Origin of the sequence: Phyllobacterium sp. 21LDTY02-6 (assembly GCF_023554255.2) — a bacterium.
Taxonomy (GTDB): Bacteria; Pseudomonadota; Alphaproteobacteria; order Rhizobiales; family Rhizobiaceae; genus Phyllobacterium.
In genome coordinates this window covers 489,435-602,501 of the sequence record NZ_JAMJWD020000002.1, presented here as the reverse complement: position 1 = coordinate 602,501, position 113,067 = coordinate 489,435, and the positions used below count along the sequence as shown (strand labels likewise).

Below are 113,067 nucleotides of genomic sequence, written 5' to 3'. Positions count from 1 at the left end.
CGCCCTCGGGCGGTATGGTCAGTTTCGTCACGTCCGTACCGTTGAGCGCCACGATCCGGCCGCGCAGCATCGGCGCGCTGACGATCTTCGCTTCCGGCGCACTGCGTTGCAGCAGGTCCTTGAACGCATCCACTTCCCTGCTCTGAATATCCACGAAGAAGAAGTTCGGCGCCCGTTCCGGCAGATTGCCCGCAAGCTGATGGCGCAGGCTTCCGTCGATAAGCGCCAGGGACACGAGCAAAGTGAGCCCGAGGCCGAGTGACAGCACCACCGATGGCGTCAGGGCGCCGGGGCGGTGAATATTGCCGACGGCTAGCCGCAGCGCCGTCGAGCGCATGAGCGGCGCGCGCCGCGCCATCCATTGAACGCCGGCCGAGACACCGCGCAAGACGATGAAAGACGCCGCGACCGCACCGACGAACACCGTCGCTATGCGTCGGTCGAAGGCGAAATAGATGGCGAGACCGCCGAGGATGGCAATCAGCAGCGCGGCGAGGACGATGTAGATGGCCTTGGGCCAGCCGCGCTGGTCGAAGCCCTGCTCTCGAAAGAGTGCCGTCGCCGGCACGTCCCTTGCGCGGCCAAGCGGCAGGATGGCGAATGCCAGGGTCGTCAGCAGGCCGAAGAGGCCCGCCCAGACCAGGGCGCCGGGGTAGAAACCGCCCTCGCCCGCGATCGGCAATACGCTCTTGAGTGCAAAGCCCGCCGCATAGGGTATGATCGCGGCGATGGCGATGCCAATGGCAATGCCCAGCAGCGCGATGATGAGTATCTGAAGCAGGTAGACCGCGATCACGAACCAGCCGGGAGCGCCGAGCGACTTGAAGGTCGCGATGACCCCGCGCTTTGCATCGAGATAGGCACGGACGGCATTGGCGACGCCGACACCACCGACAATGAGCGCGGTCAGGCCGACCAGCGTCAGGAACTGCGAGAATCGTTCCACGTTTGCCGCGAGCGACGGCGCCGCGTTCAGGCGGCTGCGGATGGCCCAGCCCGCCTCGGGAAACAGCTTCTGCGCCTCGTCCCTGATCGAAGTCAGGACCTCCTCGCTGGACCCCGCGGGCAGGGCGATCTTGTAATCATGCTCGACGAGGCTTCCCGGCCGCACGAGGCCCGCCGCCGCCAGGCCTTCCCGCGACACCATGAAACGTGGCGCGAAGCCGAAGCCGTCGGAAAGGACGTCCGGTTCGCTCCTGATGATGGAACGCAATTCGAACGTGGCGCCGCCCAGCATCACCCGGTCGCCGAGCTTGAGATGAAGGCGCTCGAGGAAGATCTCCGCCACGGCCGCGCCGAACGCCCCATTCGTCTCGCCGAACAGGGCAGAATGGTCGAGCGGCGGCGCTACCTCCAGCCTGCCGTAGAGCGGATAGGCCTCGTCGACGGCCTTGACCTCCACCAGCGACTGATCGGAGCCGTCGGTGAGCCGCGCCATGGAGCGCATGCCGGCGCTCACGGCGAGTCGTCCCTTGCTCTCCAGGAACGCTCTTTCCGCCGAGGTCACTTCCCGCTGGTTGAGCTGGAAGCGCATGTCGGCGCCGAGGATTGTCTGTCCCTGGGTGGATATTCCGGCCGTTATCGAATGCGCGACCGAGTTGACGCCGCCGATTGCCGCAACGCCAAGCGCGATACAGGCAAGGAATATATAGAAACCCGAAAGTCCGCTGCGCATTTCGCGCAAGGCGAAGCGCAGGGCAAGCAGCAGCGACGGCCCGGCACCGGAGCGCGCGCTGCTCATGCGGTTCTCGCCAGTTCGGGCTTGCCTTCGTCGGCCTCGATGATTCCCGACCTGACGCGGATTTCGCGCTCGCAGCGTGCGGCGAGGCTCGCATCATGGGTGACGAGCACGAGCGTCAGCCCAAGCTCCCTCTGCTTTTCGAACAGGAGGTCGGCGATCTGTTTGCCCGTCGTACTGTCGAGATTGCCGGTCGGCTCGTCGGCGATGAGTATTTTGGGCGACGGCGCAAGAGCCCGCGCGATGGCGACCCGCTGCTGTTCGCCGCCGGATAGCTCGCCCGGATAATGCGTGCTGCGATCTGCGAGCCCGACGGCCGCGAGCATGCGCCCGGCAGTGGCGAAGGCGTCGCCTTTTCCCGCCAGTTCGAGCGGAACCGCGACGTTTTCCAGCGCCGTCATGTTGGGAATGAGATGAAACGACTGGAAGACGATGCCGATATTCCTGCCGCGAAACGCCGCGGTCGCATCTTCGTTCAGCTTCTCCAGCCGCTCGCCGGCGATTTCGACGGAGCCCGAATCCACCCGCTCCAGCCCGGCCAGCACCATCAGCAAGGTGGATTTGCCCGAGCCGGACGGTCCGACGATACCCACCGACTGGCCCGCCTCGATATCAAGCGACACACCTTTCAGCACATGGACGGCAGAAGCGCCGGTGCCGAGAGTCAATTCAATGTGATCGAGCTTGATAATCGATTTCGTCACGAAAACATTTCCTTTGCGATAAGGTCGCGCCGGCTAAGCCAGCCGAACTGATATGGGTGCCGTGAAATGAGATTCAAACTCTTCGTTGAATTGTTGCTCGCCTTTGGCCTTGTTGCCTCGCCGTCCCTGTCCCTGGCGAATCAAAATACCGTGTCCGGCGAGGCCGTCAGCGTGGTCGGATTTGGCGATAGCCTCATGTCCGGTTTCGAGTTGCCGCCGCAGGATTCCTTCCCGGCGCAATTGGAGAAGGCCTTGAAGGACAAGGGGATCAAGGCGAGTGTCGCCAATGCCGGCGTTGCCGGCGAGACGACGACGGATGCCGTCAACCGGCTGGACTGGTCGGTGCCCGAAGATACCGACATGGTCATCCTGGAATTCGGCGCGAATGACGCCCTGCGCGGCATTTCCCCGGACCTCAGCGAAAAGAACCTGTCGGACATCATCGAGAAGCTTCAGCAGCGGGGCGTGACTGTCGTTCTCGCCGGTATGCTGGCACCACCCAATATGGGGGCCGATTACGAAGCGAAGTTCAATGCGATCTACCCCCGGCTGGCGCAGAAATACAATGTTCCGCTCTATCCGTTCTTTCTCGACGGGGTGGCGGCAGAGAGAACGCTCCAGCTCGAAGACGGGATGCACCCCAATGCGAAAGGCGTTGCCGAGATGGTCGAGCGGTTTCTGCCTATCATGGAAAAGACCCTTGCCGCCAAGTCGGGGAACGCATCGCAATAGGCCGGCGGGCGTTGCAGAAAACCCGGCCCCCGCAGAAAACCCGGCCCTTGCAAAAAACAGTGTTCAATTTGTCGCGTCCCCAAAGAATATGAACTTACGGCTTGCCCGCGGCCGGGTTCGGTGATTCTCTAGTAACAGAACTCGATTCGGGGAGGATGCCTTATGCCGCGTCTCTTTACTGCCCTCGAAATTCCGCGCGATGCCGCTCTTTCGCTGTCATTGTTGCGCGGTGGGTTACCGGGAGCTCGATGGATCGACGTCGAGAACTACCACATCACCCTGCGATTCATCGGCGACGTCGAAGGCCATGTGGCCGACGAAGTTGCCAATGCGCTCGACCGTATCCGGCGGCCGGAATTCACCTTGCGCCTTGCGGGCGTCACCGCATTCGGCACCAAGAAGCCGCACAGTCTCGTGGCCTCCATCGTGCCCTCGCCGGATCTTCAGGCGCTGCACGCGGAAATCGAGCGGATCTGCCAGCGCCTGATGCTGCCGGCCGATGCCCGCAAGTTCACACCGCATGTCACGCTGGCCCGTCTGCGCAATGTCCGCAGCGAGGAAGTCGCGCATTATCTTTCCTCGCGCGGCAATTTCTCCGCCTCTCCCTTTACCGTCAACCGCTTCGTGCTGATGTCGTCGCGGGATTCGGTCGGCGGCGGACCCTATGTCGTGGAAGAGGCATGGCCGCTCGAATCGCGCCGCTCCTCCTATCAGAACCGCGACAGCAGGCCTTTCGAAGCCGCGAGAACCATCCGGTAGACGTTTTCGAAATCCGTCTCGCCGCCATAATAGGGGTCCGGTATCTGTACCGCCGCGCCGAGCGCGACCTGATGGAACAGCCCGGTGAGGGCGGACGAGGACTGCGGGCGGCGACGTTCGATCGCCGTCATGTTGATCTGGTCCATGCCGAGGACGAGGTCGAACCTGTCGAAGTCCTCGGCGGTCAGCTGGCGGCACCTTTGGCCTGCAATATCAATACCGTGACGCCGCGCAACGGCGATCGAACGCGGATCCGGCGCTTCGCCCGTGTGGTAGCCATTGGTGCCGGCTGAATCGATGTCGACATTCGCGGCCCGGCCCGATGCTTCGAGCACCGACCGGAAGACGCCTTCTGCCAGCGGCGAACGGCAGATATTGCCGAGACAGACGAACAGGACCGAGCGCGCAGGGGTCGGATTCGCGAAGGTGGGGTTCATTGTGGTTTCCATGATGGATTTGGGCGATGGTGGATTGAAGCGACGGACAAGACTTGCGCAGCTTCTTACGCCGTCCCATCTATAGCGGTAAACTGCTTCGGCAGGGATAATGGAGGTAAAGAGGTCTGGAAATGGACGACGTCAAGATCGGAGAAATTCTCGAGCCTGGGACCGAGCGCGAAAACGCTGCGCGTGAGGAGAAGGTGCGCGCGCGTTTCTGGCGGACGCTGCGCAAGGCTGCCGGGCACGTCCCTTTCCTGGACGAACTCGTCGCCGCCTATTTCTGCGCGCTCGATCCGGCGACGCCGACGCGGGTGCGTGGCATATTGCTGGCATCGCTGGCCTATTTCGTCCTTCCGCTCGACTTCATCCCCGACTTCGTCCTCGGCATCGGATTCGGCGACGACGCGGCGGTTTTGATGGCGGCCATTAGCGCCATCCGCACCAATATCACGCCGGCGCACCGTGCTGCAGCCAGGAAGGCGCTGGAGGATTTCAGCGGTTCCGAGAAGGCTTGATGCCGGGGTCCATCACAAGTCTGTGACCGTCCGCAGTCAAAGTCTCGCCGTTTTTCTTTGGCTGGTGTGGCTGTGTCGGACTTTGCTGCGGGATAAGACCGTGATTTCCTTGGCTCCAACAGATGCTTTTTTGACCTGTCTTCACCGTTTGGTAACCCAGATTAAGTCAAATTAAGACACGCGGACTGGATGGTGTAGCGCCCGAGTGGCCCTGCGCGCCCTTTCCGGTTCAGTATGCAACGAAATGATAAAACCGGTGGGTACAATGTTTGGAAAATCGATCGCAGCAGCGTCTGCGCTCATCCTTGGGCTGGCGGGAACTGCTCTGGCCCAAACCCCGAGTCAAATCAGCCAGTTCAACGCCTGGGGCGCCTATAGCTATCAGCAGGGCAAGGGCAAGGTTTGCTACGTATTGTCTGTTCCCGTCGATAAACAGCCCGCCCAGGTCGATCACGGCGACAATTTCTTCATGGTCAGCCAGAAGCCGGGCCAGAATGTCAGCTTCGAGCCGCAATTCAAGGCCGGCTACGACCTGCAGGAGAATTCCAAGGTTCTCGTCAAGATCGATAACCGGACCTTCTCGATGTTCACCAATGGCAGCCATGGCTGGATGGAAAATGCAGCCGAGGAGCCTCAGCTCGTCGCCGCCTTGCGTGCCGGCACGAACATGACCATCAATGCCGTTTCGAAGCGCGGCACCAAGACGAGCTATGCCTATTCGCTCAAGGGCGTGTCTGCCGCCTTGAAGGCAATCTCCGATTGTAAATAAGCTCTGCCACATTCCTGGGTTAGATGGGGTCCGGTTCCAGTCCGGGCCCCTTTGCTTTGTTCAGGGTGACGTAACGGCCGGAACGTGATATGAGCCGCGCTTTATAACAGAGCGACAGATTTTACCGATGTCCGTGACACTTGACCTGACACCATCACCGCTGCGGGAGAAGACCCGCGATGTGCGTCCTGCAATGGCAGCCGAAAAGCCGCCATTGATCGGCTTGTCGCGCGCCGAGATGGCGGAGGCGCTCGTCCAGATCGGCGTGCCGGAACGGCAGGTCAAGATGCGCGTGGCGCAGCTCTGGCATTGGCTCTATGTGCGCGGCGTCTCGGATTTCGCCGACATGCTGAACATATCGCGCGACATGCGCGAGCTTCTGGACCGGCATTTTACCATCAAGCGGCCGGAGATCGTCGAAGAGCAGATTTCGAACGACGGTACGCGCAAATGGCTCTTCCGCTTTCCCGCGCGCGGTGCGGGGCGTCCGGTGGAGATCGAGACCGTCTATATCCCGGAAGAAGGCCGTGGCACCCTGTGCATTTCGAGCCAGGTCGGCTGCACCCTCACCTGTTCCTTCTGCCATACGGGCACGCAGAAGCTCGTCCGCAACCTGACGAGCGAGGAAATCCTCTCGCAACTGCTCATCGCGCGCGATCGGCTGGGCGATTTTCCCGACCGCAACACGCCGGAAGGCGCCATCGTTCCGGCCGAGGGCCGCAAGGTGTCCAACATCGTCATGATGGGCATGGGCGAGCCGCTCTATAATTTCGAGAATGTAAAGAAGGCGCTGCTCATTGCATCGGACGGCGATGGCCTGTCGCTTTCGAAGCGCCGCATCACCCTGTCGACGTCCGGTGTCGTCCCGGAGATCTATCGCACCGGCGAGGAGATCGGCGTGATGCTGGCCATTTCGCTGCACGCGGTGAAGGACGATTTGCGCGACATGCTCGTTCCGATCAACAAGAAATACCCGTTGAAGGAACTCCTGGACGCCTGCCGCGCCTATCCGAGCCTTTCCAATTCGAAACGCATCACCTTCGAATATGTGATGCTGAAGGGCGTCAACGATTCGCTCGACGATGCCAGGGAGCTGGTGCGGCTGCTGAAGGGCATTCCGGCGAAGATCAACCTGATCCCCTTCAATCCATGGCCCGGCGTCAATTACCAATGTTCCGATTGGGAGCAGATCGAGAAATTCGCCGATTACGTCAACAATGCCGGCTATGCCTCGCCGATCCGCACGCCGCGCGGCCGCGATATCCTCGCCGCCTGCGGCCAGCTGAAATCGGAATCCGAGCGGATGAAAAAGACCGAGCGTCTGGCTTTCGAGGCGGCGATGATCGCCGGGCACGGTGAGGATTAGCGCGTGTTGCACTATCTGACACGGCTCACGCTCATCGTCTTCGGCTTCGTCGCCGCGATACTGGCCGCCTCGCTGTTCCTCAATGCGCTGTTGATCGGCAGCAGCGAATGGGCCGGCGGCGACGCGACCTTCTACTACCTGACCATTCCGGCCTTTGCTGCGGCGATCGGCTATAGCGTCTTCGTTCCGGCGGCGATCATCATCGTCTATGCCGAGCTCACCGCATGGCGGGACTGGCTGTTCTACACCATAGGCGGTGCAGCGGCCTCCGTCATCATCATCGTCTGGAAATGGCGCCCGCAGACCGAGGATGTCAGCACCTTCGCCGCCATTCTCGCCACCGGCATCATTGGCGGCTTCGTCTACTGGATGGTTTCAGGCCGCACCGCCGGCCTGTTCGACAACGCCCGGGCGTCGTAATTCACCCTATTTTGCCTGCGCCAGCAGTATCTTGGCCGCAAAGGCCGAGAATACGCCCGCAAACAGCCAGTCGGTGGCGCGGGTCACGGTCGGATTCTTGCGCAGCAGCCGCGAAAACCTGTCGGCAGCGATGATCATCGGCGCGACGACCGGCAAGGACATCGGGATGAACAGCAGCCCGAGGAAGAACAGCTTGCCCGGCGCATGCGGATCGCTTGCCGAGACGAACTGCGGCAGGAAGGTCATGAAGAACAGGATGATCTTCGGGTTCAGCAGATTGATGCCGAGGCCGGTGAGCCAGTTCTGGAACAGCGAATGCGACGGCCCGCCGCCCTTCTTCTCCGGCGAGAAGGCCGAGCCGTGGCGAATGGCCTGGTAGGCGAGCCAGACGAGATAGCCTGCCCCCACGACCTTCAGCACCAGAAAGGCCGTTGGCGAGGCGACGATGAGCGCCGAAAGGCCAATGGCAACCATGGTCGTATGGATGACGACGCCGGTACAAGCGCCCATGAGGCAGGAAAAGCCGGCGGCCCTCCCCTCGGACAGGGCGCGGCCGACAAACAGCGTCATGTCCGGCCCGGGCGTGATGGACAGCACGAAGGTGGCCAGCGCAAACTGCATGATGATCGGCCAATCAGGAATGAAATTCATTCGTACCTCCAGCAAATTCGCCGGAAACTAACGCGAAACCGATAGCAGCGCCATCGCTATTTTGTGCCCCGCCGGCCCTGCTCATCCGCCGCCGATCTTGCCAAGCGCGGCCCAAATGCTACAAGACCGGCAAATGATTATGCCGGTGGAGCCACGGCCGGTCGAAAGCAGGAAAACACAATGAACAAATGGAAAGACGTCAAGAAGGTCGTGCTTGCCTATTCGGGCGGTCTCGATACATCGATCATCCTGAAATGGTTGCAGACGGAACTCGGCGCGGAAGTCGTTACCTTCACCGCCGATCTCGGCCAGGGCGAGGAGCTGGAGCCGGCACGCAAGAAGGCCGAAATGCTCGGCATCAAGGAAATCTACATCGAGGACGTGCGCGAGGAATTCGTCCGCGACTTCGTCTTTCCAATGTTCCGCGCCAATGCGGTCTATGAGGGTGTCTACCTGCTGGGCACGTCCATAGCACGCCCGCTCATCTCGAAGCATCTGGTCGATATCGCCGCGCGCACCGGCGCTGACGCCATCGCCCATGGCGCGACCGGCAAGGGCAACGACCAGGTGCGGTTCGAGCTCTCGGCCTATGCGCTGAACCCCGACATCAAGGTGATCGCACCCTGGCGCGACTGGTCGTTCAAATCCCGGACGGATCTGCTCGAATTCGCCCGCGAGCACCAGATTCCGATCGCCAAGGACAAGCTCGGCGAGGCGCCGTTCTCGGTCGACGCCAATCTTCTGCATTCCTCTTCCGAAGGCAAGGTCCTGGAAGATCCCTGGCAGGAGGCGCCGGAATATGTGCACCAGCGCACGATTTCGCCGATGGAGGCGCCCGACAAGGTGACCGAAATCGAGATCGCCTTCGAAAAGGGCGATGCGGTTGCCATTGACGGCAAGCCCCTGTCGCCGGCAACCCTGCTCAAGACGCTCAACGATCTCGGCCGCGACAATGGTATCGGCAGGCTCGACCTGGTGGAAAACCGCTTCGTCGGCATGAAGTCGCGTGGCGTCTACGAGACGCCGGGCGGCACGATATTGCTCGCGGCGCACCGTGCGATGGAGTCGATCACGCTCGATCGCGGCGCGGCGCATCTGAAGGACGAGTTCATGCCGCGCTATGCGGAACTGATCTATAATGGCTTCTGGTATTCGCCGGAGCGCGAAATGCTCCAGGCGATGATCGACCGGAGCCAGGAGGATGTCGAAGGAACCGTGCGCCTGAAACTCTACAAGGGCAATGTCATGGTCTGCGGCCGCAAGTCCGACAAGTCGCTCTATTCCGATGCGCTGGTGACATTCGAGGACGATCGCGGCGCCTATGACCAGAAGGATGCCGCCGGCTTCATCCGCTTGAACGCCCTGCGCCTGCGCACTCTCGCCGCCCGCAAGCGCGGCAGCTGATCGGAAGGGGGCGGGCCGCCTGTGCCTGCCCTCTTGCCTCTGCGGCGATTATACCTACCTTGCTGATAGTCCTGCTGCGGTGCTGCCACGGCGGGATAGCCTGAAAAGCCTCAAATCATCCAGATGGAGTTCGCCATGTGCGCTGCCCGACCAGCCGTCAACACCGCCCTGTTCGATTGGACCGGACCGCTGGGGCTTCCCGATTTCACGGCGTTCAGCGACGCGGATTTCGGGCCTGCCTTCGACATGGCGCTGGCCAGCGATCTTCAGGACATAGAGGCAATCATCTCGCATCCCGAAGCGCCGACGGTCGAGAACACGCTCAAGCAACTGCAATTGTCGGGCCAGGCCCTGGACCGGATCTCGTCGATATTCTGGATGCGCGCCGGCGCGCACACCAATGATCAAATCCAGGCGATGGAGCGTGAGATTGCGCCAAAGATGGCGCGGCATTCATCTTCCATCATGATGAATCCAAAGCTTTTCGCCCGCATCGACTCGCTCTACGAGCAGCGCGATCTGCTTGGGCTCGACCCGGAAACCGATCGCGTACTGGCAGAAACCTGGAAAGGCTTCGTGCGCAGCGGCGCGCGGCTGGACGAACAGGGCAAGGCAAGGCTTGCGGACATCAATGAAAGGCTGGCCGGCCTCGGTGCACGCTTCGGGCAGAATGTACTGAAGGACGAGGCGGAATGGGCGCTGTTCCTGGAAAGCGAGGACGAACTGGCCGGCCTTCCGGATTTCGTGCGCGATGCCATGCGCGGCGCGTCGGAGGAACGCGGCCGACCCGACGCATGGGCGGTGACGCTGTCGCGCTCCATCATCGAACCGTTCCTGTCCTTTTCGGAAAACCGCACCCTGCGCGAGAAGGCGTTCCGCGCCTGGGCGGCAAGGGGCGAAAATGGCGGCGAGACCGACAATGTCGCCATCGTCGCCGAGATGGTGGCGTTGCGCACGGAGAAGGCCCGGCTTCTCGGCTATGGCAGTTTTGCTGCCTACAAGCTCGACAATACGATGGCCAAGACGCCGAAGGCCGTCATGGACCTGCTGGAGCCTGTCTGGGAACGGGCCAAGGCGCGGGCCGGCGAGGAGCAGGCGGAACTGCAAAGGCTGATCGCGGCGGAAGGGCGCAATCACCAGGTCGAACCCTGGGATTGGCGCTATTATGCGGAAAAGCTGCGCAATGAGAAATTCTCCTTCGACGAGGCCGAGCTGAAACCCTACCTGCAGCTCGAGAAGATCATCGATGCCTGTTTCGACGTCGCGACGCGGCTGTTCGGCGTCACGTTCAAGGAGAGGAGCGGCGTTCCGCTCTGGCATCCCGACGTGCGCGTATGGCAGGTGTTCAACCCCGACGGCACTGAGCGCGGCGTGTTCCTCGGCGATTATTTCAACCGGCAGTCGAAGCGGTCCGGCGCGTGGATGAGCGCGCTGCGATCCCAGCACAGGCTGGACGGCGAGCAGAAGCCGATCATCTACAATGTCATGAACTTCGCCAAGCCGCCGAAGGGCGAGCCGGCGCTGCTCTCCCTCGACGGCGCGCGCACCCTGTTCCACGAATTCGGCCATGCCTTGCATGGACTGTTGTCCGACGTGACCTGGCCGGCGGTATCCGGCACTTCGGTGGCGCGCGATTTCGTCGAGCTTCCATCGCAACTCTACGAACATTGGCTGACGACGCCCGCCATTCTCGAGCAGTTCGCCATCCATTATCGCACCGGCCAGCCGATGCCGAAGGCGCTTCTGGACAAGGTGATCGCGGCCCAGACCTTCAATGCCGGCTTCAATACGGTGGAATTCACCGCTTCCGCCCTGGTGGACATGGCGTTTCACGCCGGCGATGCGCCGACCTCCGATCCCATCGCATTCGAGGCGGAAGCATTGAAGCGTCTCGCCATGCCCGAGGCGATCATCATGCGCCACCGCACGCCGCATTTCACCCATGTGTTCTCGGGCGATGGCTATTCGGCCGGCTACTACTCCTACATGTGGTCGGAAGTCCTTGATGCCGACGCCTTCAAGGCATTCGAGGAGACCGGCGACGTATTCAATGCAGAACTCGCTGCCAAGTTGAAGAAGCATATCTATGCCGCGGGAGGCAGCAGAGATCCCGAGGATCTCTACAAGGCCTTCCGCGGCAGGATGCCATCACCCGAAGCCATGATCGAGAAGCGCGGGCTCTAACAGCTCGCTCTTCCCGTAGCTCGACCTCAGGACCTGGCGAAAGCCAGCAGGTCCCTGTTGAGCTGGTCCTTATGTGTGGTGGCCAGGCCATGCGGGGCGCCCGGATAGACTTTCAGTTCGGCGCCCTTGACGAGCTTGGCGGCTTTGTGGGCGGAAGCGGCAATCGGCACGATCTGGTCGTCATCGCCATGGACGATCAATGTCGGCACGTCGAACTTCTTCAAATCCTCGGTGAAATCGGTTTCCGAGAAGGCCTTGATGCAATCGAGCTCGTTCTTCAGCCCACCCTGCATGCCCTGCAGCCAGAATGCCTCGCGCATGCCGTCCGATACTTTCGCACCCGGCCGGTTGGCGCCGTAGAACGGTATCGTCAGATCCTTGAAGAACTGCGAGCGATCCGCCGTCACGCCATCGCGGATGCCGTTGAACACATCGATCGGCAGGCCTTCCGGATTGGCCTCGGTCTTGAGCATGATCGGAGGGACGGCCCCAACGAGCACGGCCTTGGCCACGCGCCTGGTGCCATGGCGACCGATATAACGGGCCACCTCGCCACCGCCGGTGGAGTGTCCGACCATGATCGCGTCCTTCAGGTCCAGCTTTTCGAACAACTCCGCCAGATCGTCCGCATATTGATCCATATGGTTGCCATCCCAGCTCTGGCCGGAACGCCCATGGCCGCGCCGATCATGGGCGATGACGCGATAACCGTTCAATCCGAGAAAGACCATCTGGTCTTCCCAGGCGTCGGCCGTCAGCGGCCAGCCATGGCTGAACACCACCGGCTGCCCCGTGCCCCAGTCCTTGTAGTAGATTTCCGTGCCGTCCTTGGTGTTGAAGCGGGCCATGGTCCTGTTTCCTTTCGGGATTTCGCTGTTGATAGTGGATGTGGCTGCCGTTCCCGGCAGGGCGACCATGGCCGCAAGACCGGCGCTGGCCGCGAGGAAGGAACGGCGCGTTGCGAGATGCGAAGCCGTCATATCCGCCTCACGCGACATCTATGCGAACAGCCAGATTGCTGCGCGTGGCTTCCGAATAGGGGCAGACGATATGGGCTTCGTCGGCAAGCTCCCTTGCGACATTGCCTTCGATGCCGGGTACCGACACCTTGAGCGCGACGTCGAGTCCGAAGCCCTTGCCGTCCGCGCGCGGTCCGATGCCGACAGTGGCGGTGACGGAAGTCTCCTCGGACAATTTGATCTTGCGCTTCGAGGCAACGAATTTCAGGGCGCCGAGAAAGCATGCCGAGTAGCCGGCCGCGAACAGCTGCTCGGGGTTGGTTCCCTCGGCTCCATTGCCGCCCAGTTCCTTTGGCGTCGAAAGCGTGACAGCCAGCCGTCCATCGACGCTCCTGGCGCTTCCGTCGCGACCACCGGTTGCCGTTGCTTCAGTCGTATAGAGAATGCTCATCGTCCTGGTCCTTTGCTTGGTTGGTATGGCTATTAAATTGCACAAAATTAAATTGTGTGCAATAGATATTTTGCACGTGATGCTAAATTAAATGATGTGCAATCGAAATCGGTCGATTATGCTGGTCGATCATTGAACGGAGCGGACAAATGCGCGATGCGGGCGAGAGCAATCTCAAACTCGAAAATTTTCTTTGCTTTGCCATCTATTCGACGGCGAATGCGCTGACCCGGGCCTATCAGCCTCGTTTGGCGGCGCTGAACCTGACCTACCCGCAATATCTCGTCATGGTGGTATTGTGGGAGCAGAAAAACCAGGCCGTAAAATCGATCGGCGAGAAGCTCGGGCTCGACTCCGGAACGCTCACGCCCCTGTTGAAGCGGCTGGAGATTGCGGGACTGATTACCCGCACCCGCGACCGCAGCGACGAGAGACAGGTGCTGATCGGCCTCACCGATGCGGGAGAAGCCATGCGCGAAAAGGCAGAATCCGTACCGCTGGCAATGGGAAAGGCCTTCGGTTGCTCGATGGGCGAGGCAAAGACGCTGAGGGCCGAGCTGATGGAGCTGCGGCAGAAGCTGATCGCCAGCATAGATGACGCAAAATGAAAAAGGGCGCCAAGAGACGCCCTTTCAAGTGATTGAACTGAAAACCGCCTAGGCTGCGATCTGCTTGGGCTGGATCAGCCCCCGTGCGACCAGCAACTCGGCGATCTGTATGGTGTTCAGTGCCGCGCCCTTGCGCAGATTGTCGGAAACAACCCACAGCGAAAGTCCGTTTTCGACCGTGATGTCCTCGCGGATGCGTGAAATATAGGTCGCATCCTCGCCTGCAGCCTCATAGGGCGTGATATAGCCGGCATCTTCGCGGCGATCGACGACCAGGCAGCCTGGAGCATTGGACAGGATCTCCCGCGCCTCCTCCGCGCTCATCGGCGCGTCGAATTCGATGTTCACGGCTTCCGAATGGCCGATGAACACCGGCACGCGGACGCAGGTCGCAGTCAGCTTGATCTTCGGATCCAGCATCTTCTTGGTTTCCGCCACCATCTTCCACTCTTCCTTCGTATTGCCGTCTTCCATGAAGACGTCGATATGAGGAATGACGTTGAACGCGATGCGCTTGGTAAACTTCTTGGCCGTTACCGGATCGGCGACGAACACGGCTCGCGACTGTTCGAACAGCTCATCCATGCCCTCCTTGCCGGCACCGGATACCGACTGGTAGGTAGAGACGACGACGCGCTTGATGCGGGCCCGGTCGTGCAGCGGCTTCAAGGCCACGACGAGCTGCGCCGTGGAGCAGTTCGGATTGGCGATGATGTTCTTCTTGGAGAAGCCGGAAATGGCGTCGGGATTGACCTCCGGGACGATCAGCGGAACATTGGAATCGTAGCGCCAGGCCGACGAATTGTCGATGACGACACAGCCCTGCGCGCCGATCTTCGGCGACCATTCCTTGGAGACATTGCCGCCGGCCGACATCAGGCAGATATCCGTGTCCGAAAAGTCATAATTGTCGAGCGCGCGCACCTTCAACGTCTTGTCGCCGAAGGAAACTTCCGTGCCCTGCGAACGCCGCGAGGCCAGCGGCACCACTTCACTGACCGGGAAGCCGCGCTCTTCCAGTATCGTCAGCATCTCGCGGCCCACATTGCCCGTGGCGCCGACTACTGCAACCTTGAAACTCATTTTGTGTCTCCTGTCCCTCTCCGCTTGTGCAAACCCGCCGGCCACCGCGGGTCTCGCCCCGGGCCGGACCCGGGAGGGGCGAGCAGGCCAAGGGAAATCAGACCGTTTTGATGGTCGTTTTAACAGTCGGTTTGGCCGAAATGGTGATCGAAGGAGCAGACATGCCGATGCAGCCGGCATGAATGCCGCCGCCCTTTGCCGAAAATAGCGCTGTCGATTCGCTACGCACGCTGGTCTCCTTGTCCGCCTGTGCTTGTACGCACTTTCCCAAAAGAGTCAATTGCATGTTTAAACAGCAAGAATATGTCGCGTTACGCACAATTTTAGACATTTACCCCAAGAAGCGGGCTTTGCTTTCTTCAATAATTGGACAACAATTCGCCTGTTCGATGGGTAGATGACCTTGAGGGGAAAGATAATCCGGAGGACGTTGACCAGTACATGATCATTTGAATGCTCTCGCGAACAGAAGATCATGGCTAACATCGGCGTTGGAGGGGACCAAGCGGAGATATCGGAGTGAAATCCCCTTTGGCTTAACTGCAGTTTTCTGGGAGGAAACGAAATGGCATCCACAACCGTAGCCGACGATTCTCGGCGAGGTATGACGCGAGAGGAGAAGAAAGTCATCTTCGCCTCGTCGCTCGGCACCGTCTTCGAATGGTACGACTTCTATCTTTACGGCTCACTGGCGGCCTTTATCGGCACGGCCTTCTTCAGCGAATATCCTGAAGCGACACGCAACATCTTTGCCCTGCTGGCATTTGCCGCCGGCTTCCTCGTGCGGCCCTTCGGTGCATTGGTCTTCGGCCGGATCGGCGATCTCGTCGGCCGCAAATATACCTTCCTCGTCACGATCCTGATCATGGGTCTGTCCACCTTCCTGGTGGGCGTGCTTCCCGGCTCCGCGAGCTGGGGCATCGCGGCGCCGATCATTCTGCTGCTGCTGCGCATGCTGCAAGGCCTGGCGCTCGGCGGTGAGTATGGTGGTGCTGCCACCTATGTGGCCGAACATGCGCCCAGCAACAGGCGCGGCTACTACACGTCGTGGATCCAGACGACCGCCACGCTCGGCCTGTTCCTGTCGCTCATCGTCATTCTGGTGATCCAGAACTGGCTCGGCAAGGAAGCCTTCGCCGCCTGGGGCTGGCGCGTTCCCTTCATCCTTTCCTTCGTCCTCCTCGGCGTCTCGGTCTGGATCCGGCTTTCGCTGAGTGAATCGCCGACCTTCCAGCGCATGAAGGAAGAGGGCAAGGGTTCCAAGGCACCGCTATCCGAAGCCTTCGGCCAATGGAAGAATGCAAAGCTGGCCCTGCTCGCCCTTTTCGGCCTCACCGCCGGCCAGGCCGTCGTGTGGTATTCCGGCCAGTTCTACGCGCTGTTCTTCCTCCAGAACGTGCTCAAGGTCGACGGCCAGTCAGTCAACATCATGATCGCGATCGCACTTCTTCTCGGCACCGGCTTCTTCGTCTTCTTCGGCTGGCTGTCGGACAAGATCGGGCGCAAGCCGATCATCATGGCCGGCCTTGCCCTGGCGATCCTCACCTACTTCCCGCTGTTCAAGGCGCTGACCTGGGCTGCCAATCCAGCCCTCGCCCAGGCGCAGGATACGGTTCGGGCAACTGTCACCGCCGCTCCCGGCGATTGCAACTTCCAGTTCAATCCGGTCGGCACACGCAAGCCGGTGACTTCCTGCGATATCGCCACCGACTTCCTCGCCAAGAGCTCGATCCCCTATGACATCGCGGCGACTGCTCCGGCAGGAACTCCCGCCAAGGTGACGATCGGCAGCGAAACGGTGGAATCCTATGATGCCGCTGCGGCTGGTGCCGATGTTGCCGCCAAGGACGCAGCATTGAAGAAGGGCATCAACGTCGCATTGCAGGATGCAGGCTATCCGCTGGTGCGCGACCCGGTAAAGGTCGTGGACTCAAAGCTCGATGCACTGGTTGCCGCCAATCCCAAGCTTGCGCTGGACGCGGCAGCTATCCGCGGCGGTGAAAAGTCCATGGTTCCGGTCGATCAGGCCGTAAAGGACAAGCTGATCACCGCCGAAGAGGCGGCGGGCGCCACCGAGGTTCCGGTCTACACCGTGCCGGGCGCCGGCGCCTTCAAGATGGTGGCGGATCCTGCTGGGGTGAACTGGATCATGACCATCGGCATATTGTTCATCCTGGTCCTCTACGTGACCATGGTCTACGGGCCCATTGCCGCAATCCTGGTGGAAATGTTCCCGACCCGCATCCGCTATACCGGCATGTCCCTGCCCTATCATATCGGCAATGGCTGGTTCGGCGGACTGCTTCCCGCAACTGTGTTCGCGATGAGTGCCGCGAAGGGCGATATCTATTATGGCCTCTGGTACCCCATCGTCATCGCAGCGATGACGCTGGTCATCGGCCTGCTCTTCGTTCGCGATACGAAGGACACCGACCTGCACGAAGTAGAATAGTCGGCCCACTAACGAAAAAGCCCGGCGCGATCGCTCGCGCCGGGCTTTTTTTCATGCGTGCCTCAGGCTGCCAGTGCCTTGAACCTGGCCAGGATGGCATCGCCCATTTCGGTAGTGCCGACCTTGGTCTTGCCTTCGGACATGATGTCGGCCGTGCGGATGCCATCATCAAGGACCGCCGCGATTGCCGCTTCGAGCCGGTCGGCCTCGGCCGTCATGTTGAAGGAATAGCGCAGACACATGGCAAAGGAAGCGATCATGGCGATCGGATTGGCTGCGCCTGTTCCGGCAATATCGGGCGCTGAACCATGGACGGGCTCGTAAAGCGCCTTGCGGCTGCCGGTCTTCGGGTCGGGAGCGCCGAGCGACGCTGACGGCAGCATGCCAAGCGAGCCGGTCAACATGGCGGCGATATCGGAAAGCATGTCGCCGAAGAGATTGTCCGTGACGATGACGTCGAATTGCTTGGGCCAGCGCACCAATTGCATGCCACCGGCATCCGCCAGCATGTGGTCGAGCGTGACATCGGCATATTTCTCCTTGTGCGTCGCGGTCACGACCTCATTCCACAGCACGCCGGACTTCATGACGTTGCGCTTTTCCATGGACGTGACCTTGTTGCGGCGGGTGCGCGCAAGCTCGAATGCGACGCCGGAAATCCGCTCGATCTCGTAGGTGTCGTAGACCTGCGTGTCGATGCCGCGCTTCTGCCCGTTGCCGAGATCGCGGATCTCCTTGGGCTCGCCGAAATAGACGCCGCCGGTCAATTCGCGCACGATCAGAATATCGAGCCCTTCGACGACCTCCTTCTTCAGCGACGACGAGTCGGCCAGCGCCGGATAGCAGATGGCGGGACGAAGATTGGCGAAAAGCTCCATGTCCTTGCGCAGGCGCAGCAAGCCGGCTTCGGGCCTCACATCATAGGGCACGCTGTCCCATTTCGGACCGCCGACCGCCCCAAACAGGACTGCGTCGGAAGCCAGGGCCTTCTGCATGTCCGCATCGGAGATCGCCTTGCCATGCGCGTCATAGGCCGAACCGCCGACAAGGCCCTCATCCAGTTCGAAGCCGCTCTTCAACTCGGCATTCATATAGGCAATGATTTTCCGGACTTCGGCCATAGCCTCTGGCCCGATGCCGTCACCAGGAAGAAGAAAGAGCTTTTTGGATGCCATGTCGTGAGACCTCGTGTCGTTCGATAAGGATGAATGGCGCGTGTTTAGCGCAATCTGAGCAAAGAAGAAAAGCACCCGGCGAAATAATCTTGTGCCCGGGAGTTTCCGTGGCCGGCGGAGCGCATAAAAAAACCCGGCCTGGCCGGGTTTTTGAGAGCGATTATGCCCAGGGGTGGCGTTGCGCGTTGAGCGCTTCGAAATTGTCGATCTTCGCAGCCTTCTCCATGGTAAGGCCGATATCATCGAGGCCGTTCAGCATGCAGTAACGGCGGAACTCGTCGAGGTCGAAATTGATCGTGCCGCCATCCGGACCCTGGATCGTCAACGCCTCCAGATCGATCGACAGGGTGGCGTTGGCGCCACGCTGCGCATCGTCCATGAGCTTGTCCAGGTCTTCCTGGCTGACGCGAATGGGCAAAATGCCATTCTTGAAGCAGTTATTGTAGAAAATATCGGCGAAGCTGGTGGAAATGACGCAGCGGATACCGAAATCCAGCAGCGCCCAGGGCGCATGCTCGCGGCTCGAACCACAGCCGAAATTGTCGCCGGCGACGAGGATCTGCGCATTCCGGTAGGCCGGCTTGTTGAGGACGAAGTCGGGATTCTCCGTACCATCCTCATTATAGCGCATTTCGGCAAACAGACCTTTTCCGAGTCCGGTGCGCTTGATCGTCTTGAGATAATCCTTGGGGATGATCATGTCCGTATCGACATTGACGATGGGCAACGGAGCGGCCACGCCGGTGAGATGGGTAAATTTATCCATAATGCCTGCCTGCAGATCTCATAAATTGTGTAGGCCTTGGCTTTACACCAGCTTGGCCGCGAAGCAAAGCATTTCGCTTGTCCTGCCCTGCCGCAGGAGCCTTTGCTCTTGTAACGGAGGCGCAATCAGGGCAGAAATCGCTCATGACTCCGATCTATCGCCCGCGCCGTTCCGTGCTTTATGTCCCCGCTTCGAATGCAAGAGCCATGGCGAAAGCGTCGTCCCTCGACGTCGATTGCGTCATCTACGACCTCGAGGATGCCGTCGCTCCCGAGAGCAAGGAGGATGCGCGCGAGGCGCTGCGCGATCATTTCACCGCCAGCAAGACCGCCGGTTTCGAGCGCATTATCCGGATCAATCATCTGTCGAGCCAATGGGGCAGCGAAGACCTGCTGGCGGCCCGCGCCTGCAAGCCGGATGCGATCCTCCTGCCGAAGGTGGAGATGCCGCAGGACGTCACCGCCGTCGCGGAAGTTCTCGACGAGACCGACGCATCGGAGAATATCCGCCTTTGGGCGATGATCGAGACGCCGCGCGGCATTCTCAACAGCGACGAGATCGCCGAGCTCGGCTTGCGCTCCGCCGCACGGCTCGAATGTTTCGTCGTCGGCACGAATGATATCGCCAGGGAGACAAGAACGCGCCTGGAGCCCGGCCGCGCCGGCTTTCTCCCCTGGCTGATGCAGATATTGCTATGCGCACGCGCCGGAAAGCTCGATGTCATCGACGGCGTGTTCAATGATTATTCCAACATGGACGGTTTTATCGCCGAATGCGCGCAGGCCGCTGCGCTGGGCTTTGACGGCAAGACGCTCATCCACCCTACGCAGATTCCCGGCGCCAACGCCGCCTTTGCGACCAGCCCCGACGAGATCGCAGCGGCGGAGAAGATCGTGGCCGCCTTCGCGCTGCCGGAGAACGGCGGCTCGGGCGCGATTGGCCTCGACGGCCGCATGGTCGAGAGGATGCATCTTGATATGGCGCGGCGGACCCTCGCCAAATCAGGCCGGAAGTTACCGCAATGACGGCAGACCGCCTGCCGCACAGAGGAGCAGTGAAATGAAACTATATCGCTTTCTGACAGGGCCGGACGATTCGAGCTTCTGCCACAAGGTGACGGCCGCCCTCAACAAGGGCTGGCATATTTACGGGTCGCCGACCTATGCGTTCAACTCCGTAACCGGCGTGATGCAGTGCGGTCAGGCCGTCGTCAAGGATGTCGATGGCGTCGATTACGAGCCGGGAAGCACCAAGCTCAGCGACTACTGAGTCCATGAAGCCTGTTCCCGGAACGGGCTTCAGTCGACGCTGGCTTCGATGCGCTCCATCTCATCGTCCGACAGGCCGAAATGATGGCCGATTTCATGAATCAGCACATGGGTGACGACGTCACCCAGTGTCTCCTCATATTCCGCCCAATAATCGAGAATAGCACGGCGGTATAGCGTGATGCGGTTGTTCTGTTGTCCCGTCTGCAGTGAGAAGCGCTCGCCTATTCCCGTGCCCTCGAACAGGCCAAGAAGCTCGAACGGGGATTCAAGCCCCATGTCTTCAACCACCTGGTCATCCGGAAATTCCGAGATCTGCATGGTGATATCGCCGCAAAGCTCGCGGAAGCTCTCGGGCAGATGCGCATAGGCTTCGATGGCCAGCGATTCGATTTCGGCAAGTGAGGGGGAAAAACGATTGGCCCAGTCGGCCGTCTGATTGCTTCTCGCCATGGCTTCTCCCGTTGAACTCGGACCGGCCCAGGCTGCTGCCGACCGGTATCGCGCTCATATAGTCATTAATTCCCGTCCGTGCGAGCCCGCTCCGCGCTCAACCGTCGAGCTGGCGGGCCTCGGAAGGCAGCATGATGGGGATGCCATCACGAACGGGATAAGCGAGCCGCGCCTTTTCCGAGACCAGCTCGGATTTCTCCGCATCATAGGTCAGGTTGGCCTTGGTCAGCGGGCACACCAGCAATTCCAGCAGCTTCCGGTCAATTCCGATCTCGCGATTTTTCTCGGCCATGCGGATAATCCTACTGCAATCCCGATTCATAATCATCCTGGTCTTTGGCCAGGGCGATCTCGGTTATGGCGATCAATGTTTCGGCGCGGGTCTTCAAATCCGCCGCCTCGAGCAGCGCCTGCTTCTCGGCCGCGCCGAATGGCGACATCATGGCAAGGGCATTCACCAGGGTCTCGTTGCCGGCGCGCGATATGCCGTCCCAATCCGCTTCGAGATTGTTCGCATCGAGGTAGGCACGAAAAACCCGCAGCAGCGCCGTCCGGTCCACATCCCTGTCATCGGCCTCGTCGAGGTCGGCACGGAAGGGCGCTATCTTGCACTGACGGAACGGCGTCCTGACCGAGAGTTCCTTGGTAACGCGAAACCGGCATATGCCCTGCAGGGTGATCAGCACGCGGCCATCGCCCGTCTCCGCGAAAGACGTTATGCGGCCGAGACAGCCGATCTCGCTCAAGGCACTGTCATCGTCGCCATTCTGGTCGAGCCGAGGCTGGATCATGCCGATCACGCGCTTGGTTGCCAGGGCGGTATCCACCATGGCCAGATAGCGAGGCTCGAAAATATTCAGCGGCAATTGACCGCCGGGTAACAGCAGCGCGCCGGCGAGCGGGAAGATCGGGACGACATCCGGAACGTTCTCCAGCGTGCGATAGCGGACATTTCCTGCTTGCATTGCCTGCTCCCGGTTGTTGTGCTGGACCTCGCTCAAGAAAACAAGAGAGATGAAAGCTTGCGACGCGCCGCAAGCGACGACGGATCGCCCGCCCCCCAGGCATCGAAGAATTGCAGCAATTGCTTGCGCGCGCCATCATCGTTCCAGCAACGATCCGCCTTCATGATGGCAAGAAGATGATCGGCAGCCTCGTCCCGCCGGCCCTGCGCATTGAGGATCATCGCGAGATCATAGCGTGCCTGGTGATCGGCGGGATTTGCCGCCAGGCGTGCTTCCAGAGGCTTCGGATCGCCAAGCTGCGCCACCTGCGCCGCAAGGGCGATCCGCGCCTCGGCCGCCCTTACATCCGCATCCGATCGGGCGGCGTCCGGCACCCGGTCGAGGGTCTCTCGCGCAGCTTCCACGTCGCCGGCTTCGACGAGACAGGTCGCGAGCCCGGCCAGCCCGCCGGCATGATCCGGTATTTCCGCGAGCACGGCAGAATATATCTGCCCGGCCTGTTCGAAATCGCCTGCATCCAATGCCTGCCGCGCGGCTTCAAGCGCTGAATTTACGGCTTCGTCACGCCCGCCATCGGGAGATGCGAGGCGGTTGATGAATTCGGTCACCTTCGATTCCGGCAAGGCGCCCATGAACCCATCCACCGGCTTGCCGTCGACGAAGGCAATCACGGCCGGAATCGACTGTATGCCGAGCTGGCCGGCAATGGCGGGATGATCGTCGATGTTCATCTTGACGAGCTTGACCCGGCCGGCCGAGCCATTGACCGCCTTTTCCAGGATCGGCGTCAGCTGTTTGCAGGGACCACACCAGGGAGCCCAGAAATCGACGAGGACCGGCTGGTTCTTCGATTCCGCGATGACGTCCTTCGAGAAGCCCGCCGTGGTCGTATCCTTGATCAGATCGCCGCCGCCGGAGGACACCTGCGCGCTCGACCCAAAGGAAACAGTCGTGGTGGAAGGCGTGGCGCCATAGCCGCTACCGAAGGGGTTGTTCGTATTGCTCATTAAACTCTCCGTCCTCAACTATGCGTCAGCATCCCGCCTCTGCTGCCAATGCCTTCAGTTCGGTTCTTTTGCGCCGATTTTCAAGATCAACGGCTCATGGCCGGTGGCTTCGAGAAAGCGCAAGAGGTCCTTTGGCTTGATCGAGGTCGTGGCCTCGTTGGTCAGGGGATGCGAATTGATCACCTCTTCTGCCATGATATCCTGATCGAGCACTATTTTCACCCGGTGGCCTTCGTCATTTATGGCGCCCAGGACGCTGACCGAACCCGGTGTCAGGCCAAGATATTCCATCAGCTTTTCCGGCTTTCCGAAAGATACCCGGCTGGCGGCACCGATCTGGCCATGGATCGATTTCAGGTCGATCTCGGCATCTTCATCGACGGTCAGCAGGAAATATTGGTCCTTCTTGTCCTTGAGGAACAGGTTCTTGGTGTGCGCACCGCTGATCTGCCCGCGCAACGCCTGTGCCTCGGCAACGGTGAACACGGGCGGATGCTGTATCGTCGACGTCTGGATATCGAGCTTTGTCAGGAAGTGCATGAGATCGTCAGAAGTTTTGGGCATAAGCATCTCCAGCCTTGATGGACATAGCGGGTCAGATCATGTCTCGTAGCGGCTCGGACTTTGCGCCTCAACCCGGCAGCCGGCAAAATCGCTAAAATTTCAGCTTATCCTTCGTAAGTGCAATTTTCCCTGTTGCATTTGGTCAGCGCTTGGGTCATATAGGCCCCGCTTCGCAAGACAGACTGGTGCATGCGGGAGTAGCTCAGGGGTAGAGCACAACCTTGCCAAGGTTGGGGTCGAGGGTTCGAATCCCTTCTCCCGCTCCAGTTGTTCGAAGATCAAAAGGCCCGGTTTTACCGGGCCTTTTTGCATTTTAGAGCATTTTCCCCTGACCCTCACCAAGCGCATTCAGAATTTCGGTTACTATCCGGTTACCAGCGTGTTAACGGCTCGATATTTTCATCGCACAATCCCATGCGATGCAGAAGAATTAATGTATGTTCAGTATCCATATAGATCGCAATCATAAGCTGTGAGGTTACGATGGCTGGTGTCGAGAAATATTTGAGCGAACGGTATTCGGACAATCCACCCGTCAGAGATGGGCTAACCTCCCTCTACTTGGAATATAATTCATGGGGTTTAAAAGACAGCACTTTTGACCAAGATTTCGTGGACGGGGCAGACGATCATTTCTATCCCTACATTTGGGAAATGATCCTGGCGAAACACCTAAAAAATAAAGGTCATGATTTAAGTTCGAAGGACGAGGGCCCCGACTTTAAGTCCAAACTCGACGGTCTGACTATATGGATCGAAGCGACATGTCCTTCCCCGGCAGGAATTCCGGAACAATGGATAAATCCTTCCGAAGGATTTCATACCGGGAGCGTTCCCCACGAAGCAATGCTTCTTCGTTGGACATCCGCGTTGAAGGATAAGAAGGAGAAGCTCACGGGATCAGTAAGATTCGATCAATTAACTAATTCAGAAATTAGGAAAAAGGGCTATTTGGAAAGAGGTATAGTTGGACCAACAGATCCGTATGTCATTGCAATAAGTGCGTGCCGGTTGGGGCATGGTATCGACCTATTGCACAGGGGTATTTCCCAGTTTCCATTTGCAGTTGAATCGGCACTTCCTGTTGGTCCCATTGAAATCGTGATCGACCGAGAAACCGGTACCGTCATACGGCAAAGCTCTCAGCATCGCCCAACAATTCCAAAACCAAACGGGGCTCAGGTACCAACCGATAACTTTCTCAATCCTGATTACGTGTCAGTCAGTGCAATTTTGGGAACGCCCGCTGGCGTTAATGCGGCCTGCGGAGATCAGTATCCAGTCGTAGTAGTTCATAATCCATTAGCGAAGAATAAGTTGCCCGTAGGCGTATTGGGTGCCGACGAGGAATATGTTGCCGAGGACAAAGGCGATCACTACGAACTTCTGAATATTCTGGCCAGCAGCTCTGGATAAGCTAATCTTTGCCTACATCAGCATAGTGCAAGAAATATTCTGCCTAAAGCACTTCGAAGGCGTACTGCGTATTCATTTCGGATTGATCGCAGACCTCGCCGGGTCCCGTTGCAATCGCCCGCGTTCGGTAAGATAGGGGGAGGTCGCACTAACCCCCTCCGGAAGAAGACAGTACTTACAACACCCATTTTGGTATTAAACCTATGATATTATTGATATAATTGCCACATTCCGCTCCTCGTGCTTTAATAGCGATCTAACAGAAGGCATGCCAATGCGAGCGTTATTAATTACGGATATCACGACCCGACAGGCCCAAATCATTAACCTGATGGATATTCCGCACTTCTTACCCATTGACGATGATGAGCTCGAGACAGCACTCGAGGAGTACGGCATCTACGAGAATGCGCGATATACAATCGCTGAGATCATCGTTTTTCCAGCACACGGGAAATAGGGATTTCATCTGAATTGGCTACTGCCTACGGGAGTGGTACTCCCGGCGCGCATGGTGGCGGCGCGGCCACATGGCCGCCAGCTAGCACCGTGCCGTTCCGTAGTACCGCGGCGGGGCAGGACGGCACCCAGCCAGGGCAGCAGGCTGGACCGCCCGAACTCCACTCTAGCGTAAAGGCAAAGTGAGCTTCATAAAACTGAAGTCTAGAAATTCGCCATCGTTCAGCTCAGCAGAGAATGAAACTGTATTGAATTTGTGGGCCTTTCGCCAGTATCGCACCACTAAACGGCCCCTAAGTTCAGATACTTTGTCTAAACGCGCATTGAGTATTGCTGCGGCCAAACCTTCATCTTCACCGGTCATGACAGTATCAACGGCGGCTCTACGGATCGCCTCCCGACACCTACGAATGAAGTCGGCTTTGCTCTTGAACACAAGCTTTCCAACGGGGAATGAATGAGATTGCACCATTTGTTTTTTCCTTTCTTGCGAAGTTAGGGATTGGCTTAATGACCGCTGTAGGCCCGTTCCAGAGCATCAACCGCCACTTGACCACCACGCACGGCTTGTGTGTAATGACCAAGCGTCACCGTGGCATTGGCGTGACCAGCAAGTCGTGCGACTAGGCCGACTTCAATGCCTTGAGCTTGCATCGTTGATATAAACGAATGTCTGGCACTGTGGGGCGTGACATAGGGAAAGCCTTGTTCAGTGAAGAACGGCACCCAGTAACGCTTGCGGAAGTTTTGGTAGACCAGGGCCCCGCCGCCACCAATGCGGGGCTTTGGCCAAGCCTGAACCCTGCCGGGACCCGGAAAAACACGATATAATTCCTTTCCCTTGCGGGGACACCTCGCTCTCCACTCCAACAACATCGTGCGCAGTGTCTTGCCCATCGGCACTTCGCGCGTCCCGGCCTCCGTCTTGGTCATGGCTGTCAGGCTGCCGTCCCGCTCTTGCATGCGCCGAATACGGATGACATTTGCTTCGAAATCGACATCTTCCCAAAGAAGTCCAAACTGTTCGCTTGGGCGCGTCCCGACAAGAAATGGAAACACGCAATAAATGCCTCGTTCCTTGTCGTGCTTTGCCGCCTCGACTAGTTTTGCAATCTGCTCGGTCGTCAGGATTGCCTTCTTTACCCTTGGCTTGCCCCGACCCAAACCGGTTGGCATGGAGGGAGCGCGAACACCATGATCTTCCTCGGCCATGGCTAGGACCGCTTTAAAATGGGACTTCGCCCTGTTAGCTGTATAGGTCCCAGAATGTTCCTGAAGCTGCCGGTGCCATCCACGGATATCTGCGGTCGTCAGTTCGTTGAGCTTGATCTTCCCCAACATAGGCAGCAAATGCGTGCCTCTGGGTTTCACTCCGGTCGCAGTGTATTGCGCCTTCTCTCGCTGCGTTCCGACGAGATAAGGGCCCTTAATGTGGGCCACCACAATGGAATAGCCGGTATGAGTACTTTCCTTGACGTGGCGTTTCCTGTCGGCGAGCCAATCATCAACCGCTTCATTTACTGTTGGTACAGTCCGTTGGTCCACATACGAACCCGCACTAATCGAAACCGTGAGAGCACTTTGACGTGCCTGCGCATCCTTTTGCCGCTCAAAGAATTCCTGTTTGCGCTGACCGGTTTTGGGACATTTGTAATTCACCACATAACGAAGTTGGCGCACTAGACTGCCATCCTGCAGGGTGCGTTTGCGCGTTCGCTTGGTTAGATTAACATTGATACTCATTGCATTCTCCATCGGTTGAAATCACAACCAAAAAAAACACTGCGAAAATTCGCACACAATTTATCGGAATGAGCTGCTAGCGGTCCTCGCTGTAACCAGCCGGGTAACCACAAACATCTGAAGCCATTCGGAACCCCGTCACGACGGGCTCAGCCGCATTCCGGATCCATACCTCACTGGGGTTGAAATCGTAGCTGGGTGGCAGTGGCGGCGGTGGCACCCGTCATGTTGAGCTACAGCCACTGCTGTACAGGGCAAAGAATTTCAATACCACTGCACACTACACTCCCCCAAGCTCCCTAGGACATGCCACTACCGCCACCGCCACCTACTAGAACTTTCTATTCTCTCCAGAGAAATCGGGATCGTTAATGTGGTCGTCAGCTTTCATCCGCCGGAAACCGCGTAACGTTTGCCCCGCCACCTTGAACTTACCTGGCTCCCATCCAAGGGAACGCATTAGACCCGAGAGTCGTTTGGTGTGACCGTTATGTTGGCGTTCGAGCTCGATATGGAGAGTTATGCCCAGAAGTTCGTACGTAAAAGCTCTGACTTCATCGCCAAAGGCTACGCCTCGAATACTGGCAAGTTTTTCGAGCCATGGGTCGTCCTCTAAACGTTCCTCCTGCTCAGCAGCAGCTGACTTCCACAGATCAGATGGCAGCGTAATGCTCTCACCAACAGCCTCTCTATTTGCTGCCTCCGCCCAAAGCTGATCGCGGTCCCGTACCAGAGCATTGAGATCAATCTGTCCCGTTTTCACAGGCAGGAAACGCCGATTCCCGGTTCTGTCCCGCAAATACTTGTCGTCGTTTGTTGTTCCAACAAAGATTGCTTGACGGCCCCTGCTTTCGGAGAATCTTCCGTAGGACATTCGGGCACGGTCGACCTGCCGTGAAGCAAATGCTTTTGTTCGCTCGATTTCTGCTTTCCTAAGTCCCGATATTTCGCTCAGTTCATAGATCCACACGCCTTCCATCGCTTCCATTTGAGCTTTAGTGTCGAGCGTCAGTATCTCATTGTCTGAGTGAAAACCTTCACCTGCGAGGACCTGCAACGCGGTCGATTTTCCCGTCCCCTGTTTTCCTTCAAGAATTGGGATGGTATCGTATTTTGCGCCGGGTTCGCGCACTCGCCTTACTGCGGCGATCAGCATTGCTGCTCCGATGGCTACATTTAGCTTTGTGTCCTCCGCACCAAGATACACTGACAGCCACCCATCCACACGTGGAGCACCGTCCCATATCAAATCATCTAACATCTGTCGTATCGGATGGAGCGAATTCTCAAGGCAAAGTTGGGTCACGGCATCGCGAACATTGTCTGCCCGAGGGTCGAAATCAAACTGATCAATTACTATTCCCCGGAGCCTACTGCATGCGTCGTCACTTATCTCACCAGCGTGCTCTTCCAACTGCGTCCCATTAATGATCTTGCGGTGTCGGAATAGATCATGTGCGAACGCTAGCTCCAATCGTTGGAGAGCAACAATGGTATTACGCATCGTTGGTCGGGGCTTTCCGGACTTCTCTACGTCCGGCCAGCCTCCCTCGCTAGCGGCTATGGCCGCTCTGGCCTGTTTCAAAGCGTATGCTTTAGGATTCTTCTTCTCCAATATCGATGCTGAAATGCCGTAGGCTGGGTTAATCAATATTCCAGCAATCTCCACCTCACCAAGACCGTCTCGCGCGAGGTCACACGCCACGCGAAATACGGCTTCGCTTCGCGATCGAAATCGAGGATTCTGACCTCTACGGGGTTTCTGCGGGTCATCACCCTGCTTAATAATCGCAAAAGTCGCTTCGGATACAGTCTTGCCAATACTATCGATGGACACTTCCGCAATGTCCGTGCTTGTTACAACCGATATCTTAGATCCAGCTGGGCTAGGCTCATTTCCGATGGGAAAATCATCGAGGCTATAAGTCCGCGACCAATCGCTTTCAATCACTGTTGCCAACGTGGCGACCCTACCCGATGCCAACTTCTTTGCATTAGGCAGATTGATTGTGCCCGGTAAACGCATTATCCGATCAACGTTATGGCAATGATCACCCCCTACAGTCTGGGCAATTTGAATGTTCGCCTGCTCCACCAGATCAAGGTCAAATGAAGGCTGCGTTAACCTCCAATAGGCATGGAAGCCGCCCCCTGAACCCAAGATTACCGTTGGGGCTGGTATATAACTCCTCAAACGTTCTAATGACTCAATGCTGGCATCATCTACATCGACATGTAGAGTGCTGGCGGAAACGATCTCTGCCTTCTTTGCCTTTCGGTCCTTTACGTCAATCTCAACGTTATTTGGATGGAAATAAAGATTGGCCTTCTTGATGCGATGTTTGAGCCAATCCCGAGCTCTTTCCAATTTATCCAGCGGGAATGTTTTCGCCTCCAACTTACGGTCTGGCATCATCGCAACGAGGTGTAAGGCATGGGCAGGGTGAAACCGCAGGGCAAATTCAATTGCCAAATTTTCGTCAGTATTATCGATGGGGTCTTTTTCAGTTAAAAGTTTTGTTCTCATGTGTCCGTCCAGATTCTAGCCAAGCCTGTCCAGCCTGCGTAGTGGTGCAGGTGGGGCTTCGGTTATTGAAGTTTGGAAGATTAAACGGTGGGCGTCCCACCTAGCTATCACGCACGGGAAGGTGGCTCGAAGAGCTCAACCATTATCAAACCTGAATATGATGGTTGTAGAGCGCGGAGCTTGTAGTACGATCAGTTTCGGATCATTTGCGGCGCTTTTGCCGCGACCCTCTTTGACGATAAGCCATCGCGGTACTGCTAGATACTCGACAGGATCATCTAAATTAGGAGCGACTGCGTGATCACGCTTCATTCTGCACCTCCTTGGCGGGAGGAGTTAATTGTCGAGATGACCTCCGACAAGCGAACGAGACGGCGCGAATTATAGATAGTGTAGGTTGGGAGTATTCCGTTTTTCGCAGCCCGATATATCTTGAAAGCGGGGAGGCCCAAGGCTTCGGCAGCCTGCTTTAATGTGATTAGTTTTTCTGAAGTCATTTAAACCTCCGTGATTGCAAGGAGGTTCCTAATATTCACACAGAATGTCTTATGGCGAGGAATCTATTACAGGCCCAATTCGTCCGTTCCATCCCTGGTGATAGGTAAACCTCAATTCATGTCCTGAACCTGAATGCCCAATGCTTGCATCGCCTCAATAGCTTTGTGCACCAACCGGGATTCGTCCATGCGGTTCCAGTCATCCTCCGTCGTCGCCCAAACCAAGTATCTATCCCTGTTGGCGTTGAATTTCCCGCGTAGTCGTCGAACCAACGTATCCTGTTCGGACGAATTTTTATCTTTCAAAGAACCTATAACCTGCCTAATGATTGGTGCCAAACTCGGTTCGGTTCGCCCTGTCTCAATATATTTTTGAAAATAGAGCCTCGCGATCTGCATAAGGTAGTCGTGGTCATCTTTGTCGTTCATACCACGTTTTCGTTCGCGTCCCAGAAGCATCGACAATGCGCTTTCTAAGCGATCAATGCGTGAGTGCTTTAGCGTGGAAGGATGTGCATCAATGATGGCGAGTAAAATTTTTGATAATGGATCAGACGGGTCATAGCCGCTCTCAGCCAAAATGATAGTGGGATCCAGCATCCCGTCGGAACCAATCCAGACGAGGTCATCTTTAGTTAAGTTTCCCAGCCGACGAAGATTTCCCTCAGAGCGGGTACGTTCAAGTACATCTTTATTACTCATGGTGCGACCTGTATTAACTAATTCTGGACCTAGGAGTTTATGCCCCGCGCACGCGTAGCCTGCGCCGCCACACAAACGGGGGTATATGGAAACGGTGGGGAACGAACAGGTATGGCACATGCCGTACTTCACCAAACAAATAGATAACCCAGGCGATCTAACTCTCTTACACGCTTCTCATAGTCAGGCATAATGACCTGAAGAGAACGCCAAAAGCGTCGAGAGTGACTGTATTCAAGGATATGACAGGCTTCGTGAGAAATGACATAGTCGACCAAATGCATCGGCGCCATAATCAAACGCCAATTTAGGCGAATTCTGCCATGAGCATCGCAACTTCCCCAACGTTTAGACTGATCCACGATCTTCAGGGGTGGAACCGCAATTCCAAGCATATCTGCAATCATCCTGGTGCGGGCAGGAAAATGCTGGATCGCGCGCGCGCGATACCAATGCTTAAGACCACTGCGGACAGCGGCGCGTTGAACTGATGCGTGCCCGTTTGGCAGCACCGGCGCGACAAGCGTCGACCCTCTCGCGGCAACGCGGGTCACAACTGCGCTTTCGTCCGGAATAAGCTTCAAGCGGTACTGGCGACCGAGATAATGAAAGGTCTCACCGCTAACAAACTCCTTTGCTACAGGCTGGCCGCCAAGTTCTCGGTAGGCCGCTTGTTTACGAAGCAACCAAGCGCCTTTCTTGCGAACGATGCCCAGGACGCGATCATCCTCAAGGTCCGATGGTGCGAGGACGCGAACACCATCGAAGCCAACTGATATCGCAACGGTTTTCCGACGCGCTGTCCGCTCGACCAGGAATACAATAGTTTCACCTCCAAAGAAGATGGAATGCTGGGCGGCGTCCGTCATCCGGCGTACCTCGCGCGGGCCACGTCCATGATCTTTGCCGTCGTGGCTTCGACCTTATGCGCGTCCAATCCTAAGTTGCGCAGCTGCTCCTTGATAGATCGGCGCATCTGACGCTGCACGTCCTCTTTATGATGCCAGTCAACAACCTGGGCATATTCTTCGAGCGCCTTGGTGATACCAGCCGCGCTCCGTGACCGCTCGGCGTCAGGCAGATCAGCATCAAGGAATGGTAAGATGGCTGAGGCCGTTCCGCTGAGGCCATCGGTCCTGAGAGACGCGCCCAAGCGAAGGTCTGCGGCTTGTCCAATCATTACTTCAAGCTGGATTAACACGCTGGCAGCGGACACCCGAGCTTCCCGCCTGTCGCTGACGATCCGTTCAAGCTGCTCCCAGAGAGAGGAGTAGGCTGCGGGATTTTCATCGCGGTGGACATGAATCTCTTGCCGAATGGCATGTTCAATCTCCGCCGCTTTAGCCTCACTCGAACGAAGGCTTTCCAGATGCGGACGGAAGGCAGGATCGAGAATGTCGAATTTCACCAGCAACTGCTCGACACCCGTTACCGAGAGATGGCTGGTAATAATCTCTCCGACTTTCGCGCCGTAGTCTTTGGGGTCAAAAGGCTCCTGATGATAGGCGCGACGGGCAAGCACGCGAATGCGCGACAACCACTTCAGGTCGGTTGGATAGGGTTCTTCCAATGCCTTGGGATCCGGCAGGACCATATCCATGGCTTCAGCGAAACGGAGGAAGTCGAGTTCAAATTTGGCGCGAATGTCGTCCGGACGCAGCAGCTCAACGCTTGCTGTATCGTCCTGACGGCCTATCCCTTCAAAGAGCCGAGTGGCCGCTCGGTGCCGACTTTCCAAAAGCTGGATTTTCTCCGACAGCGGGCGCAAAGCACTAGATATCCCGTCCTCGTCAGAGAACATATCCAGAGCATCGGAAATGCGCCGGTTGTCGCCCCAATAATCGACGACCAGCCCATAGGTCTTACCATTAGCGGTCCGATTCACGCGGGCGATGGCTTGCAAAAGCGTATGCTCACGAAGGGGCGCATCGAGATACAAAACCTGCTCGATCGGCGCGTCAAAGCCGGTGAGCAGCATGTCGCACACGACCAAGATTTTCAGCGGATCGTCGCGCTTCTTGAACCTGTTTATCAGAGTATCGCGGTCACGCTTGGACAGGTGGTGGGCTTGCAGTCGGGCGCTGTCATTGTTGGAGGCGGACATGATGAGCGCGCATTCGGGCGAGGCAAGCTGCCTCAAGGCCTCGACATAAGTTACGGCGACATCGCGATTGACCGTTACGATCTGCCCTTTGAAACCGTTCGGCTCAATGGTGCTTCGATAGTGCGCAAGGATGTCGTTGGCGATAGCCTCAACGCGAACTGGCGCCCCGGCTAGCTTCTCCTGAAGCCGCATGCCGCGCTTCAGTTTCTCGACCTCTTCGTCAGACAGTTCCGGAAACGCGGCCCGAATATCCCGTTCCAGATCGCGCCCATCGATCCGGAGTTGGGCATCGCGCATCTCGTAGTAGATTGGGACAGTCGCCCCATCCTTCACAGCCTGATCGATGAGGTAGCGGTGCAGGTAGTCGCCGAAGACCTCCCGAGTGCTGCGATCCTTTTTGTCGATTGGCGTGCCGGTGAAGGCGATCATGCAGGCATTGGGTAGCCCCGCCCGCATCCGGGCGGCAAGCGCGCCATATTGCGTCCGGTGCGCTTCATCAACCATTACGAAGACGTTCCGCGCCTTGGAGATGACAGACGAGCGTTTCGGTACGGCGCTGTGAAACTTATGAACAGTAGTCAGAACAGTCGTTCCCGCACCGCCTGACAGTGCTTTGCGCAGCGCGTCTCCGCTTTCGGCTTGGATGGGGTTAGCAAAGCCTGAGCGCTGGAATTGCCCGGTAATTTGGTCATCAAGGTCGTTTCGATCCGTGACGATGACAATCGTCGGGTTTTCGGCTTCGGGCAGGCGACGCAACTTAGTCGCCAGAAACACCATTGTCAGCGATTTACCGGAGCCTTGGGTATGGTGGATGACGCCGCCACGGCGCTGCGGAATAGATGCGGTCCGGATGCGCTCAATCGCCTTGCCGACGGCCACGAATTGCTGATAGCGCGCCAGTTTCTTGATGCGCCGCCCGTCGATGGTCTCGAACATCACGAAGTTGCGGATGAGATCGAGCAGATTCGCCGGGGCGAGAAGCCCGGCGAGCAAGATGTCTTGTCCGGTTGGTGTTCGGCCTAATTGTGCCGCGAGTGCATCGAGCGTGAGCGGATAGGGGTCTTTCCACTCAGCCCATTGGCGAGCAGGCGTCAGCGTCGTGCCATACTTGGCTACATCGCGCGCCAGTGCAATGGAAATCTGCGCGGTTTCGAACAGACGGGGAGCACCAAGCCCGGCAAATTCATCCCGGCCTTCATAGCGGCGGAACTGGCGAATTGCCTCGCCCATTGGGTCGGCCAGTGACGGCGATTTGCATTCAATTGCCGCAAGCGGGAGGCCGTTCACGTAAACGACGATATCCGGGATGATGTCTTGACGCGCGCCCTTGATGGCAACTTGCCGCGCGAACTCGAATGTGTTGGCGGAAGGATCGTCGAAATCGAAGAACCGCACATTGCGGTCCTGTCGTCTGCCGTCTTCCGTGTGGGGAGCAGTCACGCCATAGGTTAGGGCTGTGTAGGCGCTTTCGTTGGCTTCCATCACATCGACGGCCGTAACGCGCGTGACCGCCGCAACAGCGCGGCGAATGCCGTCCTCACCAAGCCAAGGATTGAGGCGCTTTAGGCATTCGGTAAGGCGAACCGTCAGGACCGGCTCTGCTGCCAGCCCGTCGCGCAACCGCCGCACGTCGTCTTGGGCCAACGACTTATAGTCGAATAGCACTCGCAGCAGGTCCGTCGCCGGCTCCTCTACCCATTCACGCTCTAGCTGCTCGCTTGTCTCGTTCATGCAGCTTGTCCGCGTTTGTCGCGATGCTGAGCAATGATGCTTTCTGGAAGGCGGATCCGACCCGAGAGAAGTTCTTGCGCAAGCGCCTTGCGGTTCTCAATTAGGACGGTCAGGGTGCTTCTTTCTTCTTCAATCCGCAGGTCGAAGGCGACGCCGACCTCGCCAATTTTCTTCTGCTCCGCCAATGGTGGGAGAAGAATTTGCAGTGCCTTGAAGGTTCCCATGTAGATGTCAGGCAGGACGCTCCCCGCAACAAGGCGCTGCCACTCGCGCGACATGTGCCGGAATACCTGTTGAAGGTAGTATGGATCGAGCTTGCTTCCGCAAATCCAGTTCGCAAAATGCTGACTGGTACACATCTCGCGACCCATTACAGAAGCAAGGCCAACGTTTGCAGTTCGCTGAAGCACAACAGTTCCTGCCGGAAGCATGCGTGCGGATGAGTTGGCTAAGCCCAAGGGTCCAATGGTTTCTGCGGTCTCCGAGATGGTCACTTTGGTGAGTGCATCGGCATCTTGAAGCGAGATCCAAGGAATGTTGCCGGCCCAATAGGTTGACTCCTTGCGGTCAGGTGTATGACCGCTTTCGAGCTTAGCAACCTTCGTCAGTGTCACGAGGTCCCAATCTGCCGGGATATGCGTGATGCCCTCGGCGATCCGCCCGAGCACCCAGCGCGCCGGTAACGGCTTCATTGAGGCCTTCTCGCGCTGAACGCCACGCGTTAGCAAGTCCCGCATGGTTGCGTGCTTGGTGTCGACCAGCGCTGCAATCAAGGCCTCGGTATTGGCGATAACCTCCTCAACCGAGCCCAAGACGTTGGCAATCGCGCGCTGTTCGGGAAGCGGGGGAATAGCTATTTGGACGGTCTCGAAGGCATCATAAGGGGTCAGCTTGCGCTTGCCTTCCAAATTGCCGCCTTGGCTCAACGCTTCGTATCTCGCTATCGTGCGCGGCATACGGATGAGAGTTTCCAAGTAGTCAGGATCCGCGTTCATGGTATGACGAAATACGTTATATGCGGGACTTATGATCCCAGGAGTGGCGCCGCGATACCGACCGATAGCACCATAATAGAGCGCCATCGGAGCTAACCCGAACTCACCGGGCTCTATAATTCGGTAGCGGGAAACGTCCTCGCTCGAGATCTCCTTGTCGTAGGTCTGCGATTGAGGAACCACGCCACGTTTTGCGACGCTCAGAAGTTCTAATTTTTCGCCAGTTCCCAGCCGCCGCTCGACATTTTCGCAAAGGTCCTTCAGCCGCCCTTCCCGCCACCCCTCAGGCACTTCAGCCGACATAACCCAACTCCTTGAGAAGGGCATTCATGCGCGCGGCGGCTTCATCGCGTGCCTTCTCGGCGGCCCAGAGTTTGCTAAGCTCAGCTTTCACGTCGATCGGCTTTTCGGGTTCAAGCGTGTCGATGTAGCGTGAGATATTGAGGTTGAAGTCATTCTCTTCGATCTCCTTCATATCGACGATGCGGCAAAAGCGGTCCTCATCCTTCCAGGCTTCGAAGGCATTGACGATGCGCGTGATGTTGCCCTCGCCCAAGATGTTTTTTTTGGGCCGCTCCCCGAATTCCTTCGCGCCGTGAATGAACAGTACTTTGCCCTTGCGCTCAGGTGCCTTCGCCTTGTTGAGGATCAAGACGGTCGCTGGAATGCCAGTGCCGGCGAAGAGGTTTTCCGGCAAACCGATAATCGCCTCGAATAGGCCGGCGTTCAGCATCGCCTCGCGAATGCGCCCGTCGCCTGAGCCACGAAACAGCACTCCATGCGGCATCACCACGCCGCAAATACCGTTGGCATTGAGCGTCGCAACCATGTGCTGCACGAAGGCTAGATCACCCATGTTTTTGGGTGGGATGCCATAGATGAAGCGGTTATGGCCCTTCTTCTCGGTGTCGCCTGAAACGTCCTCTGCACCCCAGCGATCCAGCGAGAAGGGCGGGTTGGCGATCACCCGATCATAAAGAAAGAGGTTGCCGTCCTGATCGAGCAAGCGCGGATTGCGGATCGTATCGCCCTTTTCGATTCGCGCATCCCGAAGCCCGTGCAGGAGCAGGTTCATCTTGGCGATAGCCCATGTGCCAAGGTTCTTTTCCTGCCCATGCAGCGTGATGTTGAGCGCTTCGCCTAGCCGCTTACCTTCGAGCTTCGCCACATGCTCCGCGACCTGGACCAGCATGCCGCCTGAACCACAGGTGGGGTCGCTGATACGCATGCCGGGCTTGGGGTCTAGCAACTCGACAATCAGCCGCACGACATGGTGGGGGGTGTAGAACTCGCCGCCCTTCTTGCCTGCGTCGTCGGCAAATTTGTCGATGAGGTATTCATAGGCGCGACCAAGCATATCCGGCTCGGACAGAGAGGCGTTGGACAGGTCGATGCGCGAGAAGTGGTCGATCAGACGCGACAGAACGCCTTCTCGGTTCTTGGCATCGCCAAGGCGCGATTCGGAGTTGAAGTCGATATTGGCCAGTACGCCTTCAATCGAGGGATTGGCGTCTTCAATCGCGGCGCATGCTTTATTGAGGTGGTCGCCAATGCCTGTCGTCAGCTTTTTGATCGACGACCAACGCGCACGTTCAACCAGAAAGAACTCATGCTCGTCGGGGTCGCTGTAGGCGACATCTTCCGGCAGGCCCTGACGGACAGCCTCCTTGGCTTCTTCCTCGAACCGATCAGAAAGCCGCTTCAGGAACAGAAAGCCAAAGATGTAGATCTTATAGTCGGAACTATCGATGGAGCCGCGCAGGATGTCGGCGGATTTCCAAAGATGATTTTCCAGTTCGATACGTGTGAGCTTGGCCATGTTTCCCTCAATGGTTCTGGTTGTCGCCAAACAGGCGAGCGTCAATTAGACGCCGCCCGAGTGAGCGGCGGATTTCGGCAGCCTCTAGGGCGGTGCGGTAAGCCACTTGCGCTTCCTTAACGAGGACGGCAATGCGCTCCTGTTCGTTCATCGACGGCAGATTTATTTCGAGCTTTGCAAGGTCTTTCGGTGACAGGGACAGCAGCGTCGTCGCGCCCCTCCGAAGGACCTCTATCTTTGGGCGAAACACATCGCTCGACAGGATCGCAAACAGGGCACCGCCCGCCACATCGGGGCCGGGTCGCACGACGATGATGTTTGCGCTGGCGATTGCCCCTACTGTCTCGACCCCAACGAGGCCGAATTTCAACAGTGTACCGCGTCCGGTGACGAGCACGTCGTCAGCTTGAACCGCATAGGTCATGGCCTTGGAGGGGGACGAAAAGCCTGCGGTGTCCAGTGCTTCTCGCGCGGCAACCGCACCATCTTGAAGGTCACGCACGCCGATAACCCGCAGCCTGCCCCCCGGACGAACGATCGTTTCCTCGCGCGATACCCCCACACCCGCAAAAACCTCGGCGACATCCTGAAGGCGTGTGCCGGAGCGGCTTAACGCTACCATTCCCATTTGCTTTTCCATATATCGTAGATACCCGTAGCACGCTACGAAGTCAAGTAATAATAAAACCGTAATAGGCTACGGTTCTAAATAATTAGATTTGCTCTTGACTATCGGGAGACTCTCCCTCATATAGGAGGGGTTAGGCCAGAGTCTGACGCTGAAAACACAGGAGAAGTATATGGGATCACGTGCGAGGCCGAGCGGCCTCACTATCACCGAGCGCGATGCGGCGCTCATTCGGGGAATGATCGAGCGGGGCGACCGCCATCACGATATCGCAGCGTTCTTCGGCCTCAACCAGGGCCGCATTGCTGAAGTAAAGGGTGGGACGCGGTTTCCGGAAGTACCGCCGGCGAGTCCCGGCGAACTTCCGCCTAAGGGGCCATATATGACCCCGAAGGCGACATGGCTTGAAAACCGGCTGAGCTAACACCCGGTTTCCAAAGGGGCCGAAGCCCGCTAGTCGTATCTTGAACAAATACGTTTCTAGCTGCCCCCCTCTCAAACGTCAATGCCTCGCCGCTTCGGGCGGGGCTGACTCAAAATGCCCAAGGAGGGCAACTACAAATGTTTGAAATTATGCGCGCGACAGGCGGTTACTATTGGCGTCTTAAGGCCTCTAATGGGGAAACTATCTGCCATTCGGAAGTTTATACAACGAAACAATCCGCAGAAGGTGGTGTGAGCGCCGCCAAACGGATTATACCCACGGCCTCTGTGATCGATCGTACTTAACTTAGAAGACCAATATCCGGCACTTGTTGCCGGATATTGGTCAAAAGTTTTAAACGAACGATTTTGAAAGTGAAAAATATTCTTCAAGATCAGTTAAACCAACTGAAAGTGTTCTGTTTCCAGCGCGAATAAATAATTGATCTCCGAGTTCTGTACTTTTCATTATACATAGCCCCCGACGCGGTCCGACTACTATTCTCGCTACAATACCGTTAGCGTGCTGCGCCCTCGTTACTTGAATGGATGAAGTTATGCTTCTCCCATTGTGAAAATATTTCTCAATTAACGTACGCAAGTACAATTCCCACTCGTCGAAATCCAATTTTTTGGCACCTGGGATTAACGAAAATTCTTTCTCGATTCCAGTTATTTCCCCTATATCATTTACCCCTACGAGCAGCGTTCCACCAGTTGAATTGAGAAAAGCTGCAATGGTTTTCAATGAAGAGAGCAGAACTCTCTCCGAATAGCATTCCGAAAGCGGTTTTCCGCCGATCGCATGCTTCTTTACATCGAGAAGGATAGTTTCCTTCCATTCGATGGTGTTGCCTTCACCGAGGGCGATGTCCGCCATAACGAGCTGCAATGGGTCATCAGCAGAACTACGCTTTATAATACGGTCGTCCTCCAGGCCGAGTTCTCCAATGGGCGGCTCGCACTCAATCTGCCAAGCCTGAAGAATATCGCGGAGACATAGGAGAGCTTCTAGTACTCCTCTTTCTTTCCAACCAAGTTCCGTAATCAATGTCGCAAAATTCGTTTGAACTGGTTGAGTCAGCGCAGCCACAATGGTCCGAGAAATTGGGGGCGGAATTTCGCTAGACATGACCTAGACCATCATTCGGTGCGCAATCTCTGTAGCTATCGCTTGGCCCCTTAGCTCCCAGAATTTGCCCGGATCTACATCTGGAGATTCCAAAGCCTCAAAGCAGTCGCGGTTGATGAAATAAGCGTTCCATATGTTGGCACGAGAATCAAAACTCAACGATTCTTCTTTTATGAACTGAGCGGGATGTTTTTTCCGCCAAGAGAGGTTCGAAGCACGAGCCATTGGCATAAGGTTCGCTGCTGATCCAACGTAGTCTCTTTTAGCAGTGCCCATGTCAATGAAGTCGCCAGCTTTTCCAAAGTTGTTGTTTGCGCACCAATCTTTTGGATAGATATGATGTAGCTGCAATTGCCCCGAACCGTGTTGAATGGGCGTTGCGCCATCAATAGCGTCCAAACCGGCCCTTGAGTATAAAAGCAGTACCGAAGCCCTTTTTAGTGCCCCCGCCTCACTTCCATCCGTCACAATTTCAAAAAGTGATTCTCGGTCCAATGATTTAGCCACATTTTCGTCGAGCCAAGCGTTGGCGCTCGCCTTCCAGGCATCGTAATTATCACCGATCCTAACACCGCTTAAGAACGTTTTAAGCGACCTAATATCGGTCCCAATTTGGGTAAGGAAGCCTTGGTCATATCTTGTTGCGAGTGCATTTCGCCAAAAGAACGCCCGAAATATTGGATCGAGGTGAGTGGTCGGATTCCACTCAACATCGGTACCTCGATCGAATTCATAGAACCAACGCAAAGCTACGTAAATGGAGGCAACGGCGGGATAGGGGCATTGCGCCATTGTAAAGTGCCCGCCTGCCACTGCTAGCTGAAATGCTCCCATAAATCCTGCAAACTTTGAACTTTCATCAAAAACTTTGCGCCAATGTTTAGCTGGCAAAGCCAAAAGATCTTGAGATTTTATACTTGAGATCCGATATTCCTTCGTTCCGATAGGTCGTGTTTCAGGTTTGGAATCAAGCGCCACATGCATAGCTGCTGCAAATTGCGCAATCAATTCTGGCCGTTCTTTTGAGGACGCCCAGCCAATTGCGCCATCCAACTCACCAAGTTCATCGATGCTATCTCTAATAAGGATCGGACCGACAGAGTCGTTTACCGTGTCGCTATAAATATTAGAATGTATCAGATCTACCGTTGAAACCTTTGTCCCGGTCGTGTTCAGAGTCTCAAATATATCGCAGATTTCGGCAAGATCGTACGTGGGAGGAACCGTATAGAGAGCAATTTTTGTCTTTATAATGCCATTGAATGCGGACTGCAAAATACGATTGCGTCTCTGCAATTCCACTTCTTCTGGCAATACTCCGTTGCTGTAGTAGTCAGGATTACGTATATGCTGAAGATAAGACATCCATTGATCGAAAATCGCGTCAGGATCTTCTACCTCAAGGGGGAAAAGACCATTCGAGACGGCTATCTTTAAAATATTGAGTTGGCGCCGAGTTACGTCTTTTTCAGATATGAACTTTACACGCTCAGTATTTTCTGTGGCAGTTACATCTAAGAAATATCGCCCCGAATTACGAAATTTACCGGAAGATGCGCGCAGTCCGCCAAACGCTAGAGCAAGTGCTGTCGAGCGTTGCCTCCCGTCTAATATGGCATAGTAGCGACCCGGCCTAGCTTGTGGATCTCCAAAATATTTCTCCACGCTTTTTCCAGAAACTGCCTGTGCGTCAGCAATTGAGATTGGCTCCAGCGGTAATGCGCTCGTACCCTCTTGTTCCCAGAGGGTAATCATACCAACAGGTCTGGCGTCAATTATTGAGTTGACCAATGATACTACTGAGGCATTACTCCAAACGAAGTCTCGTTGAAATAACGGCGAGAGCCATTCGGACGACTTCAGTTTTTTGATAACCCCCGGAACATTGATTTCCGAAACCTGCAAATTCGACATTATTCCTCACCAGCATTCTTCTTGCGTGCCATGCCCCGAAAAAGTGCCAACACACTGTTAGTTTCCATGTTTCCAAAGTTATAAATTATCTGCACCGCGGCCTGATACAAATCCGGTTACTTCATGGTTACAGCATTCTGCATTCACTGCGGTAGACAGTAATACTAAGATGCATTTAATTCCCCACTATAAGTCAAGACACGTAGCCCAAAATAAATTCGTTGTGTGGCGCAAATCGTGGTAATTCTGAGCACTAAGACAAATTTGCGCAACAAACCAATGTTTCCCTTGCCAAGGTTGGGGTCGTGGGTTCGAATCCCATTTCCCGCTCCAGTTGTCCGAAGATCAAAAGGCCCGGTTCTACCGGGCCTTTTTGCATTTCAGTCCGGCATTCAGATTGCACGCCCCTGCACACGAGATGGCGCTTGATGGATAAAACCGATTCCTGTCGGGCCGCGAATGCGCTAAACCTGCGCCATGTCACAAAAGAAAGCCCATGAAGTAGAATCCTTTCTCAAGCGGCTGGATCGCAGCTACCCGATCGTGCTGATTTATGGACCCGACAAGGGCATGGTCAGCGAGAGAGCCGAGCGATTCATCGAGCTGACCGGTTTGGCCAAGGACGACCCCTTCGCCGTGATCCGCCTTGATGGCGACGCCATACAAGCGGAACCCGGCCGGCTGGCGGACGAAGCGAATACGATTTCGATGTTTGGCGGCGATCGTCTCATCTGGGTGCGCAATGCGCAGGGGCAGAAGGCACTCGCCGACGTCGTCGCCACGCTGGCCAAGGATCCGCCACCGGATACATTCATTCTGATCGAGGCTGGCGACTTGAAAAAAGGTGCTGGCCTGCGCGGCGTTGTCGAACAGAGCGCGAGCGCCATGGCCCTGCCCTGTTATAGCGACGACGCGCGCGGCATCGACGCCACGATCGACGAGATGCTGACGCGATACCGCCTGCAGATCACGCTTGATGCGCGCACGCTGCTGAAGGAAAGCCTGGGCGGCGACAGGCTGGCCACCCGGGCCGAGCTTGAGAAAATCTGCCTTTACGCCCATGGCCGCGAACGGATAGGTGTCGAAGACGTGCGCGATATTATCGGCGATGCCAGTGCGGTCTCGTTCGATACGATCATCGATGCCATGCTTGTCGGGAATATCGGCGATTTCACTCGAACCTTCGACAAGGTTATCAATGTCGGCTCGTCCAGTTTCATGATTCTCAGCGCCGCAATCCGGCAATTCCAGGCGTTACAAACGTTACGTTACGGCATGGAAGTCGGTGGCGCCAACGCCGCATCGGCCGTTGCCGGTGCCCGCCCGCCGATATTCTTCGCGCGCAAGAAGCTTGTTGAGACGGCTCTGCAGCGCTGGACGACGGCATCTTGCGGACGGGCGCTGCAACGACTGCAGAAGACCGTATTGGAGAGCCGCCGCAACGCCGCTCTCGCCATCCCGATTATCCGGCAGACCATGATTGCTCTTACAGCCGAGGCCGCGCGCGCCGGTCGACGTTGATCGGCTCGGCGTTGGTCGGCGGCGTCAGCTCTGCAGGCGCCGGCAGATTTCGTCCAGCTGTTCCAGCGTCGTGTACTGGATGCGCACGTCGCCGCCCTTGTTCTTATGGTTAACGCTTACTTGCATTCCCGTCACGTCGGACAGCAGCTTCTCCAGCGCCTGCGTATCGGCATCCTTTTCACGCTCGGCAGCCTTTTGCCCGGAGGCGGGCTTGCCGCCCTCGCCCTGGGCCAGCGCCTCGGCCTGACGCACAGACAGCCCATCGCGGATAATCTTGTTCGCCAGGCCCGACGGGTCCTCCGCAGTGATCAGCGTTCGCGCATGGCCCGCCGACAGCGAACCGTTGGTGATCAGGTCGCGCACGGTTTCAGGCAATTTCAACAGACGAAGAGTATTGGCGACGTGGCTTCGGCTCTTGCCGATCACCTGGGCCAGATCCGCCTGCGTGTACTCGTGTTCATCGATAAGTTGTTGATATCCCATGCCTTCTTCAATCGGATTGAGATCTGCACGCTGAACGTTCTCGATAATCGCAAGTTCCAGCGCGACGCGATCATCCACCTCGCGAATGATTACTGGAATAGCCGCCAAACCCGCACGCTGCGCCGCCCGCCAACGACGCTCGCCAGCGATCAGCTCAAAGCGATCTGAACTGCCGGCGACCGGGCGCACGACCACGGGTTGCACGATTCCATGCTCCCTGATCGAGTGCGTGAGATCCTCAAGATCACCTTCGGTGAACAGACGCCGCGGATTGCGCGGATTGCGCGAAATGAACTCTATGGGAATTTGCCGATCCATGGTTGCAACCGGGGCGACTTTTTCCTCCGGCACCCGGTCCATCTCGCCGATCAAGGCAGCCAAACCCCGCCCGAGACGCTTTTTCGACAGATCTTCGTTCATAGTCCCATGCCTTATTATGTTTCGTTATCGAATCGATCAAGCAGCCCGCAAAAGCCGCTCTCGCTGAATGACTTCTGATGCCAACTGCAGATATGCCTGGCTGCCGGCGCATTTCAGATCATACAAAATCGCCGGGATGCCATAGGAAGGCGCCTCCGAGACGCGGACATTGCGCGGAATCACCGTCTTATAGACCTTGTCGCCCATGAAGGAGCGAACATCTTCAACAACTTGCGTGGCGAGGTTGTTGCGGCCGTCATACATGGTCAGCACGATGCCCTGAATCGTCAGCGCCGGATTCAATGCCGCCCTGACTTGCCCCACCGTTTCGAGCAATTGACTCAAACCCTCGAGCGCAAAAAACTCGCACTGCAACGGCACCAGCACGGAATCCGCAGCTGACATGGCGTTCATCGTCAACAGATTGAGCGACGGCGGACAATCGATCAGAATATAGCTAAAAGGAAGCGATCCGGTCGTAAACGCCCGCCGCAGCCGCGTCGCACGGTCGCTAGCGCTGGCGATCTCCATCTCCACGCCGAGAAGATCAAGCGTCGACGGAATAAGCGAAAGGCTCGGAACCGCAGTTGCGACAGCAGCCTCCATGACGGAAGCTTGCTGCATCAGAACGTCATAGGACGAAATCGCGCGCGCTTTCCTGTCCACACCCAATCCGGTGCTCGCATTGCCCTGAGGATCAAGGTCCACGATCAGCACCTTCTCGCCAATTGCGGCCAACGCCGTTGCGAGATTGATGGCCGTTGTCGTCTTACCCACCCCACCCTTCTGGTTCGCTATGGCTATTATGCGGGTCTCGCGGCTCATGATCTGTTCCTGAACTGACTTCTATCGCTGTCGATATCGGTTGCTCTAATAGCGCTGGACATTCGAAATCTGCAGAATGACAGAATCTTGATCGATTGCGCTTCTATGTTCTACCAGATCGAAGGTCCATGCGTCACGACATTCATCGATCTCTCGCCTGTAATCCCGACCTTTTTGAAACAGCGCCGTAGCGCCAGCAGCCAACCAGGGCTGCGCGAGCCGCAAAAGGTCGTTTAAAGAAGCCAGTGCGCGTGCCGTAATGATGTCCGGATCCTTGATGAGCGAGGTCGTATCTTCGATTCGTTGAGCATGAACCGTAGCTGGGGCACGAAACTGCCCAAGCGCCGTACGCAGAAACGCCGCTTTCTTCATATTGCTCTCGACGAGGTCGATATGGCGGCCGTCATGGGCCTTCAATATCAGAGCAAGGACTATCCCGGGAAAGCCACCACCCGATCCGAGATCGAGCCAGCGCTGGGCGCCAGGCGCTAGACTGAAGAGCTGGGCGCTGTCGAGGATATGGCGCGACCAAAGTTGATCAAGCGTCGCTGGAGAAGCCAGATTGATCGATTTTGACCACTTCTGGAACAGCGCTTCAAACGCGATCAGATCCGCCAGTGTTTCACGTGAAACATCAGGCACCAAATCCCGTAGCTCGGCCAGACGATCGCTCACGCGACGTTCCTGTGGCTGGTTTCCGCCTTGCGTATCTGAGCGATGATAAGGGCAAGCGCCGCCGGCGTCATGCCGTCGATACGCTGTGCCTCAGCGATCGAACGAGGTTGACGCGTTGCCAGCTTGTGCTTCAGTTCATTGGATAGGCCGGCGGTGTTAGCGAAATCCAGTCCATCCGGAATTGCCAACCGCTCGTCCCGCTCCATTGCCGCGACGTCACTTTGCTGCCGGTCCAGGTAAACGGCATATTGTGCTTCGATCTCCAGCGCTGCCATGGTTTTGGCGTCAATGGAACCTAGCTCCGGCCACAGACCGATCAGACGTTCGCCATCGATATCCGGAAATGCCAAAAGCTCATAGGCTGAACGGCGCACGCCGTCACGGTTCAAATGCACGCCAGCCGCAGCCGCTGCATTCGGGGTAGCGGTAAGCGACTTGGCCAAAGCCCGTGCCGCGGCGAGCTTGTCGGTCTTCTCCGTGAAGCGCGCAGCGCGATCGCTGCCGAGAATCCCCCATGCCGCCGCCTGCGGCGTCAGACGTTCATCCGCATTGTCAGCACGCAGTGAAAGACGGAATTCCGCACGTGAAGTAAACATGCGGTAGGGCTCGCTGACGCCACGAGCCGTCAGATCATCCAGCATGACGCCAATATAGGCCTGCGTACGCTGCACAATGATTGTATCTGCATTTCCGGCAATCCGCGCTGCATTGAGACCGGCAATGATGCCCTGCGCCGCCGCCTCCTCATAACCCGTCGTACCATTGATTTGCCCAGCCAGGAACAGCCCGGGTAATTTGCGAGTCTGGAGATCCCGGTTCAGTTCTCTCGGGTCGACGTAATCATACTCAATGGCGTAGCCGGGCTGAAGCATGGTAGCCTGTTCCAGGCCTGGAATCGTCTTCAGCAAAGCGAGTTGCGCATCCTCGGGCAGGGAGGTCGAAATACCGTTCGGGTAGACGGTGTGGTCGTCCAGCCCCTCCGGTTCCAGGAATATCTGGTGACCGTCGCGATCGCCAAACTTGACGATCTTGTCCTCGATAGAAGGACAGTAACGCGGACCAATGCCTTCGATCGAACCGGAATACATTGCCGACCGATGCAGATTGTCGCGAATAACCGCATGGCTCGCCGCCGTCGTGCGAGTGATACCGCAATCGATTTGCGGGTTGGTGATCCTGTCAGTCATCAGCGAGAACGGCACCGGCGACTCATCTGCCAACTGTACATCAAGGCCTGCCCAGTCAATGGTCCGCCCGTCCAGCCGCGGCGGCGTACCGGTTTTCAAACGCCCAAGCGCGAAACCAAACCTTGCCAGCGTATCCGATAGGCCGAGGGCAGGAGCTTCGCCCATGCGCCCAGCAGGCATCTTCTTCTCGCCAATATGGATCAAGCCACGCAGGAATGTGCCCGTCGTCAGAACGACAGAACGACAGCGCAGCTGCTGCCCATCGAGCAGTCGAATGCCGGTGAGGCGATCCTGTTCGACAATGAGATCATCCGCGCTACCTTCCACAACCATCAGATTGGGTTGCTGTGAGATCGCGTCCTGCATGGCAAGTCGATACAGCTTGCGGTCGGCCTGCGTTCGCGGACCCCGCACCGCCGGGCCTTTGCGCCTGTTCAACAGGCGAAACTGAATGCCAGCTGCGTCCGCAACACGGCCCATAAGCCCGTCAAGTGCATCGATCTCGCGAACAAGGTGGCCCTTGCCCAAGCCGCCAATCGCGGGATTGCAGGACATCACGCCGATTGTATCGCGGCGCTGTGTGACCAACGCCGTGCGCGCACCAAATCGGGCAGCTGCAGCGGCTGCCTCACAGCCGGCGTGGCCGCCACCGATCACTATGACGTCAAAAGAGGTTTCCACAGCGGCGACTCTCATATTGCTTGAATGGCTGTCTACATGGGCAAAATGCCGTGTTGAGTCAAGCCCGACGCATATGTTTCACGTGAAACACAAGGCTCGTTTGGCCCGCCTGCAGCAATGTTTCACGTGAATCATTTTCCAATACAGAACTGGGAGAACACCACATCAAGAATGTCTTCCACGCCTATATCACCGGTGATCCGTCCCAAGGCGTGCGATGCACGCCGGAGATACTCGGCTCGTACCTCCAGCGGCGCGGACACTGCACTCACCGCTTCTTCGATTTCACTCAATGTTGATGCCAGGAGATCGAGATGCCGGCGCCGTGTCGGCAGGGGGTCCGTCAGATTTCCCGCTGCCGCAACTGCGTGATTGGTAATCCGTGTTATCAGTTCATCCATCCCGTGGCCGGTCCGTGTCGAGACAACCATATCATAGGGGGTGTTCGGACTCTTCGTTGCAAGGTCGGCCTTTGTGCCGATCCGGATCAGGGGATTGGCGAGCGACGCCATATCGACTGCGAGCGGATCGACGCTATCGAACAATACAAGTCGAAGGTCCGCCTCAGCGGCGCGGCTCTGCGCGCGCTCAATGCCAATGCGCTCAACCTTGCCCGTGGTCTCACGCAAGCCGGCCGTGTCCGTGATGATCGTCGCTACACCATCCAGGTCAAGCCGAACTTCGATCAGGTCGCGTGTGGTGCCCGCTTCGTCCGAGACGATAGCGACCTCCGATCCGGCCAGCGCGTTGAGCAGACTGGATTTACCGGCATTGGGAGCGCCAAGTATGACGATCCGATATCCATCACGTATGACTGAACCCCGCCTGCCGCTTTCAATGTGAGCTTTGACCCGAGCACTCAAGCCATCGAGCGATTGCCAGACTTGCTCGGAGACAGAACCCGGAACATCGGCCTCATCGGCAAAATCAAGTTCAGCTTCGATCAGCGCGCGGGCGCGAAGCAGTTCTTCGCGCCAGCCGGCATAGAGTTCAGCCTGCGCACCCGAGGCCAGCAGCAAGGCTAGGCGGCGCTGGCTCTCTGTTTCAGCTGCGATGAGATCCGCAAGGCCTTCGGCGGCGGTGAGGTCGAACTTTCCGTTGGCATAGGCGCGGCGACTGAATTCGCCGGCCTCCGCCAGCCGGCAATGGGGTACTGCTTGCAGTGCGACGAACATTGCTTCGACCACGGCCGCGCCACCATGGAGATGGAATTCTGCGCAGTCCTCTCCGGTGAAACTCTGTGGACCCGGGAAAAATAATACCAGCCCCTTGTCGAGGATGTCGCCATTTCCGTCACGGAAAGTGCGCAGAACGGCCTTGCGCGGCGGCGGCAGGTTACTAGAAATTGTTTCGACTACGAATCGAGTCTGGGGTCCGGAAACCCGGATGACAGCGACACCGGCAGGTACTCGTCCGCTCGATAGGGCAAAAATTGTCTCATCCATGGGATATGGGCCGTGTTTCAGAAGTTAACAAAGTGTTGATAGACTGCATTGGCGGATTCTGGAAGCGACGGAGCGGAAAATGTACCCCGAGGCAAATCTACTGGGCGATGAGTCGAGTCCCTATCTGCGCCAGCATGCGGATAACCCCGTCTATTGGCGAGCTTGGGGGCGGAATGCTCTCGACGAGGCGAGGGACACGGGCAAGCCGATCTTGCTGTCCGTCGGCTACGCGGCCTGCCATTGGTGCCATGTCATGGCGCATGAGTGTTTCGAAGACCTTGAAGTTGCCGAACTCATGAACCGACATTTCGTCAATGTGAAGGTGGATCGGGAAGAGCGGCCCGATATCGATCAGATCTACATGGCGGCGCTGGGCGCCATGGGCGAGCAGGGCGGTTGGCCGCTGACAATGTTCCTCACGCCTGATGCGGGACCATTCTGGGGCGGCACCTACTTCCCCAAGACCTCGCGCTACGGTCGACCGGGCTTCATGGATATTCTCGCATCCATCCACCGCGTCTGGCAGAGCGACAAGCAGAAGATCGCCAATAATGTGACCGCGCTGACGCGGCATCTTCAGGCCAACCTCGCTGTGGAAGCGGAGCCGGGCACGCTTGATCCGGAAATATTCGACCAGTTCGCCACAAACATATTCGCTGCCATGGATACCGAGAAGGGCGGTTTGCGAGGCGCACCGAAGTTTCCCAATGCCCCGTTCATGGACACTTTGTGGCTGTCCTGGTTACGCAACGGCGATCGCCAGCACCGCGACGCTTTCCTTGCCAGCCTCGGCACGATGCTGCAAGGCGGCATATATGACCATCTCGGAGGCGGGCTCTCGCGCTATGCGGTGGACGATCGCTGGCTCGTCCCGCATTTCGAAAAGATGCTGTACGACAACGCCCATATGATCCGCCACGCGCTCTGGGCCTTCGACGCGACGGGAGATGATTTGTTCCGCCGGCGAATCGAAGAGACTGTCGGATGGTTACAGCGAGAAATGCTGATCGATGGCCGGTTCGCTTCCAGTCTTGATGCCGATAGCGAGGGCGAAGAAGGCAAGTTCTACTGCTGGAGCGCCGAAGAAATCCCTGATTCCCTGGAATTTACCTTGTTTCGGGAGATTTATGACGTGACGCCGGAAGGTAATTGGGAGCACAAGACAATCCTCAATCGCCTGGCAGCAGGCTCCGCCGATCGCCCTGAACTGGAGCAGCAGCTGGAGCCCATACGGCGGCAATTGTTCGAAATCCGCGAGAAGCGCGTGCATCCTACAAGGGACGAAAAGGCGCTCACCGATTGGAATGGGCTGATGATCCGCGCGCTCGCCGAGGCGGGCAGGGCGTTGGAACAACCCGACTGGGTGTTGCTGGCACAAACGGCCTATCATCAAATCCGTGCCTCGATGAAGGATGGGCGCGTGCCCCATTCCGTGCTCGGGGAATCGCGCTTGTTTCCCGGCCTGTCATCCGATTATGCCGCCATGATCAATGCGGCCGTGTCGCTTTACCAGGCAACATTCGAGGAAGATTATATTGCCGAGGCAGCGCAATGGTTGGATATATTGAATGCCGATCATCGGACGGGCCCCGACGAATATAGTTTCAGCGCCGCACGCGCCGATGACGTGATCATCCGTATTCGCGGCGACCAGGATGAAGCGATATCCAGCGCAACGAGCCAGATCATCGAGGCGTTGACCAGGCTGGCCATTGCCAGCGGCAATACCGATCTGCTGGAGCAGGCGGAGCGGGTGGCAGCGAAGGCCGTTGGGCGGGTGCTGCACCAGCGCTACGGACAGGCCGGCATCCTGAACAGCGCGAGCCTGCTTCTCGAGCCTATCAAGCTCGTGCTCGTCACGCCGACCAAGGACCATGAATTGGTGCAAGCTGCCGCGCGAATGGTTGATCCGCGCCGGACCGACATCTGGGTCGAATGGCAGCATGAACAGGCCATAGAACTCATACCGGGTGGTGGCGCCATAGCCATAGAAAAACCCGCGGCATATCTTTGCCGCGGGTTCTCATGTCTTCCACCGGTCGCCAGCGCAGGGGAGCTTGAAGAGCTCCTGCAGCAACGTCGCCCCGGCTAGGTATTCATCGAGTCGAAGAATTCGCCATTGGTCTTCGTCTGCTTGAGCTTGTCGATGAGGAACTCGATGGCGTCCGTCGTGCCCATCGGCGCAAGAATACGGCGCAAGACGAAAATCTTCTGCAGGTCCTGGCGCGGAACGAGCAGGTCTTCCTTGCGCGTGCCGGATTTGAGAATATCCATTGCCGGGAAGATACGCTTGTCCGCAACCTTGCGGTCGAGCACGATTTCCGAATTGCCGGTACCCTTGAATTCTTCGAAGATCACTTCGTCCATGCGGCTGCCGGTATCGATCAGCGCCGTTGCGATGATGGTGAGCGAGCCGCCTTCCTCGATATTGCGCGCTGCGCCGAAGAAGCGCTTGGGGCGCTGCAGCGCATTGGCGTCGACACCACCCGTCAATACCTTGCCCGATGAAGGAACGACCGTGTTGTAGGCGCGGCCAAGGCGCGTGATCGAATCGAGGAGGATAACCACGTCGCGGCCATGCTCGACCAGGCGCTTCGCCTTCTCGATCACCATTTCGGCCACTTGCACGTGGCGAGAGGCAGGCTCGTCGAAGGTGGAGGAGACAACCTCGCCCTTCACCGAACGCTGCATGTCCGTCACTTCTTCCGGCCGTTCGTCGATCAGGAGGACGATGAGGTAGCATTCCGGATGATTGGCGGTGATGGAATGGGCGATATTCTGGAGCAACACGGTCTTACCCGTGCGTGGCGGGGCGACGATCAGACCGCGCTGGCCTTTGCCCAGAGGAGCGACAAGATCGATGACGCGGGCCGAAAGGTCCTTGGTCGTCGGGTTTTCCAGCTCCATCTTGAAACGCTCGTTCGGATAGAGCGGCGTAAGATTGTCGAAATGGATCTTGTGGCGGATCTTTTCAGGGTCTTCGAAATTGACCGTATTGACCTTCAGTAGTGCGAAATAGCGTTCGCCTTCCTTGGGGCCGCGAATGGGGCCTTCGACCGTATCGCCGGTCTTCAGCGAAAAACGCCGGATCTGCGAGGGAGAAATATAGATGTCATCGGGGCCAGGGAGATAGTTTGCATTGGCGGAACGCATGAAGCCAAAGCCATCCTGCAGAATCTCGACCACGCCTTCGCCGATGATTTCGACCTCTTGCGAGGCCAGTTTCTTGAGTATCGCAAACATCAGTTCCTGTTTGCGCATCACGCTGGCGTTCTCCACCTCCAGCGATTCGGCGAACGCCAGAAGGTCCACCGCTGTCTTGTTTTTTAGTTCTTGTAGTTTCATTTCCTGCATGTGTGCGGAACTCTGATTTCTATGAGATTGATTGGGGGAGGGAAATGACAATGCCTGAATGCGGTGCCATTCGGGCGAATGGCGATATTACCACGGCGGTATTTCCGTAAGGAGAGGCCCTATCTAACCAATCATGAATAGGAGGGCAAGGGATTTCATGACTGGATTTGATAGACGATGCAATATTAGTAATGAATCAAAATGGCCTAATGATGACCATGATGACGATGACGACCATGAGCAATGCCGGCACCTCGTTCATCATCCGCCAGAAGCGCTGCGATTTCTCGTTTTTGTCGGCAGCGAACAGGCGCACCGACTTGGTGAAAAATCCGTGCAGTCCCGACAGAAGCAGGACCGCGAGGAACTTCACATGGAACCAGCCATCCTGATAGGCGGCGGTATGCCAGGCCAGCCAGAGGCCCGCCAGCCATGTCACGCCCATGGCCGGATTGACAATGGCCTTCAGCAGCCTGTTCTCCATCACCTTGAAGGTTTCAGATTGGGCCGATCCGGGCTCCGCCGCGCAATGATAGACGAAAAGCCGCGGCAGATAGAGCATGCCGGCCATCCATGAAATGACGGCGACCACATGCAGCGCCTTCACCCATAGATATGACTGATCCGGATAGAGAAAGACGAAGATGATCGCAATGACCGCAACCGCTGCGACGATGATCCGCGGCAGGACAGGCACCTTCGCATCATCTCTTTTCTCTTCATCAGCCATCGTCTTCTCTCCCTTGTGACTATCTCAACGCGCCTGGCGAACGCGGTTCACCAATTGCTCCACATGGGCCAGCGGTGCGTCCGGCGTTATACCATGTCCGAGATTGAAGATGAGCGGACCGTTGCCGAGCGCCGACATGATCCGATCGACACCTTCATCGAGCGCCTGCCCCCCGGCAACGACGCGCAATGGGTCGAGATTGCCCTGCACGGTTCCGCCGGCCTGCAGTTTGGATGCAAAGGAAAGCGGCACCGACCAGTCGAGCCCCAGCGCGGTCACTCCGGTTCGCTGCCTATAATCCGTGTAGAGCATGCCCGCACCCTTGGGAAAGCCGATGATCGGCACCTCCGGATGCGACTTCCGCACCCTTGCGACGATATCGGCAACGGGTTTGACGCAATATCTCTCGAAACAATCCTCGTCGAGCACACCCGACCATGAATCGAATATCTGGACCGCATCGGCACCGGCATCGATCTGCCGGATCAGATATTCGGCCGAAACTTCCACGATCACCTGCAGCAGCTTTTCGAACACGTCCGGATGACGATAGGCGAACAGGCGTGCTGGCGCCTGGTCGGGCGTTCCATGACCGGCGATCATATAGGTCGCAACGGTCCAGGGCGCCCCGCAGAAGCCGAGCAGCGTGGTTTCCGCAGGCAGTTGCTGGCGCAGCAGCCGGACCGTCTCGTAGACCGGCTCCAGCCGATCAGCTGCGCCCTTGGCTTCGAGCCAGAATATGCCGTCCGTGTCGATCGGCGTCATCAGTGGACCACGGCCTTCCTCGAATCTCAGGTCGCGACCGAGCGCATGCGGAACCACCAATATATCCGAAAAGAGGATGGCTGCGTCGAAGCCGAAGCGACGTATCGGCTGCAGGGTAACCTCGACTGCAAGATCGGGAGAATAGCAAAGGTCGAGGAAACTTCCGGCCGTCTTTCTCACCTCCCTGTATTCGGGGAGGTATCTTCCTGCCTGCCTCATCATCCAGATGGGCGGGGGATAGACGGTTTCGCCCTTAAGGACTTGCATCACTTTCCGGACCATTTCCCTCTCCCCGTCCTTCTCTTAAAAAAGAAATTTAGATCTATTTCGGATTTTCTGATTCTTAGAGTCTGTTAGTTGTGGGAATTAACACATTGCCGCGATTTTCCCACACCCATCCGATTTGCCATCGTGACGGGATAAAAGCAGGATGCAAACGCATGCTTTGTTGATATTGGCATAAAAACAAATAAAAACAATGATATGCTGCAATAGACCATGTGGACGATACTGGGGATCAGTTGTGAATGGCAGACGATAAGTCGCAACTATCCACATAGTTCATTGGACCCCGGCAATGGTTCCACAGCAGCGGTCATTGTGGATGACTTGCCAACAATCCACATGGCTGCCATCACTTGGGGATTATCCCGACTTTTCTCCACAGCTCTCAACAGGAGCAAAAGAATTCTGTGACCAAGGCGATCAGCTACTTCCATCTTCACATGATTTCTGACGCCACGGGTGAGACTCTCATTGCGGCGGGGAGGGCAGCCGCGGCGCAATATGCGCATGCGCGGGCGATCGAACATATTTACCCCCTCATCCGCACCGAGAAGCAGATCAGGAAAGTCCTGGAGAACATCGATGCGGAGCCGGGAATCGTACTCTACACGATCGTGGATCAGCGCCTGGCCGCATTGATCGACGAGAATTGCAGCCAGCTCGGCGTTCCCTGCGTGTCCGTGCTCGAGCCCGTGCTTGCCACCTTTCAATCCTATCTCGGAACCCCGGCCGGCCGGCGCGTGGGCGCCCAACATGTGCTCAACGCCGAATATTTCCGCCGCATCGATGCGCTCAATTTCACGATGGAGCATGATGACGGCCAATTGCCGCCGGATATCGAGGAAGCGGACGTCATCCTGATCGGCATTTCCCGCACGTCCAAGACGCCGACGAGCATCTATCTCGCCAATCGCGGGGTGAAGACCGTCAATGTGCCGATCGTCATCGGCGTTCCGATGCCTGAAGCCATCATATCGGCAAAAAGGCCGCTGATCGTGGGACTCGTGGCGTCGGCGGAACGGATATCGCAGGTTCGCCAGCACCGTATTTTAGGCGCAACGCAGGGATTTGATGCCGATAGCTATCTCGACAGGGCGAATATCATCGAAGAACTCGCCTATGCGAGGCAGATCTGCCACCGGCACAATTGGCCGACGATCGACGTTTCCCGTCGGTCGATAGAAGAAACAGCTGCCGCTGTTCTCGCACTCCGAACCCAGGCGGCATCGCAACAGGGATAGAAACAATGGCTATCATCTTGGCGTCGAAAAGCCCTTTTCGCGCGCTTCTCCTCAAGAATGCCGGTGTCGAATTCACCGGGCGATCGGCAAATATCGATGAGAGGGCCGTCGAGGCGCCGCTTTATGACAGTGGTGCATCGCCGGAAGATGTCGCCCTTGTTCTGGCGGAAGCGAAGGCACTCGATGTCAGCGAAAGCAATCCCGGCGCATTGGTCATCGGTTCCGACCAGACCCTTTCGCTGGATGACGAGGTACTGCACAAGCCTGCCGACATGGAGGCGGCCCGGCTTCAATTGCTGAAACTGTCCGGAAAGACGCATCACCTGAACAGCGCGGTGGTCATAGCCCGAGACGGCCAGACCTTGTGGCGGCACGTCGCGGTGGCGCGGATGACGCTGAGGGAACTTGATCCGGGATTTATCGGCAGACATCTCTCCCGCGTCGGCGAAATAGCACTTCAAAGCGTCGGCGCCTATCAGTATGAGGGGGAAGGTGTTCAATTGTTCAAGAGCGTCGAGGGTGACTATTTCACCATCGTCGGTCTTCCCTTGCTGCCGTTGCTTGCTGAATTGCGCGAACTAGGAGCCATTGATGGTTAAGGCTTTCGTCACCGGATTTCCGATCCGGCATTCCCGTTCTCCAATCATCCACGGCTATTGGCTGAAGCAGCATGGCATAGATGGCAGCTATCAGGCGATTGAAGTCGCGCCGGAAGGCTTTGCCGATTTTCTCGCCAGCCTGGAACCGAATGGCTACATCGGCGGCAATGTCACACTTCCCCATAAGGAAAGGGCATTCGACCTGTGCGAAAAGCGTGACGGCGCCGCGGAGGAAATCGGTGCCGTGAACACATTATGGTTCGAGAACGGCCAACTTGTCGGCGGAAATACCGATGCTTTTGGCTTTCTCGCCAATCTGGACGCATCGCAGCCCGGATGGGACAAACGAGAATCCGCGCTCATTCTCGGTGCCGGCGGCGCCTGCCGTGCCGTCATCTACGGTCTGAAACAGCGGGGATTCTCGGAAATCCATGTGGCCAACAGGACATTGTCGCGCGCGCAGGAACTCGCCGACAGGTTCGGCCCCACCGTCACGCCACATGAATGGGCAGCGGTTTCCGAGCTCCTCGGCCAGGCGGACATGATCGTCAATACGACCTCGCTCGGCATGGAAGGCAAGGAAGCCTTCACCCTCGACATTTCACCGGCCAGAAAGGACGCGCTGGTTACCGATGTCGTCTATATTCCGCTTGAAACGCCGTTCCTGCGTGCCGCCCGAGCCCATGGGCTGGCGACGGTGGATGGCCTCGGCATGCTCCTGCATCAGGCGGTATTCGGATTCGAACATTGGTTTGGCATCAGGCCCGTCGTCACGGACGAATTGCGCAACATCGTCCTCGCCGACATGGCCAACAGCGGCAGCCGGCCAAAATGATCGTTCTCGGCCTCACCGGCTCGATCGGGATGGGAAAATCTACCACGGCGCAGATGTTTCTCGACGAAGGAATACCGGTCTATTCTGCCGATGATGCCGTGCACCGGCTTTATTCGGGCGCGGCGATTCCGTTGATCGAAGCAGAATTCCCCGGGACGACAGGGCCGGATGGCGTCGATCGAAAGAAGCTTGCGCAACATGTATTGGGCAATCCCGACGCCTTGAAGCGGCTCGAAGCGATAATCCATCCGCTGGTGCAGCGACAGGAACAGGAGTTTCGCGAGCAGGCACGGAGCGCCGGGGAAAAGCTGATCGTCCTCGACATCCCGCTGCTGTTCGAGACAGGCGCACGCGGACGTGTCGACAAGGTGCTCGTCGTTACGGCACCGGCGGACGTGCAGCGGCAACGCGTTCTGGCGCGCCAGGACATGGACGAAGAGAAACTGAACTCCATTCTGGCGCGGCAGATGCCCGATGCGGAGAAGCGCGCCAGGGCGGATTTCCTCATTGATACCAGCAAGGGAATGGCGGAAGCGCGCAATGCCGTGCGCATGCTGATAAAATCCCTGGTGGATATCGACGGAGACGTCTGACGCGAGGCGAATTGGCCGTTAAGCTTGCAGCAGCCGCACGATCCGGATTAAAGCATCGGACGGAAAGGCAAAGCGGCGGTCCAGGAGCAACGATGCGCGAGATCATATTCGATACCGAAACCACAGGCCTTGATCGGCTCGATGACCGGATTATCGAAATCGGCGGCGTCGAACTCGTCAACCGCTTTCCAACCGGTCGATCATTCCACGTCTATATCAATCCGGACGGCCGCATGGTGCATGCCGAAGCCCTTGCCGTGCACGGTATCGGCAATGACGTCCTCATGGACAAGCCCGTGTTTGCCGGGATCGTCGACGAATTCCTCGAATTCATCGATGGCGCCAAGCTCGTGGCCCATAATGCGACGTTCGACATGGGCTTCATCAATGCTGAACTGAACAGGCTCGGCCATCCCGCGATCACGAGCGACCGGGTCGTCGATACGCTGGCACTGGCCAGGCGGAAGCATCCGATGGGCCCGAACTCCCTCGATGCGCTCTGCCGCCGTTACGGCATCGACAACAGCCATCGCACCATGCACGGCGCCTTGCTGGATTCGCAATTGCTGGCGGAAGTTTATATCGAGCTGATCGGCGGCAAGCAGACTGCTCTCGGCCTGACGGTTGCCGAACAGCCAGGAAACTGGAGCGAAGCCGGCCAGGCCAGCGCGATTGTCCTGTCGCAACGGCCAGTTCCGCTTCCACCGCGTCTGACCGAAGCCGAACGCCTCGCCCATGCCGCGCTGGTGGACAGGCTGGGAGAGAAGGCATTGTGGAAGGCGCGCCTTGCCGCAGTATGAAAAAACCCGGGTCGATGCCCGGGTTTGGTTTTAGCGCGATCCGGAAAATCCGAAGCTTCGTCAAGCCGTTCAGCTGACCTGAGCCTTGGTCTGTTCTTCGGCCATGCGCTGCTGGAACATCTGCGCAAAATCGATCGGATCGATCATCAGCGGCGGGAAGCCGCCATTGCGGGTCGCCTCGGCGATGATCTGCCGCGCAAACGGGAAGAGCAGGCGAGGGCATTCGATGAACAGCAGCGGAAGCATGTGCTCCTGCGGGAAACCCTCGAGGCGGAACACACCGCCATAGACCAGTTCCACGTTGAACAGGACATCCTTGCCGTCGGCAGCCTTGGCCGAAAGCGTAAGCACGACGTCGAAATCGGTCTCCGCAATCGGATTGGCGTTGACGTTCACATTGATGCTGATGCCCGGGGCCTTTTCGCGCGGACGCAGCGACAAGGGCGAGCCGGGGCTCTCAAAGGAAAGATCCTTTACGTACTGAGCCAGAATGTTCAGCGTCTGCTGTTGAACCGATCCATTCCCATTGGTCGCTTCGCTGCCGTTCTCGGCCTTTTCGTCAGGCTGTTGAGCCATTGTCTGGAAACCTTCTTCTGTTGCACCCGCCGCGGCGGCTCTCAAAGTGAATGAAGGCTGGCTAGCATGTGTGGTGGGACGAGGCAAGCCGCCGGCTCTAATCCCATCGTACCATGTCCTATTCGTCGGGCTTCCAGGGCGAGCGTGGATTCGGGTCGCTATTATAGTCGTCGGGGTTGAGGTCTATGACCCGGTCACGGCCATTGGAGGGGCCGGCGGACGGGCGTGCGCCGCCGCGCCTCATGCCGTCCACCACGACGATCCGGTCGCTGACAAGGCGCCAGCCGATTTCGCGTATGGCGGGAATGAAGAGAAGCAGCCCGATTATATCGGTAATGAATCCCGGAATGATCAACAGCAGGGCCGCGATGAACAACATTACGCCATGGACGAGCTCGCGACCTGGCGTGCGGCCCGCCGCCGCTTCCTGGCGTATCCTCTGGATCAGGCCGAAACCCTGAAAGCGCAGGAGAAAGACACCGACAAACATTGAGAGTATGATGAGGCCAAGTGTTGGCAGGACACCGATCTCGCTGCCGACGACTATAAAGCCGGCGATCTCGAGAAAAGGAAGCGCCAGCAGAAACAGGGGAATGAACGATCGCAAACGAATTTACCTTTCCAGGCGCATAAGGCCTATTTGCCATAGCCGATATGGATTTCGTGCCTATATAGGTATCAAGAAGAGTATTTGTATGATTGTGTTTGGCAATCTATATGTTTTTGGTATTTCGGCGGAGATCGAAAACCGGAAATGAACAGCTGGATGAATGGCAGGCGACATGGAATATCTGGACTTTGGAACAATCTTCTTCTTCGTGGCGGCAGTGGTCATTTTCCTGCAGCTGCGCAAGGTCCTTGGCCGTCGCACCGGAAATGAACGTCCGCCGTTCAATCCCTATTCCCGCACAGCCGAGGTCGAGGACAATGGCAAGGCGCTGGACAATGTGGTCTCGCTTCCGCGCCGGGGCGAGCAGAAGGAAAATCCCTTCGAGCGCATCGATGCGGCGGCGAAGCCCGGCACGCCGGTGAATGACGGGTTGCGGGCGATCGCCACTGCCGATCCGGGCTTCGATCCGGACAAGTTCATCGAAGGCTCCAAGATGGCCTATGAGATGATCGTCATGTCGTTCGCCGATGGCGACCGGAAGACGTTGAAATCCTTGCTGTCGCGAGAGGTGTTCGATGGCTTCGTGTCGGCCATTGCCGATCGCGAGTCGCGCGGCGAGAAGGTGCAATCTTCCTTCGTCGGCATCAACAAAGCGGATATAATCGGCGCCGAGATGAAGGGCAATGAGGCGCATGTGACGGTTCGTGTCGTCAGCGAGCTCATCTCCGCAACGCTCGACAAGGAAGACAATGTCATCGACGGCGACAAGGAAGCCGTTGTCGAGGTCAAGGATGTCTGGACGTTTGCCCGGGATGCGCGGTCGAAGGATCCCAACTGGAAACTCGTCGCGACCGAAGCAGAAGAATAGCTCCGCCGGAGCCGAAGAACCATGCTTTCACCCGTGTTCAACCCGGTGGAATTCAGCGAGTGTCCGGGGTGGGGCGCGGACAGGCAACTTGCGGCCTTCACGGCGTTTCGCCGCTCGGCCCATCAGATATTGAACAAGCCCTACAGATCCGGTGCGCTCGGAATAAGCCTCGCCGCCCTTGAGCCCGCCTTCGCTGATTCACGTGAAACATCGATCCGCACCGATGCCGAAGCGCGCGCCTTCTTCGAAAAATGGTTTGTCCCGGCGCGCATCATTGCCGAGCAGCCGGGCTTCGTGACGGGTTATTACGAGCCGGAACTGGCCGGTTCGCCGGTTCGGACGGAACGGTTTAACGTTCCGCTGCTCGCTCGCCCCGCCGATCTCGTCGATGTCGATGACGACAATCGACCGCAAGGCCTCGATCCCTATTTCGCCTTCGCCCGCCGCAGCACGGACGGCGTGCTGGTGGAATATTTCGACCGCCGGGCGGTGGATCAGGGCGCGCTCGCCGGACGGGGGCTCGAACTCGTCTTCGTCGAAAGCAAGGTCGATGCCTTCTTCATCCATGTTCAGGGGGCGGCAAGGCTGACAATGCCCGATGGCAGCCTGCGGCGGTTCACCTATGCGGCCAAGACCGGCCACCGCTTCACCGGCATCGGCCGGATATTGATCGATCGGGGCGAAATTGCACCGGACGACATATCCATGCAGTCCATCCGCGCCTGGCTCGCGGCTCATCCGGAGCAGGTTGACGACCTTCTGTGGAACAACCGGTCCTATATTTTCTTTCGCGAAGCGCCGGTGGACGACCCATCGCTGGGCCCCGTGGCCGCAGCCAAAGTGCCGCTGGAGCCCGGGCGTTCGCTCGCGGTCGACCGCCTGCTCCATACATTCGGCACACCCTTCCATATCCATGCTCCCGATTTGCGGGCATTTGGCGGAGAGCCTTTCTCGCGCCTCATGATCGCGCAGGATACGGGTTCCGCGATCGTCGGTGCGGCCAGGGGAGACCTCTTCGCCGGCTCCGGCGATGGGGCCGGCGAGATCGCCGGCGGCATACGCCACGAGGCGGATTTCTATGCGCTGGTCCCGCGCTCGCTTGTGGCGAATCGCCGATGAGACGGAAGCCGGCCGCTACGGTCACCTTGGAGGACCGCATTCTTTGGGAAACGGTTGCGCGCACGGCGCGGCCGCTGAAGGGCCGCAAGCCCACGGCGCTGGTCACCGATGAGGAAAAGGCGGAAACAGCCGAGAAGATTGCGGTTCCGCAAAAGCCAAGCGACCCCGCGGCATCACAGCCCGCCGGCCAGCCGCCTAGATCATTGGGCCTTCACCCTATAGATCGCCCGACGCACAAGAAGATCGCCAAGGGACGGCTTGTCATCGAAGCTCGTATCGATCTCCATGGCCTGACCCAGAGCGCGGCCCACGGCCTGTTGCTCGATTTTCTACAGCGCGCGCATCATCGCCGGCTGCGGCATGTGCTCGTCATCACCGGGAAAGGCTCGTCCTTCGGTAGCGATGGCATTCTGCGGCAAGCGGTGCCGATCTGGTTCAGCACACCGCTTTTCCGCCCTCTGGTCAGCGGTTACGAGGACGCGGCGCGAAACCATGGCGGTTCGGGCGCGATCTATGTGCGCATTCGCAAGCAAGCGGAGGCTCCATGACTCCATTCGGCAAGAGATTGCGGGATTTGCGCGCCGAGCGCGGCATCTCGCAAAAGGAAATGGCCAAGGCCATCGGCGTTTCGGCAGCCTATCTCTCGGCGCTCGAACATGGCCGCCGCGGTCAGCCGACATGGGACAAGCTGCAGCGGATCATCCTCTTTTTCAATATTATCTGGGATGAGGCCGAGGAACTGATCCGTCTTGCCATGATTTCGCAGCCCAAGGTCGTGATCGACACCGGCGGACTGTCGCCCTCCGTGACCGAGCTTGCAAATCTGCTGGCGGCGAGAATTGGTGACCTCGATCCGGACACGATCGACAGCATGATCACCAAACTGAAATCGCTGCCGGAGCGGCGCAGGGCTTCCTGAGCCGACTTTGCGCAAAATCCTCGACTTTGACGCATTTTCATGCGAGTTCCCGCTTATGGATCTGGATGTTAAAATCTGCGGACTGAAAACCAGCGAAGCGGTCGCCGCCGCTCTCGAAGGCGGTGCGAGCCATATCGGGTTTATCTTCTTCGCCAAAAGCCCGCGCAACATAGCTCCGGCAGAGGCCGGACGGCTTCGGCTGGCTGCGGCGGGGAGGGCCAAAGCGGTGGCTGTCACCGTGGACGCAACCGACGCCGAGCTCGATGAGATTGTTGCCGCGCTGCAGCCCGACATGCTGCAATTGCATGGCCATGAGAGTGTCGAGCGCGTCAAGGAGATCAAGCGGCGTTATGGCCTGCCGGTTATCAAGGCGATGCCTTTGCGCGAACCGGCCGACCTTGCCGATGCTGGCGCCTATGCTGCTGTTGCGGATCGGCTGCTTTTCGATGCAAAACCCCCCAGGGGTTCCGAACTTCCAGGCGGCAATGGCGTTTCTTTCGATTGGAAGTTGCTGAGCGCGCTTGACGGGTCCGTGGATTACATGCTTTCCGGTGGGATCAATGCCCGCAATGTTGGCGAGGCACTGGCATCCACACATGCACGCGGGGTGGACGTCTCTTCCGGTGTCGAATCTTCGGCCGGCGTGAAGGACGTGGGTCTGATAAGGGAATTTTTCCAGGCGGTTGCTGCTGCGCGCAGCGTTGGCGCCTGATCGAAGGAGCGAGTGGTGAACAAGGTGGCGCAACCCAATTCATTCAAGACAGGCCCGGACGAAGAGGGCATGTTCGGCATTTTTGGCGGGCGCTTCGTAGCCGAAACCCTGATGCCGCTCATCCTCGAGCTGCAACAGGCCTATGACGACGCGAAAAACGATCCGTCGTTCAAGGCAGAGTTGCAGAACCTGTCGCAACATTATGCCGGGCGCCCCTCCAAGCTCTATCACGCCGAAGGCCTGACCAGGCATGTTCGCCAGCTCGCAAGGGAGCAGGGTGGCAATGGCGGCGCGAAAATCTACTTCAAGCGCGAGGATCTCAACCATACCGGCAGCCACAAGATCAATAATTGCCTCGGGCAGATACTCCTGGCCAAGCGCATGGGCAAGACCCGCATCATCGCCGAGACCGGTGCGGGCCAGCATGGCGTTGCTTCCGCGACGGTCGCCGCACGGTTCGACCTTCCCTGCGTCGTCTATATGGGCGCAACCGATGTGGAGCGCCAGAAGCCCAACGTGTTCCGGATGAAGCTGCTCGGCGCCGAGGTCAAGGCGGTCTCGTCTGGCCACGGGACCCTGAAGGACGCGATGAACGAAGCCTTGCGCGACTGGGTTTCGAATGTCGACGATACCTATTATCTCATTGGCACTGCCGCCGGTCCGCACCCTTATCCGGAACTTGTCCGCGACTTCCAGTCGGTCATCGGCGAAGAGGCGCGCCAGCAGATACTCGAGATGGAGGGCCGCCTGCCCGATACGATCATCGCGGCGGTTGGCGGCGGCTCGAATGCCATCGGCCTGTTCCACCCGTTCCTCGACGACAAGGAAGTCGAGATCATCGGCATAGAAGCCGGTGGCCGCGGCCTCGACGGCGACGAGCATTGCGCCTCGATGAGCGCCGGCCGCCCCGGCGTGCTGCATGGAAACCGCACCTATCTCCTGCAGAACGCCGATGGCCAGATCCTCGACGGCCACTCGGTTTCCGCCGGCCTCGACTATCCCGGCGTCGGCCCCGAACATTCGTGGCTGCGGGATACAGGCCGTGTCTCCTACGTCCCGATAATGGACAATGAGGCGCTGGATGCCTTCACGCTGACCACGCGCACGGAGGGCATAATCCCGGCGCTGGAATCGGCCCATGCCATTGCGCATGCGGTGAAGATCGCGCCCGGCATGGACCAGGACAAGATCATGATCGTCAATCTTTCGGGCCGCGGCGACAAGGATGTGCATACGGTCGGCCAATTGCTTGGAATGGATATCTGATCATGGCGACACGCATCGACACCAAATTTGCCACGCTGAAGCGCGAAGGTCGCCCGGCTCTTGTCACCTATTTCATGGCAGGCGATCCCGACCTCGAGACTTCGCTGCGGATCATGAAGGCCTTGCCGGCTTCGGGTTCCGATATCATCGAGCTCGGCGTTCCCTTCTCCGACCCCATGGCCGATGGACCCGCGATCCAGGCGGCAGGCCTGCGCGCCCTCAAGGGCGGCATGTCGCTGACGAAGACGCTGGAACTCGCGGCGAGATTCAGGGCTGATGACGATGCGACGCCGATCGTCATGATGGGTTACTACAATCCCATCTATATCTATGGCGTCGATCGCTTCCTGGAAGATGCCAGGCAATCGGGCATAGATGGTCTGATCATCGTCGATCTGCCGCCGGAAATGGATGAAGAGCTCTGTATTCCGGCCATCAAGGCAGGGATCAACTTCATCCGGCTGGCCACGCCGACGACGGACGAGAAGCGCCTGCCCAAGGTCCTGCAGAACACTTCCGGCTTCGTCTATTACGTCTCGATGACCGGCATCACCGGCTCCGCGCTGCCCGACACGTCGAAAGTTGCAGCGGCAGTCGATCGGATCAAGAGACATACCTCGCTTCCGGTCGTCGTCGGTTTCGGCGTCAAGACGGCCGAACAGGCGAAGATTATCGGAGCCAGCGCAGACGGCGTCGTTGTCGGGACAGCAATCGTCAATGCGGTGGCCAATACGATCAATCCGGACGGTTCCCTGGTTGCCGATCCTGCCGAGGCCGTGGCCACCATGGTCCAGGGTCTTTCCAGCGGGGTTCGCGCCGTTCGCCTTGCAGCGGCCGAATAGGCTTCTTAAATCAAATCAGGATCAGACGAGAACAGGAACGATCATGAACTGGATCACCAATTACGTCCGGCCGAAGATCAATTCGATGCTTGGCCGCCGTGAAATGCCGGAGAATCTCTGGATCAAGGACCCTGAATCCGGTGAAATGGTGTTTCATACGGATCTGGAGAAGAACCAGTGGGTGGTTCCGTCGTCTGGTTTTCACATGCGCATTCCGGCGAAGGATCGCCTCAAATTCTTCTTCGACGACGGCGTGTTCGAGACGCTCGAACAGCCCAAGGTGGCGACGGACCCGCTCAAATTCCGCGACGAGAAGCGTTATGTCGACCGGCTGAAGGAACATCGCTCCAAGACCGGCCAGGAAGATACGATCATCAATGCGCTGGGCACCATCGAGGGCCTGCCGATCGTCGTCACGATCCATGACTTCAATTTCATCGGCGGTTCGCTTGGCATGGCGGCCGGCGAAGCCATCATCAAGGGCTTCGAGACTGCCATCGCGGAGAAGCGCCCGCTGGTCCTGTTCGCGGCGTCCGGCGGCGCGCGCATGCAGGAAGGCATTCTTTCGCTGATGCAGCTGCCGCGAACGACTGTCGCGGTCGAGATGCTGAAGGAGGCCGGACTTCCCTATATCGTCGTTCTGACCAACCCGACGACGGGCGGCGTGACGGCGTCCTATGCGATGCTCGGCGACATCCATATTGCCGAACCCGGTGCACTCATCGGCTTTGCCGGACAGCGCGTGATCGAGCAGACTGTGCGCGAGAAGTTGCCGGAAGGCTTCCAGCGCGCGGAATACCTCAAGACGCATGGCATGGTTGATATGGTGGTGCCGCGCACAGAACTGAAACCTACGATTGCACGATTGCTCAAGATGCTGATGGGCGAGCCTGCCACGGCAGTGGAAACGAGCGAGGCTGATTCCGCCCTTCCGGCTCCGGCCGAAGCTGCCGTTTGATGACATCCGAAGCCGAACGGGAAATCGAGCGGCTTCTGCAGCTGCATCCGAAGGGTTTCGACCTTTCGCTGGGGCGCATTACGCGACTGCTCGACAGTCTGGGCAATCCGCATCTTCGCCTGCCGCCGATCATCCATGTTGCCGGCACGAACGGCAAGGGATCGGCGGTGGCATTCTCGCGCGCCTTGCTGGAGGCCGCGGGCTACGGCGTCCATGTCCATACGTCGCCGCATCTCGTTTCCTGGCATGAGCGCTACCGGATAGCGGCGCCTGGAGGAGGCAAGCTCGTCTCCGACGCCGTGCTGGCCGATGCCGTGCGGCGCGTGGCCGATGCCAATGCCGGTCAGCCGATAACCGTTTTCGAGATTTTGACTGCCGTGACCTTCGTCCTCTTCTCCGAGCATCCGGCCGACGCCGTGATCCTGGAAGTCGGGCTGGGCGGACGTTTCGACGCCACGAATGTCATTCCCCAGCCGGCGGCCAGCGTCATCATGCCGATCTCGCTCGATCACCAGCCCTATCTCGGCGACAGGGTCGAGCTGATCGCAGCCGAGAAGGCCGGGATCATCAAGCCGGGCTGTCCGGTCATCATCGGCGCGCAGGAACATGATGCCGCGCGCGACGTCCTCATCGAGACCGCCGAGCGGCGCGATTGCCCCTATCTCGTCTATGGCCAGGATTTCTTTGGCTTCGAGGAGCGCGGTCGGCTGATCTACCAGGACAATACCGGCCTGATGGACCTGCCATTGCCGAACCTTGTCGGCCGCTACCAGCTGGCGAATGCCGCGGCAGCGATACAGGCGGTGAAGGTGGCAGGTTTCGCCGTGCCCGAGGCAGCGATCGAGCGGGCGATGGCATCGGTTGACTGGCCAGCCCGGATGCAGCGCCTTTCCAAGGGCGCGCTCGTGGATGTTGCGGTAGAGGGCGCGGAGATATGGCTCGATGGCGGCCATAATCCCGGAGCCGGGCTCGCGGTCGCCGAGGCGGTCGCCACGCTGGAAGATCGCGTCCAGCGCCCGCTGTTTCTCATCACGGGCATGATCAACACCAAGGATCCGGTCGGCTATTTCAAGGCATTCACCGGCATGGCCCGGCATGTGTACACGGTGCCGATCCGTTCGAGCGATGCGGGCATACCGCATCAGGAACTGGCGCTCGCCGCGCAGGAAGCGGGACTTTCGGCCGAGCCGGTCCATTCCGTGGAAAACGCTCTCAAGATACTGGCCAGCAGCTGGAGCGACGAGGAGCCGGCACCCCGGATTCTGATTGGCGGCTCGCTTTATCTTGCCGGCGACGTCCTCAAGGACAATGGCACGCCGCCGCAATAAAAAACCCGGCTCGAGGCCGGGTTTTTCATCAGGCTGCTGAATTCTTGATCCAGTCGGACAATTTGCTCTTCGGAGCCGCGCCGACGAGGTTGGCGGCCAATTCGCCGTCCTTGAACAGCAGGAGCGTGGGGATCGAGCGTACGCCGAACTGGGCGGCAAGCTCGGGATTCTCGTCGATATTCACTTTGGCGATCGTCACCTTGCCATCCATCTCGGAAGCGATTTCCTCGAGTGCAGGGGCGATCATCTTGCAGGGACCGCACCATTCGGCCCAAAAATCGACGACCACAGGCTGGCTTGCTTGAATGACATCGGATTGGAAGTTGCTGGTGTCGATCTTTACGGTGCTGGCCATCGGGCTCATCCTTGTTGATGTGAACGTGTTGCGCATCATGTGGTGAGTCGGCGGGCTCCCGTCAAGCGCGGATTGGTCACGAATCGGTGCGCTTGCCGGCCCGGGCCGGTCACCGGGTGGGGTGGGGCTGCGCGACGTCCCTATTGATATACCCGTGCGGCATTGCGCGAAACTCAATCAAATTGCTTGGCTGATCCGCGCCATCGCCGCCTCCATCTCCTCGACGGGAATATCGATCAGCCTTGGCCCTTCGGTGAAGAGCAGCGCCGCTTCCACGGATTTGCCGGGGTAAAGCGGCTGCAGAAGGCGCCGATAGAGCCCCAGCTGGGCGATGTAGGCCGGCGGCACCTCACGAAGCTCGGAGGGGGCGGGGCGATTGGTCTTGTAGTCGACTATCAGCGCACGATCGCCAGCGACGGCCAGCCGGTCGAGCACGCCCGAAACGGCATGTGCCTTGTCGCGGATGGTCAGGGTTCCCATGATAGCGATTTCGGCGCGGGAGCCGGGCGCAAACACCGCAGCGAACCGTGGCTCGTCCATGACGGCGAACACCGATGTCAGCACCTGCTCGATCTCGGCGTCCGGCCAGTCGAAGGCGGCGCGGGCGAGATATCGCTGCGCCGCCGAAAGGCGCTCGCTCAGAGGCAGCCGTGGCAAGGTTTGAAGCAGCGCGTGCACCACGGTTCCACGGCGAATGGCAAAGGAAGGATCTCGGCCTTCCGGTCCGAGGACGGGAGAACCGATATTCGCCGGCTCGGCCCTTTCCGGTTCGATCAGGATCGACACGCCGGATGGCGCAAGCGGACGGGGCAGCGCCGCCTCGCTGCGCATCGGCCTGCGATAGTCCGCCGGTAGCCTGACGATAGGGGCAACTGGCGGTTCCGGCTCGGTTGCAATGGTTGGGGCCAGCGGTGGAGAGGTGCGGTAGCGCTTCGCCGCCACCGTTTCCACAGGATGGGCCATCGGCTCGCTCAATTCGTTCAAGGCGGCATCGGCCAATGCGTGCCATGTATTCGGCGACTGGCGGGCGCCGCGATAGCCGCAGATGATCAGGCGGTCCTCCGCTCGCGTCATGCCGACATAGAGCAACCGCCTGTATTCCTCTTCCGAGCGGGTCTTGAGATGGTCGGTCAGGGCTTGCGTGAATCTGGTCGAATAGGTCTTGTTCGGGACGAAAAGGAAGCTCTTGCCGCTCCAGCCACCATGTTCCTTCAGGGGGAAGGCGAGGAGATTTGGCGTGCGCCCGCCCGCCGATGCCGCGCTGCCGGAATCCACCAGAAATACCACCGGCGCTTCCAGTCCCTTGGCGGCATGCACCGTCATGATGCGTACTTCATCGCGATTCTGGTCCAGTTCGCGCTTTATTTCCGGCGTCGCGGCCTCCAGCGTCTCCAGGAATGCCTGCAGCCCCGGCAGGCCGGTCTTTTCGGTCGTCAGCGCGTAGTTCTGGAATTCATCGATGACGTCGCCGGCCTCGTGGCCGAGCCGCGCCAGCAGGTCGCGCCGCGCACCGCCACGGCCGAGAATATCCGCGTAGAATTCAAAGACCGGCACCGTATCGGCGCGCCAGCGCCATTCCTGCAGGCGGGCAGCAACCGGCGCCAGCATCAGGTCCTGTGCGGCTGTCTGCAACAGGCGGTCATAGAGCGATTCATCCGCGGCACGGCCATGGGCAAGCGCAAACAGCTGGTCGTCCGTCCATTTGAACAGCGGGCTCTTCAAGAGCGCCGCGAGCGAAAGGTCGTCCGAGGGCAGAAGCATGACCCTGCCGAGCGCCATCAGATCCTTGATGGCGATATGGTCGGTGAGATTCAACCGGTCGGCACCTGCGACGGGCACATGCCGCTTCTTCAACTCGCGCGAGAGCGCTGGCATGAATTGATCGCGCTTGCGCACGAGCACCATCACGTCGCGCGCCTGCAAGCGGCGGTTCTTGCCTTCGATCGTTTCGTCATTGCGCAACCAGAATTCCATTGTGCGGGCGATCTGTTCCGCGAGGCGTATGGGCGGCGCGGGAAGGCTGTCCACCGGCGTGCGCCAATCATCCACTTCCGGCGTCGTTTCCGGCGTCAGCATGTCCCAGATCTGCACTTCGCCGGGATCATTGCTGCGGATAGCCGTATGGACCGTCGGGCCGTGATCCTTGCCGAAGCCGCGATTGGCCTCGGGCCGGGCAAAGACGAGATCGACCGCCGAGAGCACTTCCGGCGCCGAACGGAACGAGAAGTTCAGGTTTACGCGGGCAAAGCTGAGCTCCGACTGCCGCGTCTTACGCTCCGTAATCCGGCCGTGCTCGGCGAAATCCTCCGGGACGGCGCCCTGGAACGAGTAGATGGACTGTTTTTCGTCGCCGACCGCAAACAGCGTGCGCTTCGTCTCCCGGGCGGACATGCCGGTGAAGAACTCCTCGCTGAGCAGCCGTATCACGCTCCATTGATGCGGGCTCGTATCCTGCGCCTCGTCGACCAGGATATGGTCTATGCCCTTGTCGAGCTTGTACTGGACCCAGGCGCCGGCATCCTCCCGCGACAGCAGCGCCACGGTGCGGATGATGAGGTCGTCGAAATCCAGCAGCCCACGCAGCCGTTTCGACTGCTGGTACCGCGATATCAGATCGTCGACCAGCGACAAGGCTGCCAGCGTGACCTCAATGAGCCGCCACTGCCGCAGCCTGTCCAGCCCCTGATGTACGCGTTGCGCGGCCTGGTCGTAGAGCTCGATGAAGTCGGGATAGAGGTCGGTAACCGCCTTGGCCGATATGTAGGACCCAGCCTTCGGTTCGCCGGTCGATTTGATGAAGGCCGCCGTCAGCGCCGCCTCCCGCTCGTCCAGCCCATCGCCGAATTTGGCGAAACGCAGGGTGAGGGCAAACTCCTGCGCCCGCGCCGCGCCCTTCGGTATGGACATCAGGCCGGCCAACATGTCTTCGCCGAATTCCGGCACCGGCCAAAGACCTGAGAGGATACTGTGTTCGCTTTCCCCGGGCGCAAAGCCGAAATGCGACTGGTAGGCCTGCCGTCGCAGTTCCCTGTCGCCGACACCGCCGATGAATTCCACCAGATCGTGGCGCTTGGCGACCGCCTCGTCCAGCAATTCGTGCAGGCCGAACTCACCGGCAGCCTCCAGCACGGTTGCGAAATCGGCTGCGAGTTCGCTGTCATGGTTGAGGCGCGCTGCCTGGAGCACCTGCCTGCGCGCTTCGCCGATCAGCGCCATCTGCATCATGTCGTCCATGAGCTCAAAATGGCCGGCAATATTGGCTTCCAGCGGGAATTGATGGAGGATCGCCTCGCAAAAGGCGTGGATCGTCTGGATCTTCAGCCCGCCGGGGGTTTCCAGCGCCCGTGCGAACAGACGCCGCGCTTCGGCGATCCGGCGTCGGTCGGGCTCTCTGCCATCGATTGCGGCGATCGTCTGCGTCAGCGCCGCCTCGCTCATCGTCGCCCAATCCGACAGGCGCGCGAAAACGCGGTTCTGCATGACGGCAGCCGCGGCCTTCGTATAAGTCAGGCACAGGATCTTGGAGGGATCGGTGCCGTCGAGCAGCAGGCGTATGACCCGCTCCGTCAGAACATGGGTCTTGCCGGAGCCGGCATTGGCCGACACCCAGACGGAATCGCGCGGATCGGCTGCACGGTTCTGGTCCCTGATGGTTTCCGGCGGTATGTCGAGACGCTTGCTCATTCGCCCTCACCGCTATCGTCGGCACCGCCGGCGGACCATTCGAGCACCCGCGCCAGATGGTCGTAGTCTCCCGTCAGGTCGCTTTCCTTGAAGGGCAACGCGCGCGAGAGATAGCCCTTGTCCGGATCGCGATAGGCCGTCAGCAATTCCGTCAGCCGCAGCCAGGCGAGGGCTGCGAGTTCCGGCGCCGGTTTCTCGCTGGCCTTGCCGCCCGATCCGATCCTGAGAACCGATTCCGGCTCGACGCGTCCGCTTGGGCGCAGGCGGACATAGAGCAGTTCCGAGGCATTGCGCTGGCCGAGCTCCTTGAAGGCGCCGCGCGCCAGCAGTGCCGCCTCGAGTGCCAGCTGCGGCGAAAGCAGGACATGGGCCTGGCGCCGCGAGGGCGTGGACCCGGTCTTGTAGTCGATGATCTCGACCGTTCCGTCGCGAAGCAGATCGAGGCGGTCGGCGCGCCCCGAAAGCGTGACGCCGGTTCCGTCGATGGCTATCTTGCCCGAGGATACCTCCGCATGGCGCTGCGCCACGAGGCCAGCGCGATCGCGCTCCCATTGGAGAAATTGCGGCACGAGCATGTGGAAGCGCGGCCACCACACCGCGTCGATTTCCTCCGGCAGCGCAAGTGCATCGAAGTAGCGCCGGCCGATCTGCAGCAATTCGGCCGCCGCATCCGGTCGGGCGGGATCGATCCCGGACTGGGTGAAGCTGGCGAGAACGTCATGGAACAGCGAGCCGCGCTCGGCCGCATCCGGATCGCGGATCAAGGGGTCGATCGGCCGAAGCCGCAGGACCCGCTTGGCGAAGATCGCATAGGGGTCGCGCCGTAGCGTTTCGATCTCCGTGACGGAAAAATGCGTCGGCCGTGCCTCCAGCGGCGGCTTCGGTTCCGGCCGTTTGACGAAATCCTCGTCGGGCGCATGGTCGAATTCACGTGCCCAGTCGAGATATGTCGCACCGCGCCCGCGCAGCGCGTCGGCTGCCTTCTTGCCGAGCACCGTTTCGAGGCGTTGCAGCCAGCGCGACGGAACGGTTGGCGAATTGGCGGCACGCTGCGCGCGCGTCAGGATGACCCGGTCCATGCCCAGCGCCATCTGGAAGTCGTGCGCGGCGAGGCCGGTACGCCGTTCCGGCGGCTCCAGGCTGATGATCGATTTCATGGGCCGCGACATGAAGGGATCGTTGCGGGTCTTGCCTGGCCATGTGCCTTCGTTGAGACCGCCGATGATGACCGTATCCACGGTCTGCAACCGCGCCTCAAGTGCACCCCAGATGAAGAGGCGCGGATGCGCACCGGCCCGGGGCTTGACGACTTCGCCGGCAAGGAGGGCTTCCATCATGGCCGGAAATTCGGCGGGCTGGGCATCGAGGCCGGATTCCGCCGAAACGAGGTTGCGCAGGAACGAGGCGAACTGCTCGCCATCCGTGCCCGCATAGAGCGTGGCGACGTTCCGGGTCTCGTCCGAAGCGAGGCTTTCGAGGCTCGTTACCGTGGCGCGCATGAAATCCGAGAGGTCCAGCGATCCTTCCGCCCCGGCAATGGCGACGAGCGGCTCCAGACATTGGCTGAGGGCGCGGCATGCCTCCCGGGCGGCTTCGATGTGGCCTGCCGTGATCTGCTTCAGCCAGAAAGGCTCGAAGACAGCCTGGCCGGATGCGGCCAGCCTCTCATCGAAGAAGGTCGCGAGATCGGAAAGCGTCACGCGGCCCGTCCCGCCGCGCAGGGCGATGAGCTCGATCGTCTGGGTGGCGCTGGCGACGTCGGCGCGCGACAGGCCGAGTCGCGTCAGCGGGTGCTTGAGGAGCGCCAGCAGGCCGACGGGATCGCCGGGCGTGAAAACACAGTCCAGCACCAGTCGCATCAGTGTCGCGGGCGGCGTTTCCCGCAGCGCCCGGCCGCCGGAATCATCGGCGGAAATATTGAAGCGCGCCAGTTCGGCCGATACGCGCCGTGCAAGGTCGCGATCGGCCGTCACCAATGCGGCGGTCCGCCCCGGTTCCTCGATCGCATGGCGCAAGGCAAGGGCGACGGCCATGGCCTCTTCGCGCTCATTGGCGGCCTCGACGAGACTGATCCCGGATGTGGCAGGATCGATATCGTCGCCCCGTGCCAGCTCAGCCCATTTCTCCGTCGTGTCTGCCGGTCGCATGGCCTCGGCCATCAGCATCTCCCGCCGCCGCTTCGGCGCCGCTACCTCTCCGAGGACCATGACGTCGCGCCTGAGCACGCCGAGTTCTTTGAGGAGCTTGTGCAATCCGAATTGCGGATGGCCGAAGATGGAAGGCTCGCTGCCGGGGTTTGCGAGCAGGTCCCAGCTAGGATCATCCATGTCCCGGTCGAGGCCGGGCAGAACGACCGCCCCCTGCGGCAAGGAGGCAATGACGGCGAGAAGCTTGGCTGTTGCGGGTATCGAACCCGTCGATCCGGCCGCGATGACCGGTCCGCCCGATTGATTGCGCAGCAGCCGCTCCGCCTCGAGCTCGATCAGCCTGTTACGGTGAGCCGCCGGATTGGACCTTCGCCGCTCCGCCAGTATATCCGGCCACAAGGACGTGACGATATTGAGAAAGTCGAGCGTCACCTGCCACCAATTGGGCAACTCCGCCGCAGCTATGTTGCCGAGGCTGGCCCAGTCGGTTCCTTCCGTTTCCACCTGGTCCATGAGGGTGGCCAGGTCCCGCGCCAGCCAGAGCGCATCCGCCGTGGTAGCTGGGATGGCGATTTCCTCATTGCCGAACAATGCGCGCACATGGTCCGGCAACCTCTCGCGCCAGGGGCGAACCAGCCTTGCCAGGAGAAGCAGGCGCTCCACCCCTCCGATCGGCGGCAGAAGATCAAAAAGGGCATCCGAGCCGGTATCGAACATCGCGGCGTCTTCATCGACATCGCCAAGAGGGCGGATCGTCGGGAGAATTGCCGAATTTACCGGGCTCTTTTCGACGAGGAGAGAGCGCAGTGTTCGAGCGGCGCGCCGGGTTGGAACGTAGATGGTGGCATCGGCCAGCGCCATGGGATCATCCGGTGCCGCCGGGTAGGACGGCACAAGCATGCCGGTCCGCAGTGCCTCGACGAGGGTGGGAAGAAACGGCGTTCCCGGGCTGATCGAAAATATGCGCGCCGAGCGAGCGTCAGCCATGGGTGCCGTAGCGGGCCACTGCCTCTTCCGCCATGCCTATCGCGTCGGGTGTTCCGACCGTGACCCATTGGCCGCGCATGGGCATGCCGAACAGTCGTCCGGTTGCGATTGCCTTGTCGAAATAGCGGTTCAGCGAAGCCTTGCCCTGGGGGGCATCAGCGAAAACACGCGGGTGGACGATCGCAGCTCCGGCATAGATCCAGGGCGACGTTTCGCCAGCATCGAGGCGGCGCAGGGTTCCGTCCGCGCCGATATGGAAGTCCCCGCGGCCGTCATAGCCGGTGGCATGGTCCTTCGTTGCGAGCATGAGGAGGATGTCCATCCGCTCATCATCCCATTCATTGGCCAGAAGAACAAGATTCGACTGACCCTCATCCACCCAGAATGTATCGGAATTCAGCACGTAGAATGGGTCCGCGCCGATGTGGTCGAGGGCCTTGATGATGCCGCCGGCGGATTCGAGCAGTTCGCCCCGCTCGTCCGATATGGCAATCTCCGGCAGTCTCCGCTTTGCGAGGTGCGCCTCCAGCTGATCCGCCAGATGATGCACGTTGACAATCGCCCGCGATACCCCCGCGGCGCTCAGGGCATCGAGTCCCCAATCTATAAGTGGTTTGCCGGCTACATTAACCAGCGGCTTGGGTGTAGTGTCGGTTATGGGCGCCAGTCGCTTGCCAAGGCCAGCTGCGAGGACCATGGCGGTTGAGGGTCTTTTCAAGCGGACTTCTCCATATCCAGTATGCCGGCGGATTCCAACCAGGCCTTGAGCGGTTGAAGCGCCGGATGTGCCATTGCCTCTTTCAAATAGGCTTGTATCCGTGGCAGATGGCGAAGATAGGCGGGCTTGCCGTCGCGCCGGTCGAGACGAACGAATATCCCCAGGATTTTGGCGTTCCGCTGCGCTGCCATGATGGCGACGGCCTCGAAGAAGGCCTCGGTATCGAATGAACCCTGAGCGGAGCGCTCCTCGACATAGGCGGCAAGCAGCGCCCGGCGCAGCTCCGGTGGGATCGTCACGCGCGCATCGAAGACCAGCGAGGCGACATCATAGGCCGAAGGGCCGATCATGGCATCCTGGAAGTCGATCAACCCAACGCGCCTTATGCCACGTTCGCCTGGTTGCCAGAGAATATTGGGTGAGTGCACGTCCCGCAGGAGCAGGCTCGTTTCCGCAGTGATAAGCCGGTTAAATATATCATTCCATACGCCGCGATAATCCTCGATCATATGAGCCGGAAACGGCGCAGCGGAACGCCATGGCGCATACCATTCGCACAGGAGTTCGACTTCTATGAGCATGGCGTCGCGGTCGAATGGCGGAATATGATGCGTGACACCGGGTGCGACCGGTATGTCGTGCGGCCAGCTACGCTCATGCAAGCGGGCAAGTGCGCGTGCAGCCGCTTCGTAGCGCTCGGCAATAGGGTTGCCCGCGTCGTCGAGTATTCCCTCATTGCCGAGATCGCCAATCAGCAGCAGGCCTGCATCGAGATCGGAGGCGATGATAGGTGGCACGGTGAAACCCTGCGCAGCCAGCAATTTGTCGATGCCCGCAAAGGCATGCACCGACTGGGAGAGATGTGCGATCTGCATGTAGGTCTTGCCATCGCGAAGAACGGGTCCACCCGGATTATAGGGGGAGTTCATCAATATCAGCGGCTGTTGATCGGCGGGGTAGACCCTCTCATAGCTGCGGGCCGAAGCATCGCCCAAGAGATAGCGGCGCCTGGCCGAGGGACGATCATTGCGACGCAGGAAGTCCCGGATGGCGAAGGAACGTTCGAGCCGCGCCATGGCCGCCTCACTGCCGCCGATGACGGCTTCGCGGCCGGTGCCGCTGTCGCGCAGGACAATGGCGATATCCGCATCGTCGAGGGCGTTGCCGGCATTTTCCGGCCATTCCACCAGCACGGCACCATTCTCGCGCAGTTCATCGAGGCCGAGTTCGTGAATCTCGTCGGCGAAGGCGATCCTGTAGAGGTCGACATGGCTTATCGGCAGCCGCAGTTCCGGATAGGATTGCACGATCGTGAAGGTCGGGCTTGGCACCTCGTGATCATCCTCATCGGCAATCGTGCGGATCAGGCCCCGCGCCAGTGTGGACTTTCCGGTGCCGAGATCGCCGGAGAGCGTAACCAGATCACCCTGGCGCAGCGCAAGGGCAATATCCTCGCCAAGACGTTCGGTATCTTCGCTATCGGCAAGATGAACGACCAGCATCGCCATGGTGTTTATTCGGCGGCTATGCTGAAGACGCGCGCTTCCAGGGGGAAATGGCACGTCACCGTCGTGCCCTTGCCCGCGGCGCTGGCGATTTCGACCGTTCCGCCATGCAGTTCCACGAATCCCTTGACGATCGAAAGACCGAGCCCGGCGCCGCGCTTGCGCCCGCCATTCGGATAGGGCTGGAAGCGCTTGAAGATGCTGTCCAGCACATGTTCGGGCATGCCTGGGCCCTGGTCGGTTACGCTGAATACCATTTCGGCCTGGTCGCGCCAGCAGGCGAGCGTGATCGTGCTGCCTTCCGGCGCGTAATTGGCGGCATTGCTGAGGAGATTGGCCAATATCTGCTTCACCCGCGTCGGATCGGCCCTGAAGGAACCCGTGCCCGGCGCAATGCGGACATCGAGCAATATCGAATGCTCCTTCAGTCGGTCCGCGACCTTGTCGGACGCCATGGCGACGGCATCTGAAACCGCAACGTCGCTGATGTCCAGCTCCATGATGCCTGCATCGACGGTTGCGAGGTCCAATATGTCGTTGACGATAGTGAGCAACACCGAGGAAGATGTGCCGATATGGTCGAGATAGTCGCGCTGCCGCTCGTTGAGCGGACCGGTCATCGGCGTCTGCAGCAGTTCGGTGAAGCCCATTATATTGGTCAGCGGCGAACGCAGCTCATAGGAGACATGCTGCACGAAATCGTTTTTCAGCTCGTCCGTGCGCTCCAGCGCCTCGTTCTTTTCCTTCAACGCCCGCTCGACCCGCACCGAATCCGTCACATCGACGAATGTGAGCATGGTCTGGCCGCTGGGGAGCGGCGCGGCGGCATAGGAGAGGATCTTGCCGGTGGAAAGCTCGATATGACCGGAATGAGTCTGCCGCTCATCGCTGAAACCGGTGACGGTCGTCACGAACATTTCCCAGCTCTCGGCGTTCGATCGCGCTTCGCACAGGCGCCGGATGGCGGAAATATGGGTTCCCTCCACCGTCTGTTCCGGCCGCAAGTCCCAGAGCGCGGCGAATGCCGGGTTTGATAGCCGGATTTTGCCATCGGAACCGAACACGGCAACGCCCTCGGCAAGGTGATCGAGTGTCTGCCCCTGCACCTTTATCAGGGTGTTGTAGCGGCTTTCCAGTTCGAGCTTCTCGGTGAGGTTCTCGAATATCCACGTCACTCCGCCCTTTGCCTGCGGATTGACGACGACACGCAACGTACGCCCGTCAGTGAGGTACCAGACATATTCCTGCGACTCGACGGAATGATAGGACGAAAGGACCTGCTCCTTCCAGCGCCGCCAGTCGGGCTGTTCCGGCAGAATGCCGTCGCTGCGGAAACGGTCGAGCAACAGCGAATTGTCCGGCTTGCTATCGAGATAAGGCGTCTCCAGACCCCATAATTTGGCGAAGGCCTGGTTGCAGAACTGCAATTTGCGGTTGGCATCGAACATGGCCACGGCGGAATTGAGCTGGTCCAGAGTGTCCGAATGGTTGGCCATGGTGCGCTTCAGCTCCTCGCGCACCAGCTCCGCCTCGCTGATATCGACCGCCAGCCCGGCCGAGCCCGAACCCGTGGCGACGTCGGTCACCTGGAACACGCGCCGGTCGCCGCCGACGACGGTCGACAGCTCGTCCGCGAACTTGCCATGGGCGGCCCTTTCCTGGCCGATTCGCTCACGCGCCTGGATGCCGAAGAGCTCCCTGCCTTCGCTGGCGGCAAGATTGGCGTCGCCGTCTACCGCCCTGGCATAGGCGGCATTGACCCAGTCGAGGCGCCCATCCGCATCCCGGCTCCAGGACGGCATGTCCACCGCATCGAGCAGTGTACGCAGGTTCGATATTGCCCCTGCAAGCTGGTAATTCTCTGTCTTCAGCAGGGCGTAGGAAGCTCTCGCTTCGCCCGGGTCCATGAACCGCACAATGGCATATCCGCCCGAGGTGCGCCCCTGCACCTCGATCGGTGCGCCCTTGGAGGTCTCTATGGCGATGTCGAAGGGGCGGGCCGCCTCGCGCAGCGCGGTAATCGACCTTTCCAGCAACGTCACGGATTCGACGCGCAGCCAGCGCCCGAAGGCGAGAAACAGCGACCGCCCCTCGGGGACGCCGGTTTCCGGCGAAAGATTGCCGATAATGCTCGGCGCACCCGTGCTTCCATCCCAGATGATGATCTTCTGGTCCTTGAGATTGAGAAGCGCCTCGTTGCGCTGCAGGGCGACGTTGAGGTCGGCGACCTTGCCGCGCAGATGGCGGTTCTCCTGGGCGATGCGGCTGCGCTCCCGGATCAGCCAGCCGGCCGACAGCAGTGCCGCGCCCATGGCGCCGAGAAACATGGCGAACTGGACGACTTCGAAAGCGCCGACGCGGATCCCGAACGGGGCCTCGATCATGCCGAGCGGGCCTTCGGCGCGCGCCGCAACAATGCTTGAAAAGAGCAGCGGCAGGGCGGACGCCGTGCCCATGGCCAGTCGCCGTATCATGCCCAGCACGGAGGGTCCCTGTGCTGCGCTGCCGCCGCCAACGTCACCATCTTCACTTTTCATATCTCTTGCCGTCACCCCTTCAGGCAGATGTTCGTCGCTTCCGTTTCCAGCTGATCTGGCGATCATCTGGCCCATCCGAAGCAACCCCATCCCGAATCACTAGAATAAACCCTGCGGGAATCGACGGGAAGAACTGCGCGCAAAAAAGAAAACCGGAGAATTTGTCAATCCTCCGGCATCTATATATTGTGTTTTTATACGCTGATATTAATAGCGGTAGTGGTCAGACTTGAATGGGCCGGATGGTGTCACGCCAATATAAGCCGCCTGTTCTTCCGAAAGCACCGACAATTTCGCGCCGAGCTTGTCGAGATGGAGCCGTGCGACCTTCTCGTCGAGGTGCTTTGGCAGGACATAGACCTCGTTCTTGTACTGCTCGCCGCGCGTATAAAGCTCGATCTGCGCCAGCACCTGGTTGGTGAAGGAGGCAGACATGACGAAGCTCGGATGGCCGGTCGCATTGCCGAGATTGAGCAGGCGACCCTCTGAAAGCAGAAGCAGGCGCTTGCCGTCCGGGAACTCGATCATGTCGACCTGCGGCTTGATGTTGTTCCATTTCAGGTTGCGCAGCGCTGCAACCTGGATCTCATTGTCGAAATGGCCGATATTGCCGACGATCACCATGTCCTTCATCTTGCGCATGGTGTCGATGGTGATGACGTCCTTGTTGCCGGTCGTCGTGATGACGATATCGGCGGTGGGGGCAGCGTCCTCCAGAGTCACCACTTCGAAACCGTCCATCGCCGCCTGCAGGGCGCAGATCGGATCGACCTCGGTGACCTTGACGCGGGCGCCAGCACCGACCAGCGACTGCGCGGAACCCTTGCCGACATCGCCATAGCCGCAGACGACGGCAACCTTGCCGGCCATCATCACGTCGGTAGCGCGGCGAATGCCGTCGACCAGCGATTCCTTGCAGCCGTATTTATTGTCGAATTTCGACTTGGTGACGCTGTCATTGACATTGATGGCGGGGAAGGGAAGGAGGCCCTTCTTCTGCAGCTGGTAGAGGCGGTTCACGCCTGTCGTGGTCTCTTCGGTGACGCCCTTGATAGCTTCGCGCTGGCGGGTGAAGAAGCCGGGGGTTTCCTTCATGCGCTTCTTGATCTGGGCAAAGAGGATTTCCTCCTCTTCGTTGCCGGGATTGGACAGGACGTCCTCGCCTGCCTCGGCGCGCGCGCCGATGAGGATATACATGGTGGCGTCGCCGCCATCATCGAGGATCATGTTGGATGGTTCGCCATCCGGCCATTGGAAGATGCGGTCCGTATAGGTCCAGTACTCTTCGAGCGACTCGCCCTTGATGGCGAAGACCGGCGTGCCGGTCGCGGCGATCGCGGCTGCGGCGTGATCCTGCGTCGAGAAGATGTTGCACGATGCCCAGCGCACCTTGGCGCCCAGCGCCTGAAGCGTTTCGATCAGAACCGCTGTCTGGATGGTCATGTGCAGCGAGCCGGTGATGCGCGCGCCCTTTAGCGGTTGCGAGGCTCCGAACTCTTCGCGGCTGGCCATGAGGCCGGGCATTTCGGTCTCGGCGATCTCGATTTCCTTGCGGCCCCATGCCGCCAATTCCAGGTCCTTGACGACATAATCTTGCATATCGGCCATCTTGGTTGCTCCATTTCGACTATGGCTGTCGGCGCGCCGGCGGGCGTGCCAAAGATGCCGTTGACTAGCAGATTAGGCAGCGGTGCACAATGGGATATAAAGAAATCCTTATGCGTGCATATGATGAATGGCGTCGTGCCGCTCAGGCTTCCTCGCCGAACTTGTCGGCGATCAGCGCCTTCAGCGCCTGCATCAGCTCGGCCGCCTGCCGGCCGGAAGCGCTTACCGTTATGCAGCATCCGGGCGAGGCGGCCAGCATCATGAGGCCCATGATGGACGTTCCGCCGACGGTCATGCCGTCCTTCTCGACGCGGACATGGGCGTCATAGCCATCGACGAGCTGGACGAACTTTGCCGAGGCTCGCGCATGCAGGCCACGCCGATTGACGATTTCGATTGATTCAACCAGCGCCTCGGCTGGGTCGAACGTACCTGTCGTCTCGGCGGATAGGCGCATGCAAACCTCTATTTTGCAGTCAGGACCTGACTGGCCACATTGATATATTTACGGCCCGCATCCTGCCCCTCGCGCAAGGACGCAGCCATGTCGTTGGTCTGCCTCACGCTGGAGAGCTTGATCAGCATCGGCAGGTTCACGCCGGCGATCACTTCGATGCGCCCGGATTCCATAACGGATATGGCAAGATTGGAGGGAGTGCCGCCAAACATATCCGTCAGAATGATGACGCCGGAACCATTGTCGGCACGCTCCACGGCATCGACGATATCGCGCCGCCGCTGCTCCATGTCGTCATCTGCACCGATCGAGACGGTTTCCAGATACTCCTGCTGCCCGACAACATGCTCGACGGCATGATGAAACTCCTCGGCCAGTCTTCCGTGCGTCACAAGCACGAGTCCGATCATTCTGAAACTGCTCCTATCGCGCCAACCCTGTCGTGGGTTTTTATTGGCGCATTCAATGCCCCGTTTTGCAGGTGTCGCATTTTGGCAGGACGAATCGCGAAGGCAAGAGGAAAATGTCACGAACATGGCTCTCAGTCATTTTATCGCATTCATGCGGTGCAAATGACTGAAATATCGAAACTATTTTTCCCACACCCTCCCGAACAGCGCCGCTTCCACTGCTTTGCCGGCACTGGTTTCCCGGTGCATCGGTAACCAAAGCTGGGAAATTACGACTTTCCCGTAGCGGAATGGCGTTTCGCCCGGATAGCGCAGCGCATCGACCGCGGCGACGAGCTGGACCGCGAGGTGCAGGATGCCCGCCGGTTCGTGCCGTGCCTCGAACAGTCCCGCGCCGCGAACCTCCACGCCGCCGCGAATGCTTTCCGGCGCCCGGCATTCGATACGGCCCGAGATCTCGCTCAGGAGACATTGGTCGTCCGATATCAGTGCAGCAAAGCTGCCGCGCGCTGCCGCCCGGTCGAGCAGCGTGTGCGCCAGAGTGGTTTTTCCGGCGCCCGATGGCCCGAGAATGATGACGCCGCGATCGCCGACGAGCACGGCAGTTGCGTGAACGAGGCTCGGCTCCGCATCAGGCATCAGCTTTCCACCGGCAATATGGCGACGAAGCGCGCGCCGAGATAGCAATCGGGATCATGGGGATCGATGATGTTCTCTGCATTCAGGGTGCCGCCATGGGCCTCGATGATCTGGCGGCTGATCGAAAGACCAAGGCCCGAATTCTGCCCGAACGCTTCGCCGGCCGGACGATCGGTGTAGAAGCGTTCGAATATGCGATCGATCTGCTCGACGCGGATGCCGGGCCCATTGTCTTCGACAAGGATGCGGATGCGGTCGCCGAGATGCTGCAGGGTCACGGTGATGACGCCCTTGTCGTCCGGCACGAAGGAGCGCGCATTTTCGATCAGGTTGGAAACCACCTGGCCAAGCCGCAGATCATGGCCGGCGACATAGAAGCCCTTCCTGTTTGTCGGCAGCTTGCCCACATTGAACTCTATGCGGGTGTTCTTCTTGTTGCGCCTGACCTCGCGCGCCGCGACGACGAGGTTCCCAAGCAATTGCTGCAGGTCCACATGTTCGGAATCCTCGCGCGCCAGCTCGGCATCGAGCCGGGACGCATCGGAAATGTCGGTGATCAGCCGATCGAGCCGGCGCACATCGTGCTGGATGACGTCCATCAGCCGCTTGCGCGATTCATCGTTCTTGGCCAGCGGCAATGTCTCGACCGCGCTGCGCAGCGAGGTGAGGGGGTTCTTGAGCTCATGGCTGACATCGGCGGCGAAGCTCTCGATGGATTCAATGCGCGCATAGAGGGCATTGGTCATGTCGCGGATGGAGGTGGAAAGATGGCCGATCTCGTCCTGGCGCTCCGAATAATCCGGTATCTCTTCCCGGTTCTTGACGCCATGGCGCACCCGATCCGCCGCCGCCGCCAGGCGCCGCAACGGATTGGCGATGGTGGAGGCGAGAAACAGCGACAGGATGGCCATGACCAGCGCCGCCACGGTGAACACCCGGATGATCGCATAGCGCTCGCCCTGCACGATCTTGTCGATGTCGCCACCCTCGGTCGAAAGCAGCAGCACGCCGAGCACCGCGCGGAAACGCTGGATCGGCACGGCGACCGATACGATCTGCTCTCCCTTCTCCGTCATCCGCACGACGGTGGCGGGAGAGCCGGTCAGCGCCCTGACGATTTCAGGATAGGAGGAACCGTTGCCGCCGGGCATTTCCTGGTAGATCGGCAGGTCGCTTCGGCGCAGAAGCCGCGTCATCCGGTTGGTCAGCCGCTCGAAGAAGCCGGGTTCTTCGCCGTCGACGGGCGGAAGATCGTAGCGCAGCACCTGGCCGCGCGAATAGAGGTGGCGGGAATCGAGCAGCAGATTGGAGTCGCGGTCATAGATGCGGGCCCGCGTCCGCGTCGGCGATATGAGGCGGCGGAGAACCGGCGCCACCCGCTCCGGATTGATGGGGAAGTCCAGATTGTCGAGAACGTCGGGCGAGGGTGTGATGCTCTGTCCCGCCTGCAGCTCCAGCAGCTTTTCGGGGTCGATGGCGATCGAATTCGTGTCCACGGTCGCCGAGGAGGCTATTGCCCCGGCAATGATCTCGCCCTGCGTCATCAGGCTCTCGACGCGCGCGTCGATCAGCCCGTCGCGGAACTGGTTGAGATACATGATGCCGGAGAGCAGAACGGCGAGTCCGGCCAGGTTGAGAAACAGGATGCGCCGCGTCAGGCTGGAAAAGAGGTAATTGCCGAACATCCTGTTCAGCGGCTTGAACAGCCGCCGCAGGACAAGCGAGCGCTTGCGGCGCATGACGGCGCTCTTGCGCGTGATATTGCCGCCTCGCAGTTCGGCTACCATTCCTGCCTCGAAGTTCTCTTCCTGCACCCCGTTTCGTCAATCCGCTGATGTCCATCGGGCACTTCGCGCATATTCAGAACCGGAACGCCAACAACCCTTTGATTTCCGGGTCGTTTTCAATCCTGAAACCACCCCATGCCTTATACCACAATCGGGACAGTACGACATCAAGCCACGGACAGCGCCGCGGCCGGGGATGAATGCACCGGTTGCGACTAACGTCCGGCCGGCTGCCTCATCGCATTCATGCGCCATGGAGACAACCGGTTTCTCAGACCGATCACGCGGCTTTGAACGCCTGGCGCCAAGGGCTTTGACGCCCCTGGCATCAGGTTTCCCGGAAGCGGTATCCTACTCCGTAGAGCGTCTCGATCATGTCGAAATCATCATCCACGACCTTGAACTTCTTGCGCAGCCGCTTGATGTGGCTGTCGATGGTGCGATCGTCGACATAGACCTGTTCGTCATAGGCCGCATCCATCAGCGCATCACGGCTCTTGACCACGCCCGGACGCTGCGCCAGCGAATGCAGAATGAGGAACTCGGTGACCGTCAATGTCACGGGTTCGCCCATCCAGGTGCAGGTATGGCGTTCCTGGTCCATGACGAGCTGGCCGCGCTCCAGCGACTTGGTTTGCGTTCCGCCGGGCTTTGCCGTGGCGTCGCGGGCGGCAACGCGGCGAAGAACCGCCTTTACCCGCTCGACGAGCAGGCGCTGGGAGAACGGCTTGGTGATGAAATCGTCGGCGCCCATCTTCAGGCCGAACAATTCGTCGATCTCGTCATCCTTGGAGGTAAGGAAGATGACCGGCAGATCGGATTTCTGGCGCAGCCGACGCAGCAGCTCCATTCCGTCCATGCGCGGCATCTTGATGTCGAGGATGGCAAGGTTCGGAGGACGCGCCATCAGCCCGTCCAGGGCGGAGGCACCATCCGTATAGGTCTCCACGCGGTAGCCTTCCGATTCCAGCGCGATGGAAACGGATGTCAGAATATTGCGGTCGTCGTCAACGAGCGCGATCGTCTGCATTGCGGGTACTTCCCTCATGCCCTGCCTTCCTTATGCAGTTAAACTGCGCTGCTTGTGCAGGACAAATTAGGTACAAAATGTGGCACAGTCCACCTGTCACTTCATCCGGCGCCGGAATCCTTTACGTTTACGCTAAGGGAATAGTAGGCGAAATTTCCGTTTACTAAAACGATTTAAACAAAATTTAAAATCTTTAAATCGATTAAACGTTTGATACTGTTCAATTTTTCTGCTTTTCACCTGATTGTGGTACACTCTGTCGGATGGAATGGAGTGTGCCACAACGACTTTTGAACCCTTTGCACCCTCACAGACAATGGCGGACAGATGATCAGAGAAATCGGCCTCCACAACGCGGCAACCGCGCTCCGTAACTCGAAACTGAAGGACGCTTCCGCCTTCTATTACAATTTGGAAGCCGCCGAGCTTTACGAAGAGACGCTGCGTCGCGGCGAGGCAGTGCTTACTGCCCAGGGCGCGCTCGTGGCGCGGACGGGCCAGCACACCGGCCGCTCGCCGAAGGACAAGTTCGTCGTCCGGGATGCTTCGACCGAGAATTCCATCTGGTGGGACAACAATGCCGCCATGTCGCCGGAAGCGTTCGACCTGCTTTACGCGGATTTCATGGAACAGGCGAAGGGCAAGGATCTCTTCGTGCAGGATCTGGTCGGCGGCGCCGACGATACCTACAGCCTCAACACCCGCGTGATCACCGAATTCGCCTGGCATTCGCTGTTCATCCGCAACCTGCTCATCCGGCCGGAACGGTCCAGCCTCGAAACATTCGTGCCGCAGATGACGATCATCGATCTGCCATCGTTCCGCGCCGATCCGGCCCGCCATGGCACCCGCACGGAAACGGTCATCGCGGTCGATCTGCAGCGGCTGATCGTATTGATCGGCGGTACCGCCTATGCCGGCGAGATGAAGAAATCCGTGTTCACGGCGCTCAACTATATCCTGCCGTCCAAGGGCGTCATGCCCATGCATTGCTCCGCCAATGAGGGGCCCGAAGGGGATACGGCGGTGTTTTTCGGCCTGTCCGGCACGGGCAAGACAACGCTTTCGGCCGATCCGTCGCGCACCTTGATCGGCGATGACGAGCATGGCTGGGGCGAGCACGGCGTCTTCAATTTCGAGGGCGGCTGCTATGCCAAGACGATCCGGCTTTCGGCCGAGGCCGAGCCTGAAATCTTCGCGACGACGCAGCGTTTCGGCACGGTGCTGGAAAATGTCGTGCTGGACGAACGCCGCGTTCCGGATTTCGACGATGGCTCGCTGACCGAGAATACGCGTTGCGCCTATCCGCTCGATTTCATCCCGAATGCATCCAAATCGGGCAAGGCCGGGCACCCCAAGAATATCATCATGCTGACCGCCGATGCGTTCGGCGTCATGCCTCCGATCGCCAAGCTGACCCCGGCGCAGGCCATGTACCACTTCCTCTCCGGCTATACCGCCAAGGTCGCGGGTACCGAACGCGGCGTCACCGAACCGGAAGCGACCTTCTCCACCTGCTTCGGCGCGCCCTTCATGCCGCGTCATCCCTCGGAATACGGCAATCTGCTGCGCCAGCTCATCGCCGATCACGGCGTGGATTGCTGGCTCGTCAATACCGGCTGGACCGGCGGCGCCTATGGGACGGGCAAGCGCATGCCGATCAAGGCAACGCGCGCCCTGCTTTCGGCGGCCCTCGACGGCTCGCTGAAGGATGCACAGTTCCGCACCGATCCGAATTTCGGTTTCGCCGTTCCCGTGGCTGTCCCGGGCGTCGAAGCCTCGATCCTCGATCCTCGTTCCACCTGGGCCGACAAGTCGGCCTATGATGCGCAGGCACAGAAGCTGGTCGACATGTTCATCGCGAACTTCGGCAAGTTCGAGAAGCATGTGGACAGCGACATCAAGGCCGCCGCCCCGCATACGCCGGTCGCTGCCGAATAGTCGCAGCCCTTCAGAACGAAATACCGTGCCGGCCCCGCATTTCAACGCGGGGCCGCTGCTTTTCGCGACCGCAAGTTTGCGCTAGGACTGCTGCATGGACGAGCGCGGCAGCACCATCAGAATCACGAACAGGCTCTGGATCGACGAGAACGATCTGGAGGAGAGCTTCATTCGTTCCGCCGGCCCGGGCGGACAGAATGTCAACAAGGTCTCGACTGCCGTGCAATTGCGCTTCAAGGCGGCAAGGTCCGGCCTGCCCGCAGATGTCCTCGACAGGCTGATGCGGCTCGCCGGGCAACGCGCCACAAAGGAGGGCGATGTCCTCATCGAAGCCAATCGCTTCCGCACCCAGGAGCGCAACCGTGAGGACGCAAGGGAGCGGTTGATCGCGCTGGTCGCCAAGGCTGCCGAGCCGCCTCCGCCGCCCCGCAAGAAGACGCGGCCGACAAAAGGTTCCGTCGAGCGGCGGCTGAAGCAGAAATCGGGTCGCTCCAACGTCAAGAAGATGCGAGGCAGAGTAACCGGCGATTGAACGTGAAGCATATCTGCAAGCCAGGCGTTTAATTCGGCTTTCCAATTGCCTTCCGGGATGGCACAAGACTAGGTGTCGATTTAATTGATCATGAGGAGCAAGTCATGGGACTGTTTGATTTCGTTAAATCCGTAGGCAAGAAGATCGGTATTGGCGACAGCGAGCCCTCGGCAGAGGATTTGAAGAAAGAGCTCGATTCCCATCAGCTCGGCACCGATAAAGTCGAAGTCGCCGTCGAAGGCGACAAGGCTATCCTCAAGGGTAATGTGACCAATCAGGAAATCCTTGAAAAGGCGATCATCGCGGTCGGCAATTCGCTTGGCGTTTCCAAGGTGGACACGGGCGGGCTCAAGGTCGATGAGACGACGACCGGCTCGGTCGAGAAGGCCCCCGTATTCTATACGGTCAAGAAGGGCGACAATCTCTGGAAGATCGCCGAGAGCCAGTATGGAAAGGGCAAGGGCGCCAAGAACACGCTCATCTTCGAGGCCAACAAGCCGATGCTTTCCCATCCCGACAAGATCTATCCGGGCCAGGTGTTGCGCATTCCGCCGCTCGACTAAGAGCTCGAGTGTGTTTGGAGCATCGGTCCTGGTTTTGGCCCGATGCTCCCACTTCAGGACCGCCAGCCCATGCTCGGCCTTGCCCCCGGAATCCGCTACTATCCCGGCTGTTTTTCGGTCGAACAACAGGCGGAATTGCGGGAAGAAATCCGCAAAATCGTGCAGCAAGCACCGCTTTACGTGCCCGTCATGCCGAAAACGGGCCGCGAAATGAGCGTCCGCATGACGAATTGCGGTGCGCTCGGCTGGGTTACGGACAAGGAAAGAGGCTATCGCTACCAGCCGGAACATCCCGTTACTGGCAAGCCCTGGCCGGAAATCCCGCAATCCCTGCTGCAGCTCTGGCAGGATGTCGGCCACTACCCGGCGCCGCCCCAGGCCTGCCTGATCAATTTCTACTCCGATACGGCCAGGATGGGCCTTCACCAGGATCGCGACGAGAAGGACCTCGAGGCGCCGGTGGTTTCCGTATCGCTGGGGGATAGCTGCCTGTTCCGGTTCGGCGGCACCAGTCGCACCGACAAGACCCGTTCGATCCGGCTGGAAAGCGGCGACGTGGTGGTTCTCGGCGAAGAAGGCCGCCTTGCCTTTCACGGGGTCGACAGGATTTATCCCGGAACTTCGACGCTCCTGAAGAATGGCGGGCGCATCAACCTGACGCTGCGCCGCGTCACAACTTCCTGAGCGCCACTTCCTCCACCAGATGATTGTCGCCCTTGCGCAGGATCAGATCGGCGCGCGGCCGCGTCGGCAGGATATTTTCCCTGAGGTTCTTCAGGTTGATATTGGCCCAGAGCCCTTCGCCGATGGCCAGCGCCGCCTCGTCGGAAATCGTCGAGTAGCGGTGGAAGAAGGAGTCCGGGTCCCGGAACGCCGTTTCCCGCAGGCGCATGAAGCGGCTCATGTACCATTTATGAATCTGCTCCTCATCCGCATCGATATAGATGGAGAAGTCGAAGAAGTCCGAAACGAACGGTACCATCTTGCCGTCTTCCGGCAGGTCGCGCACCTGCAGGACATTGATCCCCTCGAAGATGAGGATGTCGGGTGCATCGACGATCTGGTACTTGCCCGGCAGAACGTCATAGGTGAGGTGCGAATAGAGCGGCGCGCTGACATTGCGCTGGCCCGCCTTGATCTGCGAGAGGAAGCGCAGAACCATGCCGACGTCGTAGCTTTCTGGAAAGCCCTTGCGCTCCATGAGGCCCTTCGACCGCAGCACGTCGTTCGGATAGAGAAAGCCGTCGGTCGTCACGAGATCGACCTTCGGGCTCGATGGCCAGCGCGCCAGCAGTTCCTTCAGGACGCGCGCCGTGGTCGATTTTCCAACCGCGACCGATCCGGCCACGCCGATGATGAACGGTGTCTTGAACGCATCATCCGTATTGAGAAAGCGACGGCGCTGGTAGAACAGCAACTGGCTCGCCTCGACATGGGCCGATAGCAGGCGCGACAGCGAGAGATAGATACGGCTGACCTCGTCGAGATCGATCGGGTCACCCAGCGAGCGCAGCCGCTTGATTTCCTCATAGGTGAGGGTCATCGGCGTGTCGGCGCGGAATTCGGCCCAGCGCTCGGCGCTGAAGAATCGATAGGGCGAGAATTCGCTCGGTGCCAGTTGATCCACGACTTCGCCTTCCGCGCTACGCTCCACAGCGGATGTCTTGAACATGATCAGTCCTGTCCCCGGGCAGCTTTTTCCTCCAGCCCGCTCTGGCTGGTCCGCCGCTGCAGTTCCGCAAGGACATCGTCAAGCGCCACGCCGGAAATGCCGAGGACAACGAGAAGATGATAGAGCAAATCCGCGCTTTCTGAAATAACGCCGTCCCGGTCGCCGGTTACGGCGGCGATCACCGTCTCCACCGCTTCTTCACCGAGCTTCTGCCCTGCCTTGCCTATGCCCTTGGCATAGAGGCTCGCGGTGTAGGAACCGCCATCGCTGGATGCGGCGCGCTGCGTGACGATCCGTTCGAGATCGGAGAGGCTGAAAGATGTCATGATGTTTCCAATTGGCGTATCGGATCGAGACGCATCGCCATGCCTGCTTTCGCCATATGCGCCTTTGCCTCGGCGATCGTGTAGGTGCCGAAGTGAAAGATCGAGGCGGCGAGGACGGCCGAGGCGTGGCCTTTGACGACGCCATCGACCAGGTGATCGAGCGTGCCGACTCCGCCCGAGGCAATGACGGGTACACGCACGGCATCGGCGACGGCGCGCGTCATGGCGAGATCATAACCGGTTTTCGCCCCGTCGCGGTCCATCGATGTCAGCAATATCTCGCCTGCGCCGAGATCGACCACCTTGCGGGCGAACTCCACCGCGTCGATGCCAGTCGCACGCCTTCCGCCATGGGTGAAAATCTCCCAGCGGTCGCTCTCGCCACCAGCGGAAACCTTCTTGGCATCGATGGCGACGACGATGCACTGGTTGCCGAATTTGTCCGCCGCCTCCGCTATGAATTCCGGCCGCTCGACGGCAGTCGTATTGATGGAAACCTTGTCCGCGCCTGCGAGCAGCAGCTTGCGGATATCGGCAATGGCGCGGACGCCGCCGCCGACGGTCAGCGGCATGAAACATTGCTCCGCAGTGCGCGCCACGACATCGAATATGGTCTCGCGATTGTCCGACGAAGCGGTGATGTCGAGGAAGCAGAGTTCGTCGGCTCCCGCCGCATCATAGGCCTTCGCGGCCTCGACCGGATCTCCTGCATCGACCAGGTCGACGAAATTGACGCCCTTGACGACGCGGCCATCCTTGACGTCGAGACAGGGTATGATGCGGATCTTGAGGCTCATGCCGCCCGCTCCTTCGCTTTACGCAGAATATCGAGCGCCTCGGCGGCGTCGATGCGGCCATCATAAAGCGCTCTTCCGGAAATCGCGCCCTCGAGCCTGGCGGCATCCGGCATCGTCATGCGCACGATATCGGCAATGGAAGCGAGGCCGCCCGATGCGATCACCGGTATCGAGACCGCCTCGGCCAGCGCCAGCGTCGATTCCCAATTGATGCCGGCAAGGACACCGTCGCGGTCGATATCCGTGTAGATGATGGCGGCGACGCCGGCGCCTTCGAATTTCCTGGCGAGCTCGACAACGCCGAGCGTCGAAGCCTCGGCCCAGCCCTCGACGGCGACCTTGCCGCCCTTGGCATCGATGCCGACGGCGATCTTGCCGGGGAAGCGCCTGCAGGCTTCAATGACGAGGGCAGGATCGCGCACCGCGACGGTACCGAGGATCACGCGCGCCAGTCCCTTTTCCAGCCAGCTCTCGATATGATCGAGGGTACGGATGCCACCTCCGAGTTGCACCGGGTTGCTCGTCGCCGCAAGAATGGCCTCCACGGCGGCGCCATTGACCGACCGGCCGGAGAAGGCGCCATTGAGGTCGACCACATGCAGCCATTCGAAGCCCTGTGCCTCGAATTCGCGTGCCTGCGCGGCCGGATCGGCATTGTAGACGGTTGCCTGATCCATGTCGCCAAGCCTCAGGCGTACGCATTCGCCGTCCTTCAGGTCGATCGCGGGAAAAAGAATCATGGATTCCACCTCAGGAAATTGGCGATGAGCGCCAGGCCCAACGCCTGGCTCTTCTCGGGATGGAACTGGGTGCCGGCCATATTGTCGTTGGCGACGGCAGCGGTGACCGGCCCGCCATATTCGGTAAAGGCGACGACGTCGTTTTCAAGCTCCGCATCGAGGAAATAGGAATGGACGAAATAGGCGTGCAGGCCTTTCGGACCCGTTTCAATTCCATCGAACAGCGGATGCGGGCGCGTCAGCCGGATCGTGTTCCAGCCGATCTGTGGTATTTTCAACGCCGGATCGGAAGGCACCATTTCGCGCACATCGCCCTTGATCCAGTCGAATCCGCGGGAAATGGTCTTTTCCAGCCCGCGCGACGACATGAGCTGCATGCCGACGCAGATGCCGAGGAAGGGCCGTGCCTTGTCGATCGCCACCTCGTGGATCGCCTCGACCATGCCTGGCACCGCGTCAAGGCCGCGACGGCAATCCGCATAGGCGCCAACACCAGGAAGCACGATCCTGTCCGCACGGCGCACGCGGTCCGCATCGGCCGTCAACTCGATGGTTGCATCCATGCCGCTTTCACGCGACGCGCGCTCGAACGCCTTGGTCGCGGAGCGCAGGTTGCCGGAGCCGTAATCTATGATGGCGACGCGCATCTCAAATATCCCCGCGATGGCCGACGAGGCCGACCATGCCGCCGCGAACTGGCATTGCTGGTCCCGCAACAGGTTTGTCCCGGTGTATGGCCGCCGGTTCCGGCGGAGGCGGGGCAAGCTGTGCCCTGTCATGGAAATAAATGATCTCGGCATCGGACGCGCTTGCGGCATGAACGATTCCGCTCTCGGCATAGCCGTGCCGGATGAGACGTTGGGCGCGCCAATGATTGGCTTCCAGCCCGACAAGGGCAAAAAGCAGGGTCGTGACGAGCGCAGCCGCCACGCCGTGGCCGCTGGAAGCGCCGAGCATCGACATGCCGGTCGTCGCCGCCAGGATCATGATCGCATGGAACCACAGGCGCCGCAGCAGCAGCCACGGCACCGGGAAGAGGAATGCCAGCAAGGAGAATCCGTCGCGGATGAAGACTGTCCGCTCTTCCGTGTCATCCGGCCATTCAGGCGTCAAAACGAGATAGCGAGCCATGGCTCAGCCTTTCAGAGAGCCCTTCGTCGAAGGAATGACGTCCCTCTGACGCGGGTCGGTTTCGATGGCGTGCCGCAAGGTGCGGGCCACGGCCTTGAAGCATGTCTCCGCAATGTGATGATTGTTGGCGCCATAAAGATTGGCGACATGCAGCGTGATCCCGGCATTCTGCGCCAGGGCATGGAAGAACTCACGCACCAGCTCGGTGTCGAAGGTGCCGATCTTCGGTGCGGAGAAATCGACGTTCCAGACGAGATAGGGGCGGCCCGAGACATCGAGCGCGGCGCGCGTCAGGGTCTCGTCCATGGCAAGGTCGAGCGAGGCATAGCGGTTGATCCCGCGCCGGTCGCCGAGTGCCTGTGCGATTGCCTGGCCGAGTGCGATACCCGTATCTTCCACCGTATGGTGGTCGTCTATGTGCAGATCGCCATCCGCCTTGATGGTCATGTCGATCAGCGAGTGCCGCGACAATTGCTCCAGCATGTGATCGAAAAAGCCGACGCCTGTAGCGATATCGAAGGTGCCGGTGCCATCGAGGTCGATGCCGACGCTGATGCCGGTCTCCTTGGTCCTGCGCTCGATCGTTGCACTGCGTTTGTTGCCGCTCGTCATTGTCATTCCGTCCGGATTGCCATTGGATGAGGCCTTCTAGAACACGATCGCCGAATCTCCAAACGCTTTGATGGCGCAGGCGCGGCGGGCATTTGCATTTCGGCAACGGTATCATACATAAGTGCAAGAAAGGGGTTCGATCCGCTGCCAGTCGGGGCATATGCGAACCCGCTTAAGGAGCAAGTCATGCAAGAACACAATCCCTCCACAATGTATGGGACGACCATCGTGACCGTCCGCAAGGGCGGCAAGGTGGTGATCGCCGGTGACGGACAGGTCAGTCTCGGCAATACCGTCATGAAGGGCAATGCCCGCAAGGTGCGCCGCATCGGCAAGGGCAATGTCATTGCCGGTTTCGCCGGCGCCACCGCGGATGCCTTCACCCTGCTCGAGCGGCTCGAAAGCAAGCTCGAGCAATATCCGGACCAATTGATGCGCGCCTGCGTGGAACTCGCCAAGGATTGGCGCACGGACCGCTATCTGCGCCGCCTCGAGGCGATGATGCTCGTCGCCGACAAATCGGTGACGCTCGCGCTTACCGGCAATGGCGACGTGCTTGAACCCGAGCACGGCGTGATGGCCATAGGCTCCGGCGGCAATTATGCCCTGGCCGCAGCCCGCGCCCTCGCGGATTCGGACAAGAGTGCTGAGGAAATCGCCCGCCGGGCCATGGAGATCGCCGCCGAGATCTGCATCTACACCAATTCGAGCGTCACGCTAGAGAGCATCGATGCCGACTGACAATCCATTCCACTACCGCTTCGTTCCGGTGGAGCCGCGTCATCTGAAATTGATTTCACGATGGCTGGCGGAGCCGCATGTGGCGCAGTGGTGGGGAGACCATGCGGACGAACTGTCGGCGATCGAGGCGCATATGGACAGCATTTCGGTCGAACCGTTCATCGTCATGCTTGGCGACGAGGCGATCGGCTACCTGCAGACCTATGATCCGCACCTGGAGGAAGACCATCCATACCAGGACCAGCCCACCGGCACCCTTGGCCTCGACCAGTTCATCGGCGCCGAGGAAATGCTCGGCCAGGGCCACGGATCGCGCATCATCGGGGAATTCGTCTCGCTATTGTTCGAAGAAGGCGTTCCACGCGTCATCGTCGATCCCGATCCCGGCAATAAACGCGCCATCCGCGCCTATCAGAAAGCCGGGTTTGCCGCATTCGATACCCGCACCTCCATCTACGGACCCGCACTGATGATGGCGCGGGACAATCCGGATATTGGTTAAGAACAACCGCCCTTCGCGGGCAGGATGAAATGAGATTCCCATGACGACATTTTCCCCAAGAGAGATCGTATCCGAACTCGACCGCTACATTATCGGCCAGAACGACGCCAAGCGGGCCGTTGCCATTGCATTGCGCAATCGCTGGCGCCGGCAGCAGCTGGAAGGCCAGATGCGCGAAGAGGTCATGCCGAAGAATATTCTGATGATCGGGCCCACCGGCGTCGGCAAGACCGAAATCTCGCGCCGCCTGGCCAAGCTGGCTGGCGCTCCCTTCATCAAGGTCGAAGCCACGAAGTTCACCGAGGTCGGTTATGTCGGCCGCGATGTCGAACAGATCATCCGCGACCTCGTGGAAGTGGCCATCGGCCTCGTGCGCGAGAAAAAGCGCGAGGACGTCAAGGCCAAGGCCCATCTCAATGCCGAAGAGCGCGTGCTCGATGCGCTGGTCGGCAAGACGGCAAGCCCGGCGACGCGCGACAGTTTCCGCAAGAAGCTTCGCGACGGACTGATCGACGACAAGGAGATCGAGGTCGAGGTCGCCGATACGGGTTCGGGAATGCCGAATTTCGAGCTGCCAGGCATGCCCGGCGCCAATATCGGCGTGCTCAACCTCAGCGACATGCTGGGCAAGGCCATGGGCGGACGCAGCAAGACCGTCAAGACGACGGTGAAGGATTCCTACGCACTGCTGATCAATGACGAATCCGACAAGCTTCTGGACCAGGACCAGATCACGCAGGAGGCGCTGCGCTCGGCCGAGAATGACGGCATCGTGTTCCTCGACGAGATCGACAAGATTGCTGCCCGGGATGGCGGGATGGGTGCAGGTGTATCGCGTGAAGGCGTGCAGCGCGATCTGCTGCCGCTGGTCGAGGGTACGACCGTCGCCACCAAATACGGCCCGATCAAGACGGATCACATCCTGTTCATCGCGTCGGGCGCGTTCCATGTGTCGAAGCCGTCCGATCTTCTGCCGGAATTGCAGGGGCGCCTGCCGATCCGCGTCGAGCTGAGTGCCCTGACGCGCGACGACATGCGCCGCATCCTCACCGAGCCTGAGGCGAGCCTGCTCAAGCAGTATATCGCGCTGATGGCGACCGAGGAGGTCAAGCTCGACATCACGGATGACGCGATCGACGCGCTGGCGGATATCGCCGTCGATCTCAATGCGACGGTCGAGAACATCGGTGCGCGGCGGCTGCAGACCGTGATGGAGCGCGTGCTGGACGACATATCGTTCAGCGCTCCGGACAAGGCGGGTGCTTCCTATACGGTCGATGCCAAATATGTGCGCGAGACCGTTGGCGACATGGCGAAGAATGCCGATCTGTCGCGCTTCATCCTCTGACCTGTGACCGATCGGCATCGCCGGCGGCTTATCGCTCCTGCCCCCTCGACTCTCGAGGGGGCATTTTTTATGTATCGGCCGATTTTGAAGGAAATTCTGGCTTTGCTACGAGCGAGGCGGTATGGGAAGGTCCCGACCGGAACTGAGTGGATTTGGCATGAAACGGCATTTCTGTCTTCTCGCGATGAGCGTCCTCCTGCTTGGCGCGTTGCTCCAGCCCTCGATGGCGGTCACCGTCGTGCCGGAGGGCAATCGCAATGCCAGCCAGCCGGGCGTTCCGGCGGCATCGGCCAAGCGCACGCGCGAGATGAACACCACCTACGAGGCCAAGTTCCAGAAGATATACAATCTCCTGAAGACGGATTCGAAGCTGCGCGCCAAGATCGTCAGCGTCTCGCGCACCTATGGCATCGATCCGGTGCATATCGCCGGTGCGCTCGTCGGCGAGCATACCTACAATGTCGATGCCTATGACCGCCTGCAGACCTATTACGTCAAGGCCGTCTCCTATGTGAAGCAGGGGCTGAGCTTCGATTATGACGGCGAGACGATCGGCGAGTTCGTCAAGCGGCCGCAATTTGCCGAATGCGCACGCTTCAAGGACAGTTTGAGGCTCTGGACCTGCCGCGAGGCCGTGTGGGACAAGGATTTTCGCGGCGCCAGCGTCGGCGGCAAGCGGTTTCCCAAGAATCGTTTGAGCGCGGTCTTCTTCCAGCCCTTCTATGCCGGGCAGAGCTTCGGCCTCGGGCAGCTGAGCCCATTGGTGGCGCTGCAGATGACCGACATGGTCAATCGCTATTCCGGCTTGCCGAAGCTGAGCGCCGACGATGCGGGCGACGTCTACAAGACGATCATGGATCCCGATCTCACGCTGCCCTACATGGCCGCTTCCCTCAAACATTCGATCGATGTCTATCGCCGCGTCGCCGACATGGACATCTCGAAGAACCCGGGCATCACCGCCACGCTCTACAATACCGGCGGCGCCGATAGCCGCGCCCGCTCCCTTGCCAACGCCAATGCGGAGCGCGCGGCGAATGGCGAGCCGCCGCAAATGCCTGAGGAAAATTATTATGGCTGGCTCGTCAATGACAAGATCAGCCAGTTGAAATCCCTGTTCTGATCATAGTTTCGCGTGCAGATGCCCGTCATGACCATGGGCCACCAGATGGTCACAGGCGCGGAGCACTTCGTCCGGAACCGCCTGCGGTATCTGGAAGCCGAGCGCCGGGTAGTCGATGATGCGGCGGATATCGCCCACCATCTCGGCGATCAGCATGTCGAGCGGATAGTTCGCGGTCGGCTGTTGCTCGAATGGCGTGAGCGGTGCGCTGACGAGCGCGGAAATTTCGGGCCATTGCGCCTTGACGGTGGCTAGCGCGCGTCGCTGCGTCTGCGGCTTGGTGATGATGATCGCACGCGCCACGCCGGGCGACATTGACCGCGCAAAGCGGATGTTCTCGCCGATATTGGTGGCATGCGGCTCGACGAGGATGCAGTCTGACGGAACGCCGAGAGCTTCGGCCCGCGCGGCGAAGGCCTCGGCTTCCGAGCTCGGATAAAGCCCTTGCGTCCAGTTGCCGGCCTTGCCGGTGAACAGGATGGACGGCGCAAGGCCAAGCCGGAACAATTGCGCGCAGCGATCGGCGACGCGCAGATCATAGCTGCCGAGGCCGATGATGAGGTCGCTCGGCACCAGCTCGTCGTAGACGAGGTGGTACTCCCACAGGATGCGGGCCGCAGCGGCGATGCTGCGCGGCATGCCAGCCGGCATCAGGCGAAATCGATCGCCTGCAGGGCGCCGCCATTGCGCTTGAGCCATGCCTTGCAGCGCTCGGTGTCGGGGCAGAGTTCGCCGCACAGTTTCCAGAAGCGCGGGCCATGGTTCATCTCGATGAGATGCGCCACCTCATGCGCGACCAGATAGTCGATGATCGGCGGCGGCGCCATCATGATCCGCCAGGAGAACGACAAGGTTCCGTCCGACGTGCAGGAGCCCCAGCGGCTCTTGGTGTCTTTCAGGCGGATGGCCTTTGCCCGCCTGCCGACGGTTGCCGTGTGGCGGGCGACGAGCAGCTCGATATCCTTGCGCGCCTCCCGCTTCAGGAAGTCCGAAACCCGCCGCGCCAGATGCGGACGGTCGCCATAGACGATCAGCCTCGGCCCTTCCGCGCCATTTTCCTGTCGCACCGTGCCGCGGCTGGCCGGTTCATGCACCACCAGATGCGGAACGCCGCGCACCGGAATCCGGATGCCGGGGCGGACTTTCGGCTGGTTCGGCATCTTTGCGATGCGCGTTTCGATCCAGCCCTCGTGCTTGGCAAGAAAGCGCTCTATCTCGCGGCCGGGCATGCCCGGGGGAACCGTCATGCGCAGGCCCTTGCCGCCCGCGTCGATACGCAGCGTCAGCCGGGTCGCGCGCGGATTTTCCATGACGCGCAGCGGAAGGATTCGGCCCGCGACCTCATAACTGCGTTCAGCCTTGAGTGTCACCGCCGCCTTTTTGGGGGCACGGAAAAGCGAAAGAACCATGGATGATGAATATACGATTCGAAGAAAAATAGTGAGGGGAATTGGAAGGGGGCTTCAGGAAGAAGGGGTGTGGCAGCAAGAAGGGAAGGCCCATCGCTGGGCCTTCCGATTGGTTGCTCCCGCGGTCCTTGCCGCGGGAGGACTTCGTCAGTCCTTGCCGTCGTCGGTGACGTCCGGTACCGGGCCTGAGGATTTGCGGCTGCGCTCGGCCATGAAACGGTCGAACTCCTCGCGGTCCTTGGCGCGGCGCAACTCTTCCGCATAGGCTTCGAATTCGGCGCGCATCTCTTCGAGCTTGCGGCGTTCTTCGTCCAGCCTTGCGAGTTCCTTGTCGCGCCAATCGTCGAAGGCAACGTTGCCGGTGCCAAAGCCTGCGCGGCCGAAGCCTGCATGACGGTTGCCGCTCTTGCGGAATGCGCCGCAGAAGCCGCCGGCCTTGCGGTTCACGTCGCGCTTGAAGCCATCCAGCCGGTCGCCCCAGATAATGTAGGCGAGCATGGCAAGGCCAAGCGGCCAGAACAGCATGAACCCGATGATCATCAGGGCGATCGTTGCCGGCGTCCAGGCCGGCCGGATCAAAGCAGTATTGTTCATCTAAAGCCCTTCCTTCTCAAGAAGCCCCGACCCCAATTGGTCGATTATCAACGAAATGGGATGGACTTTGTGGCTTTTCAAGAAACCGTGATCCGGATTCGGCCATCTGCTTGAAATCAGGCCCGGTTCTTTATCTGGTCGAGCAGGAAAACCGCCATTCCGGCGATCAATGCCCAGAACGCGGCGCCGATGCCGGCAATGCTGATTCCGGAGGCGGTAACCGCAAAGGTGACCATGGCGGCCAGCCGCTCATCCTCCTTCTTGAGTGCGAGCGTCATCGCATTGACGGCAGCTCCGATCAGCGCCAGCCCGGCTACGAGCACGATCAGCGGCGGCGGCAATACGGCGAAGAGCGCCACGAACGAAGCGCCGAACAGCGCGAAGACCAGATAGCTCAAGGCATAGAATGGGCCGGTCAGCCAGCGCTTGTCCGGATCGGGATGGGCGTCGGGGCCGGTGCATATGGCCGCGGAAATCGCCGCCATATTGCTCGTATGGGCGCCGAAAGGCGCGCTCAGCAGCGATGCGAGGCCGGTGACCTGCAGCGCCGCCGCGGTTGGCGGTTCGTATCCGGCCGCTCGCATCACGGCAAAGCCCGGCAGGTTCTGCGACGCCATCGTCACGAGATAGAGCGGCAGCGCAAGACCAATGGCGGCCTGCAGCGTGAAGACCGGCATGATCAGGGTGAGCGTCGAAAGCTCCACCGCCGGAACGGTTTCGACCCGGCCGGCGAGAAAGGCATAGAAGATGCCGCCGAAGAGCACCGCAAGCACCGCCATGGCCGGGTTGAAGAGGCGGATGACGAAGAAAAGGACGATGAGTGGCAGCACGAACAGCGGATCGACCGGTATGGTGCGCGCCGCGCCGGTCAGGAAGGCGAAGAGCACGCCTGCAAGCATGCCCGACGCTATGGACGCCGGTATCCTGGAGACGAGCGCCGAGATCGGCTTCGCCAGCCCCGTTATGATGATGGCGATGGCGGTAAGGATGAAGGCTCCGACCGCCTCCGGCATGGAAAAGCCGGCCGAACTTCCGATGAGCGCCAGTCCCGGCGTGGACCAGGCGGTGATGATGGGCATGCGGTAGCGCCAGCTGAGATATCCCGTCGCGAAAAACATGGCGAGGCAGACCGCCGTCACCCAGCTTGCCGTCTGGTCCTGGGTCGCCCCGAGCGCCTGCGAGGCGGCGATGATAAGGGCCAGCGTTCCGCCAAATCCGACGAACGCGGCGACGACGGCGGAAGCAATGACGGAAAATCGCATGGGATCGACTCACTGGACTGGAGGTTTGGGGGAGCCGGCCGCACCGGGGCGATCCATCATGCCGGAAACGGTGCGGGCGAGAAGCTCGAGGTCCTGCGGCCGCGACAGGCGATGGTCGCCATCCCGCACGAGCGTGATCGTCACATCATCGACCGGCAGGTGATCGACCAGCTTCATGGCATGGGTGTGGGGCACATCCTTGTCGCGCATGCCCTGCAGGATATGGACAGGGCAGTCGGTCTGGATGACACCCTTGAGCACGAGATTGTCGCGGCCGTCCTCGATCAGCGCGCGCGTATAGATGTCGGGCTCGGGCGAATAGGCGGAACGTTCCTCCATGTAGCCTTGCTCGGCGAGTTGCCGGCGCTGCTTCGCGGTAAGCTGCGGTTCGACGAGTTCCGCCGTGAAGTCCGGCGCCGGTGCTATCAGCACCAGGCCCGCGACGCGGCTGCTCTCGCCGAGCTTCTGCAGTTCCTCGATCAGCCGCAATGCGATCCAGCCTCCCATCGAGGAGCCGACCAGCACCTGCGGCCCCGACGAGAATTGCCTGAACACCGCGAGGCTCTGCCCGAGCCAGAGCGAGATCGTGCCGTCGCGGAATTCCCCGGCGGATTCCCCATGTCCGGAATAATCGTGCCGGAGAAAGGCCAGGCCCTTTTCATGCGCGAACCGGTCGAGGAATTCCGCCTTGGTTCCCAGCATGTCCGAGCGATAGCCGCCGAGCCAGACGAGACCCGGATTGGCGCCGGGCCGCCGGCGCAGGGCGATCTTCGTGTCCTCGACGTCGAGAAATTCGGGCGGGGGAACGGTCATGGGATACTCTCTTGCGGCAGCGGGCGATATTGGCGGGAATCAACGGGATGAAAGCAACACAAGCATGGAAACGAAGCAATCCCATTGTTCCCTGTGCGAGAATCTGCCGAAAATCGGCAATATTGGCGGCAGTGACGCAGCTAAGCATTGCGGCGGCGCGCCGACGATGCTATTTGCGGGTCCGAAATAATTCAAGGAGACTACTGCCATTCGCCGACCCTTCAGAGCCCAGCCGGTCCAGAAAGACGGACCCCGCTCCAACCGTGATATCCGGGTACCCCAGGTACAGCTCATTGATGCCGAAGGTGAAAACCATGGCATCGTAACCATTCAGGCAGCATTGGCCATGGCCGATGAGGCGGGGCTTGACCTTGTCGAGATCGTGCCGAACGCGGAACCGCCGGTGTGCAAGATCGTCGATCTCGGCAAGCTGAAATACCAGGGCCAGAAGAAGGCGGCCGAAGCGCGCAAGAAGCAGAAGACGGTCGAAATCAAGGAAATCAAGATGCGGCCGAACATCGACACCCATGATTATGAGGTGAAGATGAAGGCGATCAAGCGCTTCTTCGAAGAAGGCGACAAGGTAAAGGTGACGCTGCGTTTCCGTGGCCGCGAAATGGCGCACCAGGAACTCGGCATGCGCCTGCTCGAGCGTGTCAAGGAAGACACCGTGGAGATTTCCAAGGTCGAGGCCGAGCCCAAGCTCGAAGGCCGCCAGATGATGATGGTGCTCGCGCCGCGCTGAGGCGTTGGCCTGGTCACTTTCGGATCACCAGCGAGCCGCCTCCGGGCGGCTCTTGCATTTCTGCCGTTCTTGGCCATGCGGCCGATAATGCGGCTTTTGAGCCGCAGGGCGCGATTCAATAGTTGCGCTTTTCGCGACTTCTGCTAATAAGACCCCGTTCAAACCGCCCGGCAGGGCATGCCGTGGCGGTTTTGCATGCTTTCGGGCTTTGGTCGGCTCGAAATCAACAATGAAAAGGCCGGCATCCCGTTGGGGATCGCAATCGGCCTCAAGAAGGAGTAGCAAAATGCCCAAGATGAAGACCAAATCTGCTGCCAAGAAACGGTTCAAGATCACCGGAACTGGCAAAATCAAAGCCGCCGCGGCTGGCAAGCGCCATGGCATGATCAAGCGTTCGAACAAGTTCATTCGTGACGCGCGCGGGACGATGGTTCTATCGGATCCCGATGCGAAGATCGCGAAGAAGTTCCTGCCGAACGGCCTTTGAGTTTTAAGGAGATCATATCATGGCACGTGTAAAAAGGGGCGTTACGTCCCACGCCAAGCACAAGAAAGTTCTCAAGCAGGCCGAGGGTTTCCGTGGCCGCCGCAAGAACACGATCAAGACCGCCAAGGCTGCCGTCGATCGTTCCAAGCAATATGCCTATCGCGACCGCAAGAACCGCAAGCGCACGTTCCGCGCGCTGTGGACGCAGCGTATCAATGCTGCCGTTCGTGAGCATGGCCTGACCTATAGCCGTTTCATCGACGGCCTGAGCAAGTCCGGTATCGAGGTCGACCGCAAGGTTCTCTCGGATCTCGCAATCAACGAGCCGGAAGCATTCGGTGCGATCGTGGCCTCCGCCAAGAAAGCGCTCGAATATCTGAAAGACACAACTCCGAACGCTTTTGAAGGCGCTGTCCGCGCATAAACGGGTCAGCCGCTCCCAAAGCATCAGGAACATCACATTTGGGAAACCCGCGCTGGCTCGGCTGGCGCGGGTTTTTCGATTTCGGACGAATGCAGCAAACCGTGAAACGGGTGAGAAGATGAACGATCTGGTACAATTGGAAAGCGCGTTGACCGCACAAATCGAGGCGGCCAATGACGAGGCCGCCATCGAGGCCGTCCGCATCGCCGCGCTGGGCAAGAAGGGTGCGATTTCCGAGAAGCTCAAATCGCTCGGCTCCATGTCTCCCGAGGAACGCCAGGTCAAGGGACCGGAGATCAACGGGCTCAAGAACAGGATCACCGAGGCACTGAGCGAGCGCAAGGCGCTGCTGAAGGACGCGGCCATTGCAGCACGCCTGGAAACGGAGAAGGTCGATGTCACGCTGCCCCTGCGCGCTGCCCCGGCGGAGCGCGGCCGGATTCATCCGATCAGCCAGGTCATCGATGAGATAACCGCCATTTTCGCCGATATGGGTTTCGCCATCGCCGAGGGGCCGGATATCGAGACCGATTATTATAATTTCACCGCGCTGAACTTCCCGGAAGGCCATCCGGCGCGCGAAATGCACGATACGTTCTTCTTCAATCCGGACGAGAAGAACGAGCGGCGCGTCCTGCGCACCCATACGAGCCCCGTCCAGATCAGGACGATGGAGAACCAGAAGCCTCCGATCCGCATCGTCATTCCCGGCAAGACCTACCGCATGGATTCGGACGCGACCCACTCGCCGATGTTCCATCAGGTGGAAGGCCTGGTCATCGATCGCACGGCCAATGTCGCGAACATGAAATGGGTGCTGGAAGAGTTCTGCAAGGCTTTCTTCGAGGTGCCGGCGCTGAAGATGCGCTTCCGGCCGTCCTATTTCCCCTTCACCGAGCCGTCGCTGGAGGTCGATATCCAGTGCGATCGCTCGGGCAAGGAAGTCCGCTTCGGCGAGGGCAATGACTGGATGGAAATCCTCGGCTGCGGCATGGTTCATCCCAATGTCCTGCGTGCCGGCGGGCTCGATCCCGATGAATATCAGGGCTTCGCCTGGGGCATGGGCATCGATCGGATCGCCATGCTGAAATATGGCATGCCGGACCTGCGCGCCTTCTTCGATGCCGATATTCGCTGGTTGTCGCATTACGGCTTCCGCCCGCTCGACATGCCGACGCTGTTCGGTGGTCTGAGCGCCTGAAGCGGCCAGTTGCCAACCATGGGACGAAACGCAGTCCCGGACGCAAATTCAAGAAACGAGTGAAACGATGAAATTCACCCTGTCCTGGTTGAAAGACCATCTGGAAACCGAGGCCTCTCTCGACAAGATCGTGGAGACGCTGACCATGATCGGCCTGGAAGTGGAATCGCTGGACGACAAGGCGGCGCTGAAGCCCTTCGTCATCGCCAAGGTGCTCACCGCCGTACGCCATCCCGACGCGGACAAGCTGCAGGTGCTGACGGTGGATGCCGGCGATGGCAAGCCACTGCAGGTCGTATGCGGCGCGCCGAATGCGCGGGCGGGCATGATCGGTGCCTTCGCCGCGCCCGGCACATATGTCCCCGGCATCGACATGACGCTTGCGGTCGGCAAGATCCGTGGTGTCGAGAGCTTCGGCATGATGTGCTCGGAGCGCGAACTGGAAATGTCGGACGAGCATAATGGCATCATCGACCTGCCGGCCGATGCGCCGGTCGGAACGAGCTTCGCCGCCTATGCCGGGCTCGACGATCCGGTCATCGAGATCAACCTGACGCCGAATCGGCCGGATTGCACCAGCGTTCATGGCATTGCCCGCGATCTGGCCGCCGCAGGCATCGGCACCTTGAAGAACGGCGGCGTCGAGCCGGTCCAGGGAACATCCGCGCCGCTCGTCGATGTCAGGCTCGACCTTGGCACCGAAACCTATCTTTGCCCCGGCTTCGCCTGGCGCAGCGTGACCGGCGTCAAGAATGGACCGAGCCCGAAATGGCTGCAGCAGCGGCTGATCGCCATTGGTCTGCGCCCGATCAATGCGCTGGTCGATATCACCAATTATATCACTTTCGACAGGGGCCGCCCCTTGCACGTCTTCGACGCGGACAAGGTGAAGGGCGGCGTTCTGACCGTGCGCCGCGCGCGCCAGGGGGAGCGGCTCCTCGGCCTTAACGGCAAGGAATATGAACTTGGCCCGGACTATCTCGCCATTGCCGATGCGGAAGGCGTCGAGTCGCTTGCCGGCCTGATGGGCGGCGAGCATTCCGGCTGCGACGAGAACACCACCAATGTCGTGATCGAATCCGCATTGTGGGACCCGATGACCGTTGCCCGTACCGGCCGCGACCTCGGCGTCATCACCGATGCGCGCTATCGCTTCGAGCGCGGCGTCGATCCTGAATACATGCTGCCGGGCGTCGAGTTCGCAACGCAGATGGTGCTGGAACTCTGCGGCGGCTCGCCGTCGGAGCGCAGAGTAACCGGCTATGAAGGTTTCAAGCCGAAAAGCGTAACCTTCCCCACTTCCGAAGTGCGGCGGCTGACGGGCATCGACGTGCCATCCGACACCAGCCTCGACATTCTCGCCCGTCTGGGTTTCCAGCCGCAGGGCAGGGGCGAGGAGGTAGCAGTTCTCGTGCCGTCATGGCGTCCGGATATCGACGGCAAGGCCGACCTCGTCGAGGAGGTCATGCGTATTCACGGCGTGGATCTCATCGAGCCGCAGCCGCTTTCGAGCCATGCCGCCGTCAACGGCAAGATCCTGACCACGCTGCAGATACGCACGCGGCACGCGAAGCGCGCGCTGGCTTCGCGCGGAATGATGGAAGCGGTCACCTGGTCGTTCATCTCCGAAAAGGCAGCCAGGGCATTCGGCGGCGGCGCAGCGCAATTGCGGCTTTCCAACCCGATCGCATCCGACATGTCCGACATGCGCCCATCCTTGCTGCCGGGCCTGCTGGCTGCTGCGAGCCGCAATGCGGATCGCGGCTTCAACGATCTCGCGCTGTTCGAGGTGTCCGGCACCTATGAGGACGATACGCCGGAAGGCCAACGCCGCGTCGCCTCCGGCGTCCGCCGTGGAACGGCGCATTTCGAGGTCTATGGCCGTCACTGGTCGGGCAATGCCCAATCGGTCGGCGTGTTCGATGCCAAGGCCGATGCGATCGCCGTGCTCGAGGCCTGCGGCGCGCCGGTGGACAAGCTGCAGATCGAGGCTGGCGGTCCCGAATGGTATCATCCCGGCCGCTCGGGCACGATCAAGCTTGGGCCGAAGGTCGTTCTCGGAACCTTCGGCGAATTTCATCCGAAGACGCTCGAGACATTGGACGTCGCAGGCAGCCTGTGCGGTTTCGAGGTGTTCATCGACGCCATTCCGGAGCCGAAGCAGAAGGCGACGCGCACCAAGCCGGCACTTACCCTCTCCGATTTCCAGATGGTAAGGCGCGACTTTGCCTTCGTGGTCGACAAGGCCGTCGAAGCGGGCAGCATCGTGCGCGCCGCGCTTGCGGCCGACAAGAAGCTCGTTGCCGGCGTGCAGGTATTCGATCTGTTCGAAGGTGCTTCGCTGGGAGCGGACAGGAAGTCTGTCGCCATCGAGGTGTCGATACAGCCCGTCGAGCGGACATTGACCGATGAGGACTTCGAGGCGCTGAGCAAGCGGATCATCGACAATGTGGTGAAACAGACCGGCGGAACCCTGCGCGGCTGACATGACGAACAAGGGCGGCTCGAAAGCCGCCCTTGTTCGTTCAAACCCGATTTTGTTCAGGCCCGGTTTTATTCAGGCCTGGTTTATTCGGGCAGGGCGCTGAAGCGCCCCACCTTGCTCGTTACGGCTGGCTTAGCGCCTGTGTTTATCCATTGACGAGGCCCAGCTCGGAATCGCGGTAACGCTTGCCTGTCACCTTGGAAGGCGCAAGCGCATCGCCGATCGTGCCGAGTTCCTCGCGGGACAGAACGATCCCCGCTGCGGCCGCGTTTTCCTCAAGATGCTTTATCTTGCGGGCGCCCGGTATCGGCACGATGAAATCTCCCTGGTGCAGTACCCAGGCGAGGGCGAGCTGTGCCGGCGTCACGCCCTTGGCCTCGGCCATGCCCTTGAGCGTTGCGATCAGGGCAGCATTGGCCGCCATCGCATCGGCCTGGAAGCGCGGCAGGTTCTTGCGCCAGTCGTCGGCGCCGAGTTCGTCGGGCTTGCTGATGGCGCCGGTCAACAGGCCGCGGCCGAGAGGACTATAGGGTACGAAGCCGATGCCGAGTTCCCGGCATACTGCCAGGACCTCTTCCTCCGGATCGCGGCTCCAAAGCGAATATTCGCTTTGCACCGCCGTGATCGGATGCACCTTGTGCGCGCGTCTGATGGTGGAGGCACTGGCCTCCGAGAGACCGAGCGCCTTGACCTTGCCTTGCTTTACAAGCTCCGCCATGGCGCCGACCGTTTCTTCGATCGGTACATTCGGATCGACGCGATGCTGATAGAACAGGTCGATCTCATCGACGCCGAGACGGCCGAGCGAGGCCTCCGCCACCGCCTTCAGATGTTCCGGGCGGCTGTCCACGCCGATCATGCGCGACGGCCCCACGCCCTCATCGGCGATCTTGAAACCGAACTTCGTGGCGATCACGACCCTGTCGCGATAGGGCTTCAATGCCTTTCCCACGAGGATTTCATTGTCGAAAGGCCCGTAGACCTCCGCCGTATCGAAGAATGTCACGCCGATATCCACGGCCCGATGCAGCGTGCGGATCGCGTCGGCCTCATCCTGGCCGCCATAGGCAAAGGTCATGCCCATACATCCAAGGCCTACTGCCGATACTTCGAGCGCGCTTCCAAGCTTGCGTTTGTTCATCACTGGTCTCCTTGTATGAGAACTGGAAGATTGGGTGGGAGAACCGGAAGATAGGGCACGCCAGCCTGTTCGTGAATTCGGTTGATAATTCACACGCTGTTCCATTAGATAGAACAATGGACCGCAACCGCCTGCCGCAGCTTGCCATCTTCGCCACCGTCGCGGCATGCGGGGGATTTCGTGGCGCGGCCCGGGAGCTTGGAATAGCGCCCTCCGCCGTCAGTCACGCGGTATCCAGCCTTGAGGCGGCGCTCGGCGTGCGCCTCTTGTCGCGCACGACACGCAGCATTGCCGTTACCGAAGAAGGCGCGCTGCTGCTCAGGCGTCTGGCGCCGGCGCTTGGGGAGATCGACCTGGCGCTCGATGCGGTCAAGGAAGTCAACAACCGTGTCGCCGGCAATCTTCGGCTCAGCGTGCCGCCCTTTGCCGCCCACTGGCTGCTCGCGCCGCGGCTCGCCGCCTTCAGCAGGGCCTATCCGGGGGTGGTGCTGGAAATCCGGGTGGAAGAACCGTTCAACGATATCGTCGCGGCGGGTCTCGATGGCGGCATGCGGCTTGGCGAAAGCGTCGAGCCCGACATGATCGCGGTGAGGATGAGCCCGCCGATCCGCGCCAGCATCATCGCCTCGCCGGAATATCTCGAAGGCAAGGCCATGCCGCTGCACCCGCGCCAATTGCTGGAGCATCCATGTATCCGGCGAAGATTCGCCAGCGGCCAGATCTACCGATGGGAATTCGAGAAGGACGATGAAGAACTCGTGCTCGATGTCCGGGGTCCGCTCATTCTCGGCGACGACCGCCTCGTTCTGGAGGCGGCGCTCGATGGCGCCGGCATCGCCTTCGTGCTGGAGAACATGGCGAGCGCCGCCATCGCCGAAGGACGGCTGCGTCGCATCCTCGTCGATTGGTGCGCGCCATTTCCCGGCGTCTATCTCTATTATCCCAGCCGGCGCCAGATGCGGCCGGCGCTGCGGGCCTTCATCGATTTCTTCAAATATACCGGCTGATGCAGCGCGGGTTGCATTGATGCCATTTTGGCTTATCTAGAACCGTTCCGTGGATGAAGGGAGAAGGCATGATGTTTCGCTGGGGTGTATTGTCGACGGCAAAGATCGGGGTGACGGCGGTCATTCCCGCCATATGCGCTGCTGAGAATTCGGTTCTGGCCGGCATCGCCAGCCGCGATATCGGCAAGGCGCGGGACGTTGCCGCCCGGTTCGGCGCGCCGCATGCCTTCGGCTCCTATGAGGAACTCCTCGCTTCCGACGAAATCGACGGCGTCTACATTCCGCTGCCGACGTCCCAGCACATCGAATGGGCACTCAAGGCCGCCAATGCCGGCAAGCATGTCCTCTGCGAAAAGCCGATCTCTCTGAAGGCCGACGAGATAGGCCGGTTGCAGGAGGCGAGGGACAGGCATGGCGTACTGGTTTCCGAAGCCTTCATGGTCACCTATCACCCGCAATGGCTGAAAGTGCGCCAGCTGGTGGCGGAAGGCGCGATCGGCCGGCTGCGCCACGTGCAGGCCGCGTTCACCTATTACAACACGGATGCCGGCAATATGCGTAACCAGCTATCGCTGGGCGGCGGCGCCCTGCCGGACATCGGCGTCTATCCTACGGTCGTGACGCGCTTCGTGACGGGCGAGGAGCCGCAGCGTGTGCGGGCCACCGTCGAACGCGACGAGGTGTTCGGGACCGATCGCTACGCCAATGTCTGCGCCAGGTTCGACAGCTTCGAACTGACCTTCTATGTGGCGACGCAGCTCGCGTCGCGGCAAGGCGTGGTGTTCCACGGCGACAAGGGCTATATCGAGGTGCTGGCGCCGTTCAATACCGGCAAATACGACCACGCCAAGGTCTGGCTCCACAATGCGGCGCATGATCAGGCGCAGGAGTTCAATTTTGGCGGCGTCGACCACTACCGCCTCCAGGTCGAGGCTTTCGTGCAGGCGGCGCGCGGCGCGAAGGACGGCATCTTCACGCTCGAGGATTCGGTGCTCAATCAGAAGCTGATCGACGCCATCTACAGGGCCGACGCTTCCGGCGAGTGGGAGCAGGTCTAGCTCCGGGACGGCGATCGTCGCACCTCGCAAAGCGGTTTGTCGCATTTTTCGCCCGTTTCACGCGGGTTTTGGGGCATTATGAGGTGCAAATAGCGGCGCTTCCTTCTTGCATGGCAAATTTCCGCTTCTTATATAGCCAGCAACACTGTAAGAACCGCCCGCCCCGGCAGTTCTGAATTGTTAAACCCCCTAGGGGCTGCTTACATGGAATGCTCGGCAGAGGTCCCGGCAGCCTGCTGAATGGAGAAGAGTAATGGCAAAAGTTATCGGTATCGATCTGGGAACGACCAATTCCTGCGTTGCTGTCATGGACGGCAAGAACGCGAAGGTCATCGAAAATGCGGAAGGTGCGCGTACGACGCCTTCGATCATCGCATTCACGGATAGCGATGAACGCCTCGCTGGCCAGCCGGCCAAGCGCCAGGCTGTGACCAATCCCGAAGGCACCGTTTTCGCCGTCAAGCGCCTCATTGGCCGCCGTTTCGACGATCCGACGGTCGAGAAGGACAAGAAGCTGGTCCCTTACAGCATCGTCAAGGGCGACAATGGCGATGCCTGGGTAGAGGTCCACAACAAGAAATATTCCCCCTCGCAGATTTCCGCGATGGTCCTTCAGAAGATGAAGGAAACCGCTGAATCCTATCTGGGCGAGAAGGTCGAGAAGGCCGTCATCACCGTTCCGGCCTACTTCAATGATGCGCAGCGTCAGGCGACGAAGGATGCCGGCAAGATCGCTGGCCTCGAAGTCCTGCGCATCATCAACGAGCCGACCGCTGCTGCACTGGCCTATGGCCTCGACAAGAAGGACGGCAAGACGATCGCCGTATACGACCTTGGCGGCGGCACGTTCGACGTGTCGGTCCTCGAGATCGGCGACGGCGTGTTCGAAGTGAAGTCCACCAATGGCGATACGTTCCTTGGCGGTGAAGATTTCGACATGCGTCTGGTCGAATATTTCGCAGCCGAGTTCAAGAAGGAACAGGGCATCGACCTGAAGAACGACAAGCTGGCGCTGCAGCGCCTGAAGGAAGCCGCCGAGAAGGCCAAGATCGAGCTTTCTTCCGCGCAGCAGACCGAAATCAACCTGCCTTTCATCACGGCCGATGCTTCCGGACCGAAGCACCTGACCATGAAGCTCTCGCGCTCGAAGTTCGAAAGCCTGGTCGACGATCTGGTCCAGCGCACCGTCGAGCCCTGCAAGGCAGCGCTCAGGGATGCTGGCCTGAAGGCCGGTGAGATCGATGAAGTCGTTCTCGTCGGCGGCATGACCCGCATGCCCAAGATTCAGGAAGTCGTGAAGGCATTCTTCGGCAAGGAGCCGCACAAGGGCGTCAATCCGGACGAAGTCGTCGCCATGGGCGCCGCCATCCAGGCGGGCGTGCTGCAGGGCGATGTCAAGGACGTGCTGCTGCTCGACGTTACGCCGCTTTCGCTCGGCATCGAGACGCTGGGCGGTGTCTTTACCCGCCTGATCGAGCGTAACACGACGATCCCGACCAAGAAGTCGCAGACATTCTCCACCGCCGAGGACAATCAGTCGGCAGTGACGATCCGCGTCTTCCAGGGCGAGCGTGAAATGGCCGCCGACAACAAGGCGCTCGGCCAGTTCGACCTGGTCGGCATTCCGCCCGCACCGCGCGGTATCCCGCAGATCGAAGTCACCTTCGACATCGACGCCAACGGTATCGTCAACGTGTCGGCCAAGGACAAGGGCACCGGCAAGGAGCACCAGATTCGTATCCAGGCATCCGGCGGTCTGTCCGATGCCGATATCGAAAAGATGGTCAAGGACGCCGAGGCCAATGCCGAAGCCGACAAGAAGCGGCGCGAGGCTGTCGAGTCGAAGAACCAGGCCGAGGCGCTGATCCATTCCACCGAGAAGTCGCTGAAGGAATATGGCGACAAGGTATCGGCGGAAGACAAGACTGCGATCGAGACTGCGCTTGGTGAATTGAAGACTGCGGTTGAAGGCGATGATGCGGAAAACATCAAGGCCAAGACCCAGGCTCTCGCCGAAGCTTCGATGAAGCTTGGCCAGGCAATGTACGAGGCGTCTCAGGCCGGCGAGGCTGGTGCCGAAGCAGGTGCTGACGCGACGGCCAAGGCGGATGACGATGTCGTCGATGCCGATTTCGAAGAGATCGACGAAGACGGCAAGAAGAAATCTGCCTGATCGTTCATCCAGGATTGAGAAGGAGCCCGGCCTTTGAGCCGGGCTTTTTTTGTGTCGTTCTCAGACTTTAGCTGAATTGACACAAGTCTCGGTGCCGTAAATACTTGATCCTGGAGTTCATATTTTACTACCCCTATGGTCGCTATGTAACCGCGCAGATTTGACGCTGCGGGCACGCAGCGCCGTCTTTTTCAGAACGAACGTTTTTCAGAAAGTCATTGGTGGAGGTATCATGTTGATCAAGCGCACATTGGTGGCAACGCTACTCTGCACAACCATGCTCTCCGGTTGCAAGGAAGACGCAGCAAAGCCTGAGGCCGCGGCAAGCACATTCGGCACGCCGCAAACCGAAGTAAAACCGACAGGCGGCGCACTGGCGACGCCGGAACGGCAGAAGCCGGAAGTGGACGCCACGGCGGTGCCACTGGTCGTGCTGGCCGGAACCAGTCCGGAAGCTCCGAAGCCGAAGGAGCAAGAGGCGACTGGCGTGCAGACATTCGAGTCGAAGGCCGAGCCGGCCGCTTCCGAGGTTCCGGCCGAAGCTGCCACAAAGATCGAGCCGGCAGCAACGCCCGCGCCGGAAGTGCCCGACGTTGCCACCTTGCCGCCGCTGCCCGTCACGCCAAATGCCGACAAGGGCACTGCGAAAGTGGAACCGGCATCGCCCGAGTTGCAAACACCCAACGTTGTAGCGTCGCTGCCGGCCGTCGCGGGTGCCGAGGATGAGGCGCCCAAGATACCGGCAATTGTCGACACGGAGCGCCCAGCACCGGCCCCGGGTGCCGAGGCCGAGGCGCCTGCGTCAACGCCCACGCTCGTTCCAACCGCCGTAGCGATCGAACCTGCAGCGCCCGAGCCGGAAGTACCAGACGTTGCCACCTTGCCATCGCTGCCCGTCACGCCAAATGCCGACAAGGGCACTGCGAAAGTGGAACCGGCATCGCCCGAGCTGCAAACACCCAACGTTACAGCGTCGCTGCCGACCGCCCCGGGTGCCGAGGCCGAGGCGCCTGCGTCGAAGCCCACGCTCGTTCAAACCGCCGTAGCGATCGAACCTGCAGCACCCAAAGCGGAAGCACCAGACGTTGTCACCTCGCCATCGCTGCCCGTCACGCCAAATGCCGACAAGGGCACTGCGAAAGTGGAACCGGCATCGCCCGAGTTGCAAACACCCAACGTTACAGCGTCGCTGCCGACCGTTCCGGGTGTCGAGGCC

At 59.5% G+C, this 113,067-nt stretch carries 110 protein-coding genes, 1 tRNA gene and 2 pseudogenes (1 of these 113 cut by a window edge); 51 read left to right on the top strand and 62 right to left on the bottom strand.

What is annotated here, in order from left to right:
- Window positions 1-1,741, bottom strand: partial view of an ABC transporter permease gene (locus M8997_RS09225; RefSeq protein ID WP_250016388.1) — the 5' portion only. It extends 824 nt beyond the left edge of the window; only the first 1,741 of its 2,565 coding nucleotides appear in the window; the start codon lies at window positions 1,739-1,741; its stop codon lies off the left edge, out of view.
- The gene (locus M8997_RS09220) at window positions 1,738-2,442 is read right to left on the bottom strand and encodes an ATP-binding cassette domain-containing protein (RefSeq protein WP_250016385.1); all 705 of its coding nucleotides are present in this window, start codon (window positions 2,440-2,442) and stop codon (window positions 1,738-1,740) included. The genes M8997_RS09225 and M8997_RS09220 overlap by 4 nt, the downstream gene beginning before the upstream one ends.
- A gap of 66 nt (window positions 2,443-2,508) precedes the next feature.
- Between M8997_RS09220 and M8997_RS09215 the strand changes: the two genes are divergently transcribed.
- Both M8997_RS09215 and thpR read left to right on the top strand, forming a co-directional pair.
- The gene (locus M8997_RS09215) at window positions 2,509-3,174 is read left to right on the top strand and encodes an arylesterase (protein ID WP_250016383.1); all 666 of its coding nucleotides are present in this window, start codon (window positions 2,509-2,511) and stop codon (window positions 3,172-3,174) included.
- Between the two features lie 162 nt (window positions 3,175-3,336).
- Window positions 3,337-3,933: an RNA 2',3'-cyclic phosphodiesterase gene (gene thpR, locus M8997_RS09210; RefSeq protein WP_250016381.1), complete on the top strand. Its 597-nt coding sequence runs from the start codon at window positions 3,337-3,339 to the stop codon at window positions 3,931-3,933.
- Here the strand turns inward: thpR and M8997_RS09205 are convergent.
- Window positions 3,885-4,370 (bottom strand): low molecular weight protein-tyrosine-phosphatase, encoded by a 486-nt coding sequence (locus M8997_RS09205; RefSeq protein WP_250016379.1) that lies wholly within the window; start codon window positions 4,368-4,370, stop codon window positions 3,885-3,887. The genes thpR and M8997_RS09205 overlap by 49 nt on opposite strands.
- Window positions 4,371-4,501: 131 nt before the next feature.
- Between M8997_RS09205 and M8997_RS09200 the strand changes: the two genes are divergently transcribed.
- From M8997_RS09200 to M8997_RS09185, 4 genes are all read left to right on the top strand, one after another.
- Window positions 4,502-4,888 carry a YkvA family protein gene (locus tag M8997_RS09200; protein ID WP_250016377.1) on the top strand — a complete coding sequence of 129 codons (387 nt, stop codon included), beginning with the start codon at window positions 4,502-4,504 and terminating at the stop codon, window positions 4,886-4,888.
- A 265-nt stretch (window positions 4,889-5,153) separates the two neighbouring features.
- Window positions 5,154-5,657 (top strand): invasion associated locus B family protein, encoded by a 504-nt coding sequence (locus M8997_RS09195; RefSeq protein ID WP_250016375.1) that lies wholly within the window; start codon window positions 5,154-5,156, stop codon window positions 5,655-5,657.
- A gap of 127 nt (window positions 5,658-5,784) precedes the next feature.
- Complete coding sequence (rlmN, locus tag M8997_RS09190; RefSeq protein ID WP_371929545.1) at window positions 5,785-7,023, top strand: 23S rRNA (adenine(2503)-C(2))-methyltransferase RlmN; 1,239 nt, start codon at window positions 5,785-5,787, stop codon at window positions 7,021-7,023.
- A 3-nt stretch (window positions 7,024-7,026) separates the two neighbouring features.
- Window positions 7,027-7,443: a hypothetical protein gene (locus tag M8997_RS09185; RefSeq protein ID WP_250016373.1), complete on the top strand. Its 417-nt coding sequence runs from the start codon at window positions 7,027-7,029 to the stop codon at window positions 7,441-7,443.
- A gap of 6 nt (window positions 7,444-7,449) precedes the next feature.
- Here the strand turns inward: M8997_RS09185 and M8997_RS09180 are convergent, their stop codons facing one another.
- Window positions 7,450-8,094: a LysE family translocator gene (locus M8997_RS09180; protein ID WP_250016370.1), complete on the bottom strand. Its 645-nt coding sequence runs from the start codon at window positions 8,092-8,094 to the stop codon at window positions 7,450-7,452.
- A gap of 180 nt (window positions 8,095-8,274) precedes the next feature.
- Here M8997_RS09180 and M8997_RS09175 point away from each other — a divergent pair, with 180 nt between their 5' ends.
- On the top strand, window positions 8,275-9,498 hold the full coding sequence (locus M8997_RS09175; RefSeq protein WP_250016368.1) for an argininosuccinate synthase: 1,224 nt from the start codon (window positions 8,275-8,277) through the stop codon (window positions 9,496-9,498).
- Window positions 9,499-9,633: 135 nt separating this feature from the next.
- The gene (locus tag M8997_RS09170) at window positions 9,634-11,682 is read left to right on the top strand and encodes a M3 family metallopeptidase (RefSeq protein WP_250016365.1); all 2,049 of its coding nucleotides are present in this window, start codon (window positions 9,634-9,636) and stop codon (window positions 11,680-11,682) included.
- A gap of 26 nt (window positions 11,683-11,708) precedes the next feature.
- Here the strand turns inward: M8997_RS09170 and M8997_RS09165 are convergent, their stop codons facing one another.
- Both M8997_RS09165 and M8997_RS09160 read right to left on the bottom strand, forming a co-directional pair.
- On the bottom strand, window positions 11,709-12,680 hold the full coding sequence (locus M8997_RS09165) for an alpha/beta fold hydrolase (protein ID WP_371929544.1): 972 nt from the start codon (window positions 12,678-12,680) through the stop codon (window positions 11,709-11,711).
- Complete coding sequence (locus M8997_RS09160) at window positions 12,670-13,092, bottom strand: organic hydroperoxide resistance protein (RefSeq protein ID WP_250016363.1); 423 nt, start codon at window positions 13,090-13,092, stop codon at window positions 12,670-12,672. The genes M8997_RS09165 and M8997_RS09160 overlap by 11 nt, the downstream gene beginning before the upstream one ends.
- Window positions 13,093-13,241: 149 nt before the next feature.
- Here M8997_RS09160 and M8997_RS09155 point away from each other — a divergent pair, with 149 nt between their 5' ends.
- Complete coding sequence (locus M8997_RS09155) at window positions 13,242-13,700, top strand: MarR family winged helix-turn-helix transcriptional regulator (RefSeq protein WP_250016361.1); 459 nt, start codon at window positions 13,242-13,244, stop codon at window positions 13,698-13,700.
- Window positions 13,701-13,748: 48 nt separating this feature from the next.
- On the opposite strand, the gene M8997_RS09150 is transcribed toward M8997_RS09155, so the two are convergent.
- Window positions 13,749-14,783, bottom strand: a complete 1,035-nt coding sequence (locus M8997_RS09150; protein ID WP_250016359.1) for an aspartate-semialdehyde dehydrogenase — start codon at window positions 14,781-14,783, stop codon at window positions 13,749-13,751.
- A gap of 97 nt (window positions 14,784-14,880) precedes the next feature.
- Entirely contained in the window at window positions 14,881-15,012 is a 132-nt protein-coding gene (locus M8997_RS22140; RefSeq protein WP_256473217.1) for a hypothetical protein, read from the bottom strand.
- A gap of 336 nt (window positions 15,013-15,348) precedes the next feature.
- Between M8997_RS22140 and M8997_RS09145 the strand changes: the two genes are divergently transcribed.
- Complete coding sequence (locus M8997_RS09145; RefSeq protein WP_250016348.1) at window positions 15,349-17,235, top strand: MFS transporter; 1,887 nt, start codon at window positions 15,349-15,351, stop codon at window positions 17,233-17,235.
- Between the two features lie 62 nt (window positions 17,236-17,297).
- Here the strand turns inward: M8997_RS09145 and leuB are convergent, their stop codons facing one another.
- Complete coding sequence (gene leuB, locus M8997_RS09140; protein WP_250016346.1) at window positions 17,298-18,410, bottom strand: 3-isopropylmalate dehydrogenase; 1,113 nt, start codon at window positions 18,408-18,410, stop codon at window positions 17,298-17,300.
- 160 nt (window positions 18,411-18,570) lie between these two features.
- Window positions 18,571-19,176: a 3-isopropylmalate dehydratase small subunit gene (gene leuD, locus M8997_RS09135; RefSeq protein ID WP_250016343.1), complete on the bottom strand. Its 606-nt coding sequence runs from the start codon at window positions 19,174-19,176 to the stop codon at window positions 18,571-18,573.
- A 143-nt stretch (window positions 19,177-19,319) separates the two neighbouring features.
- Here leuD and M8997_RS09130 point away from each other — a divergent pair, with 143 nt between their 5' ends.
- Window positions 19,320-20,201, top strand: a complete 882-nt coding sequence (locus tag M8997_RS09130) for a CoA ester lyase (protein WP_250016341.1) — start codon at window positions 19,320-19,322, stop codon at window positions 20,199-20,201.
- Between the two features lie 34 nt (window positions 20,202-20,235).
- On the top strand, window positions 20,236-20,445 hold the full coding sequence (locus M8997_RS09125; RefSeq protein ID WP_250016339.1) for a DUF1737 domain-containing protein: 210 nt from the start codon (window positions 20,236-20,238) through the stop codon (window positions 20,443-20,445).
- A gap of 29 nt (window positions 20,446-20,474) precedes the next feature.
- Here M8997_RS09125 and M8997_RS09120 read toward each other — a convergent pair whose 3' ends face one another.
- From M8997_RS09120 to M8997_RS09100, 5 genes are all read right to left on the bottom strand, one after another.
- Entirely contained in the window at window positions 20,475-20,897 is a 423-nt protein-coding gene (locus M8997_RS09120) for a metallopeptidase family protein (protein ID WP_250016337.1), read from the bottom strand.
- Window positions 20,898-20,994: 97 nt separating this feature from the next.
- The gene (locus tag M8997_RS09115; RefSeq protein ID WP_250016335.1) at window positions 20,995-21,189 is read right to left on the bottom strand and encodes a Trm112 family protein; all 195 of its coding nucleotides are present in this window, start codon (window positions 21,187-21,189) and stop codon (window positions 20,995-20,997) included.
- Between the two features lie 10 nt (window positions 21,190-21,199).
- On the bottom strand, window positions 21,200-21,862 hold the full coding sequence (locus M8997_RS09110) for an LON peptidase substrate-binding domain-containing protein (RefSeq protein WP_250016333.1): 663 nt from the start codon (window positions 21,860-21,862) through the stop codon (window positions 21,200-21,202).
- A 32-nt stretch (window positions 21,863-21,894) separates the two neighbouring features.
- A complete protein-coding gene (gene trxA, locus M8997_RS09105) occupies window positions 21,895-22,869 on the bottom strand; it encodes a thioredoxin (RefSeq protein ID WP_250016331.1) in 975 nt (324 codons plus the stop codon).
- Between the two features lie 54 nt (window positions 22,870-22,923).
- The gene (locus M8997_RS09100) at window positions 22,924-23,433 is read right to left on the bottom strand and encodes a prolyl-tRNA synthetase associated domain-containing protein (RefSeq protein WP_250016329.1); all 510 of its coding nucleotides are present in this window, start codon (window positions 23,431-23,433) and stop codon (window positions 22,924-22,926) included.
- 191 nt (window positions 23,434-23,624) lie between these two features.
- Between M8997_RS09100 and M8997_RS09095 the strand changes: the two genes are divergently transcribed.
- Both M8997_RS09095 and M8997_RS09090 read left to right on the top strand, forming a co-directional pair.
- Window positions 23,625-23,699: transfer RNA gene (locus M8997_RS09095), tRNA-Gly, on the top strand.
- Window positions 23,700-23,916: 217 nt separating this feature from the next.
- The gene (locus tag M8997_RS09090; RefSeq protein ID WP_250016327.1) at window positions 23,917-24,849 is read left to right on the top strand and encodes a hypothetical protein; all 933 of its coding nucleotides are present in this window, start codon (window positions 23,917-23,919) and stop codon (window positions 24,847-24,849) included.
- A gap of 625 nt (window positions 24,850-25,474) precedes the next feature.
- On the opposite strand, the gene M8997_RS09085 is transcribed toward M8997_RS09090, so the two are convergent.
- The 10 genes from M8997_RS09085 to M8997_RS09040 all read right to left on the bottom strand — a co-directional run bounded on the left by M8997_RS09085 (window position 25,475) and on the right by M8997_RS09040 (window position 38,054).
- A complete protein-coding gene (locus M8997_RS09085) occupies window positions 25,475-25,672 on the bottom strand; it encodes a hypothetical protein (protein WP_250016324.1) in 198 nt (65 codons plus the stop codon).
- Between the two features lie 143 nt (window positions 25,673-25,815).
- Window positions 25,816-27,051, bottom strand: a complete 1,236-nt coding sequence (locus M8997_RS09080; RefSeq protein WP_250016322.1) for a site-specific integrase — start codon at window positions 27,049-27,051, stop codon at window positions 25,816-25,818.
- A 331-nt stretch (window positions 27,052-27,382) separates the two neighbouring features.
- Window positions 27,383-29,578, bottom strand: a complete 2,196-nt coding sequence (locus M8997_RS09075) for a VapE domain-containing protein (protein WP_250016320.1) — start codon at window positions 29,576-29,578, stop codon at window positions 27,383-27,385.
- Window positions 29,579-29,713: 135 nt separating this feature from the next.
- On the bottom strand, window positions 29,714-29,890 hold the full coding sequence (locus M8997_RS09070) for a hypothetical protein (RefSeq protein ID WP_250016318.1): 177 nt from the start codon (window positions 29,888-29,890) through the stop codon (window positions 29,714-29,716).
- Window positions 29,891-30,186: 296 nt separating this feature from the next.
- Window positions 30,187-30,777 (bottom strand): hypothetical protein, encoded by a 591-nt coding sequence (locus tag M8997_RS09065; RefSeq protein WP_250016315.1) that lies wholly within the window; start codon window positions 30,775-30,777, stop codon window positions 30,187-30,189.
- A 128-nt stretch (window positions 30,778-30,905) separates the two neighbouring features.
- Window positions 30,906-31,646 carry a M48 family metallopeptidase gene (locus M8997_RS09060; RefSeq protein ID WP_250016304.1) on the bottom strand — a complete coding sequence of 247 codons (741 nt, stop codon included), beginning with the start codon at window positions 31,644-31,646 and terminating at the stop codon, window positions 30,906-30,908.
- Window positions 31,643-34,612, bottom strand: a complete 2,970-nt coding sequence (locus M8997_RS09055; protein WP_250016302.1) for a type I restriction endonuclease subunit R — start codon at window positions 34,610-34,612, stop codon at window positions 31,643-31,645. The genes M8997_RS09060 and M8997_RS09055 overlap by 4 nt, the downstream gene beginning before the upstream one ends.
- The gene (locus M8997_RS09050) at window positions 34,609-35,910 is read right to left on the bottom strand and encodes a restriction endonuclease subunit S (RefSeq protein ID WP_250016291.1); all 1,302 of its coding nucleotides are present in this window, start codon (window positions 35,908-35,910) and stop codon (window positions 34,609-34,611) included. Before M8997_RS09050 ends, M8997_RS09055 begins: the two co-directional genes overlap by 4 nt.
- A complete protein-coding gene (locus tag M8997_RS09045) occupies window positions 35,900-37,426 on the bottom strand; it encodes a class I SAM-dependent DNA methyltransferase (RefSeq protein WP_250016288.1) in 1,527 nt (508 codons plus the stop codon). The genes M8997_RS09050 and M8997_RS09045 overlap by 11 nt, the downstream gene beginning before the upstream one ends.
- Window positions 37,427-37,433: 7 nt before the next feature.
- Complete coding sequence (locus M8997_RS09040) at window positions 37,434-38,054, bottom strand: restriction endonuclease subunit S (RefSeq protein ID WP_250016286.1); 621 nt, start codon at window positions 38,052-38,054, stop codon at window positions 37,434-37,436.
- Window positions 38,055-38,226: 172 nt separating this feature from the next.
- Between M8997_RS09040 and M8997_RS09035 the strand changes: the two genes are divergently transcribed.
- Complete coding sequence (locus M8997_RS09035) at window positions 38,227-38,478, top strand: hypothetical protein (RefSeq protein WP_250017216.1); 252 nt, start codon at window positions 38,227-38,229, stop codon at window positions 38,476-38,478.
- Window positions 38,479-38,615: 137 nt separating this feature from the next.
- A complete protein-coding gene (locus M8997_RS09030; protein ID WP_371929543.1) occupies window positions 38,616-38,783 on the top strand; it encodes a YegP family protein in 168 nt (55 codons plus the stop codon).
- Between the two features lie 49 nt (window positions 38,784-38,832).
- Here the strand turns inward: M8997_RS09030 and M8997_RS09025 are convergent, their stop codons facing one another.
- Window positions 38,833-39,609 carry a helix-turn-helix domain-containing protein gene (locus M8997_RS09025; RefSeq protein ID WP_250016284.1) on the bottom strand — a complete coding sequence of 259 codons (777 nt, stop codon included), beginning with the start codon at window positions 39,607-39,609 and terminating at the stop codon, window positions 38,833-38,835.
- Between the two features lie 3 nt (window positions 39,610-39,612).
- The gene (locus M8997_RS09020; protein ID WP_250016281.1) at window positions 39,613-41,523 is read right to left on the bottom strand and encodes a DUF262 domain-containing protein; all 1,911 of its coding nucleotides are present in this window, start codon (window positions 41,521-41,523) and stop codon (window positions 39,613-39,615) included.
- 477 nt (window positions 41,524-42,000) lie between these two features.
- Here M8997_RS09020 and holA point away from each other — a divergent pair, with 477 nt between their 5' ends.
- Complete coding sequence (holA, locus tag M8997_RS09015) at window positions 42,001-43,044, top strand: DNA polymerase III subunit delta (RefSeq protein ID WP_250016279.1); 1,044 nt, start codon at window positions 42,001-42,003, stop codon at window positions 43,042-43,044.
- A 24-nt stretch (window positions 43,045-43,068) separates the two neighbouring features.
- Here holA and M8997_RS09010 read toward each other — a convergent pair whose 3' ends face one another.
- From M8997_RS09010 to mnmE, 5 genes are all read right to left on the bottom strand, one after another.
- Window positions 43,069-43,947 (bottom strand): ParB/RepB/Spo0J family partition protein, encoded by an 879-nt coding sequence (locus M8997_RS09010; protein WP_250016268.1) that lies wholly within the window; start codon window positions 43,945-43,947, stop codon window positions 43,069-43,071.
- A 36-nt stretch (window positions 43,948-43,983) separates the two neighbouring features.
- A complete protein-coding gene (locus M8997_RS09005) occupies window positions 43,984-44,772 on the bottom strand; it encodes a ParA family protein (RefSeq protein WP_250016266.1) in 789 nt (262 codons plus the stop codon).
- Between the two features lie 45 nt (window positions 44,773-44,817).
- Complete coding sequence (gene rsmG / locus M8997_RS09000) at window positions 44,818-45,447, bottom strand: 16S rRNA (guanine(527)-N(7))-methyltransferase RsmG (RefSeq protein WP_250016264.1); 630 nt, start codon at window positions 45,445-45,447, stop codon at window positions 44,818-44,820.
- Window positions 45,444-47,330, bottom strand: a complete 1,887-nt coding sequence (gene mnmG, locus M8997_RS08995; protein WP_250016252.1) for a tRNA uridine-5-carboxymethylaminomethyl(34) synthesis enzyme MnmG — start codon at window positions 47,328-47,330, stop codon at window positions 45,444-45,446. The genes rsmG and mnmG overlap by 4 nt, the downstream gene beginning before the upstream one ends.
- A 116-nt stretch (window positions 47,331-47,446) precedes the next feature.
- Complete coding sequence (gene mnmE / locus M8997_RS08990; RefSeq protein WP_250016249.1) at window positions 47,447-48,760, bottom strand: tRNA uridine-5-carboxymethylaminomethyl(34) synthesis GTPase MnmE; 1,314 nt, start codon at window positions 48,758-48,760, stop codon at window positions 47,447-47,449.
- A 79-nt stretch (window positions 48,761-48,839) separates the two neighbouring features.
- Here mnmE and M8997_RS08985 point away from each other — a divergent pair, with 79 nt between their 5' ends.
- Window positions 48,840-50,852, top strand: a complete 2,013-nt coding sequence (locus tag M8997_RS08985; protein WP_250016247.1) for a thioredoxin domain-containing protein — start codon at window positions 48,840-48,842, stop codon at window positions 50,850-50,852.
- On the opposite strand, the gene rho is transcribed toward M8997_RS08985, so the two are convergent.
- The 3 genes from rho to hemE form a co-directional block, all read right to left on the bottom strand.
- Window positions 50,849-52,114 carry a transcription termination factor Rho gene (rho, locus tag M8997_RS08980; RefSeq protein WP_250016236.1) on the bottom strand — a complete coding sequence of 422 codons (1,266 nt, stop codon included), beginning with the start codon at window positions 52,112-52,114 and terminating at the stop codon, window positions 50,849-50,851. The genes M8997_RS08985 and rho overlap by 4 nt on opposite strands.
- Window positions 52,115-52,310: 196 nt before the next feature.
- A complete protein-coding gene (gene hemJ / locus M8997_RS08975) occupies window positions 52,311-52,844 on the bottom strand; it encodes a protoporphyrinogen oxidase HemJ (protein WP_250016234.1) in 534 nt (177 codons plus the stop codon).
- Window positions 52,845-52,868: 24 nt separating this feature from the next.
- A complete protein-coding gene (gene hemE / locus M8997_RS08970; protein WP_250016232.1) occupies window positions 52,869-53,891 on the bottom strand; it encodes a uroporphyrinogen decarboxylase in 1,023 nt (340 codons plus the stop codon).
- A gap of 410 nt (window positions 53,892-54,301) precedes the next feature.
- On the opposite strand from hemE, the gene M8997_RS08965 reads away from it, so the two are divergent.
- The 5 genes from M8997_RS08965 to dnaQ all read left to right on the top strand — a co-directional run bounded on the left by M8997_RS08965 (window position 54,302) and on the right by dnaQ (window position 57,962).
- Window positions 54,302-55,135, top strand: a complete 834-nt coding sequence (locus tag M8997_RS08965; protein ID WP_250016230.1) for a pyruvate, water dikinase regulatory protein — start codon at window positions 54,302-54,304, stop codon at window positions 55,133-55,135.
- 5 nt (window positions 55,136-55,140) lie between these two features.
- Window positions 55,141-55,734: a Maf-like protein gene (locus M8997_RS08960; RefSeq protein WP_250016228.1), complete on the top strand. Its 594-nt coding sequence runs from the start codon at window positions 55,141-55,143 to the stop codon at window positions 55,732-55,734.
- A complete protein-coding gene (locus tag M8997_RS08955; protein WP_250016226.1) occupies window positions 55,727-56,569 on the top strand; it encodes a shikimate dehydrogenase in 843 nt (280 codons plus the stop codon). The genes M8997_RS08960 and M8997_RS08955 overlap by 8 nt, the downstream gene beginning before the upstream one ends.
- Window positions 56,566-57,162 (top strand): dephospho-CoA kinase, encoded by a 597-nt coding sequence (gene coaE, locus M8997_RS08950; RefSeq protein WP_250016214.1) that lies wholly within the window; start codon window positions 56,566-56,568, stop codon window positions 57,160-57,162. The genes M8997_RS08955 and coaE overlap by 4 nt, the downstream gene beginning before the upstream one ends.
- Window positions 57,163-57,254: 92 nt before the next feature.
- Window positions 57,255-57,962, top strand: coding sequence for a DNA polymerase III subunit epsilon (gene dnaQ, locus M8997_RS08945; protein WP_250016212.1), 708 nt, complete (start codon window positions 57,255-57,257; stop codon window positions 57,960-57,962).
- A gap of 69 nt (window positions 57,963-58,031) precedes the next feature.
- Here dnaQ and secB read toward each other — a convergent pair whose 3' ends face one another.
- Both secB and M8997_RS08935 read right to left on the bottom strand, forming a co-directional pair.
- Complete coding sequence (secB, locus tag M8997_RS08940; protein WP_250016210.1) at window positions 58,032-58,538, bottom strand: protein-export chaperone SecB; 507 nt, start codon at window positions 58,536-58,538, stop codon at window positions 58,032-58,034.
- A gap of 118 nt (window positions 58,539-58,656) precedes the next feature.
- The gene (locus tag M8997_RS08935; protein WP_250016207.1) at window positions 58,657-59,145 is read right to left on the bottom strand and encodes an FxsA family protein; all 489 of its coding nucleotides are present in this window, start codon (window positions 59,143-59,145) and stop codon (window positions 58,657-58,659) included.
- Window positions 59,146-59,320: 175 nt separating this feature from the next.
- Here M8997_RS08935 and M8997_RS08930 point away from each other — a divergent pair, with 175 nt between their 5' ends.
- From M8997_RS08930 to M8997_RS08890, 10 genes and pseudogenes are all read left to right on the top strand, one after another.
- Complete coding sequence (locus M8997_RS08930; protein WP_250016205.1) at window positions 59,321-60,016, top strand: Tim44/TimA family putative adaptor protein; 696 nt, start codon at window positions 59,321-59,323, stop codon at window positions 60,014-60,016.
- Window positions 60,017-60,037: 21 nt separating this feature from the next.
- Window positions 60,038-61,135 (top strand): murein transglycosylase A, encoded by a 1,098-nt coding sequence (locus M8997_RS08925; protein WP_250016202.1) that lies wholly within the window; start codon window positions 60,038-60,040, stop codon window positions 61,133-61,135.
- Window positions 61,132-61,236: pseudogene (locus tag M8997_RS22250) on the top strand (DNA mismatch repair protein MutS); the annotation flags it as partial. The gene M8997_RS08925 and the pseudogene M8997_RS22250, both read left to right, overlap by 4 nt.
- 117 nt (window positions 61,237-61,353) lie before the next feature.
- Window positions 61,354-61,683, top strand: a pseudogene (locus M8997_RS22245) (Smr/MutS family protein); the annotation flags it as partial.
- Window positions 61,680-62,054, top strand: a complete 375-nt coding sequence (locus tag M8997_RS08915) for a helix-turn-helix domain-containing protein (protein ID WP_250016198.1) — start codon at window positions 61,680-61,682, stop codon at window positions 62,052-62,054. The pseudogene M8997_RS22245 and the gene M8997_RS08915, both read left to right, overlap by 4 nt.
- Window positions 62,055-62,109: 55 nt before the next feature.
- Window positions 62,110-62,766, top strand: a complete 657-nt coding sequence (locus M8997_RS08910; protein ID WP_250017196.1) for a phosphoribosylanthranilate isomerase — start codon at window positions 62,110-62,112, stop codon at window positions 62,764-62,766.
- 15 nt (window positions 62,767-62,781) lie between these two features.
- The gene (trpB, locus tag M8997_RS08905) at window positions 62,782-64,032 is read left to right on the top strand and encodes a tryptophan synthase subunit beta (protein WP_250016196.1); all 1,251 of its coding nucleotides are present in this window, start codon (window positions 62,782-62,784) and stop codon (window positions 64,030-64,032) included.
- Between the two features lie 2 nt (window positions 64,033-64,034).
- A complete protein-coding gene (gene trpA / locus M8997_RS08900) occupies window positions 64,035-64,874 on the top strand; it encodes a tryptophan synthase subunit alpha (protein ID WP_250016194.1) in 840 nt (279 codons plus the stop codon).
- Between the two features lie 43 nt (window positions 64,875-64,917).
- A complete protein-coding gene (gene accD / locus M8997_RS08895) occupies window positions 64,918-65,832 on the top strand; it encodes an acetyl-CoA carboxylase, carboxyltransferase subunit beta (RefSeq protein ID WP_250016192.1) in 915 nt (304 codons plus the stop codon).
- Window positions 65,832-67,160 (top strand): folylpolyglutamate synthase/dihydrofolate synthase family protein, encoded by a 1,329-nt coding sequence (locus M8997_RS08890; RefSeq protein WP_250016189.1) that lies wholly within the window; start codon window positions 65,832-65,834, stop codon window positions 67,158-67,160. The genes accD and M8997_RS08890 overlap by 1 nt, the downstream gene beginning before the upstream one ends.
- Window positions 67,161-67,188: 28 nt before the next feature.
- Here M8997_RS08890 and trxA (M8997_RS08885) read toward each other — a convergent pair whose 3' ends face one another.
- From trxA (M8997_RS08885) to M8997_RS08830, 12 genes are all read right to left on the bottom strand, one after another.
- Complete coding sequence (trxA, locus tag M8997_RS08885) at window positions 67,189-67,515, bottom strand: thioredoxin (protein ID WP_250016187.1); 327 nt, start codon at window positions 67,513-67,515, stop codon at window positions 67,189-67,191.
- A 177-nt stretch (window positions 67,516-67,692) separates the two neighbouring features.
- Window positions 67,693-71,199, bottom strand: coding sequence for a double-strand break repair helicase AddA (gene addA, locus M8997_RS08880; RefSeq protein WP_250016185.1), 3,507 nt, complete (start codon window positions 71,197-71,199; stop codon window positions 67,693-67,695).
- Entirely contained in the window at window positions 71,196-74,333 is a 3,138-nt protein-coding gene (gene addB / locus M8997_RS08875) for a double-strand break repair protein AddB (RefSeq protein ID WP_250016182.1), read from the bottom strand. The genes addA and addB overlap by 4 nt, the downstream gene beginning before the upstream one ends.
- The gene (locus M8997_RS08870) at window positions 74,326-75,051 is read right to left on the bottom strand and encodes a nucleotidyltransferase family protein (RefSeq protein ID WP_250016170.1); all 726 of its coding nucleotides are present in this window, start codon (window positions 75,049-75,051) and stop codon (window positions 74,326-74,328) included. The genes addB and M8997_RS08870 overlap by 8 nt, the downstream gene beginning before the upstream one ends.
- Window positions 75,048-76,559, bottom strand: a complete 1,512-nt coding sequence (gene tsaE / locus M8997_RS08865; RefSeq protein WP_250016168.1) for a tRNA (adenosine(37)-N6)-threonylcarbamoyltransferase complex ATPase subunit type 1 TsaE — start codon at window positions 76,557-76,559, stop codon at window positions 75,048-75,050. Before tsaE ends, M8997_RS08870 begins: the two co-directional genes overlap by 4 nt.
- Before the next feature lie 5 nt (window positions 76,560-76,564).
- Entirely contained in the window at window positions 76,565-79,030 is a 2,466-nt protein-coding gene (locus tag M8997_RS08860; RefSeq protein WP_371929562.1) for an ATP-binding protein, read from the bottom strand.
- 270 nt (window positions 79,031-79,300) lie between these two features.
- Window positions 79,301-80,701 (bottom strand): adenosylhomocysteinase, encoded by a 1,401-nt coding sequence (gene ahcY / locus M8997_RS08855; protein ID WP_250016166.1) that lies wholly within the window; start codon window positions 80,699-80,701, stop codon window positions 79,301-79,303.
- A 142-nt stretch (window positions 80,702-80,843) separates the two neighbouring features.
- Window positions 80,844-81,158, bottom strand: a complete 315-nt coding sequence (locus M8997_RS08850) for an HPr family phosphocarrier protein (RefSeq protein ID WP_250016165.1) — start codon at window positions 81,156-81,158, stop codon at window positions 80,844-80,846.
- An 8-nt stretch (window positions 81,159-81,166) separates the two neighbouring features.
- A complete protein-coding gene (locus M8997_RS08845; protein ID WP_250016164.1) occupies window positions 81,167-81,568 on the bottom strand; it encodes a PTS sugar transporter subunit IIA in 402 nt (133 codons plus the stop codon).
- Window positions 81,569-81,748: 180 nt separating this feature from the next.
- Entirely contained in the window at window positions 81,749-82,207 is a 459-nt protein-coding gene (locus M8997_RS08840) for an HPr kinase/phosphorylase (RefSeq protein WP_250016163.1), read from the bottom strand.
- Window positions 82,207-83,994, bottom strand: a complete 1,788-nt coding sequence (locus tag M8997_RS08835; RefSeq protein WP_305884369.1) for a sensor histidine kinase — start codon at window positions 83,992-83,994, stop codon at window positions 82,207-82,209. Before M8997_RS08835 ends, M8997_RS08840 begins: the two co-directional genes overlap by 1 nt.
- Before the next feature lie 328 nt (window positions 83,995-84,322).
- On the bottom strand, window positions 84,323-85,042 hold the full coding sequence (locus M8997_RS08830) for a response regulator transcription factor (RefSeq protein WP_250016162.1): 720 nt from the start codon (window positions 85,040-85,042) through the stop codon (window positions 84,323-84,325).
- 312 nt (window positions 85,043-85,354) lie between these two features.
- On the opposite strand from M8997_RS08830, the gene M8997_RS08825 reads away from it, so the two are divergent.
- From M8997_RS08825 to M8997_RS08810, 4 genes are all read left to right on the top strand, one after another.
- Complete coding sequence (locus tag M8997_RS08825; RefSeq protein WP_250017191.1) at window positions 85,355-86,965, top strand: phosphoenolpyruvate carboxykinase; 1,611 nt, start codon at window positions 85,355-85,357, stop codon at window positions 86,963-86,965.
- 94 nt (window positions 86,966-87,059) lie between these two features.
- Window positions 87,060-87,497, top strand: coding sequence for an alternative ribosome rescue aminoacyl-tRNA hydrolase ArfB (gene arfB, locus M8997_RS08820; RefSeq protein ID WP_250016161.1), 438 nt, complete (start codon window positions 87,060-87,062; stop codon window positions 87,495-87,497).
- Between the two features lie 104 nt (window positions 87,498-87,601).
- On the top strand, window positions 87,602-88,060 hold the full coding sequence (lysM, locus tag M8997_RS08815; RefSeq protein ID WP_250016160.1) for a peptidoglycan-binding protein LysM: 459 nt from the start codon (window positions 87,602-87,604) through the stop codon (window positions 88,058-88,060).
- Window positions 88,061-88,129: 69 nt separating this feature from the next.
- Window positions 88,130-88,744, top strand: coding sequence for an alpha-ketoglutarate-dependent dioxygenase AlkB (locus M8997_RS08810; protein ID WP_250017189.1), 615 nt, complete (start codon window positions 88,130-88,132; stop codon window positions 88,742-88,744).
- Here the strand turns inward: M8997_RS08810 and coaA are convergent.
- Genes coaA through hisB form a run of 7 tightly spaced genes read right to left on the bottom strand, consistent with a single transcriptional unit; the run spans window position 88,731 to window position 93,338 of the window.
- Window positions 88,731-89,732 carry a type I pantothenate kinase gene (gene coaA / locus M8997_RS08805; RefSeq protein WP_250016159.1) on the bottom strand — a complete coding sequence of 334 codons (1,002 nt, stop codon included), beginning with the start codon at window positions 89,730-89,732 and terminating at the stop codon, window positions 88,731-88,733. The genes M8997_RS08810 and coaA overlap by 14 nt on opposite strands.
- Before the next feature lie 2 nt (window positions 89,733-89,734).
- Window positions 89,735-90,058: a phosphoribosyl-ATP diphosphatase gene (locus M8997_RS08800; protein WP_250016158.1), complete on the bottom strand. Its 324-nt coding sequence runs from the start codon at window positions 90,056-90,058 to the stop codon at window positions 89,735-89,737.
- The gene (hisF, locus tag M8997_RS08795) at window positions 90,055-90,855 is read right to left on the bottom strand and encodes an imidazole glycerol phosphate synthase subunit HisF (RefSeq protein ID WP_250016157.1); all 801 of its coding nucleotides are present in this window, start codon (window positions 90,853-90,855) and stop codon (window positions 90,055-90,057) included. The genes M8997_RS08800 and hisF overlap by 4 nt, the downstream gene beginning before the upstream one ends.
- Entirely contained in the window at window positions 90,852-91,595 is a 744-nt protein-coding gene (gene hisA, locus M8997_RS08790) for a 1-(5-phosphoribosyl)-5-[(5-phosphoribosylamino)methylideneamino]imidazole-4-carboxamide isomerase (protein ID WP_250016156.1), read from the bottom strand. The genes hisF and hisA overlap by 4 nt, the downstream gene beginning before the upstream one ends.
- On the bottom strand, window positions 91,592-92,242 hold the full coding sequence (gene hisH / locus M8997_RS08785; RefSeq protein WP_250016145.1) for an imidazole glycerol phosphate synthase subunit HisH: 651 nt from the start codon (window positions 92,240-92,242) through the stop codon (window positions 91,592-91,594). The genes hisA and hisH overlap by 4 nt, the downstream gene beginning before the upstream one ends.
- Before the next feature lies 1 nt (window position 92,243).
- Window positions 92,244-92,726 carry a DUF2628 domain-containing protein gene (locus M8997_RS08780; RefSeq protein WP_250016142.1) on the bottom strand — a complete coding sequence of 161 codons (483 nt, stop codon included), beginning with the start codon at window positions 92,724-92,726 and terminating at the stop codon, window positions 92,244-92,246.
- A gap of 3 nt (window positions 92,727-92,729) precedes the next feature.
- Window positions 92,730-93,338 (bottom strand): imidazoleglycerol-phosphate dehydratase HisB, encoded by a 609-nt coding sequence (gene hisB, locus M8997_RS08775; RefSeq protein ID WP_250016140.1) that lies wholly within the window; start codon window positions 93,336-93,338, stop codon window positions 92,730-92,732.
- Between the two features lie 186 nt (window positions 93,339-93,524).
- On the opposite strand from hisB, the gene hslV reads away from it, so the two are divergent.
- The 4 genes from hslV to M8997_RS08755 all read left to right on the top strand — a co-directional run bounded on the left by hslV (window position 93,525) and on the right by M8997_RS08755 (window position 97,052).
- Window positions 93,525-94,079 (top strand): ATP-dependent protease subunit HslV, encoded by a 555-nt coding sequence (hslV, locus tag M8997_RS08770; protein ID WP_250016137.1) that lies wholly within the window; start codon window positions 93,525-93,527, stop codon window positions 94,077-94,079.
- On the top strand, window positions 94,069-94,581 hold the full coding sequence (locus M8997_RS08765) for a GNAT family N-acetyltransferase (RefSeq protein ID WP_250016134.1): 513 nt from the start codon (window positions 94,069-94,071) through the stop codon (window positions 94,579-94,581). Before hslV ends, M8997_RS08765 begins: the two co-directional genes overlap by 11 nt.
- 40 nt (window positions 94,582-94,621) lie before the next feature.
- The gene (gene hslU / locus M8997_RS08760; RefSeq protein ID WP_250016131.1) at window positions 94,622-95,929 is read left to right on the top strand and encodes an ATP-dependent protease ATPase subunit HslU; all 1,308 of its coding nucleotides are present in this window, start codon (window positions 94,622-94,624) and stop codon (window positions 95,927-95,929) included.
- A gap of 184 nt (window positions 95,930-96,113) precedes the next feature.
- Window positions 96,114-97,052 (top strand): DUF1402 family protein, encoded by a 939-nt coding sequence (locus tag M8997_RS08755; RefSeq protein WP_371929561.1) that lies wholly within the window; start codon window positions 96,114-96,116, stop codon window positions 97,050-97,052.
- Here M8997_RS08755 and M8997_RS08750 read toward each other — a convergent pair whose 3' ends face one another.
- The 5 genes from M8997_RS08750 to M8997_RS08730 all read right to left on the bottom strand — a co-directional run bounded on the left by M8997_RS08750 (window position 97,053) and on the right by M8997_RS08730 (window position 101,130).
- A complete protein-coding gene (locus tag M8997_RS08750) occupies window positions 97,053-97,691 on the bottom strand; it encodes a YdcF family protein (protein WP_250016127.1) in 639 nt (212 codons plus the stop codon). It lies immediately after the preceding gene.
- 11 nt (window positions 97,692-97,702) lie between these two features.
- Window positions 97,703-98,461, bottom strand: a complete 759-nt coding sequence (locus M8997_RS08745; RefSeq protein ID WP_250016124.1) for a M48 family metallopeptidase — start codon at window positions 98,459-98,461, stop codon at window positions 97,703-97,705.
- Window positions 98,462-98,608: 147 nt separating this feature from the next.
- Window positions 98,609-99,055, bottom strand: coding sequence for a DUF2852 domain-containing protein (locus M8997_RS08740; protein ID WP_250016122.1), 447 nt, complete (start codon window positions 99,053-99,055; stop codon window positions 98,609-98,611).
- A 116-nt stretch (window positions 99,056-99,171) separates the two neighbouring features.
- Window positions 99,172-100,317 carry a benzoate/H(+) symporter BenE family transporter gene (locus tag M8997_RS08735; protein ID WP_250016120.1) on the bottom strand — a complete coding sequence of 382 codons (1,146 nt, stop codon included), beginning with the start codon at window positions 100,315-100,317 and terminating at the stop codon, window positions 99,172-99,174.
- Between the two features lie 9 nt (window positions 100,318-100,326).
- Window positions 100,327-101,130: a carboxylesterase gene (locus M8997_RS08730; RefSeq protein ID WP_250016118.1), complete on the bottom strand. Its 804-nt coding sequence runs from the start codon at window positions 101,128-101,130 to the stop codon at window positions 100,327-100,329.
- Between M8997_RS08730 and M8997_RS08725 the strand changes: the two genes are divergently transcribed.
- The 6 genes from M8997_RS08725 to pheT all read left to right on the top strand — a co-directional run bounded on the left by M8997_RS08725 (window position 101,129) and on the right by pheT (window position 106,472).
- A complete protein-coding gene (locus M8997_RS08725; RefSeq protein ID WP_250016115.1) occupies window positions 101,129-101,320 on the top strand; it encodes a hypothetical protein in 192 nt (63 codons plus the stop codon). The two genes, M8997_RS08730 and M8997_RS08725, sit on opposite strands and share 2 nt — an antisense overlap.
- A gap of 18 nt (window positions 101,321-101,338) precedes the next feature.
- Entirely contained in the window at window positions 101,339-101,875 is a 537-nt protein-coding gene (gene infC / locus M8997_RS08720) for a translation initiation factor IF-3 (protein WP_250017187.1), read from the top strand.
- A gap of 286 nt (window positions 101,876-102,161) precedes the next feature.
- Window positions 102,162-102,362, top strand: coding sequence for a 50S ribosomal protein L35 (rpmI, locus tag M8997_RS08715; RefSeq protein WP_250016113.1), 201 nt, complete (start codon window positions 102,162-102,164; stop codon window positions 102,360-102,362).
- 19 nt (window positions 102,363-102,381) lie between these two features.
- The gene (gene rplT / locus M8997_RS08710; RefSeq protein WP_250016111.1) at window positions 102,382-102,786 is read left to right on the top strand and encodes a 50S ribosomal protein L20; all 405 of its coding nucleotides are present in this window, start codon (window positions 102,382-102,384) and stop codon (window positions 102,784-102,786) included.
- A gap of 118 nt (window positions 102,787-102,904) precedes the next feature.
- A complete protein-coding gene (gene pheS / locus M8997_RS08705) occupies window positions 102,905-103,987 on the top strand; it encodes a phenylalanine--tRNA ligase subunit alpha (protein WP_250016109.1) in 1,083 nt (360 codons plus the stop codon).
- Between the two features lie 67 nt (window positions 103,988-104,054).
- On the top strand, window positions 104,055-106,472 hold the full coding sequence (gene pheT / locus M8997_RS08700) for a phenylalanine--tRNA ligase subunit beta (protein ID WP_250016107.1): 2,418 nt from the start codon (window positions 104,055-104,057) through the stop codon (window positions 106,470-106,472).
- 145 nt (window positions 106,473-106,617) lie between these two features.
- Here pheT and M8997_RS08695 read toward each other — a convergent pair whose 3' ends face one another.
- On the bottom strand, window positions 106,618-107,613 hold the full coding sequence (locus tag M8997_RS08695; RefSeq protein ID WP_250016105.1) for an aldo/keto reductase: 996 nt from the start codon (window positions 107,611-107,613) through the stop codon (window positions 106,618-106,620).
- A gap of 116 nt (window positions 107,614-107,729) precedes the next feature.
- On the opposite strand from M8997_RS08695, the gene M8997_RS08690 reads away from it, so the two are divergent.
- From M8997_RS08690 to M8997_RS08675, 4 genes are all read left to right on the top strand, one after another.
- On the top strand, window positions 107,730-108,620 hold the full coding sequence (locus M8997_RS08690; protein ID WP_250016102.1) for a LysR family transcriptional regulator: 891 nt from the start codon (window positions 107,730-107,732) through the stop codon (window positions 108,618-108,620).
- Window positions 108,621-108,691: 71 nt separating this feature from the next.
- Window positions 108,692-109,678: a Gfo/Idh/MocA family protein gene (locus M8997_RS08685; protein ID WP_250017176.1), complete on the top strand. Its 987-nt coding sequence runs from the start codon at window positions 108,692-108,694 to the stop codon at window positions 109,676-109,678.
- 253 nt (window positions 109,679-109,931) lie between these two features.
- A complete protein-coding gene (gene dnaK / locus M8997_RS08680; protein ID WP_250016100.1) occupies window positions 109,932-111,851 on the top strand; it encodes a molecular chaperone DnaK in 1,920 nt (639 codons plus the stop codon).
- Window positions 111,852-112,083: 232 nt separating this feature from the next.
- Window positions 112,084-113,067, top strand: a 984-nt coding sequence (locus M8997_RS08675; protein ID WP_371929542.1) for a hypothetical protein, incomplete at its 3' end; no start/stop codon positions are given.

Bases quoted from the DNA above. Each gene is read 5' to 3' on its own strand.
- M8997_RS09215 (WP_250016383.1), top strand. From the start codon at position 2,509: ATGAGATTCAAACTCTTCGTTGAATTGTTGCTCGCCTTTGGCCTTGTT.
- thpR (WP_250016381.1), top strand. From the start codon at position 3,337: ATGCCGCGTCTCTTTACTGCCCTCGAAATTCCGCGCGATGCCGCTCTT.
- M8997_RS09205 (WP_250016379.1), bottom strand. From the start codon at position 4,370: ATGAACCCCACCTTCGCGAATCCGACCCCTGCGCGCTCGGTCCTGTTC.
- M8997_RS09200 (WP_250016377.1), top strand. From the start codon at position 4,502: ATGGACGACGTCAAGATCGGAGAAATTCTCGAGCCTGGGACCGAGCGC.
- M8997_RS09195 (WP_250016375.1), top strand. From the start codon at position 5,154: ATGTTTGGAAAATCGATCGCAGCAGCGTCTGCGCTCATCCTTGGGCTG.
- rlmN (WP_371929545.1), top strand. From the start codon at position 5,785: ATGTCCGTGACACTTGACCTGACACCATCACCGCTGCGGGAGAAGACC.
- M8997_RS09180 (WP_250016370.1), bottom strand. From the start codon at position 8,094: ATGAATTTCATTCCTGATTGGCCGATCATCATGCAGTTTGCGCTGGCC.
- M8997_RS09175 (WP_250016368.1), top strand. From the start codon at position 8,275: ATGAACAAATGGAAAGACGTCAAGAAGGTCGTGCTTGCCTATTCGGGC.
- M8997_RS09170 (WP_250016365.1), top strand. From the start codon at position 9,634: ATGTGCGCTGCCCGACCAGCCGTCAACACCGCCCTGTTCGATTGGACC.
- M8997_RS09165 (WP_371929544.1), bottom strand. From the start codon at position 12,680: ATGTCGCGTGAGGCGGATATGACGGCTTCGCATCTCGCAACGCGCCGT.
- M8997_RS09160 (WP_250016363.1), bottom strand. From the start codon at position 13,092: ATGAGCATTCTCTATACGACTGAAGCAACGGCAACCGGTGGTCGCGAC.
- M8997_RS09155 (WP_250016361.1), top strand. From the start codon at position 13,242: ATGCGCGATGCGGGCGAGAGCAATCTCAAACTCGAAAATTTTCTTTGC.
- M8997_RS09150 (WP_250016359.1), bottom strand. From the start codon at position 14,783: ATGAGTTTCAAGGTTGCAGTAGTCGGCGCCACGGGCAATGTGGGCCGC.
- M8997_RS09145 (WP_250016348.1), top strand. From the start codon at position 15,349: ATGGCATCCACAACCGTAGCCGACGATTCTCGGCGAGGTATGACGCGA.
- leuB (WP_250016346.1), bottom strand. From the start codon at position 18,410: ATGGCATCCAAAAAGCTCTTTCTTCTTCCTGGTGACGGCATCGGGCCA.
- leuD (WP_250016343.1), bottom strand. From the start codon at position 19,176: ATGGATAAATTTACCCATCTCACCGGCGTGGCCGCTCCGTTGCCCATC.
- M8997_RS09130 (WP_250016341.1), top strand. From the start codon at position 19,320: ATGACTCCGATCTATCGCCCGCGCCGTTCCGTGCTTTATGTCCCCGCT.
- M8997_RS09125 (WP_250016339.1), top strand. From the start codon at position 20,236: ATGAAACTATATCGCTTTCTGACAGGGCCGGACGATTCGAGCTTCTGC.
- M8997_RS09120 (WP_250016337.1), bottom strand. From the start codon at position 20,897: ATGGCGAGAAGCAATCAGACGGCCGACTGGGCCAATCGTTTTTCCCCC.
- M8997_RS09115 (WP_250016335.1), bottom strand. From the start codon at position 21,189: ATGGCCGAGAAAAATCGCGAGATCGGAATTGACCGGAAGCTGCTGGAA.
- M8997_RS09110 (WP_250016333.1), bottom strand. From the start codon at position 21,862: ATGCAAGCAGGAAATGTCCGCTATCGCACGCTGGAGAACGTTCCGGAT.
- trxA (WP_250016331.1), bottom strand. From the start codon at position 22,869: ATGAGCAATACGAACAACCCCTTCGGTAGCGGCTATGGCGCCACGCCT.
- M8997_RS09100 (WP_250016329.1), bottom strand. From the start codon at position 23,433: ATGCCCAAAACTTCTGACGATCTCATGCACTTCCTGACAAAGCTCGAT.
- M8997_RS09090 (WP_250016327.1), top strand. From the start codon at position 23,917: ATGGCTGGTGTCGAGAAATATTTGAGCGAACGGTATTCGGACAATCCA.
- M8997_RS09085 (WP_250016324.1), bottom strand. From the start codon at position 25,672: ATGACCGGTGAAGATGAAGGTTTGGCCGCAGCAATACTCAATGCGCGT.
- M8997_RS09080 (WP_250016322.1), bottom strand. From the start codon at position 27,051: ATGAGTATCAATGTTAATCTAACCAAGCGAACGCGCAAACGCACCCTG.
- M8997_RS09075 (WP_250016320.1), bottom strand. From the start codon at position 29,578: ATGAGAACAAAACTTTTAACTGAAAAAGACCCCATCGATAATACTGAC.
- M8997_RS09070 (WP_250016318.1), bottom strand. From the start codon at position 29,890: ATGAAGCGTGATCACGCAGTCGCTCCTAATTTAGATGATCCTGTCGAG.
- M8997_RS09065 (WP_250016315.1), bottom strand. From the start codon at position 30,777: ATGAGTAATAAAGATGTACTTGAACGTACCCGCTCTGAGGGAAATCTT.
- M8997_RS09060 (WP_250016304.1), bottom strand. From the start codon at position 31,646: ATGACGGACGCCGCCCAGCATTCCATCTTCTTTGGAGGTGAAACTATT.
- M8997_RS09055 (WP_250016302.1), bottom strand. From the start codon at position 34,612: ATGAACGAGACAAGCGAGCAGCTAGAGCGTGAATGGGTAGAGGAGCCG.
- M8997_RS09050 (WP_250016291.1), bottom strand. From the start codon at position 35,910: ATGTCGGCTGAAGTGCCTGAGGGGTGGCGGGAAGGGCGGCTGAAGGAC.
- M8997_RS09045 (WP_250016288.1), bottom strand. From the start codon at position 37,426: ATGGCCAAGCTCACACGTATCGAACTGGAAAATCATCTTTGGAAATCC.
- M8997_RS09040 (WP_250016286.1), bottom strand. From the start codon at position 38,054: ATGGGAATGGTAGCGTTAAGCCGCTCCGGCACACGCCTTCAGGATGTC.
- M8997_RS09035 (WP_250017216.1), top strand. From the start codon at position 38,227: ATGGGATCACGTGCGAGGCCGAGCGGCCTCACTATCACCGAGCGCGAT.
- M8997_RS09030 (WP_371929543.1), top strand. From the start codon at position 38,616: ATGTTTGAAATTATGCGCGCGACAGGCGGTTACTATTGGCGTCTTAAG.
- M8997_RS09025 (WP_250016284.1), bottom strand. From the start codon at position 39,609: ATGTCTAGCGAAATTCCGCCCCCAATTTCTCGGACCATTGTGGCTGCG.
- M8997_RS09020 (WP_250016281.1), bottom strand. From the start codon at position 41,523: ATGTCGAATTTGCAGGTTTCGGAAATCAATGTTCCGGGGGTTATCAAA.
- holA (WP_250016279.1), top strand. From the start codon at position 42,001: ATGTCACAAAAGAAAGCCCATGAAGTAGAATCCTTTCTCAAGCGGCTG.
- M8997_RS09010 (WP_250016268.1), bottom strand. From the start codon at position 43,947: ATGAACGAAGATCTGTCGAAAAAGCGTCTCGGGCGGGGTTTGGCTGCC.
- M8997_RS09005 (WP_250016266.1), bottom strand. From the start codon at position 44,772: ATGAGCCGCGAGACCCGCATAATAGCCATAGCGAACCAGAAGGGTGGG.
- mnmG (WP_250016252.1), bottom strand. From the start codon at position 47,330: ATGAGAGTCGCCGCTGTGGAAACCTCTTTTGACGTCATAGTGATCGGT.
- mnmE (WP_250016249.1), bottom strand. From the start codon at position 48,760: ATGGATGAGACAATTTTTGCCCTATCGAGCGGACGAGTACCTGCCGGT.
- M8997_RS08985 (WP_250016247.1), top strand. From the start codon at position 48,840: ATGTACCCCGAGGCAAATCTACTGGGCGATGAGTCGAGTCCCTATCTG.
- rho (WP_250016236.1), bottom strand. From the start codon at position 52,114: ATGCAGGAAATGAAACTACAAGAACTAAAAAACAAGACAGCGGTGGAC.
- hemJ (WP_250016234.1), bottom strand. From the start codon at position 52,844: ATGGCTGATGAAGAGAAAAGAGATGATGCGAAGGTGCCTGTCCTGCCG.
- hemE (WP_250016232.1), bottom strand. From the start codon at position 53,891: ATGGTCCGGAAAGTGATGCAAGTCCTTAAGGGCGAAACCGTCTATCCC.
- M8997_RS08960 (WP_250016228.1), top strand. From the start codon at position 55,141: ATGGCTATCATCTTGGCGTCGAAAAGCCCTTTTCGCGCGCTTCTCCTC.
- M8997_RS08955 (WP_250016226.1), top strand. From the start codon at position 55,727: ATGGTTAAGGCTTTCGTCACCGGATTTCCGATCCGGCATTCCCGTTCT.
- coaE (WP_250016214.1), top strand. From the start codon at position 56,566: ATGATCGTTCTCGGCCTCACCGGCTCGATCGGGATGGGAAAATCTACC.
- dnaQ (WP_250016212.1), top strand. From the start codon at position 57,255: ATGCGCGAGATCATATTCGATACCGAAACCACAGGCCTTGATCGGCTC.
- secB (WP_250016210.1), bottom strand. From the start codon at position 58,538: ATGGCTCAACAGCCTGACGAAAAGGCCGAGAACGGCAGCGAAGCGACC.
- M8997_RS08930 (WP_250016205.1), top strand. From the start codon at position 59,321: ATGGAATATCTGGACTTTGGAACAATCTTCTTCTTCGTGGCGGCAGTG.
- M8997_RS08925 (WP_250016202.1), top strand. From the start codon at position 60,038: ATGCTTTCACCCGTGTTCAACCCGGTGGAATTCAGCGAGTGTCCGGGG.
- M8997_RS08915 (WP_250016198.1), top strand. From the start codon at position 61,680: ATGACTCCATTCGGCAAGAGATTGCGGGATTTGCGCGCCGAGCGCGGC.
- M8997_RS08910 (WP_250017196.1), top strand. From the start codon at position 62,110: ATGGATCTGGATGTTAAAATCTGCGGACTGAAAACCAGCGAAGCGGTC.
- trpA (WP_250016194.1), top strand. From the start codon at position 64,035: ATGGCGACACGCATCGACACCAAATTTGCCACGCTGAAGCGCGAAGGT.
- accD (WP_250016192.1), top strand. From the start codon at position 64,918: ATGAACTGGATCACCAATTACGTCCGGCCGAAGATCAATTCGATGCTT.
- M8997_RS08890 (WP_250016189.1), top strand. From the start codon at position 65,832: ATGACATCCGAAGCCGAACGGGAAATCGAGCGGCTTCTGCAGCTGCAT.
- trxA (WP_250016187.1), bottom strand. From the start codon at position 67,515: ATGGCCAGCACCGTAAAGATCGACACCAGCAACTTCCAATCCGATGTC.
- addA (WP_250016185.1), bottom strand. From the start codon at position 71,199: ATGAGCAAGCGTCTCGACATACCGCCGGAAACCATCAGGGACCAGAAC.
- addB (WP_250016182.1), bottom strand. From the start codon at position 74,333: ATGGCTGACGCTCGCTCGGCGCGCATATTTTCGATCAGCCCGGGAACG.
- tsaE (WP_250016168.1), bottom strand. From the start codon at position 76,559: ATGGCGATGCTGGTCGTTCATCTTGCCGATAGCGAAGATACCGAACGT.
- M8997_RS08860 (WP_371929562.1), bottom strand. From the start codon at position 79,030: ATGATACGGCGACTGGCCATGGGCACGGCGTCCGCCCTGCCGCTGCTC.
- ahcY (WP_250016166.1), bottom strand. From the start codon at position 80,701: ATGGCCGATATGCAAGATTATGTCGTCAAGGACCTGGAATTGGCGGCA.
- M8997_RS08850 (WP_250016165.1), bottom strand. From the start codon at position 81,158: ATGCGCCTATCCGCCGAGACGACAGGTACGTTCGACCCAGCCGAGGCG.
- M8997_RS08845 (WP_250016164.1), bottom strand. From the start codon at position 81,568: ATGATCGGACTCGTGCTTGTGACGCACGGAAGACTGGCCGAGGAGTTT.
- M8997_RS08840 (WP_250016163.1), bottom strand. From the start codon at position 82,207: ATGCCTGATGCGGAGCCGAGCCTCGTTCACGCAACTGCCGTGCTCGTC.
- M8997_RS08835 (WP_305884369.1), bottom strand. From the start codon at position 83,994: ATGGTAGCCGAACTGCGAGGCGGCAATATCACGCGCAAGAGCGCCGTC.
- M8997_RS08830 (WP_250016162.1), bottom strand. From the start codon at position 85,042: ATGAGGGAAGTACCCGCAATGCAGACGATCGCGCTCGTTGACGACGAC.
- arfB (WP_250016161.1), top strand. From the start codon at position 87,060: ATGGACGAGCGCGGCAGCACCATCAGAATCACGAACAGGCTCTGGATC.
- lysM (WP_250016160.1), top strand. From the start codon at position 87,602: ATGGGACTGTTTGATTTCGTTAAATCCGTAGGCAAGAAGATCGGTATT.
- M8997_RS08810 (WP_250017189.1), top strand. From the start codon at position 88,130: ATGCTCGGCCTTGCCCCCGGAATCCGCTACTATCCCGGCTGTTTTTCG.
- coaA (WP_250016159.1), bottom strand. From the start codon at position 89,732: ATGTTCAAGACATCCGCTGTGGAGCGTAGCGCGGAAGGCGAAGTCGTG.
- M8997_RS08800 (WP_250016158.1), bottom strand. From the start codon at position 90,058: ATGACATCTTTCAGCCTCTCCGATCTCGAACGGATCGTCACGCAGCGC.
- hisF (WP_250016157.1), bottom strand. From the start codon at position 90,855: ATGAGCCTCAAGATCCGCATCATACCCTGTCTCGACGTCAAGGATGGC.
- hisA (WP_250016156.1), bottom strand. From the start codon at position 91,595: ATGATTCTTTTTCCCGCGATCGACCTGAAGGACGGCGAATGCGTACGC.
- hisH (WP_250016145.1), bottom strand. From the start codon at position 92,242: ATGCGCGTCGCCATCATAGATTACGGCTCCGGCAACCTGCGCTCCGCG.
- M8997_RS08780 (WP_250016142.1), bottom strand. From the start codon at position 92,726: ATGGCTCGCTATCTCGTTTTGACGCCTGAATGGCCGGATGACACGGAA.
- hisB (WP_250016140.1), bottom strand. From the start codon at position 93,338: ATGACGAGCGGCAACAAACGCAGTGCAACGATCGAGCGCAGGACCAAG.
- hslV (WP_250016137.1), top strand. From the start codon at position 93,525: ATGCAAGAACACAATCCCTCCACAATGTATGGGACGACCATCGTGACC.
- M8997_RS08765 (WP_250016134.1), top strand. From the start codon at position 94,069: ATGCCGACTGACAATCCATTCCACTACCGCTTCGTTCCGGTGGAGCCG.
- hslU (WP_250016131.1), top strand. From the start codon at position 94,622: ATGACGACATTTTCCCCAAGAGAGATCGTATCCGAACTCGACCGCTAC.
- M8997_RS08755 (WP_371929561.1), top strand. From the start codon at position 96,114: ATGAGCGTCCTCCTGCTTGGCGCGTTGCTCCAGCCCTCGATGGCGGTC.
- M8997_RS08750 (WP_250016127.1), bottom strand. From the start codon at position 97,691: ATGCCGCGCAGCATCGCCGCTGCGGCCCGCATCCTGTGGGAGTACCAC.
- M8997_RS08745 (WP_250016124.1), bottom strand. From the start codon at position 98,461: ATGGTTCTTTCGCTTTTCCGTGCCCCCAAAAAGGCGGCGGTGACACTC.
- M8997_RS08740 (WP_250016122.1), bottom strand. From the start codon at position 99,055: ATGAACAATACTGCTTTGATCCGGCCGGCCTGGACGCCGGCAACGATC.
- M8997_RS08735 (WP_250016120.1), bottom strand. From the start codon at position 100,317: ATGCGATTTTCCGTCATTGCTTCCGCCGTCGTCGCCGCGTTCGTCGGA.
- M8997_RS08725 (WP_250016115.1), top strand. From the start codon at position 101,129: ATGGGATACTCTCTTGCGGCAGCGGGCGATATTGGCGGGAATCAACGG.
- M8997_RS08730 (WP_250016118.1), bottom strand. From the start codon at position 101,130: ATGACCGTTCCCCCGCCCGAATTTCTCGACGTCGAGGACACGAAGATC.
- rpmI (WP_250016113.1), top strand. From the start codon at position 102,162: ATGCCCAAGATGAAGACCAAATCTGCTGCCAAGAAACGGTTCAAGATC.
- rplT (WP_250016111.1), top strand. From the start codon at position 102,382: ATGGCACGTGTAAAAAGGGGCGTTACGTCCCACGCCAAGCACAAGAAA.
- pheS (WP_250016109.1), top strand. From the start codon at position 102,905: ATGAACGATCTGGTACAATTGGAAAGCGCGTTGACCGCACAAATCGAG.
- pheT (WP_250016107.1), top strand. From the start codon at position 104,055: ATGAAATTCACCCTGTCCTGGTTGAAAGACCATCTGGAAACCGAGGCC.
- M8997_RS08695 (WP_250016105.1), bottom strand. From the start codon at position 107,613: ATGAACAAACGCAAGCTTGGAAGCGCGCTCGAAGTATCGGCAGTAGGC.
- M8997_RS08690 (WP_250016102.1), top strand. From the start codon at position 107,730: ATGGACCGCAACCGCCTGCCGCAGCTTGCCATCTTCGCCACCGTCGCG.
- M8997_RS08685 (WP_250017176.1), top strand. From the start codon at position 108,692: ATGTTTCGCTGGGGTGTATTGTCGACGGCAAAGATCGGGGTGACGGCG.
- dnaK (WP_250016100.1), top strand. From the start codon at position 109,932: ATGGCAAAAGTTATCGGTATCGATCTGGGAACGACCAATTCCTGCGTT.